Origin of the sequence: Arthrobacter sp. V1I7 (assembly GCF_030817015.1) — a bacterium.
GTDB lineage: Bacteria > Actinomycetota > Actinomycetes > Actinomycetales > Micrococcaceae > Arthrobacter.
The window spans coordinates 4,333,651-4,445,438 of sequence record NZ_JAUSYS010000001.1; the positions used below are offsets into that span (position 1 = coordinate 4,333,651).

Consider the following 111,788-nt stretch of genomic DNA (forward strand, 5'->3'; position numbering starts at 1 on the left):
GTAGAAGCTCAGGCTTCCTCCGGGGCGCTCGGGCCGGCGACCGGGCGGACGGTCGTGACGAAGAGGTGGGCCGGGGTGACGAGGGTGTCATCCCAGCCAGGTCCGTCCCTCGAAGTGGACACTGCCATGACCGGCCGGTTCGCCGCCCTGCGCGTCCGGCCGGCGAACCGCAAGCTGCCGCGGGACGACACCGGAGCCGTGCCCCTCAAATGGCTCCTCTGAGTGGCCCCAGGACGCGACGAACCCCCGGCTACTGGCTCTCGACCCTGCCCGGGACCACACGGATTACCGAGATCGTGCGCTTGGTGAAGATCAGCTGGCGGACCGGGCACGACTACCGCGAACTCAAGTACGGACTGGGCCTGGACGAGGATCCCGATGGGTTTCCTTGTAGCGGTCGCGCCGCATGACGTCGTCGACGAGGGCAACGTAGAAGTTGAGTTATCCGGCCACCGGAGCCGACATTCTGCCCGTTCTGCGAGCCACACTCCCTGCCCTCTGGGCAGGGCGTTCCACGACACCTGCCGGCAGTGAGAACCGGTTTCCGGTCTCAGGACCGGTGCACCGGCTTGTTCGTCTTCACATGGCTGTTACCAGCCGCGCTCGGCGAGGCGGTGCGGGGCCGGGATCTCGTCGACGTTGATGCCGACCATGGCCTCGCCCAGGCCGCGGGAGGCCTTCGCGACCTCTTCCGGGTCATCGAAGAAGGTAGTGGCCTTCACGACGGCGGCGCCGCGCTGGGCCGGGTTGCCGGACTTGAAGATTCCGGAGCCGACGAACACGCCGTCGGCGCCGAGCTGCATCATCATGGCGGCGTCGGCCGGGGTGGCGATGCCGCCGGCGGTGAACAGGACAACAGGGAGCTTGCCGGTGGCGGCAACTTCCTTGACCAGTTCGTACGGTGCCTGCAGTTCCTTGGCGGCGACGTAGAGCTCGTCCTCGGCCATGCCGGAGAGCTTGTTGATCTCGGCACGGATCTGGCGCATGTGGGTGGTCGCGTTGGAGACATCGCCGGTGCCCGCTTCACCCTTGGAGCGGATCATTGCCGCGCCCTCGTTGATGCGGCGCAGGGCCTCACCGAGGTTGGTGGCACCGCAGACGAAGGGAACCGTGAAGTTCAACTTGTCGATGTGGTTGGTGTAGTCGGCCGGGGTGAGAACCTCGGACTCGTCGATGTAGTCCACGCCGAGCGACTGCAGGACCTGGGCTTCGACAAAGTGGCCGATCCGGGCCTTCGCCATGACCGGCACGGAGACGGCCGCGATGATCGCCTCGATCATGTCCGGATCGGACATCCGGGACACACCGCCCTGGGCGCGGATATCCGCGGGAACCCGCTCCAGCGCCATCACGGCCACGGCACCGGCGTCTTCGGCGATGAGGGCCTGCTCGACGTTGACGACGTCCATGATGACGCCGCCCTTGAGCATCTCCGCCATGCCGCGCTTGACGCGGTTGCTGCCCGTCACTTTTGTGGGGGTTATGGTCCTCGTGGTCATGAAGAAGTTCCTATCTGGAGGTCGAGATGGACCGGGGAGAATGGTGCCCCGGGTCCGTCTTGGCTCAGGATGAGCAGGGGTGAACTGGCTCAGCCCCACATATCGCGGTGGAAGAGATCATCCTCTGTCCCTCCGCTGACGATGCCGCGGGCGCGGGCGGGACAATTTGAGACTGCGACGACCGGAAAGTACCCGCGTTAGGTGGGTGTACGTCTCCGCGGTCAGCCGTTTGCTGAGGCTAGGGAGCCCACGGCAGCTTCAACGGCAGCCACGAGGGATTGGACATCGGTTTCGGTGGTATCCCAGGAGCACATCCACCGGACTTCACCGCGTGCCTGGTCCCAGTCATAAAAGCGGAAGGCTTCCCGGACTTTCGCACCAGCCCCGGGTGGAAGGACGGCAAAGACGCCATTGGACTGTGTGGCTTGCGTCAGGGAGACACTGTCAATAGCTGAAATCCCTGCGCTGAGACGTTGAGCCATGTCGTTGGCGTGACTGGCGGACCGCAGCCACAACTCATCCGTTAGCAGGGCAATCAGTTGCGCAGAGACAAACCGCATCTTTGAGGCAAGCTGCATGTTCATCTTGCGCAGGTAGTTCATGCCTGGGTCGGACTGTGAGTTGAGCCAGACTACGGCTTCGCCGAACAGCAGCCCATTTTTGGTGCCGCCGAAGGACAGGACGTCGACACCGACGTCGGTGGTGAATGCCCGCAAAGGAAGCCCAAGGTGTGCTGCAGCGTTGGCCAGCCTTGCTCCGTCCAGGTGGAGTTTCATTCCTTTCGCATGGACGTGCTCAGCAATCCGCTGGATTTCTTCCGGCGTGTAGCAGGTGCCGAGTTCGGTGGTCTGGGTGATCGATACGACCAGCGGTTGGGCACGATGCTCGTCTCCCCATCCCCAGGCTTCGGCGTCGATTAATTCCGGGGTGAGTTTGCCATCCGGGGTTGGGACCGGGAGGAGTTTTATTCCGCCGATGCGTTCCGGTGCGCCGTTCTCATCTGTGTTGATGTGCGCAGTCGCCGCGCAGATGACGGCGCCCCAGCGCGGCAGCAGGGCTTGGAGGGCAAGGACATTGGCCCCGGTTCCATTGAAGACGGGATATGCGGTCGCAACAGTCCCGAAGTGGGACTGGACGACCTGTTGAAGCCGTTCGGTGTAGACGTCTTCGCCGTACGCGGTGACGTGGCCTTCGTTGGCTGCCTGAACTGCTTCGATGACTTCGGGATGAGCCCCGGCGTAGTTATCCGAGGCGAAGCCCCGGTAGTTCGGGTCATGCAGGCGCCCCGCCAGGAGCTGCGGGACGGCGGCTGCGAAATCGACGTCGACGCTCATGCCGGTGAACCCAACATGTGGCCGGTCGTGAGGGGCAGGCGCTGTCCGTTGATCTGTCCTGCCTCCAGGTCAAAGATCCGCTCTACGGCGTCGGCAAGGACACTGACGTCGGTGAATCCCGGGAATTTGCGTTCCGGCTGGGCTGCGCGCATCCGGTCATCGACCAGAGCCTTGACGACGAAGACCAGGGCGGCTGAGTGCTGCGCGGGGAGAGGGCTTTCTTTTCCTCCCTGCAGTTCCCGGAATCCGTCGGCCACGGCCAGAGTCCATGCCTCGGCGGCGGACTTGACCGCCGCATAGGCGGCGCCGCCCGCTGTCGGCGAGGACGCGGACTGTGCGGAAACGATGGCCAGGCGTCCGGCAGGGGAGGCAGCCAAATCATCGTAAAACGCGCGGCTGGTGTTCCTCAGAGTGGTGAGGACACTGGTGTGCAGGAAGTCCCAGTCTTCATCCGTCTGCCCCTGAATGCCGGTACCGCCGCGCCACCCTCCTACAAGATGGACGAGGCCGTCCACGGGACCCAGATCATTCCGGACAGAATCGGCCAAATCCTCAACGGCCTGCAGGTCCGCGAGGTTGCAGACATAGCCTGTGACGTTGTCGTACGCGCCCGCGAGCTCCTGCACTCGGTCCTCAAGAATGTCCACCGCGGCCACCCGTGCCCCTGCATCCGAGAGGGTACGGACCACTGCAACGCCGGCAGCGCTGGTCGAACCGGCGACGACGACTGTGCGCCCTGAGAGGACCCGGCTCATGCGCCCGCCTCGCCCTCAGTCTTCACCGGGCTCTTACCGGTGATCCCGGCAGTTGACTCAATGACAGAGCGCATCTTCTTCTCCAGTGCCTCGTAGAACATTGACAAGGGAAATTCGTCACCAAGGACCTGGTCCGTCAGTCCCCGAGGAGGACCGTCGAGCGGAAGGGCGTCCAGTCCCTTGGCCCAGACCGAGGACGGGTTGGGGGTAAGGGTTTCCGAGACGAGCTCATACGCCGCCAGCCAGTGTGCGGTCTTCGGCCGGTCGATCGACCGCCAGTAAAGTTCCTCGATGCGGATACCCAGCTCGACGACCACGCCCGCGACGTCCTTCCAGTCGATGCTCAACTTTCCGTCGGTCCAGTGCAGGACCCGGTGCTGGTGCATCCAGGCGAACAGCAACTGGCCGCCCACGGCGTCGTAGTTACGGACCCGGTTCCCGGTAATGGCGAAGCGGAAGATCCGGTCAAAGATCACGGCGTACTGGACCAGTTTGGCGTGCTTGCGCGCGTCCTCGGAAGCGTTCTCGTCCTTCTCGATGGTGACTGATTCGCGGAAGGCGGTCAGGTCACAGCGAAGCTCCTCGAGAGAATACAGGAAATACGGCATCCGCTGCTTGATCATGAACGGGTCAAAGGGCAGGTCACCGCGCATGTGGGTCCGGTCGTGGATGAGGTCCCACATCACGAAGGTCTTCTCCGTGAGGTGTTGGTCCTCGAGCAGTTCCGCGGCATCAGTCGGCAGGTCCAGGGAAGTGATGTCGGCTGCAGCTTTTAAGACGCGGCGGAAGCGGGCGGCTTCGCGGTCCGCGAAGATGGCTCCCCAAGTGAACGAGGGGGTGCTCCGGACCGCTACGCTCTCGGGGAAGAGTACTGCGGAGTTCGTGTCATAACCAGGCGTGAAATCGGCGAAGCTGATGGGGACGAACAGCTTGTTGGAGTAGCTTCCTGCCTCCAGTTCAGCGACGAAGGAAGGCCAAATAACCTCGATGAGGACGGCCTCAAAGTGTCGGTTGGTGCTGCCGTTCTGCGTGTACATGGGGAACACAACCAGGTGCGGCAGCCCATCGATGCGCCACTGCTCGGGATGGAAAGCAACCAGGGAGTTCAGGAAGTCCGGAACACCGAAGCACTCAGACTCCCAACGGTTGAAGTCCTGGACGAGTAGTCCAAGGTATTCGATGTCGTGGGGAAGGTGGAGACGCAGGTCTTCGATTGAGCCGGTAATGGTACTGACATTCAGGCGGGCCTGATCGTGATGAGCAGGTTCCGGAACGGAGCCGTCCTGCGCTTGAACCTGCTGCAGTCCAATGACGGCTGTCTTTAGAGCCTGCCAGGCCGGGAGCGCCTTGAGGTCGTCTGCCCGGGTGGTTGTCACTTCGGGGTTTGCGATTACAGACATACTCGTTCCTTCCGTTGATGGGTTCCCGAAGAACGTAGCAAAGGATAAGAGGGCTTCACCGGTTTTTCGACTAAGCATAAGAAACTCTTTTGCTTAGAGCGCCCTCTTCCGGCTTATGCCTCTTGCGGGTCTTGGTGTTCAATGCCCCGGTCATCCTTGAGTCAGCGCATCTGAAAACGATTTGCACCCCTGATGCATTCTTCCCAGGCTCAGCTCCTACCACTGGGCCCGATCAGCAGATGTGCTTACAGAATTTGCCTGTGACACGGCCGCGACAGGGCCATGGTCCCGTTACGTTTGTAATCGTGGGTCTGCCGGGACGCATGGTCCGGGGACAGCGGCCGGTCCGCATGGGTGCGATCCAGGGCCGGGATATGGCTCTTCTCGTCGATCCTGACCGCGACCGCGTTCTCCGGCGGTGACATGTGGAGGCCGACCACGTCACGGAGCTTGGCCTCCAGCTGGGATCGGTTGAGAACTTGAACGTCTCGAGGCCGTGCGGCTGGATGTTCCACCTGCGCCAGATCCGGGCCACGAGGAAAGGAAGATCCCGAACCGCTCGGCCATGATGCGCGCGGACCAGTGCGAGATCCCAGCTCTGCCGGCGGTTTCCCGTCGTTGGGCAGGGTCTCGGCAATGAGCGCCAGCTCATCGATCTCCGGCTCGCGCGCCCGGACGCGGCGCATCACGCAGCCCTTCGACACCCTGAGGAGATACTGCTTGCGCCATTTCAGGACTGTCGGGGCAGAGAACCCGGTGGTTTTCTCAATCTGGATATTCGGCAGGCCGTCGGCGGCCGGCAACACTGTCCGGCCCGCATTGCCACCGCGCCGCCGAGGAGTTCCGTCCAGCCGCCTGCAGTCACGACGCCGTGCCAACGGTAACCGTGTCAGTTCCAAAGCCCGGATCAAGTTTGCGCTGCCGCGTGCCGTAGCAGATCGCCAGAGCCGCTTACCCATTCAGGGCAAGTAAATTAGCAACTCTTATGCTTAGGGCTCGGACTTCAGGCCTATTCGTAAGACTTTGCCCGCTTTCTCATGCAACATTCGCGTCCCAAAGGGCTCTTTCTTTGCGTGTGTTAGCTTGGTCACCGTCGTTCCCGGCCGACCCGCCGGAAAGCCAAACTCATTCGCTGCTACCCTCCCGGAGGCACCATGGGACTCAGCTCCCCCACCCAAACAGTTGATCCGCCAATGAGCGGAACTGTCGCAGATATCAACTCCGATGCATCCCTGGCGACAGGGGCCGGACGCGCCTCCGGCGAAACCGGCAACGAACTCAAGCGCGGGCTAAGCAGCCGCCACCTGCAGATGATCGCCATTGGCGGTGCGATCGGTACCGGGCTGTTCGTGGCCTCGGGCGGCACCATTTCCCAGGCGGGTCCCGGCGGTGCGCTGGCTGCTTATGCGCTGGTCGGGCTGATGGTATTCCTGTTGATGCAGTCGCTGGGCGAAATGTCAGCCAAAATTCCGGTCGCCGGTTCCTTCCAGTCCTTTGCTACCCGTTTTGTCTCCCCGTCCTTTGGGTTCGCGATCGGCTGGAACTATTGGTTCAACTGGGCCATCACGGTGGCCGCCGAGTTGGTTGCGGCCGGAATCATTATGGATTTCTGGTTCCCGGGGGTCCCCGGCTGGGTGTGGGCCGGGATCTTTCTGGTGGTTTTAACCGGGCTCAACGCCCTCTCGGCCAAGTCCTTCGGTGAATCGGAGTTCTGGCTCTCCTTAATCAAGGTCAGCGCAGTGGTAGTTTTCCTGATCGCCGGCGTGCTGATGATCTTCGGCATCCTCGGGGATAACTCCCCGGGACTGAGCAACTGGGAAAACCGCGATGAGGTGTTCCACGGGGGTTGGGTCTCGATCATCTCGGTCTTCATGATTGCCGGGTTCTCCTTCCAAGGCACCGAGCTGGTGGGCGTGGCCGCAGGCGAAGCCAAGAACCCGCGTCGTGAAGTGCCGAAGGCTATCCGCACTGTCTTCTGGCGCATCATGCTCTTCTACATTGGTGCCATCTTCATCATCGGCTGCCTGATCCCGTTCAACGATCCGAGCCTGCTGACCTCCGGCGAAGCCGATATTGCAGTATCGCCATTCACCCTGGTCTTCTCGCGCGCCGGGATCGCCTTCGCCGCCGCATTGATGAACGCGGTGATCCTGACCGCCATCCTGTCCGCGGGCAACTCCGGACTGTATGCCTCGACCCGGATGCTTTACGCCATGGCCCATGACGGCATGGCCCCGAAGATCTTCGGCCGCACTAATGCGCGTGGCGTGCCGATCCCGGCGTTGCTGGCGACCGCGGCCGTGGGACTCTTCGGGTTCCTCGCCGCGATCGTCGGTCAGGGCGCTGCCTACTCCTGGCTGCTGAACATTTCTGGCCTGTGCGGCTTTATCGTCTGGGCGGGAATCGCGGTCTCCCACTACCGTTTCAGGCGCGGCTTCCTGGCGCAGGGAAACAAGGTCAGCGACCTGCCGTACAAGGCGTCCCTGTTCCCCATCGGCCCACTGCTGGCCTTTGCCTTGCTGGTCCTGGTGATCGCGGGACAGAACTACGAGGCCGTGCTCGCCGGAAGGGGCATGGAGGTGCTTTCCTCCTATATCGGGTTGCCGGTCTTCATCGTCCTGTGGCTGGCTCACCGCTTCATGACTAAGTCCAAACTGGTGCCGCTGCTCGAAATGGATCTCACGGCACCGAAGGACCTCGAGGACGAACCTGCCGCCAGCGCCCGGTGACCCTGCTGCCGCGGGGGACCCCGCACGTACTGCGGGGTCCCCCGTGGCAGCTGAGCGACAGCGAGCCACAGCATCACGCCGATGCCCAGGAACAGCAGCACCAAAAAGAAGAGCCTGAGACCTGAGCGAATACAGAACCCCAAGCCACCGACCCGCTGATGGCCACGAAGTAACCGACCGACTCGGCCACTCCAGAGGATCAGTGGGCCAGCGAAACCGACGCTGGTCCTGAACCGAAGATACCGGCCTCGGGTTCCGTGTGCGGGAGCGCTGCGAGGCCGGGTGCGCGTGGGGGCTTGTGGCCGTCGTAGGCGCATTTCTTGAACGGGCCTTCTTTGTCCATGAGGACGCGCATGTGGGGGTCTGCGTGGTTAGCCACCAGGTGCTGAGTCCGTGGGCCGGTTCCAGGCGGAGGTGTTCCCATGCGCGCCAGATGCTCTCCATCCGGATGAGGGCTTCGGGGTGTTTATACCACTCCGGGCACCACGCGAACGCTGCGCCCTCGTTGACTTCCCGGACATAGGACTGGGACAGGAGCTCGGCGAAGAACTCCACGGCGCTGGAGTACACCAGCTCCGGTTCGGGCTCAGCGTGGCTGTGCCCGCCGGCCGGGGACTGCTCCTCTTCGTCCCCGAAGGTATCCCCGAACTCTTCACTCACGCCTTGTCCCCGTCCGTCCACGGGTTATGAGCTGGCACCGGCTCGCGCTCAACGGATTCCCTGGGGGCAAGAGAGTCTTTAACCTTTTGTGCGCGCGGTCCGTTCATCCAGGGAATCGTTTCGATCATGGTGGCCGGGGGCGCCGGAGGCAAGCAGGATGGCCCGGAACCGTGGCAGGGCTGTCAGGTCGGCGACGGACAGGATCTCGTCCTTGCTTTCCTGCCGGGACGAGGAGGACCCGGTTCTGCTGTGGCTGCGAGAGACATTGATATAGCTGTAGTGGCCGATCAGACGGGCGAGCTCATCGAGGTAGCCGACTTCGGAGACGCCGCCGCCATAGATTTTCACGTTCGACGCGGACCAGAGCTTCCTCATCCCTTCGAGGTTCCAGACCTCCACGCCCTGGGACCAGGACTGCAGGATGGTCATGAGGATGATCCCGCGTGAGCCGTAGTGGCTGTACTGGTCCGGCAGGGCCTTCCACCGGCAAACGTTGGCCGCCTCGTCCAGGATCCCCAGCAAGGGCGTTGCTAGACGGCCGCCGGGCTGGGAGGTGGCGTATTTTTCGGCCGCTTCCACGACGCGACGGTCAGGGCGGTGACGAGGGGGCCGGCGGTGCCGACCCCTTCTCGGGAGAGGCTGTAGAGCGTGCCTTTGCCGCGAACGAAGTCCTCGGGGACGAACTGCGGCCGGGGGTCCATATCCACGGTGGTGTCCCGCAGCGGCGTGACCCATCGGCTGACCTCACGGTCGGTCAGGCAGGAAACCATCTGTCGGGCGGTGCCGTAGACACCGGCCCGTTGCTTCTCCGGTTCGCGGATGTGGCCCATCACCATGTCCGAGAGCAGGTCATACCCTGCGGTCCTCAGCAGTTCGGCGGGGGCCTCGTCGTGCGGGCGGGTCAACAACCAGGTGTAAACCTGCGTGACCGGCGAGGAGTTGAGCGAGGCTGCGAGCATGTCCTCCCAGGAAGCCCCCAGCGGGCGTTTTCCGGCGACGCTGCGACCGAGCCGCACGCCCGGGAAATTCTCTACGCCAAGACGCACGGCCGTGGCAGTGGCCCCTTTGGTGCTCAGGTGATCGAGGTCTGTGCCGCGGCCCATGTGGACGGCGGCCTTATCCACGCGGGTGCGCTTGTGAGCCGTTCGGGAGCGGAGCACCAACACCGCCACCGTCAGGACAACCAACACACCGAGCAGCACGCAGGCCACGACGGTCGACAGAACCGGCCAGGGCACCCGGCCCTTGACCAGCCCGGCCACCAGATCAATCGGGTGGGCCGGGGCGCGGCAAGACCGGCCATCCAGGCTCCAAGGTGCGCCGAGACCCAACTGCCGCCCCCAATGACGACAGCTGCGCCGATAGCCACACAGACGGTCATGTCGCCCCGGAGCAGCCGATGGGGCTTAATTGAGCTGGAACACGGCCTTGGGGCTCGTCTTGCTCGCCAGCCGCGCCGTGAAGACGTATGTCCCGCCCGCGCCCGGCATCGCCTCGATGGGATCACAGCCCTGGACCGTGCGGTTGCGCTGCCAGGGGAAGTTGGCCGTCTCGCTCTTGCCCGGCGCAATGGTCTTCATCAGGTCCGTGCTGTCCGCCTGGCAGTCCTGGGACGAGAAGATCCGGTCCGAGCCGCTGGTGATCAGGAACTCCATCTGGGAGGTCCCGATATTGACCTCGCACGGCACCTTGTTGTTGTTCGTGACCTTGAGACTGAGCAGCGGCTTCTCGCCGGCGCCGTAGCTCCACTTGTCGGTGGCGGCCGTGACAGCGATGAGGTTCTGCTGGCAGCCACTGCCCTCCGACGCGGTGGCCGAGGCCGTGGCGGCGGGTGCCGTAGCGGACTGGCTCGGACTGGCCGCCTTGCCCCCGGTAGATGTTGCGGCCCCGCCCGGGACGGGCTGCCCGCCGCCGTTGATGATGCTGGCGACGGCAATGAAGCCGCCCACGACGACGGCGATGACCGCGAGAAGGGCAGCGCCGACCAGCAGCCGGCGGCGGCGGAAGACCGGTTTGACCGGCTTCCGCGCCGGTTTTCGCGCCGGTTTCCGCGCGGGCTTCCTGGCGGGCTTGCGCGCGGCCTGTCCGCTGCCGGAACCCTTCGGTCGTGAACCGTTCGTTCCTGAGTTGCCTTGCCTGCCCATCCCTCTAGGCTAGAGAACCCCGCAGGCTATGGGGTCCCACCACGCCGCGGGACGGGCCGCCGCCGCATCTATTACGCTGATTGGATCAAAGCTCTAGCCGACTCCACCGCCCTGCCCATGGCTGCACTCCCGGAAACCCTGCCGGGCCGGGTTCCCGGCGTCCGGCCTCCGGACGACGGCGTCCCGCTCACCGGACTGCATGCTGCCCTGGACTCCTGGTTCGACACCCACGCCCGTGAGCTCCCGTGGCGGGCTGCCGACTGCTCTCCCTGGGGCGTGCTGGTCAGCGAGATCATGCTCCAGCAGACTCCGGTGGTGCGTGTCCTGCCGGTCTGGAAGGAATGGCTGCGGCGCTGGCCGGAGCCTGCCGACCTGGCCAGGGAGCCCGCGGGCGAAGCCGTCCGCGCGTGGGGCCGGCTCGGCTATCCGCGGCGGGCGCTGCGCCTGCACGCAGCGGCCGTCGCCATCGGGGACAACCATGGCTGGAAGGTCCCGGCCACGTACCAGGAGCTGATGGGGCTGCCCGGCGTGGGAGGCTACACCGCGGCGGCCGTCGCCGCGTTCGCCTATGGTCGCCGCGAAACGGTGGTGGACACCAACATCCGCCGGGTCCATGCGCGGCTGTTTACCGGCGCCGCCCTGCCGTCGCAGGCGCTGACCGCCGCGGAGATGCGGCTGGCGGCGCAGCTGCTGCCGGACGACGTCGGGGCCTCCGTGCGCTGGAATGCCTCTGTCATGGAGCTCGGCGCCCTGGTCTGCACGGCCCGGACGCCGAAGTGCGCCGAGTGCCCGGTGCGCAGCTCCTGCGCCTGGCTCGCTGCAGGCGAACCGCCGCCGACGTATACCCCCAAAGGCCAGTCCTGGCACGGGACGGACCGCCAGGTCCGCGGCGCCGTGCTGGCTGTCCTTCGCGTGGCTGATGTCCCGGTGCCGCCGGAACTGCTCCATCGCGCCCCGGCGGACCTTGGCTTCGAGCCCGACGGGATCGGCATTCCGTTGGCCGCCCTGCACCGGCTCAATTCCGCTCCCGAACAGCTTGAGCGCGCGCTGGCCGGCTTGTTGGGCGACGGGCTGGCGGAACTGCACCTTGGCGGTCTCCGGCTCCCTGCCTGACGTGCCGAGGCGCCACAGCGCCTCCTGCGTCCGTGCGGCGACGTGTCAGTAAGTCGGTGTCACGGCGCCCCGGCGCGTCCGTGCGAGCCGTCCGAGCGGCGCCCGAACCCGAACGCCCTAGCTGGACCGGCCTCCCGGACCTACCCTGAAGCATGCGCAAGTTCGCGTGGGTCCTCGCCCTGGCTGTTGCAGCGCTCCCTGCGGCCGGTTGCCTGCCCGCGACGGCCTGCCCGGCGATCGGCCAGGCCCCGGTGGTTTCGTTGACGGTTGCGCGGGACTATGCCGGTACGGTGCAGACCGTCCGGCTCCGGGCATGCCAGGAGGGCCGCTGCGTTGAATCGGAGCTGGAGCTGTTTCCGGGGAGCACCACCGTGGACCAGGGCTGTGAACCAGGCCCGGACAGCGGCAGGGCCTGTTCGGCCACCGCCTCCCCCGACGGCACCCTCACCGGGATGCTGATGTTGGATCGGCTGACCGATTCCCGGATTGACGCGACGTCCACCGGAAGTGACGTCAGGGGCCTGCCCCTGCCCGTCCGGACCGTGACCTTCACGCCCCGGGCGGCCTACCCGTACGGCCAGCAATGCGGCCGGTTCATCTCTGCCGGGCTTGTTCTCGATCCTGCCGGGCTCCGGCAGGCGGATTAGCGGCATTCCGAAGGGTGCACTCCGATGAACTCGCAGAACATCAGCCACTGGATCCTCGCGGGCCTGTGGGCGCTGCCCGTCTCCGGGCTGATCACCGCCTGGACCACGATTGAACCCCAGCCGGACCAGGACCGGGATCCGGTGGCCTGGGCCCGGTTTGTCAGCTCGGATTCGTACCAGCTCAGCCACCTGTTCGGCAGCACCGGAGGAACTGTCCTTGCCATCTTCGGCGTCTTCGCCCTCGGCTGCTGTCTGGCTAACAGCCGGGTGGGGCGCCTGGCCCTGGCGGCGATGGTTCTCACCGCCGCCGGGAGCGCATTGCTGCTGGTTCCCGCGGCGATCTCCACGTTCGCCACGCCAGCAATCGGGAAGGCCTTCCTGGAGGGTAACGAAGAGGTCATGAAGCTCGAGTTCCCGGCCGCGATGACGGTCACTTTCCTGCTGGGCCTCTTACTGGCATTCCTGGGGAATCTGCTGCTGGGGATCGCGGTGTGGCACTCCCATACGCTCCCGCGCTGGGCAGGAGCGGTCTGGGCGGCCGGCGCGGTACTTTTCTACGTCCTGGGCGTGGTCCTGGGACAGGCGACAACAGGAAGCAGTCTGCCCACGCAGACCGCCGGGGCGCTGCTGGCGGCGGTCGCCGGCGGCTGGATCGCGTGGACCGGAACGCGGCCGGACCGCGGAGCCTTAGACCGGGCCGCGGCCGGCACCGGCTCGGGCGGCCGGGCACCCGGGCCTGGGCCGGTCAGCGGTTAGCGGCTATGGCTCCCCGAAGCCGGACGTGATCAGGCCGCCCAGGTAATCCACGGCCTTGGCGGCATCCGGGCCGTTGGCTTCGACATGCAGCACCGTCCCCCGTCCCGCCCCGAGCATCATCAGCTCTGTCATCGACGCACCGTCGGCGCCGTTCACGGTCACCTCGGCGTCCATGCCGGACAGCCCGCCCGCTATCTTCGCCGCCGGACGGGCGTGCATCCCGGCCTGGTTCACCAGCTCAAAGTCGCCGGCGGCTTCCGGCGGCTGCCGGTGCTCGTGCACGTGCTCAGGCGCGGCCGGCGGCCGGTAGACAGCTTCCGCCGCTTCCTTGACCGCCTCGGCGTCGGCACCGACCTGGGCGGCCACGGCAGCAGCGATAAGCCCCTCGACCAGTGGCGCGTCGGCCAGCAACACGGACCCGGGGTCTCCGGCGAATTCCACCGCAGATTCCGCCGTCATGACCGCCGAGCCGAGATCGGTGAGGACCACGACGCCGTCACCGCCGGCCGCCTGTTCCAGCGCCGCCATCACGCGTTCCAGGCTCGTGCCGATCCGGCCGTCGTCGGTGCCTCCGGCCGGGATGATCAAAACGTCAGGCGCCATCTGGGCGGCAAGTTCGACGGCGCCGTCGGCGATCTTCTCGCTGTGGGAGACGACGACGAGCCCGACGGTCATGCGGACGCTTCGGCAGCGGCGCGCAGGATCAGGGCGGTGGAGACTGCTCCCGGGTCCCGGTGCCCTATGCTGCGCTCGCCCAGGTAGCTGGCGCGCCCCTTCCGGGCCAGCATCGGGTCGGTGGACACGGCGCCTGCCTCCGCGGCTTCCGCGGCGGCACTCAGCACCTTGCGGGCGTCGCCGTCGGATGCGGCAGCCCCTGCCGCATCGATGGCCGGTGTCCAGGCGTCCACCATGGTCTTGTCACCGGGCTCCGCCTTTCCGCGGGCGACGATGCCGTCCCGGGCCGCTTGCAGGGCCGCCACCAGGGTGGCGGCGTCGATCTCGGCATGGTCACCCAGCGCCGTGGCCGCCCGGAGGAACGCGGTGCCGTAGAGCGGACCGGCGGCTCCCCCGACTTTTGACATCAGCGTCATGGCCGTCAGCTTCAAGGCGGCCCCGGGGGTTTCCGGAGGGGTCTCGGCGAGTTTCGCGGTCACCGCCTTGAAGCCGCGGTCCATGTTCTCGCCGTGGTCCGAGTCGCCGATCGGTCGGTCCAGTTCGATTAATTCTTCGCGATGGTCAGCCATCGCCTGCGCGGACAGGGCCAGCCACTGCAGGACCCATTTGAGGTCGAGGCCCACGGTCAGACACCCCAGCGGAGCGCCGGAGTGTGGACGGGAGCATCCCAAAGGGCCGTCATCTCGTCGTCGAGGCGCAGGACCGTAATGGAGCAGCCCTGCATCTCGAGGGATGTGATGTAGTTGCCCACCAGCGAGCGTGCCACGGTGACGCCTTTCTCGGCCAGCAGCTGCGCCGCCCGGCGGTAGACGATGTACAGCTCGCTCTGCGGGCTGCCCCCCATGCCGTTCACGAACAGGAGCACGTTGTCCCCGGAGGCTAGGCCGAGGTCGCTGACGACGGGCTCCAGCAGCCGGTCGGTGATGCCGTCGGCGTTTTCCATCGGGATGCGGTGCCGGCCCGGCTCGCCATGGATGCCGATTCCGATTTCAATCTCGTTTTCCTCGAGGACGAAGCTGGGTGCTCCGGCGTGCGGGACGGTGCAGGCCGCCAGCGCGACGCCCATGCTGCGGACGTTCTGGTTGACCCGCTCACCGACGGCGGCGACGGCGTCCAGGCTGTCCCCGCGCTCGGCGGCCGCGCCGGCGATTTTCTCCACCAGCACCGTGCCGCCCACGCCCCGCCGTCCGGCCGTGTACAGCGAATCCTGCACCGCGACGTCGTCGTTGACCAGCACGGTGCGGACCTGCACTCCCTCGGCTTCCGCCAGTTCCGCTGCGGTTTCGAAGTTGAGGACGTCTCCGGTGTAGTTCTTCACGATATGGACGACGCCGGCGCCTGAGCTGACGGCCAGCGTGGCGGGAAGGATCTGGTCCGGTGTGGGCGAGGTAAAGACGGCACCCGGCACCGCGGCGTCGAGCATCCCCTTCCCCACGTAGCCGCCGTGCAGGGGCTCGTGGCCGCTGCCGCCGCCGGAGACCAGCCCCACCTTTCCGGCCACCGGGGCGTCCTTGCGCACGATGTATTTCGGGTCCGCAAAGACGGTCACCAGGTCGGCGTGGGCAAGCCCGAACCCTTCCACTGACTCGTCCACCACGGCGCGGGGATCATTGATGAGCTTCTTCATTGCTGTGCTCCCTGGCTGGTGTCCTGGCTGCTTTTGCTTAGACCCTACTACCGGGGTCCTGTCCGCGAAAGTCTTCGGGTTGGGCCGCCGGGGCGGCCGCCGCGCTGATCCGAGTACCGGTTCGCGCCCACGGCGGAAGGCCTCGCGGGTCAGGGCGGCGTGTCCGCCCGGGCCGGCAAACTGGGCCAGGCGTCGCCGCCCAGCCAGGAGAACGGAGGCGCGGCGACGCGGGCTCGTTTCGTGCCGGGATCGTCATCCCGGCCCGAGCCTGTGCCCCTGGCTTCGCTCGGGCCCGTTATCTGGCCCGTGCTCTGCAACGACGGTGGCGGCGTTACGGCGGCAGCATCGCCGTCCGGTGTCTTATTAACGTCCGGTGTCTTATTAACCGGACATGACGCGGCGGGTGCGGCAGCAACGGTCATTTGGAATGCGGAGAAATCGGGAAAAGTCACGCGATTGTGCAATTTATGCCTCCGGAAGCTGAGCGGCCCACCCCCTGGGCCGGGCTCAGTTTATCCATCAACTTTATTGAGGGGAAGAGGGCGCGTTGACTCGTAGAAAACCTCCGCGTAGCCGGATACGTTGCCTCAATTGAAAACCTCCGCGTAGCGGCGTGGTTTCCGGCCGGGGCGGCGGATGGGGGTTATGCCCGTTTTCATGGAGCTAACGATGGACCAGCGGCAAGCTGTGACAAAGAAGAAAGCCCTCGCCTATAAGAGCGCCGATCGTGCAGGGAAATCCCGGATCCTGAACGAGCTGGTCGAACTGACCGGTTGGCACCGCGACTATGCCAGGGTCGCCTTGCGGGAGGCCCTGGTCCTGAAAATCGTCAAGCCCAGACCGGGCAGGACGCCGGTCTACGGCCCTGATCTGCTCCCGCCGCTGATCAGGTGCTGGGCGGTGCTGCGGGCTCCTGCCGGCAGGCTGCTGGCCCCGATGCTGCCGGTTCTGGTGCCGCTATTGCGGCGGGACAAGGAGCTTGCGATCACGGATGATCAGGCTGCTTTGCTGATGCGCATGAGCGCGGCGACCATCGACCGGAAACTCGTCGGTGAACGGGCGAAACTTTTCCCGCGGGGCCGGTCACACACCAAGCCCGGCACCCTCCTGAAATCCCAGATCCCGATCCGGACCTGGGCCGAGTGGGACGACGCCGTCCCGGGATTCGTGGAGATCGATCTGGTCGGCCACGAGGGCGGCAACAGCTTCGGGGAATTCTGCTTTACCCTGACAGTGACCGACATTTCCACCGGCTGGACGGTGAATCGGTCCGTGCGGAACAAGGCGGCCAAATGGGTCTTTGAGGCCCTCGAACACGTCACCGCTGTGTTCCCGTTTCCCATCATCGGGATCGATTCGGACAACGGCTCGGAGTTCATCAACGAGCACCTGCTCGCCTACTGCCACGCCCACCAGATCACGTTCACCCGCTCCCGTCCCGGGAACAAGAACGACGGCGCGCACGTGGAGCAGAAGAACTGGGCCAGGGTCCGGGAACTCGTCGGCTACCTCCGCTACGACACCGCCGCGGAACGCGAGAAACTCAACGAGATCTGGGAACTGGACCGGATCTTCACCAACTACCTGCTGCCCCAGCAAAAGCTCCTCGAGAAACACCGGCACGGCGCGAAAGTGACCAAGAAACACGACGCACCTGCCACGCCCCACCAGCGCGCCATCCGGCACGAAAAGATGCGCAAGCGCCCGGTCATTCGGATGAACGCCGCCTTCAGGCAGATCAAACCCGGCGCACTCTCACGCCAGATCCTGGCACTCACAGCGCAGCTCGAAACACTGGCCCGAGCCAAACAGCCGGGCGCGGTCAAACCCGTCAACAGGGCCTGGAACAACTGAAAATCCGGAGGTTTTTCAATGAGGCAACGAAGGGGTCAACCGGAGGATTTCAAATGAGGCAACGAATCACCTTTCCCGGAGGTATTGCAATGAGGCAACAGGGAGGGCGCGCCCTCGGAATCCGCCGTCCGCCATTCCGAGAGCCCTCACCGCATCCCCCGGGACGTGCCCCTAGGCTAGGAGGTGCCTGGAAGCGCCGCAGATGTGCCGGACACGGGGCAGGATTGCTGCTTGAGGAGTGCGGATGTCGTGCCGGGCAGTCGTGGGACGGGCAATGGACGCCTGGAATGTGAGCTTTCCAGACGGCCATTCCTGTCCGTTGGAGCTTACGGGGCCGAGTCCACTACGGATGTGCGCACGGAGGTCCAGGTCGTGATGGTTCCGGCCGGGAAGCCGGGATAGTCCTTCAGCAGGACGTTCCGTTCCCCGATCAGCACTCCGGTGGCCGGATCGATGATGGTCTCCTGCCGGGTTCCTCCATCCGGGGACGGGATGCCGATGGCGATGCCCGTCCTGCCGTCGATTGTTGCCTGCTGGTCCGCGACGGTGACGCCCGGGATGAGCGCGGCTGCCTTGTAGAAGGCGGCGCGCAGGTCCGCGGGGATGACGCCGGTGCGCAGGGCAGCCGTGATCGTCCCCAGGGCCTTTATTTCAGGGGACTTCCCGGCGCCTTTTGTCCGCTCATGGATGACGTCCAAAAGAGCCTGCGGATCCCGGGGCAGACCGGCAGCTTCGTCAAGGGGCATACCGCCGATGATGACTCGTTCACCCCCGTAAAAAGCGCCGCGTGGGGCACGCTGGATCCCGACCATATCGTCCGGTGCTTTTTCCTGCAGCCTGGTGGCTTCGGCTTTGGCAGCTTCGCTGGAGAACTCCACCGGGACGCTCGCTTCACGGTTCCACACCCATTCACCGTCCCGGTCCGCCGGAACATAGACCTGGCCTCCGGTTTTTTCCTGCCAGGACACCTGGGTTCCGTCGGCGGTAACCGCGCTTCCGCCGTAGCGGGCGGTCGTATCGATCTTCAGGTACTGGCCCGGTCCCAGCACCGGATCCGAGGTCTGGATGGTTGCCGCCGCGGCGTTCCTGAGCACTTCAGCCGCTTGGGCGGTGGCACCGGGCTGCGCGCCGGGGACCAGCACGTCTGCGGTGACCAGGACGCCAGCGAGGACGGCAGCGGCGGCGGCCGAGAGCAGAAGCGTCCTGCCCAGGAACCGACGAGGGCGGCGCGAGGAAAGCGATATGACAGTGGATCCAGCTTCGACAGGTGCGTGAGGGCCATCCATGTGGTTCGTGCGCAGCTGGTGATGAGGCACAGCGCCGGCGTCGGGAATCAGGAAGGACAGCGACCTGGCCCGGCTCCTGGCCAGTTCAGATTCGGTGACTGCGCCTCCAGGATCGACAGATGCAAGATGGCGGTCGAGATCGCCGGACATAGTGGTTTTGTTCATGTTGCTGCCACCTCTGGCTGTGTCTGAAGTAGATTGCTCAATGCCTTCCGGGCCCGGTGCAGGCGCATCCTGACCGCGGTGGCGCTGGTGTTGAGTAGGTCGGAAACCTCTGCGGAGCTGAAGCCGTCCCAGTAGGTTAGGAGCAGCACCTCGCGGTCCTCGGCGCGGAGCTGGCCGAGAGCGTCATGGACTGGGGATCCATCGGTGCCGGGATCGCGGTCCCGCTCGTGCTGAAGAGCACCGAGGAGGCTGGCGGACCGGACTGCAGACCGGTCATGGTTGCGGAGCACGTTTTTCGCAATCCCGAAGAGAACCATGACTGAAAGGCTGTCGTCCTGCTCTGTCTTCTCCCAGGTGATCCTGAAGACCTCGGCACAAAGATCCTCAGCGGTAGCGGCGTTTTCTGTTCGACGGCGGAAATAGCGGTAGATGCGGTCGTGACCTGCTGCGTGCGCGGCCAGGAAGCGTTTCTCCCTCTCCAAATCCACACGTTCCTTCCGGACTGTTTGTAGGCTCATGCCCTGTTAATGTCCGGCAGCTCCCAAAGTGTAACCACGCGACTCAACAAAATGGGCTCCCATGTTGATTGCCGAGCCTCTGGAGAACCCCTGGTGGCCGTTGAATTCCAGGCTCGCAGGTCCTGAGTTCGCCGTGATGTGGGCCGAACACTCCTGGTCCACACCGCCGAGCCCGGCAGCAAGACTGCCGCCGCCCTCACCCAGCTTCAGCGACCGCACAATTCCCTGAGACCAGGGCCCAGGGCCTCATCCCAAAAATCTGAGGCCGACCTGCGGGACCCTGGTGTCACATTCCGAGAGCTGAGTACCCGAGAGGGAGCATCCTGGGAGGCGGATTGTCTCTAGACCTAAAGGGTCTTGATCATCCTGGTGTTGCCCAAGGTGTTCGGCTTCACGCGGGCCAGATCGAGGAACTCGGCGACGCCTTCGTCGTGCGAGCGCAGGAGTTCCGAATAGACCACGGGGTCGACGGCGCTCTGGTCTGCCATGACTTCGAAGCCGTGCTTCTTGAAGAAGTCCACCTCGAAAGTCAGGCAGAAGACCCGGGACACGCCGAGCGCCCGGGCGTCCTCCAGCAGGCGCTCAACGAGGACGTGGCCGACGCCCTTCCCGCGCCACGCGTCCGATGCGGCAAGCGTGCGGACCTCCGCCAGGTCCTCCCACATCACGTGCAGCGCCCCGCAACCGATCACCTGGCCGTCGGCCGCTTCGGCGATCCGGAACTCCTGCAGGCTTTCGTAGTAGGCCACGGTCTCCTTGGCCATGAGGATCCGCTGGTCGGCCAGCGGCGCCACCAGCGCCTTGATGGCCGCGACATCGCTGGTGCGGGCAGGGCGGAGGCGGATCGGTTCAGTCACAGCCCAATCTTAGGCGCAGCCCTGTGGCGCTTCGGTTTCGACCCAACTGACTCGCATTCGTTGTCGTTATGAGCGCTCCAATTACTGCGATTCAGTTGGGTGAACAGGCGGCAGGTGAGTTAAAGCCCCAGCTCGGCAGGCACCGGAATGTCCTTGTCCAGGAGCGTCCGTGCGAGGAAGTGCTCGACGACGCCGTACCAGACCTTGGCGTGCTGCGGCTGCAGGATCCAGTGGTTCTCGTCCGGGAAGTAGAGGAACCGGTGCTCGGTCTCCCCGTTCTCGTCCGCCGCGAGCTGCGACCTGGAGCACAGTTTGTTGGGCTCCGCGATGCCGCTTCCGTGGTCAGCGCCGGCCGGTGGACGGCAGCATCCACAGTGCGTTGATCGGATCATCGTCCGGGCTTTGCGGGTCGGGCCAGGCGGAGGTGAAATAAAGATCGCCGTTGGCCACGAACGCTGCTCCGGCCTCTCCCTTGGCCCTGCGGGTGATCCGGCCCGCCTGGTGGGGTCGGCAGGACCCAGCTCCCACAGCGCCGTGCAGTACTCGGTGCCCATCCAGTGGCATTGCGGCCGTTTGTGGCGAATGACGTGAACGGCAGCTACAAACACAAAGGCCCCGCCACTCCCTCTCAGGAATAGCGGGGCCTTTGGAATTTACTGCTTAGACGCTCGGAGCGATCTCCGGGATGCGCGGCTTGGCGTTGCCGGCGAAGGTGAACTTCGCGTCGTCGCCTTCGCCGTCCACATCCACCACTACGATGTCGCCGCCGTGCAGTTCGCCGAAGAGGATCTTCTCGGAGAGCTGGTCCTCGATCTCGCGCTGGATGGTCCGGCGCAGCGGCCGGGCACCCATGGCGGGATCGTAGCCGCGGGTGGCCAGGAGTACCTTGGCTGCGGTCGTGAGCTCGATGCCCATGTCCTTGTCCTTGAGGCGCTTCTCCAAACGGCCGACGAACATGTCCACGATCTCGATGATCTCGTCCTGGGTCAGCTGCGGGAAGACCACAACGTCGTCAACACGGTTCAGGAACTCGGGCCGGAAGTGCTGCTTGAGCTCTTCCGTGACGCGGGCGCGCATCCGGTTGTAGCCGGTCTGCGTGTCCGTGCCGGACTGGAAGCCGGTGGCAACGCTCTTGGAGATGTCCCGGGTGCCGAGGTTCGTGGTCATGATGATCACGGTGTTCTTGAAGTCCACCACGCGGCCCTGGGAGTCGGTCAGGCGGCCGTCTTCCAGGATCTGCAGCAGCGAGTTGAAGAGATCGGCGTGCGCCTTCTCCACTTCGTCAAACAGGACCACGGAGAACGGACGACGGCGGACCTTCTCGGTCAGCTGGCCGCCCTCCTCGTAGCCAACGTAGCCCGGAGGGGCACCGAAGAGCCGCGAGACGGTGTGCTTCTCCGAGTACTCGGACATGTCCAGCGTGATCAGGGCGTCTTCTTCGCCGAACAGGAACTCGGCGAGGGCCTTGGCCAGTTCGGTCTTGCCGACGCCGGTGGGGCCGGCGAAGATGAACGAACCGCCCGGACGCTTCGGGTCCTTCAGGCCTGCACGGGTGCGGCGGATCGCCTGGGACAGGGACCTGATGGCCTCGTCCTGGCCGACGACGCGCTTGTGCAGCTCGTCTTCCATCTTCAGCAGGCGCGAGGACTCCTCCTCGGTCAGCTTGAAGACCGGGATGCCGGTGGAGTTCGCCAGCACCTCAGCGATGAGGTCCTCATCAACTTCGGAGATGTCGTCCATGCCGCCGGTCTTCCACTGGCGTTCCTTCTCGGCACGCTCGACAATGAGCTTCTGCTCCTTGTCGCGCAACGAGGCCGCGCCTTCGAAGTCCTGCGCGTCAATCGCGGATTCCTTCTCCAGCTTCATGGCGGCAATACGCTCGTCCATCACCTTGAGCTCCGGCGGTGCAGTCATCCGGCGGATGCGCAACCGGGCACCGGCCTCATCGATCAGGTCGATCGCCTTGTCCGGCAGGAACCGGTCCGAGATGTAGCGCTCGGACAGGCTCGCCGCGGAGGCGAGGGCGCCGTCGGTGATGGTGACGCGGTGGTGTGCCTCGTACCGGTCCCGCAGGCCCTTGAGGATCTCGATCGCGTGCGCGACGGAGGGTTCCTTGACCTGGATGGGCTGGAAACGGCGTTCCAGCGCGGCGTCCTTCTCGATGTGCTTGCGGTACTCGTCCAGCGTGGTGGCACCGATGGTCTGGAGCTCACCGCGGGCCAGCATGGGCTTCAGGATCGAAGCCGCGTCGATGGCGCCCTCGGCAGCACCGGCACCCACCAGGGTGTGGATCTCATCGATGAACAGGATGATGTCGCCGCGCGTGCGGATCTCCTTGAGGACCTTCTTCAGGCGCTCTTCGAAGTCGCCGCGGTAGCGGGAGCCGGCCACGAGGGACCCGAGGTCCAGGGTGTACAGCTGCTTGTCCTTGATGGTCTCCGGCACGTCGCCGCGGACGATCGCCTGCGCCAGGCCTTCAACGACGGCGGTCTTGCCGACGCCGGGCTCGCCGATCAGCACCGGGTTGTTCTTGGTACGGCGGGAAAGGACCTGCATGACGCGTTCCATTTCCGACTCGCGCCCGATGACTGGGTCAAGCTTGTTCTCGCGCGCAGCCTGCGTAAGGTTGCGGCCGAACTGGTCCAGGACGACGGAACCGGCGGGCGTGCCTTCGGCCTGGCCGGGACCAACGCCGGCTCCGGTGGTTTCCTTGCCCTGGTAACCCGACAGCAGCTGGATGACCTGCTGGCGGACCCGGTTCAGGTCTGCACCCAGCTTGACCAGGACCTGGGCGGCCACACCTTCACCCTCGCGGATGAGACCAAGCAGGATGTGCTCGGTGCCGATGTAGTTATGTCCCAGCTGCAGGGCCTCGCGCAGCGAGAGCTCCAGCACTTTCTTGGCCCGGGGCGTGAAGGGGATGTGTCCGGACGGGGCCTGCTGGCCCTGGCCGATGATCTCCTGCACCTGTTCGCGGACTCCGTCGAGCGAAATGCTCAAGGACTCGAGGGCTTTGGCAGCAACACCTTCACCCTCATGGATCAGACCCAAGAGGATGTGTTCGGTACCAATGTAATTGTGGTTCAGCATGCGTGCCTCTTCTTGGGCAAGCACAACTACGCGACGGGCACGGTCCGTAAATCGCTCAAACATTTCGCCACACTCCTAGCTACGACGTACTTTGATGCTACGTGGCCCGGTTCGAGATTTGGGGCTTGTTCGCCACAGGGGAAACCGGGGCGCTTCGCCAGCGCGGTCGGCGCCGCCTTCGGGTACCCCGGAGGGAGCCAAGTCAGGCCCGCGGCCGGCCAAAGGCGGCCGGCGCTGACGATCCGGCCGGCACTGAACCTCCGCCCGCCGGCGGGCACGTCGCGGCGGCGGGCGCAGGCGGTATGACCGGACTCGCAACAGTGCCCCCACCGGAAGGCAGGGGCACTGGCAACGCTCAAGCGTTCGGCTAGGAATTTGCCTTTTGGTAGGCTTCCTGAATTTCAGCCTGGATACGGCCTCGGCTGTTTACCGCATAACCGTTGTCGCGTGCCCACTGGCGGATCTGTGCAGAGTCCTGATTGCGGCCGGTCGATATCCGCGTGCGGGTAGCGCGGCCGCTGGAGGTCTTGCGTGCGTGGGAAACAAAGCGCTCGACCGCAGAGCGCAACTCCGCGGCATTACCCGACGACAGATCGATTTCATAACTGACGCCGTCGAGGCCAAAGCGGACAGTCTCATCCGCGGATCCCCCATCCACATCATCAACGAGGATGATTTTTACTTTCTGTGCCATAAAGACTCTCTTTCCAAAAGGATGAGGACTGCAAAAGCAGGAGGTACTGCAATAAGTATCCTCCGTTTTGCGGCGCCGCGTCAAAGTGGAAAGGGTTTTTTCCTAAGGAAATCCACAGAAGCGAATAGGACCTATTTGGCGATTCCGGGGGAATGGCCGTCCTCGTGACCCGGATTACCGGGCCGGACCTTTTCCTGGGCTTCAGCCTTGGCTCGGGCTTCTGCCTGGCGCTCAGATTTGTCTGCATTGAAGATCGATTTCATGGCAAACCAGAAAATCAGGCCGACCACGACGGAGGGCAGCAGGACGGCGATGTACTCCATGATCAGTGTCCTTCGGGCTTCAGCAGCGGGAACAGGATGGTTTCGCGAATACCGGCACCGGTGAAGAGCATCACCAGCCGGTCGATGCCCAGGCCGATCCCGCCCATCGGCGGCGCACCGTACTCCAGGGCCCGCAGGAAGTCCTCGTCCAGATGCATGGCCTCCACGTCGCCGGCGGCGGAACGGCGGGACTGTTCGGTGAGCCGTTCGCGCTGGATCACAGGGTCGATCAGCTCGGAGAAGGCGGTGCCGCGCTCCATGCCGCCGATGATCAGATCCCAGGCTTCGATGAGCCGGCCATCTTCGCGGTGCTGGCGTGCCAGCGGCTGCGCGGACGGCGGGTAGTCGTAGACAAAGGTGGGGTTCATCAGCGTCGGCTCCACAATCTCGCCGAAGAGCTCCACAGCGAGCTTCTCCGCCTCCCAGTTCGCGTCGACCTTCACGTCGTGCTTCGCGGCGAGGGCGAGCAGTTCGGAGGCAGGGGTGTCCGGGGTGATCTCCTGGCCCACGGCTTCCGAGAGCCCCGGGTACACGGCCAGCCAGGCCCAGTCGCCGTCGAGGTTGATCTCCCCCGCTTCGGTCTGCAGCACGCGGCCCACGCCGGCGGCGTCGGCGGCGTCGAGGATGATTTCCTTGATCCGGTCCGCCATGACGAACTGGTCGGCCCAGGCCTCGTAGCTCTCCAGCGTGGTGAACTCGGGGCTGTGGGTGGAGTCGACGCCCTCGTTGCGGAACACGCGGCCCATGTCATACACGCGGTCGATTCCGCCGACGACGGTGCGCTTGAGGTACAGCTCGGTGGCGATGCGCAGCGTCATTTTCTGGTCGAAGGCGTTCATGTGTGTCTCGAACGGGCGGGCCGTGGCGCCGCCGTGGACCAGCTGCAGCATCGGGGTTTCCACCTCGACGTAGCCCTGGCGGTGCAGGGTCTCGCGGATGGAACGCGTGACGGCGGCGCGGGTGTAGACCATTTCGCGGGCCTCGTCGCGGACGATGAGGTCCACGTAGCGCTGGCGGACGCGGGTTTCTTCGTTCAGTTCGGCGTGCAGCACCGGCAGCGGGCGCAGCGCCTTGGACGCCATGGACCAGGAATCGGCCATGACGGAGAGCTCGCCGCGGCGTGAGGAGATGATCTCGCCCTTGATGAAGACGTGGTCGCCGAGGTCCACGAGGGACTTCCAGTCCGCGAGCGCCTCCTCGCCGATGTTGGCCAGGCTCAGCATGATCTGGAGGCGGACGGCCTTGCCGTCGGCGCCGCCTTCCTGCAGGGTCGCGAAGCACAGCTTGCCGGTGTTCCGGACGAAGACGATCCGGCCGGTCACGCCGACGGTGTCGCCGGTGGTTTCGTCCGCCTCCAGGTGAGCGTACTTTTCCCGGATTTCGGTCAGCGAATGCGTGCGCTCGACACCCACCGGATACGCCTCGATGCCGCGTTCGATCAGCCTGGCGCGCTTCTCCATCCGGATGCGCGTCTGCTCGCTGGCGTCGTGGGGCTCGGCGGCGGTGTTCGGGGCAGGGGTGTTTTGGGAAGTCACAATCCCCAAGTTTACCGGGTTTCCTCCCGCCCGGGTCCCGAGCGGACCGGTATCGGCTGCGCCTTTAGAATCGGGGGGCGACCCTTTCGAAAGGACCCCCTTGGCCAAGCTCTACTTCCGCTACGGCGCTATGAACTCCGGCAAGTCGACGGGCCTGCTCCAGGCCGCGTTCAACTATGAGGAACGGGGCCAGCGGGTGCTGCTCGCCAAACCCGACGTCGACACCAAGGGCGACGCCGACGTCGTGTCCCGCCTGGGCATGACCCGCCCGGTGGACTTCGTGATCCCGGCCGGCGCTTCGGTCCGGGAACTGTTCACGGCCCACGCCCACGGGGACGATCCCGATGCCCTGCTGGAGCATGTCGACACCCAGCCGGTGGCATGCCTGCTCGTGGACGAGGCGCAGTTCCTCGAACCGGGCCAGGTGGACGATCTGTTCCGCATCGCCGTCCAGGACGAGGTCCCGGTGCTCGCCTACGGTATCCGCACCGACTTCCGGACCCGGGCGTTCCCCGGCTCGCTCCGGCTCCTGGAGATCGCGCACACCCTCGAGGAACTCAAGACGATCTGCCGCTGCGGCCGCAAGGCCATCTTCAATACCCGCCGGGTCGGCAACCACGTGGTGTTCGACGGCGACCAGGTCGCGATCGATGGCCAGGACGTCTGGTACGAATCGCTGTGTGGTTCCTGCTACCTCGAAGCCTCCGGCGGGCGGCTGGGCAGCTGACCGTCCCGGCAGTCCGGGTCCCTACTGCGCTGTAGCTGCAGCCTCGGCTAGGCTCGGAGCATGACCCGCGAGAACATCAGAACCCCCGACGGCGGAACCATCGAGCTATTCAGCACGGGGGCGGAGCTGGCGGCGGCGGGTTCCGGCGTCGTCGTCGTGCCGGCCTCGATGGTGACTGCGGCCGACTACACGCGCTTCGCCCAGAAGCTCAGCGCTTCGCTGGGCCGGCCGGTCCACACCTTCAACCGGCGTGGCCGCGGGTCCTCCTCCCCGCAGCCGGAGGACTACACCCTCGACGTGGACGTCCGCGACCTGGACGCAATCATGACGCATACCTCCAGCACCGATGTCTTCGGGCACAGCTTCGGCGGGGCGGTGGCGTTGCACGCTGCCCGCACGCTGCCGGTGGAACGCCTGGCCGTGTATGACCCCACCGTCTCGGTCAACCACAGTGTCACGGCCGACTGGACTCCCGAATATGAGCGGGCGACAGCAGCCGGCGACGACGACCGCGCCCTGGCCGTCCTGCTCAGGGGGCTTGAGACCGGCAGCGCCCTGTCCCGGATGCCGCTGTCCATGCTGACGCTGGCCAACAAGCTCAGCGCCGGCACCCCGCTCGGCAAGCAGATGCGCGAGCTGATGCAAAATGGCGTCCGCGAGATCAAGGCCATCATCGCCGCGGACATGCCCGCCGAACCGTTCCTGGAACTGCCCCTGGAGACGCTGATCATCGTGGGCGAGAAGAGCCCGGCGTACTTCGGCGTGGCCTGCGCCCAGATCCACGATGTGCTGTCCGGCTCGAGTTACACGATCCTGCCGGGCATGGGGCACGACGGCGTCAACAAGGCACCGGACAAGCTCATCACCGAACTGAGCGAATTCTTCGCGGGCTAAAGCCGCCGCACGCCCGGGACCTTTGACTCCAAAGCCGGGGCGGCAGCGAATAGGGCAGAGGTATTCCTGGGCTGGCGGCGTAAAGTACCAAATTCCCGGTCTCTGTTCGCATGAGTTCCTGCGTCCAGCGCAGGGACCGGAATGTCAGGATCGCCAAAAAGGAATCACAAACACGGCCCGGTCTGAGCCCAGCCCCGGTGCGTAAGCAACGACGATTACCATTCCTCCGACGCTGGGCAGTCAGCTCGGTCAATACTTCGCCTCACCCTAATCGTCCGCCCCGGTCAGAATTCCCCGCCGGTTCCTAAGCCGTGACCGTCGTGAGCCATCCGAAAATGGCCGGCTCCACGATACTTTTCGCCGTGCCGGCCATTTTGTTCCTTGTGATTGGAAATTCGGAATGGCGGGGAAGCTTTGCTGGTCTGGCCGCCGTTGACTCTGCTTTCGGCTGTGGCCGGAACTTCGAGCGGCAAGGTGCACTCCAAGGGCCTGATTCCTAGTGCGGCGCCGGGTGCTCCCCTGCTGAGTTTTCCGCTGCCGCGGGCTTGCGCATCAGGGCGGACAGCACGACGGCGGCCAGGGCGATCGCCGCTGCTGTCAGGAACGCAGCGTGCATTCCGGCGACCATTCCCGCGCCGGCGGCGACCACCGCGTAGATGGAAACCAGCAGGGCGGTTCCGGCGGCACCAGCCACCTGCTGCAGGGTGCTCATGATGGCTGAACCGTGCGAGTAGAGATGCGGAGGCAGCGGGTTGAGGCCGGTGGTGAAGGCAGGCGTGAAGAGCAGGGCAAGCCCCAGGCTCAGGACCACGTGCAGCGCGACGATCCAGCCCACCGGCGTATCTGCGTCCAGCAGGGAGAACTGGAACAGCGACAGCACCAGCAGGGCCGAGCCGGTGACGGTCAGGGGCAGCGGTCCGACCTTGTCGAAGATGCGGCCGATGAACGGGCCCAGCAGGCCCATGGCCAGTCCGCCCGGGAGCAGCACCAGGCCTGTCTCCAGCGACTTCAGTCCGCGGATTTCCTGCAGGTACAGCGGCAACAGGATCACCGCGCCGAACAGGGCGATCATCGCGACGACGAGCAGCAGGACCGAGACGGTGAACATGCGGAACTTGAAGGCGCGCAGGTCCAGCAGGGGCGCCGAGGACTTCTGCAGGCGCAGCTGCCGGAAAACGAAGGCGGCCATGGCTGCCGCTCCCACGGCCAGTGCAATCACGGCCGTCGAGCCGGGACCGCCCTGGCCTCCGCCGATCTGGCTGAGGCCATACACCAGGCCGCCAAAGGCGGGAACCGTCAGCACGACGGACAAGGCGTCCAGCCGGGTCTTCTGCGTTTCGCCGATGTTGGTCAGGAAGCGGGCACCGATGGCGAGGGCGGCAAGGGCAATCGGCAGGACGAAGACGAACATGAAGCGCCAGGAGAAGTGCTCAAGGATCGCGCCGGATACCGTGGGGCCCATCGCCGGCGCCACCGAGATGGCGATGCTGACGTTGCCCATCACGGCGCCCCGGCGGGCCACCGGAACCAGGGTGAGGATCGTGGTCATCAGGAGTGGGAGCATGATGGCCGTGCCGCCGGCTTGGACAATCCGGGCGAGCAGCAGGATTTCAAAGCCCGGGGCCACGGCCGCGAGCAGCGTGCCGCCGGAGAACAGGCCCATGGCGAGCAGAAAGACGGCCCTGGTGGACAGCCGCTGCAGGATGAATCCGGTTGTTGGAATCACCACGGCCATGGTGAGCATGAAACCGGTGGAGAGCCACTGCACGGTGGGAGCGTCCACCCGCAGATCCACCATCAGCCGCTGCAGGGCGACGTTCATGATGGTTTCGTTGAGGATGACCACGAACGTGGCCACCAGCAACGTGACGATGATGGTGACGGATTCCCGGGACATCTTGCCTGCCGGCGCCGCCCTGCCGGCCTGTGTCTGGGCGGTCTGCGCCGGTTCGCGTGGGGCTTTTGAAGAGACGTCTGTTGGCATGGGTTTCCCTTAGGAAGAGTTGGTGGGTCCGGCGGGCGTTGCCGATGCTGTTTTTGCTAACCGGCGATTCCGTGGAGTAATTCCCGGCGGGACAATCTTTTCCGTTCCGGCGGGATCACGAGTCCAGCGGAACGTTGTCGATCAGGCGGACCGGGCCCACTCTGGCCGCGATAAGGGCCAGTCCCTGGCCGCGGAAGGGCGTGTCCTTGCAGTTCTCCGCCAACGGCTCGAGGGTGAGCGGATCAACGACCTCGAAATAATCCAGCTGCACGAGCGGCTGCGACTCCACCAGCGCCTGCGCGGACTCCAGATCCAGCGGCTCGTGGGCGTTGGCGCGGTCCTCCACCAGCCGGAGTGCCCGGGACAGCACGAGGGCGGCCTCGCTCTCCTCGGCCGAGAGGAAGCGGTTGCGGCTGGACAGCGCAAGCCCGTCCGCGGACCGAACGGTCGGAACCGGAACGATCTCGACCGGGAAGTTCAGGTCTGCCACCATGCGTCGGACGAGGGCCAACTGCTGGGCGTCCTTCTGGCCGAAATACGCCCGGTACGCCGGCAGGGCCCCGCCCGAGCACGCGCCGGGCATTCCGTAATGCAGCAGCTTGGCCACGACAGTGAGGGCACCGTCGAAGTGTCCCGGCCGCGAGGCCCCCTCCCATTTCCCGGCCAGCGGGCCCGCGGTGACCCGCACCATCGGCTCCCCGTCGGGGTAGACCTCTTCGACCCCCGGCGCGAAGACGAGATCCACGCCCTCGGCGTCGAGGAGGGCCAGGTCCGCTTCCAGCGTCCGCGGATACCGTTCCAGGTCAACGGCTTCGCCGAATTGGAGCGGGTTGACGAAGATGCTGGCCACCACCACATCGTTCTGCCCGACGGCGGTGCGCGCCAGCTGGGCATGTCCCTCGTGCAGGGCGCCCATGGTCGGCACCAGGCCCTGCGAGCTGCCGTTTTTCCGTGCCAGCAGGCGGGCGCTTTCGGTCCGGAGCTGCGCGGCCGTCGTCACCAGTTGGATCGCCAAACCAGGTCCTTCCTTAGGATTGCGGGCCGTTCTGGTCCGGGCCCTCGAGGGCACGGCCGATGCCCTCGAGCTGGTCCGGTTTAAGCATGCCCCGGTTCCCGGCCCGCCGGGCCGTTGCCCGTGCCATGGCCAGGTACGCCTCCAGAATATCGCCGCCGGAATCGGAGTCCTGCTCCCGGAGGGCTTCGGCATGCGCCGCCACAGTGCCCACATCGCCGCGGGCCACCGGACCGGTCAGCGCCGTTTCGCCCGAGGCCAGGGCGTTCTCCAGCGTCGCTCGCAGCAGCGGGCCCAGCATGCGCTCCGGGGACTCGACGCCGACTTCCCGGAGGAGTTGGGAGGCCTGAGCCACGAGTGTGACGAGATGGTTGGAACCGTGCGCGAGGGCTGCGTGGTAGAGCGTGCGGTCGGCTTCGGCAATGGCGACCGGCTCGGCGCCCATCTCGACGACGAGGGCCTGTGCGATGGGCAGCATGGCGGTGTCGGCGGTGACCCCGAACGTGCAGTCGAGCAGCCTCGTGAGGTCAAGGCTCATGCCCGTAAAGGTCATCGCGGGATGCAGCGCCAGCGGCACGGCTCCGGCAGCGCGGACAGGGTGCAGGATGCCGACGCCGAAACGGCCCGAAGTGTGCGCCACGAGCTGTCCGGGTTGCCAGGCACCGAGTTTCGCCAGCCCCTCAACCAGCGCGGCGAGCGCGTCGTCGGGGACCGCCAGCAGGACAAGCTCGGCACGCTCGACAATGTCCGGGATGTCCAGCACCGGGACGCCGGGAAGCAGGGTTTCGGCGCGTTCCCGGCTGGCGTCCGAGACCGCGGACACGCCGATGACGGCGTGCTCAGCGCCGCGCAGCGCGGCACCCAGGACGGCACCGACCTTGCCTGCGCCAATGATTCCGACGCCGAGGCGTCCTGGCCTAGCCATGCTGAGGGCCTTCCTTCTGGCTGGATTCTTCGGTACGGGGTTCTTCGGTGCTGGATTCTTCGGTGCGGGGTTCTTCGGTGCTGCGTTCTTCGGTGCGGGCGGTTTCCGCTGGCGCGGGCCCAGCCGTCGAGCCGGGGCCAAGCACGAGCGGTGTCACCTGGTCCAGCCAGTGCTCGCTGGTCTGGCGTTTCCGTGCGGCCCGGGCCCGGGCGGCCTGCGCGTCGAGCAGCGCCTTCCCTTCCGCGAGCCCCGCCTGGATAGCTTTGGGGGACACGGGACCGGCCGTGGTGTGCAGGACGAGGTCCACCACACCGAACCGCCGGGCCAGCGGACCCTGCTGCAGCGCCATCGATTGCGTGCGCTGGTGCGGGACCACCACGAACTGCCGCCACCACCGTCCGGAGCGGATCAGCAGCGCCGTGCCCGTGGCGGTAAAGCCGTTGCGCCGCCAGCCCAGCGGCGCCAGCAGCCGCGCGCGGCGCGGCGTGGTGACGAAGCCGCCGTCGTTCGCCGTCCCAGGCTCCCCGCCGGCACCGGAGACGTCGGCGAGGCCGTGGAGACCGGCCGTAAAAACGCGGACGGGCTCCGGGGTCCCGGGGTCGGGCAGGACCAGGGAGAGCATGGTGATCACTTCACCAAGGGTTCCGACGGGCAGGAGCGTGGTCCGGGACGAACCCTCGCCGTTGCCTGCCACGGCGCCGTAGCCGGCGACGTTGACCTGGATCCGGTACCAGCCGAAGATCCGCCAGAGCGGAGGCTGGCTCACCCTCAGGGCCTGGATCCGGCCCGGCGGCAGGGTCTGCGCCTGGGTGTCCAGCAGCCCGTAACGCAGCCGGATGCCGTCCGGGGAAATGGCGGCAGTGAAGTTGTAGCCCTTGCTGAACGAACTCCAGTACGCGGCCACGAACCCCAGCGCGGCCGGGATCAGATAGAGGTAGAAGCTGCGGTTATCCGTCACGGCCGAAAGCGCCACGGCCGCCGTGGCGCCGAGCACGATGAAGACGCTTTGTTCGCTCAGCAGCAGCGAACCGACGAGCCGCGAGGGCGGTACGGTCAGCACCGCATGTTCGGGAGCCTCCGCCGCGGCGGCCTCGGGGCGCTCCGGATCCGGCGCTACCCCGGCGGCGCGGGCAAGGATCGTTGCCCTGAGCTGCCGTGCCTCGTCCATCCGCAGATACGCGAGCCTTACCGCGGACTCCCCGGCGTCTGCCACCTCGAACCTGAGTTCTGCCAGTCCGAAGATCCGCGCCAGCAGCGGCTGCACGATGTCGATCGCCTGGACCCGGTCCAGCCTGGCCTGCCGCTGCTGTTTGAAGAGGAACCCGGTGTTGACCCGGACATAGCCTTCGGCCACCTGGTAACGCGTGAAGTACCAGCTCAGGATGAAGCCGGCCACGGTCAGCAGCAGGACCGTGCCCCCGCCGAGCAGCAGCCACGGCGCCCGGCCCGCGACCTGCTCATCGAGCAGGGGACCGCCCTGGAGCATCCGTTCGAAGGTGTCCCGGCCGAAGAAGAACCCGATGGCGGCCAGCGCCACCCAGCCGCGGACAAACGGCGAGGCCGGGTGCACGCGCTGCCAGCCGCCGTCCGTCCCGGCCGGCGCGGGACCGGTGGTCGCTTCGGGGGCTGTGCCGGTACCGTCCGGTTTCACGAAGTTTCCGTCACAGCCCGGCCAGCCGGGCTTCCCCGCGCGCGGAGAGCTGCTCGCGGAGCCGGGCCCCTTCGGCGGCCGGCAGGCCGGGGATCTCGGCATTGGTTCCGGCGGAGGCGGTGTGCAGCTTCAGCGTGCACAGGCCGAGGCCGCGTTCCACCGGCCCGGCCCCGATGTCCACATACTGCATGCGCCCGTAGGGCACCACGAGGACGCGTTGGAAGAAAATGCCGCTGCGGATCAGCAAATCGTCCTCGCGTTCGGCGTAGCCGATCGCGCGGACCTGCCGCGGAATGAGCAGCAGCCGCCAAAGCGCCAGGAGCCCCACCACGGCCGGCAAGGCGGCGGCAAGCCACAGCGGCAAGCCCGTCCACCAGCCGCCGAGGACGAGGACCAGCGGCAGGGACAGGACCGTCAGCACGAGCAGGTTCCCGAGGGCCCAGCCCGCAATCCGGACCGTAATGTACTTGGGAGAAACCCGGAGCCAGGTGACGCCGGGAGGGTCAATCGCCTCGGTAGGCATACTCACCCTCCGCCTTCGGTTTGCCGCGCTTTTCCTGCACTCCCTGGCTGCCCTCGGCGTCGCCGTCCTCCGGCGGGATCCGGCAGAAACGCTCCACCACCAGGCCCACCAACACCATGATCAGACCGCCGCCGGCCATGGCCAGGGCCTGCCAGGTGAGGCCCTGGGTGCTGCGCAGGTTCCAGAGCCGCAGCTGGTCCAGGAAGATCCCGGCGTGCCAGCCCAGCAGGACGCTACCCGTGTACGCGCAGGCTTGGGCGAGGAGCAGGGTCCAGGCGGCCAGGATCGGGTTGAGCATCTTCTTTTTCTTGCCGTTGCGCCAGCGCAGCACGCGGATGCCCAGCACGAGGGTCAGGACCACGATCACGCCCATGGTCACGAGCCCGGTCAGCGGCAGCACCGGTGTGGAGAGCCCGTAGCGGGTGGTCAGCAAGGTGGCGAAATAGCCGGCAAGGGCAACACCGACGCCGATGACGAGGAGGAGCCACGGGTTGATCGGCTTCACGTCCGCTCCACCCCTCCGGCGACACCGTGCACGTCTTCGAAACCGTCAAAGGGAGTGAGGTCGGCGAAGTCCGGCGCCTTCGCTGCCAGCCCGCCCACCCGTTCGCCGTTCAGCTCCGCGGCCGGGTCGATCAGCGACCAGGGGTAGAGCACGAACGCCCGCTCCGCGGCGCGCGGGTGGGGCAGGGTCAGTTCGGGATCGGAGCTGACCAGGTCGCCGTAGGTGATGATGTCCACGTCGAGGGTCCGCGGGCCCCAGCGTACGTTCCGCGCCCGCAGGTGCTTTTGTTCGACCGCGTGGCAGTGCCGGAGCAGGTCCAGCGGCAGCAAAGTGGTTTCCACCGCGATCACCATGTTAAGGAAGTCCGGCTGGCCCGGCGGGCCGCCCACGGGCTTCGTCTGGAAGATCGGCGAGATGGCCAGGAGGCGGACCTCCGGCGGGTCGACAAGATCAGCGACGGCGGACGAGAGCGTGTCATTGCGCTCCCCCAGATTGCTCCCCAGCGCTATGACGGCACGGGTGTACGGCTGACTCATGGCTGCTCCCGGTGAACGCTGACCGACACGTCGCCGAAATCCACCTCGATGGGGGCCTTCGGCTTGTGCACGGTGATGTCCACCGCGGCGACATCGAACCTGCGCAGCACGTCGTCGGCGATCCGCACCGCCAGGGCCTCGATCAGGTTCAGCGGGTCCCCGGTGATCCAGCCCCGGATGCAGTCCGCGACCTCCCCGTAGTGGGCGGTGTCCAGGACGTCATCGGAGGCGGCTGCCTTGCTGACGTCAAGGTGCAGCACGGCATCTACGACGAACGGCTGGCCGTCGCGGCGTTCGAAATCAAACACCCCGTGATGGCCGACGGCGGTGACGCCGCTCAGCGTGATCTGGTCCATGGTCACTGGCCGGATCAGTTTTTGCCGGCCGGGGCCGGCATCATGCGGGCCGCGACCTTGACGGCGTCCAGGCTGGGGCCGACGTCGTGCACGCGGACCGCCCAGGCGCCGCGGGAGGCGCTGATGGCGGTCACGGCGGCGGTCGCTGAGTCGCGCTCGGCCGGCGGCGCGGCCTTTCCGGCGACCGTCAGCAGGCTGCCGAGGAACCGCTTGCGGGAGGCCGCCACGAGGACCTTGTGACCCATGCCCTGCAGGGCGTCGAGGTTTCGGAGCACTTCCCAGTTCTGCTCCTCATTCTTCGAGAAGCCCAGGCCCGGGTCAAGAATGATCTGCTCCGGGGCGACGCCGGCGGCGTAGAGCTTGTCGCGCAGGCCGGCCAGTTCGGCCACCACCTCTTCCGCCACATTCCCGTACTCGGCCAGAGAGTCCATGGTGTTGGCGTTGCCACGACGGTGGGTCAGGACGTAGGGCGCCTTGCTCCGGGCCACGAGTTCCGCCATTTCCGGTTCGAGGGTCAGCCCGGAGACGTCGTTGATGATGGTGGCACCCGCGTCCAGCGCCGCAGCCGCGGTGGCGGCGTGGGTCGTGTCGATGCTGACAAGGGCACCGGCTTTGACCAGGGCCGCGATGACCGGCAGCACCCGCTTGAGTTCCTCCTCAACGCCGACCTCGACGGCGCCGGGGCGCGTGGATTCGCCGCCGACGTCGATGATGTCAGCGCCGGCGTAGAACATCCGGAGCCCCGCGGCGACGGCGACGTCTGTTGACGCGTGCTGTCCCCCGTCGCTGAAAGAGTCCGGGGTGACGTTCAGGATCCCCATCACGAGAGTCCGGTCCGAGGGCAGGTCCTTGAAGGTAGCCGCCCGGCGCGGGTTGCGCAGCACGGGCAGGGGCGAGGTTGCCGGGCCGGTGCCGGGGGCTGCCGCTAGGGAGTCCATAGTCTGTTCTTACCTTCCGAGGATGAGGCTCATGGCTTCGGCACGGGTGGCCGGGTCATGCAGTTGCCCGCGTACCGCGCTGGTGACGGTCTTGGCGCCGGGCTTGCGAATGCCGCGCATGGACATGCAGAGGTGTTCGCATTCGATGACGACGATCGCGCCGCGGGGTTTGAGGTGGGTGACGAGCGCTTCGACGATCTGGGTTGTCAGCCGTTCCTGCACCTGGGGGCGGCGTGCGAATATGTCCACCAGCCGGGCCAGCTTGCTCAGGCCCGTGACCTTGCCGTCGTGCGATGGGATGTAGCCGACATGCGCCACCCCGTGGAACGGCACCAGGTGGTGCTCGCAGGTCGAGTAGAACGGGATGTCCTTGACCAGGACAAGTTCCTCATGATCGAGGTCGAAGGTCGTGGCCAGGATCTCCGCGGGATCGTGGTGCAGCCCCGCAAACATCTCGTTGTACGCCTTGGCTACCCGCTTCGGGGTGTCCAGGAGGCCGCTGCGGTCCGGGTCCTCACCGATGGCCAGCAGGATCTCCCGCACTGCCGCCTCGATCCGGGGACGGTCCACTTTGTGGCCGGCGTGTTTGACGGATGCTCCCGCCGTCGAATCGGCGGTGGCGGGAGCATCGTCGTCGTCTTTGATGAAAGAAGTCACAGAAGAAGCTTAGCCGGGATGGCCATTGGGCCCGAGATCCGTTCCACCGCCCTGGAAAGGCTCCTGTCCGGAGACGACACCCTGGGCGTGCGGGGGCATGGCGTCGAGCGGTTCCTCGAGCCGGGCCTCCTTGGCTTCTTCCTGTGCTTCGCGCTCGGCTTTTTCGCGGCGGGACTCCACCGGGCCGGTCTCCTGGATCGGGCGGGTCTCCTTGGACAGCCAGACCTCGCGGAAGTCGCTCCTGCGGATATTGGTGAAGACCTGCGCGATTTCGGCCTGGTTCAGCGTTTCGCGTTCCAGCAGCTCCAAGGCCAGTTCATCCAGCACGTCCCGGTTTTCGGTGAGGATGGCGTAGGCCTCGTCGTGCGCCCCGTCGATCAGGCGGCGGACTTCCTCGTCGACAATGTAGGCGATCTGGTCCGAGTAATTGCGCTCGTGGCCGGCGTCGCGGCCCAGGAAGGGCTCGCCGCCGCCCTGGCCGAGGCGCACGGCGCCGACGCGTTCGCTCATGCCGAACTCGGTGACCATCTTGCGGGCGATGCCGGTGGCCTTCTCGATGTCGTTGGACGCACCCGTGGAGGGGTCATGGAAGACGAGTTCCTCCGCCACGCGGCCGCCCATGGCGTAGGCCATCTGGTCGAGGAGTTCGTTGCGCGTCACGGAGTACTTGTCGTTCTCCGGCACCACCATCGTGTAGCCCAGGGCGCGGCCGCGGGGCAGGATGGTGATCTTGGTGACCGGCGCCGAGTTGCGCAGCGCCGCTGCGACCAGGGCGTGGCCGCCCTCGTGGTAGGCGGTGACCTTGCGTTCGTGTTCCTTCATGACGCGGCTGCGCTTCTGCGGGCCGGCCATGACGCGGTCGATCGCCTCGTCCAGGGCGCGGTCGTCAACCAGGTTGGCGTTGGAGCGGGCGGTCAGCAGCGCGGCCTCGTTGAGCACATTGGCCAGGTCTGCGCCGGTGTATCCGGGCGTCTTCTTCGCCACGGCTTTCAGGTCGACGCCGGACGCCATCGGCTTGCCCTTCGCGTGGACCTTCAGGATCTGCTCGCGGCCGATCAGGTCGGGGGCCTCGACGCCAATCTGGCGGTCGAAGCGGCCCGGGCGCAGCAGGGCCGGGTCGAGCACGTCGGGGCGGTTGGTGGCGGCGATCAGGATGACGTTCGTCTTGACGTCGAAGCCGTCCATTTCCACCAGCAGCTGGTTGAGGGTCTGCTCGCGCTCGTCGTTGCCGCCGCCGATGCCGGCGCCGCGGTGACGGCCGACGGCGTCGATTTCGTCCACGAAGATGATGGCCGGCGCGTTGGCCTTGGCCTGCTCGAACAGGTCGCGGACACGGGAGGCGCCCACGCCGACGAACATTTCAACAAAGTCCGAGCCGGAGATCGAGAAGAACGGCACGCCGGCCTCGCCGGCGACGGCGCGGGCCAGGAGGGTCTTGCCGGTACCTGGCGGGCCGTAGAGGAGCACACCCTTGGGGATCTTGGCGCCGACGGCCTGGAACTTGGCCGGCTCCGCGAGGAATTCCTTGATTTCTTCGAGCTCTTCGACGGCCTCGTCGGAGCCGGCAACGTCGCTGAAGGTGACCTGCGGCATGTCCTTGTTGACCAGCTTGGCCTTGGACTTGCCGAACTGCATGACCTTGGAACCGCCGCCCTGCATGCGCGAGAGCAGGAACCAGAAGAGAACGCCGAGCAGCAGCACCGGAATCAGGAGCGAGAACAGCCCCGAGAACCAGTTGTTTTCGAGCGGCTGGTCGGTGAAGCCGCTCGGCGGCTTGGCATCGGTGACTGCCTTGACGACGTCGACCGCACGGGCGTTGACGTAGTAGAACTGGACGTTCTTGCCCTTGTCCTGGCCGTCGACCTGCAGGTTGTCCTTCAAGACCAGGTCGACACGGTTCTCCGCGTCGAAGATCTTGGCCTGTTCGATGTTGCCGCCGTCGCTCAGCAGCGCGAGGCCCCTGTCCGTGTCGATCCGGGCGGAACCGCCGGGGGCGAGGGTGGCAAAGGCCAGCAGGAGCATGCCGATAACAACGACGATCCAGATGCCCGGGCCCTTGAAGAAACTCTTAGCTTTCATCTGTTCGGGGCTGGCCCCGTCCCTCCTGGTAGTGCTGCACGGCGACCGATCTGCGCGCGTGGGGTACTGCGTCAGTTTCTAGCTATACACCGTCCCCGTTGCTCACGCACGGTGGAGACCAAAAGTTCCCTGTGGGCGTAGCGGGCACCGCCCTGTGGGCCGGGCGGGCGCGCTGCAGGATGCGGCGCGGCCGGCGCCGGAACGTCCCGGCGAAGGGCCGGCGAAGGGCCGGCGAAGGGCCGGCGAGAGGCCCAGCGTCAGGCAGCCGCGGGAGCTTCCTACTCGTAGACGTGCGGTGCGAGGGTTCCGACGAAGTCCAGGTTGCGGTACTTCTCGGCGTAGTCCAGGCCGTAGCCGACCACGAACTCGTTGGGGATGTCGTAGCCGACGTACTTGACGTCGATCTTGACCTTGGCTGCCGTGGGCTTGCGGAACGCGGTGCAGATTTCCACCGAGGCCGTGCCGCGTGATTCCAGGTTGGTCTTGAGCCAGGACAGCGTGAGGCCGGAGTCGATGATGTCCTCGACGATCAGGACGTCCTTGCCCATCAGGTCGGTGTCGAGGTCCTTGAGGATGCGCACGACGCCGGAGGACTGCGTGCCGGAGCCGTAGGAGGAGACGGCCATCCAGTCCATCGAGACGTGGCTGTGAAGGGCACGGGCCAGGTCGGCCATGACCATGACGGCACCCTTGAGCACACCGACGATCAGCAGATCGCGGCCTTCGTAGTCTTTGTCGATCTGGGCGGCGAGTTCGGTGATCCGTGACTGGATCTGCTCCTTGGAGTACAGAACGTGCTTGAGGTCTGCCTGGACGTCGTTTGAATCCACCAATGACTCCTGTGTAGATGCGGGGGCGACTATATTTGGGGCGGTTTTTGAGGCCGGAATACAAGCTTCCCACAGCGGGCGCCTTCCCGGGGAACCTCGGCAGGAGCGGACTTGCCTCCGGCGAGCAGCTCGGCGAGGGACAGGCGGTAGACGCTGACCCCGCCCGGCAACTCCACCGGGCCTGCCGATCCCTGCCGGCGCAGCAGTGCTTCCGCGGCCAGCAGTCGCTGGTAGCTCGGCTGCTGGCCCCCGACGGCGGCGGCGGCCTTGGCGATCACCCGGAACCTCACGGCCGGGGCCAGCTCACGCAGGGACGCCTCCGGCAGGCTGATTTCGGCCCCGGAGCGCTCCTGCAGCCGGGCGAAGGTGTCGTTCGCCACGTCCTCAAGGTAGTCGGCATCGAGCTGCAGGATGGCCGCGGTCCGCGCCAGTGATTCCGCGACGCCGGGGCCAAGCTTCTCCTCAAGCAGGGGCAGCACCTCAACCCGGGTCCGCGACCGGGCGAAGGCGGGGTCGGCGTTGCTCGGATCGTGCCAGGGATCCAGGCCCTCGACGGCGCAGATCTCCAGGGTGTCGGCTCGACGGAGGCCCAGGAAGGGTCGCAGCAGGCGCCCGCGGCCGGGCCGCATTCCGGCCAGGGAGCGTGTGCCGGAGCCGCGCGCGAGTCCCAGCAGGACCTGCTCGGCCTGGTCGTCGAGGGTGTGGCCCAGCAGGATCACGCCGGCGCCGAGCTCGTCGGCTGCGGCTTCGAGCGCCGCATGCCGGGCCTCCCGGGCCGCCGCTTCCGGGCCCATGCCGGTGGCCGCGACGTCAACGGCCCGGATCTGGACCGGTGCGATTCCCAGCTCGCCCAGGGTGGCGGCCGTAGCGGCGGCGATCCCGGCGGAGCCGGGCAGCAGCTGGTGGTCAACGACGACCGCGCCGACAGCGACCGGGTGTCCGGCGACGTGCCCGCGGCGGGCGAAATACCCGGCGACGGCGGCGAGGGCCAGCGAGTCGGGCCCGCCGCTGCAGGCAACCAGGACGCGTTTCGGGTAGCCGGCGTCGGCCAAGGCGTCCTGCAGCATTTTCCGCGCGGTGCCGACGACGGGGGCCAGGCGTCCGGGCCGGCGTCGTCCGCTGGGTGCCGCAGTGTTCGGCGCGGCCGGCGCGGGAGCATCAGCGCGTGGCGCGGGAGCGTCGGCGGCCGGACGGGCCGGCGCTGCCGTGGACCGATCGCTGGCGGGCACGTTAACTAGAGCCCCATCCGTTCCAGCCAGAGTTTCGAGTCGTGGATTTCCGGCTCGGTGGGCAGGTGCTCGGCGGAGTCCCAGACCTTGTTGAAGCCTTCCATCCCCGCCACGGCCACCACTTCCCGGACGAACTTCGCACCGTCGCTGTATTGGCGCATCTTGGCATCGAGGCCAAGGAGGCTGCGGATGAATTTCTCGATCACGCCGCGGTCCTTGTCCCGGGCATTGAAGCGCTGCCGGATGGTCTTCACGGACGGGACAATGCTGGCGTCAACCTCGTCCATCACCACGTTCGCGTGGCCCTCGAGCAGGCTCATCAGCGCCGTGAGCCGGGAGAGCGCGGCCTTTTCCTCCGGGTTCTGCAGCAGGTCCAGGATGGCGCCGCGGCTGGGGCTGGTGCCGGCCGCGGAGCGGTCCCTCAGCGATTTCGCTGCGGCCGAGGCGCGCTCCATCAGGGAATCGACGTTGCCGAGCAGCTGGCCGCTGAGGTCCTCGATCTCGTCCAGCATGTGGTGGCGCAGCCACGGTGCCGCGGCGAACTGCACCCGATGGGTCTGTTCGTGGAGGCAGACCCAGAGCCGGAAGTCCTCGGGTACGACATTGAGCTCACGTTCCACCGAGATGATGTTCGGCGCCACGAGCAGGAGCCGTCCCGCGGGCGGGGCGGCGGAGTTTTCGGCGAGGGCGGAGAACGGGTCGTACTGGCCAAGGACCTTGCTGGAGAGGAAGGCCAGGATGGCGCCGAGCTGGCTGCCAGTGATGGCGCCGCTGATGCTGGCCGCCCCGGGGTTCAGCGTGCCGCGGCGGCCCTCAAGCAGTTTTTCCATGGCGGGCTGGAGCATGACGGCGAAACTCTGGGTGTTGGCCTTGGCCCAGGAGGCCCGGTCCACGACGAGGACCGAGGAGTCCCGCAGGTCCCTGGCCGCTTCGAGGCCGGTGATGTGATGGACGTGCGGGACCGAAATGTCGGCCATCAGGCGCAGGCTGTCTACCGCGGCACCAATTTCGGCCGGTCCCAGCGTGGGACCCGGGGGCGTGAGCCGCGCCGCGGTGGAAGCGGCAAGCTCCCAGTTGATCAGGGCTTGGGCAGATGTCTCGCGCGCAGAGGACTCCATAAGGTCCATCAGATCACAGGCATCCGGCTGTCCGCCTTAAATTCGTCGGGCGGCGAACGGGGCGGCCGGGCATTCGTCGGCGGCGAACGGGGCGGCCGGGCACTCGTCGGGTGGCGAACGGGGCGGCCGGGCGCTCGTCGGGCTGGGGGCGGACGATTCCCGCCAGCTCGACAGTTCCCTGCCGAACCGACGTGCGAAGCATCGAGGGCGGGGAACCGTCGAAACGGCGCGTCCTTTCAGCGGCACCCGCAACCGGCGAGCACGGCGGCGGTGCGGTCCAGTACCGTCTTGTTCGCGGCTCCCGGGGTGAGGCCGTTGCCGATGAACGAGAACACGAGGAGTCGGCCGTCGGAGTCGACCACATAACCGCTCAGGGCGGTGACCGTGTTCAGGGTGCCGGTTTTGGCGCGGACCAGGCCTGCCCCCCGCGCCGTCGCGGGGTCCAGATAGCGGTCCCCGAGTGTGCCGGTAAGTCCCGCGACGGGGAACCCGGACAGGGCGGCCCGGAGCCGGGTATCCGTTCCGGACGTGATGGCACGGACGACTTCCGCCAGCTGGCGGGCGGAGACCTGGTTGGCGAGCGCCAGGCCGGACACGTCGGCGGCGCGGAGCGTGGCCGTGGCGACGCCCAACTCCTCAAGCTGCTCGAGCACGGCTGCGACGGCGCCGTCGTTGCTCGCGGGCTTGCCGCCGGCGAGGGCAGTCATCCTGCCGACCACCTCGGTGAGGTAGTTGTCCGAGGTCCGCAACAGCAGGTCCACCTGCTGGCCGACAGTGGCCGACTCGACCTCGGCCAGGACCCTGGGGTCCGGCGCAGCTCCGTCCGTTGCGCCGGGACTCCGGGCGACGCCGGGCGCCATTGTGAGCCCGGCCGGCGCTCCCGCCGCCGAGAGCTGCGCCGAGAAAGCCTCGGCTGCGTGCATGGCGGCGTCCTGTGGGCGTGGCCCAGTGGTTTTGGCGGGGTCGAACCGGGCCGAGTTCAGGGCCAGCGGGAACAGCGGCGCCATTTCGCCCGCTGCAACGTCCTGCAAGCTCCACGCGGGGTTGAGCGAGGCGCCGCTGAAGAGGGAATCGTCCAGCAATATGGTCACGGTTCCGGAGACGCCGTCCTTCTGGAGTGCCCGGACGGTCGACTGCGCGAGCGTGGCGAGTCCGGCATGGCCCAGGACGGCGTTCGGAGCGGATTCGCCCGCGCCGAGAAGGACGTCTCCCCCGCCGGAGAGAACCACCGTCCCGGGAGCGGAGCCGGCCAGGACCCGGGTGCTGAACCTCCGGTCCGCGCCGAGGGTCCGGAGCGCTGCGGCGGCCGTCAGCAGCTTCATGTTGGAAGCCGGAACCCTGGCCTCATCCCCGGCGCGGTCAAAGAGCAGCTTTCCGGTCGCGGCGTCCTGCACCACCCCGGTGAAGGTCCCTGCACCGTCCGGCTTCAGGGTTTCGTTCAGCTGGGCCGTGAGGGCACCGGGTTCCGGGACGGGCGCGGCATCGCTGAGCGGTTGGATCCCGGCCGCGTTGCCGCTTCCGGCGGCCAGCGTGGTGGGAAGCTGCTGCCACGGCGGGACGGTCGGGGCGGCGTTGGATCCGTTCGGGTCGATGAAGGCGGGCGCCATGGCCAGGCCTGCGGGAACGGCGAGCGCCAGCACCAGAAGGGTGAGGAACAGCATCGGGAGGATCCCCCGCAGCATGCCCGGCACTTGCCCTTTGCCTCCGCTGCTAGTTCCGCGTTTCATGCTGCTGTGGGTCCTTCGGTCCTGAAATGTCCCTATTAGTTCCTGAAACCAGGGCCTCTCGCTATATCCTCAATAGTAGTCGGCGGCACCGTCAGTCCTTTCTGTGTGCCGCGCACCCCCTGAATCCGTCGAGGAGCATTCCATGAAGCATGACGTGACCATCGAGATCCCCAAGGGATCACGCGTCAAGTACGAAGTCGACCACGAGACCGGCCGCGTCCGTCTGGACCGCGTGCTGTTCACCTCCATGCAGTACCCCACCCACTACGGGTACTTCGAGAACACCCTGGGTGAGGACGGCGACCCGCTGGACGCGCTGGTGCTCCTGCAGGACTTCGACCTCTACCCCGGCGTGATCGTCGAAGCCCGCCCGATCGGCGTGTTCAACATGACCGACGACGGCGGCGGAGACGCCAAAGTGCTCTGCGTTCCGGCTGACGCCCGCTTCGACCACATCAACGAGATCAGCGACGTCAATGAATTCCTGATCCAGGAAATCGAGCACTTCTTCACCCGCTACAAGGACCTGGAGCCGGGCAAGTGGGTCAAGGCCGAGGGCTGGGGCGACCGCGCCGCCGCCGAAGCGGAACTTGAGGCTTCCATCAAGCGCTTCGTACCTTCCGCAGGACACTGATCGCGACCACCTCCCCCCACAGGAGAAGTACGACGGCGGGTGCCGGGTTCGGAAGAACCCCGCACCCGCCGTCGTCGTCTGTCAGCGGAGCCTCAAGAATCTGTGAAATCGTTGGCCTATGAACGCCGAGCCTGACTTTAGCCCGCCCTGCGGTCCGGTCACCGGATGGCGGGACGGCGACGTGCTGCGGGCCACGGGAATCCCCTACGCCACCGCGGCGCGCTTCCAGCCCCCGGTGAGTGCGCCCGACCGGACGGAGGTGCTCAGCGCTACGTCGCTGTCCCCGGCCTGCCCGCAGGGACCGGTACCGTTCCTGGACGACGTCCTCGGCACGCGTTACGGCGAACTTCCCGGCACTGAGGACTGCCAGCGCCTCTCGATCACCCTGCCGGCCGACCTGCAGGACGCCGAACGCGTGCCGGTCATGGTGTGGCTGCATGGCGGCTCCTATACCTCCGGCTCCGGGGACCTGGCGATCTTCGATGCCAAGGCCCTCGTTGCCGAAAACCGGGTCATCGTGGTCTCCGTGACGTACCGCCTGGGCCTCTTCGGATACCTGGCCGCCGGCACGGGCCGGCCCGCCAACCTCGGCCTCCTGGACCAGCTCGAAGCGTTCCGCTGGGTTCAGCGCAACATCAGCGCCTTCGGCGGCGATCCGGGAAACGTCACGGCGTTCGGACAGTCCGCCGGCGGCGACGCCGTCGCCCATCTGATGGCGACGCCGGACGCCCCCGCCCTCTTTCAGCGCGCCATCATTCAAAGCGCACCCCTGGGCATCGCCCGTGGAAGGGAAAAGATGAACACCGCCATGGGCATCGCGGCGGAAACCGTCACCGAGGACACCCCTGCCCTGGACGTCGTCGCCATTGAGGGCACCGTGGCACAAGTGGCGCGCAAGTTCGGGCTGATGGCGGCCATGCCGTTCGGCACCCAATACGGGCACGCCCCCCTGCCGTCAGAAGACGGGATCGACGCCGCCTGGAATGCCACGGCCCCGGAGATCGAGGTCCTGATCGGGCACACGTCCGACGAGGCCCGCCTGTTCCTGCCGCGCGGCCCCCAGGTCAGACGTCTGGCCAAGGTCCCGGTTCTCGGCGCCGCCGTCGTCAGGGCCATCAACTGGGCCGTGACGGAAGCCGTTTACGGCAAATCGGCCAGGAAGTTTGCCCGGCGGCACGTCCAGGCCGGGGGCAGGGCGTACCGCTACGTGCTGACCTGGGGCGCGCCGGGTAACTTCTACGGGGCCGCGCACACCGTGGATCTGCCGCTGCTGTTCGGCGATCAGCGGACCTGGGAAGGAGCAGGGTTGCTCACGGGCGCCACGTGGGAGGAAATTAACGCCCAGGGTCGGGCCCTCCGTGCTGTTTGGGCGCGGTTTGCCTCCGGAATGGGTCTGGACAGCCAGGGCGGGATTCCCGGCACACTCAGGTACCGCTCGATCTGAGCCGGGCGGACGGCCCGAGACCCGAACCGACCCCTCAAACAGCCATTAGTTCAGCGCGCTCCCAGACATCGGCCCGGCTACTCGCGGCGCAGCGACCAGTCCCGGATCTCCGCCGGGTCTTCGCCGTGTTCCCGCGTGTGCTCCCGTGCCCGGATCCGGCTGTCCTGCAGCGACTGGCGCAGCAGCGAATGCCTCTCGGCGAGCCCGGGAACCCGGTCGATCGCGTCGATGGCGAGCTGGAAGCGGTCGATCCCGTTGAGCATGGCCATGTCGAAAGGCGTGGTGGTGGTGCCCTCCTCCTTGTAGCCACGCACGTGCAGGCCCTCCTGGTTGGTCCGGCGGTAGGTGAGCCGGTGAATCAGTGCGGGATAGCCGTGGTACGCGAAAATGACCGGCTTGTCCGTCGTGAAAATTGCCGTCGAAATCCCGTGAAGTCAGCCCATGCGGGTGTTCGCTGGCATCCTGGAGCCGCATTAGGTCCACGACGTTGACCACCCGCACCTTCAGCCCGGGAGCGCCCTGCTTCAGCAGTTCCGCAGCGGCGACCGTTTCGACGGTGGGTACGTCGCCCGCGCAGGCGAGGACGACGTCGGGCTCCTCGCCAGGAACCTCGGAGCCGGCGAACTGCCAGATGCCGAGGCCGCGGCGGCAATGGTGCGAGGCCTCCGCCGGACCAAGCCAGGTCGGCGAGGGCTGCTTGCCGCTGACCACAATGTTGACCAGGTCGCGTGAGCCGAGGCAGTGCTCCATCACGGCGAGCAGCGTATTGGCGTCCGGCGGCAGGTAAACCCGGATGACTTCGGCCTTCTTGTTCACGGCGTGGTCGATGAAGCCGGGGTCCTGGTGCGAGAAGCCGTTGTGGTCCTGCTGCCAGACATGGGAGGACAGCAGGTAGTTCAGCGAGGCCACCGGCTGGCGCCACGGCAGCTGGCGGGAGACCTTGAGCCATTTGGCGTGCTGGTTGAACATCGAATCCACAATGTGGATGAACGCCTCGTAACAGTTGAAGACGCCGTGCCGGCCGGTCAGCAGGTAGCCCTCCAGCCAGCCCTGGCAGAGGTGCTCGCTGAGCACTTCCATCACCCGGCCGGCCCGGGCAATGTGCTCATCGAGTCCGTCGATCCGGTACTGCCACACCTTGTCCGTGACCTCGTAGACGTCCTGCAGGCGGTTGGAGGCGGTCTCGTCCGGGCCAAACAGCCGGAACGCCTCCGGGTTAAGGCTGATTACGTCGCGCAGCCAGGAGCCGAGGGTGATCATCGGACTGATGCGTTCGACGCCGGGCTGGGGGACGTCGACGGCGTGCCGGCCGTAGCCGGGGAGCTTGAGCGGGCGCAGCAGCAGCCCGCCGTTGGCGTGCGGCGTCGCGCTCATCCGCAGCTCGCCGTGCGGCGCGTTTTCGGCGATCTCCGGGTTCAGCCTGCCCCGTTCATCGAAAAGCTCCTCGGGTCGGTAGGACTTCAGCCATTGCTCCAGCTGGGCCAGGTGTTCCGGATTCGTGCGGACCCCGTTCAGCGGAACCTGGTGGCTGCGCCAGGTGCCCTCCACCTGCAGCCCGTCCACCTTTTTCGGTCCGGTCCAGCCCTTGGGGGACCGCAGCACGATCATGGGCCAGCGCGGCGCTTCGCCGTCGCCACTGACCACGCCGCCCGCGGCGCCGCCTGCCTCGCCGACGTCGTCGCCGCTGACCTTGCCGGCGGGGCCGCCCGCGTCGCTGCCGGCGTCGCCTGCCTCGCCGGCGTCGTCGCCGCGGTGCGAGGACTGGATCGCCACGATCTCGGCCAGGCACCGGTCCAGGGCTTCGGCAAAGGCCCGGTGTGCGGCCGCAGCGTCGTCCGGTTCCGCCACCGTCACGAAGTGCGGCTCGTGGCCGTAGCCGCGCAGCAGCTGCTCCAGCTGGGCTTCGGGCATGCGGGCCAGGATGGTGGGGTTGGCGATCTTGTAGCCGTTCAGGTGCAGGATGGGCAACACCGCGCCGTCCGCCACCGGGTCCAGGAAAGTGTGGGAGTGCCAACTCGCGGCCAGCGGACCCGTCTCCGCCTCGCCGTCGCCGATCACAACCGCGGCGACCAGTCCGGGGTTGTCGAAGACAGCCCCGTAGGCGTGTGCCAGCGAATAGCCGAGCTCCCCGCCCTCGTTGATGGATCCCGGGGTCTCCGGTGCGGCGTGGCTGGGGATCCCGCCGGGGTAGGAGAACTGCCGGAACAGCTCCGCCATGCCTTGCTCGTCCTCGCCCACCCCGCCGTAGATCTCCGAGTAGGTACCTTCAAGCCACGCGTTGGCCACCACTGCGGGCCCGCCGTGGCCCGGCCCGGCGATGAACAGCATCTCCTGCCGGTCCCGGCGGATGGCCCGGTTCAGATGGGCGTAGATGAAGTTGAGCCCCGGCGTCGTGCCCCAGTGGCCGAGCAGCCGTGACTTGGTGTCCGCGGGGCGGAGCGGTTCACGCAGCAGGGGGTTGGAGCGGAGGTAGATCTGTCCCACGGACAGATAGTTGGCCGCCCGCCACCAGCGGTCAACAAGCTCCAGCGCGGCGTCGTCGAGGGCGCCCCGGGAGACGGCTCCCGGCTGCGCTCCCCCGGCGCCGGTCGGACCCGACCGGGCCGCGTCCCTGCCCAGGTCCCCTTTCACGTCACTGGTCACGTCGCTGGTCACAGCAGTCCTCGCTTAACTCGGGCCCCCGGCGGTGGCGTGTCCTCCATCGCAACACGTCCCCGGACGGGACACAAGACCGACGGCGGCTTCCTGGCCCTCGTTTGCCTCCGGATTACCACCGGGTAGTGTTTGATCCAGAATGTTCACGCTGACCATCAACCAAACCGACAGCCGGCGCGACGGCGACCGCGTGCCCCAGCTCCTCAAAGGCCTGCGGCACATTCCGGCGCGCCTCGATTTCGACCGCTCAGTGGAGGACGAGGTCCAGGGCATTGTGGACTCGGCGCATCAGGCGGTGGAGGCCGCAATGATCGCGTTGCGCAGCGGCAGCTGGTACGTCGGGATCGGCGTGGGTCCGGTTAATGAGCCGCTGCCCAACCAGATCAAGGATGCCTCCGGCCACGGGCTGGTCTACGCGCGGCGCGCTGTCGACCGGCTCCGCAACGGCAAGGAACGGATCCCGGTCGCCGTCGAGGGCCCGCTGGCTGACCTCGCGGCGGAATCAGAGGCCGTGCTGCGGCTCCTGGGCCATATCGTCCACGACAGGAGCCAGGCCGAGTGGCGGGTGCTGGACCTGTTGACCCCCGGCGTCCGCGGGCAGCAAAAGGCCGTCGCGGAGGAACTGGGCATCACCACACAGGCGGTCAGCAAGGCCGTTGCCCGGGCCCAATGGAACGAGGAGCATGCCGCTCGGCCCGCAGCGGCCCGCCTGCTGAGCCTCATCCTCGAGGTCCGCTAAGCCTTCCGGTGCGGCCGCGGCCAAGGCACGCCCGGCGCCGGGACTAAAGCAGGAGCCGGAACTACAGCAGGAGGCTCCGCAGCACGGCGGCGGCGCCGTCGTCGTACACGGAATGGGTAACTTCGTTGGCGGCGGCGATGACTTCCTCTGGCGCCTGGCCCATAGCCACACCGCGGGCGGCCCAGGTGAGCATCTCGATGTCATTCCGGCCGTCGCCGACGGCGACGGTGAGGTGTGCCTCGATGTCGAGCCGGCCGCGGAGGTGTTCCAGGGCGGTGGCCTTGGTCACGCCGGCGGCGGCAATGTCCAGCCAGGCTGTCCAGCCGACCGAGTAGGTCACGCCGGCCAGGCCGATGTGCCGGATGGCAGTGTTGAATTCCTCGGGCGTGTTTTCAGCGCTGAACACCACCACGCGCACCGCGGTGGCCTCCAGCATGGTCTGGAAGTCGACGCCGATCGCCTCGACGCCGAAGCTGGCGTCCTGGAAGCGTTCGGTGGAGAGGAAGTTGCCTTCTTCGTCTTCAAGGGCATACTTGGCCGTGGGCAGCCGCTTGCGAAGCGCGCGGAGCACCGGACCCGGGTCAAAAGTGGCCTTGTGGATGACCTCGTAACCGTCGGCCAGGCCGGAATCGAGTCGAAGGATGACGCCGCCGTTCGAGCAAACGGCATAGCCGTTGTCGATGCCGATGTGCTCGATGATGGGCAGCATGGCGTTGAGCGAGCGGCCCGTGGCGATGGTGACGTGGTGGCCGGCCGCCACGACGTCCTGGGCTGCTTCGCGGACGGGAACCGACATGTGGCCGTCGTGGTCGACGAGGGTGCCGTCGACGTCGAGCGCCACCATCAGCTTGTGGCCGTTATTGTTCTGGTCGTTATCTCGCCGGTCATCGTTGCCGGCGACTGAGGTTTCAGTCAATGTTGTCATCTCCCTAGTAGAGCAGACGTCTCCGGGGGCCGCTAGGATCCACGCCACAGGCGCGGTGAACTGATCGTGAACACTCCCCCTGCGACACCCCTTGTTCCGGCCGCTGCGCAAATGGCCCAGCGACGCCCGGATTCCGGCGTCGCTGGGCCATTTGCGCAGCGCAGGGAGGGTTGCGCGTCGGGAGGGCCGCTACAGGACCGGGAAGACCGTCATCCCGCCAAGGTATTTCTGCAGGGCCGCGGGGACGTTGACCGAGCCGTCCGGGTTCTGGTGGTGCTCCAGGATGGCGACGATCCAGCGGGTGGTGGCGAGCGTCCCGTTCAGCGTGGCGACGGCGCGGGTGCCCTTGGAGACGCCCTCCTCGTTCACGACGCGTTCCCGGATGTTGAGCCGGCGGGCCTGGAAGGTGGTGCAGTTGGATGTGGACGTCAGCTCGCGGTAGGCGCCCTGGGTGGGGACCCAGGCCTCGCAGTCGAACTTCCGGGCGGCGGAATTGCCAAGATCGCCCGCGGCGGTGTCGATCACCCGGTAGGGCAGCTCGCACTTGGCCAGCATTTCCTCTTCCCAGGCCAGCAGGCGGGCGTGCTCGGCGGCCGCCTCTTCCACCGTGGTGTAGACGAACATCTCCACCTTGTTGAACTGGTGGACCCGGATGATCCCACGGGTGTCCTTGCCGTGCGAGCCGGCCTCGCGGCGGTAGCAGGAGCTCTGCCCCGCAAAACGGACCGGGCCGGCGGAGAGGTCCAGGATCTCGTCCGCGTGGTAGCCGGCCAGGGGCACCTCAGAGGTGCCCACCAGGTAAAGGTCGTCGTCGGCGAGACGGTAGATCTCGGCGTCGTGCTTGACGTCAAACCCGGTGCCCTGCATCGTTTCCGGCCGGACCAGCGTGGGCGTGATCATCGGAACGAAACCGGCGTCGATTGCCTGTTCCATGGCCATCTGGAGCAGTGCCATTTCCATCCGGGCGCCGACGCCGCGCAGGAAGTAGAAACGCGAGCCGGACACCTTGGCGCCGCGTTCCATATCGATGGCGCCGATCAGCTCGCCGATTTCCAGATGGTCCCTGGGCTCAAAACCGGTGAATTCGCGGGGCGCTCCGACCGTCTTGAGGACGACGTAGTCATCCTCGCCGCCTTCGGGAACGCCATCCTCGATGAGGTTCGGGATCGCCCGGAGCAGCTCCTCCTGGGCGGCCTGCGCGACGTCGGCCTCGGCCGAGGCTGCTTTCACCGCGACCGCGAGCGCCTTGACCTCTGCCAGCAGCGCCTGCTTCTCCTCGCCCTTGGCCTGGGCCACCTTCTTGCCGTAGGCGTTCTGCTCGGCCCTCAGGTTCTCAAAGTGGATCAGGGCGGCACGCCGGGCCGAGTCCGCGGCGATGATCGCGTCCACCACGGATTCGTCGGCGCCGCGGGCGCGCTGGCTGGCACGGAACTTGTCCGGATTTTCGCTGAGGTCTTTTACGTCGATCACCAGACAAGACTAACCAATCCGGTACGCATTACTTGGCCATCCGGGCGGGGCAGCGGCGGGATAGTGTTGGAGCACAATGCGCGACTGGCTGCTGTACCTCATCATCGCTGGAGTCCTGGCGTTCGCCATCTCCAGTTGGTGGGGGGTGCGCAGACTCAAGGCCAAGCACACCCGCAGCGCCGTCTGGGAGCAAACGCACAGTCCGGGCCTGGGCCAGCAAAAGGTGGCCGTGGTGATGAACCCGATCAAGGCCAAATCGGGCGAGGCCCGGCTCCTGATCGAGAATGCCTGCGCCTCCGCCGGCTGGGGGCCCCCACGCTTCTTTGAGACTACCGCCGAGGACCCCGGTTTCTCGCAGGCCCGGGAAGCCGCGGAGTACGGGGCCGACGTCGTCCTGGTGGGCGGCGGCGACGGAACGGTACGCGTCGTAGCTGAGTACCTGGCCGGAACGGACATCGCCATGGGACTGATTCCGCTCGGCACCGGCAACCTGCTGGCCCGCAACATCCCGCTGGACGTGAACGACCTGTCCGGAAATGTGCAGACCGCCCTCTTCGGCCACCAGCGGTTCATCGATACCGCGCGGATGCGGGTCGCCAACTCCCGGACCGGCCAGTCGGCGGAACACACCTTCCTCGTGATCGCCGGCATCGGCATGGACGCCGAGATCGTGGGCGACACCAGTGACGGGCTGAAGAAGGCCGTGGGCTGGCTGGCATACACAGAGGCAGGGGTCCGGCACCTGCCGGGGCGCCGCAAAAAGGTCTCCATCGCCCTCGATGACCAACCGGAACAGAGCCGGAAAATCCGCAGCGTGCTGTTTGCCAACTGCGGGCTGATCCCCGGCGGAATTGACTTCATCCCGCAGGCCATGATCGACGACGGAATGCTGGATGTGGTGGTCATGAGCCCGCGCAGCGCGATCGGCTGGCTGGCGATGTATACCAAGATCGTGCTCAAGCACAAGCGGAACCTGCCCGTGATGAGCTACTACCGCTCCGGTAAGGTGACCATCCGGAGCGCGGAACCCATGGCCACCCAGGTCGACGGCGATCCTTCCGGCGAGGCAACGACCGTGACCGTGCAGGTGGCACCCGGTTCCTTGCTGGTACGCGTCAAGGACGGTACCGACGAAGACTAGGCGCTGGCTTTCCTCGTCGTTTCAGTGACTTCCGCATTGGCGGACTTCCTGGCCTCCGCGGCTGCCTTCGCGGCGCGGGCCTCTGACTGCTCGCGGATCAGGGCCTGCTCCTCTTCGAAGCGCAGCCGGTCGGCACGGTCGGCGTCGTCACCGTCCCAGTCCTGGTTGTCAGCCCTCGGCTTGGGGTTCACAATCATTCCCTGGCCGTCGTTTTCGGTGCTGGTACCTGACATGACCTGCTCCCTCCGTTAGGGGACTTCCCCCAATATGGATCAGGCAAGCATACGCACAGTTTGGTAGGCGTGGAAGTGCCCGGAGTGGCATTTGTCTACGCTCTAGGCGAAGCCTCCGCCGTATATTCCGGCACCACAGATACTCCGCCCAGAATGTCTTTAACCCATGCATGGGCCGCACGGAATGCCTGATCCGAAGTATGCGGAGCCACGATCGTCCGCTGAGCGTCGGCCCGGCCGTAGGACCCGAGGAAACGGGTCGCCGGGCTGATCCGGTGCAGCCCGGCGAGGGCGTCCGCCACTCGTGCATCGGCGACGTGGCCGTCCGCGTCGATGCTGAAGAAGTAGTGTCCCAGGTACTGGCCCGTGGGCCGGGATTCGATCCGGCTGAGGTTGACCCCGCGCGTGGCGAACTGGTCCAGGATCTCCATCAGGGCGCCCGGCCGGTCCTCCGGCAGCGGAACCACGACCGTAGTCTTGTCCGCACCGGTGGGCTCGGGCAGGGATCCCGGACGTCCCACGAGGACGAAGCGCGTCACCGCGCCGGGATTGTCGCCGATGTTCTCGCCCAGGACGGCAAGGCCGGGCTGCTCCGTGGCCACGATCGGCGCGCAGATGGCGGCGTCATAATGCGGGTCTTCCTCGAGGAGTCCCATCGCGGCTGCCGCCGTCGATGACCCCGGAACGTATTCCGCGTCTGGAATATTAGCGTCGACCCAAAGCCGGCATTGCGCCCAGGCATGGCCGTGGGTGGAGATCCGGCGGATATCTTCGACCCGGACGCCGGGCCGGGCCACCAGGACGAAGCTGATCGGTACCAGGGCCTCACGGAGGATGCGAAGCTCCTGGCCGGTGGCGATCGCGTCGAGGGTTGCCGTCACGCCGCCCTCGACGGAATTTTCGATCGGCACCATGGCCGCGTCAGCCGAACCGTCCCGCACCTTGTCGAGCGCCGAATTCACGTTGGACGCCGGGATGCGGATCGCCTCCGCCGCGTCCGGGACCTGCATCAGCGCGGCCTCGGTGAAAGTGCCCTCGGGCCCGAGGAAGGTATAGGTAACGGGTGATGCGGGCATCGGCTCTTCTTTCTTCGCTTACAGGATTACTGGCTTGAGCCCGTTGTCGGACACCAGCGGCTTGCCGGTTTCCAGCCATTGGTCCATCCCGCCGGCCACGTTCAGGGCGGAATACCCCTGGCCCACGAGCCACTGCGCGGCGCGGAAGGAGCGTCCGCCGGTGCGGCAGATGAGGTAGAGGTCCTCGTCCGGGTCCAGTTCCTCGATCCGGGCCGGGAGCTGGTCCAGCGGAATGTGCAGGGCACCCTCCGCATGGCCGGCCACCCACTCATAGTCCTCGCGGACATCGACGATCCGGGCCCGCTCGGGGATCTCAGACACGGTGACGGTGTCGAAGTCGCTCATGGTCGTCCTTTCCGAACAAATGGGGGTCTGCCTCCAGCGTATCGCCAGCCGCTGAGAGCGCACCCTTGCGGGCAGCACGTTACGCTTCTGGGAAAACGCAAAGGAGGCCCCATGGCTGCTGATCGGCCGACAACCCGGGCAACCCGCAGGCCTTCCGCCGTCCCGGCACGGACATGCTCTCCCCTTGCCGGGAGCACTGGGCACATTGCCAGCATGTCCATGCGCCAGGCCGAAAACTGGACGTGTCCTCCCGGGTCAAGGGACGAACCCCCGCCCTCGCCAACCCGCAGGCCTTCCGCCGTCCCGGCACGGATATGCCCTCCCCTTGCCGCGAGCACTGGGCACATTGCCAGCATGTCCATGCGCCGGGCCGAAAACTGGACATGTCCTCCCGGGTCAAGGGACAAACCCCCGCCCTCGCCCTCCGCCGCGCCCGCAACTGCACCTGCACCTGCACCTGCACCTGCACACGTACGGCGGGAGCCGCGTTTCCTTGGCTGACCTCCACGAACTCTCGGCCGTCCAGCTGCGCGATGCCCTCCACACTGGAACCGTCTCGGCCAGGGAAGCCGCCGGGCATTTCCTCAACCGGATCGGGACCGAAAACGCGCACCTCGGCGCGTTCATCACCGTCACGGCGGAGCAGGCCCTGAAAGACGCGGCCGCAGCGGACGAGCTCCATTCCCGCGCGACCAAGGACGGAACCGGCCTGCCGCTACTGCACGGGATGCCCGTCGCGTTCAAGGACCTGACGGACGTGGCCGGTGTGGTCACCACCCACGGCAGCGCCGCCCTGGACCACAAACCCGCCCTGGCCGACGCGGCAATCACCTCCGCGCTGAAAGGTGCCGGCATCATTTCCCTGGGCAAGACCCAGGTCCCGGAGTTCGGGCTGACCGCCTACAGCGAAAACCGGATCGCGCCGCCGTCGCGCAACCCGCACGCGCTGAGCCGCAGTTCGGGCGGGTCCTCGGGCGGCAGCGCCGCCGCGGTGGCCGCCGGGCTGTTGCCCTTCGCCCCCGGGTCCGACGGCGGCGGTTCAGTCCGCATCCCGGCGGCCGCCTGCGGTCTGGTCGGGCTCAAGCCCGGCCGCGGGCTGGTGCCCGCCGGGGAAAGCTCCGGTGATCCCGCACGGCTGGTCGTCACTGGGCCCCTGGCGCGCACGGCTGCCGATGCGGCGCTGATGCTGGATGCGCTCGTCCCGTCGGAACCGCGCCAATCCGGGACGCCCGCGCCCGGCTATCTCGCCCTCACCGGTCGGGAACCCCGCAAGCTGCGGATCGGCGTGAGCCTGGACAGCCCGTGGCAGTTGATCTTCCCGTTCGTTCCGGACCAGGAGGCCCTCGACGCCCTGGCTGCAGGCATCGGGATGCTGGAGGCGGCAGGCCACGAAACCGCGGAGGCCTCGATCCGCTACGACAACCGGTATCCCGACGCGTTCACCACCGCCTGGACTGCCGCCGTCGGAAGCGCCCGGATCGCACCCCAACGCGAGGCTCTCCTGACGCCGCTGACCCGTACGTTCCGGCGCCGGGCCCAGCAGCGCAGCGCAGCCAAGCTCAATGAGTCGCTCGGGTTCCTGCGGTTGTTCCAACGGGACACGATTGCGCAGTACGCCGCCTGGGACCTCATCCTGATGCCCGCACTGGCGCAGACTCCCCGGCCGGTGGGCTGGTTCACGGGGTCGGCCCACGGCGACGGCTACTGGCCGGCGGCCGAGTGGGCAGGCGACGCCGATGGCGATTACCGCAAACAGTGCGAGTTCGCGCCGTGGTCCTCGATGGTAAACGTGTGCGGCCTGCCGGCCATCAGCATCCCGGTGCACTGGACTGGAGACCGGAAGCGTGCCGGGCTTCCGATGGGCATCCAACTGGTCGGTCCGATGGGGTCCGAGGCGCTGCTGCTGCAGCTCGCAGCGCAGCTGGGCCACTAGTTGGGACGGCGCTGGATACGCCCTCGGAGTCGATGACCCGTTCGTCCTGACCGGGCGGTGCGGGTCGATTTCTGCGGCTGACGACTTTCTTATATCTCCTGGCGCCACCGACTGCTGGTTCGGTTCACTTCAGGATGTAACCGGAGACATCAGCGACAATGTGCGCCGACCCGCGTGAGCTATTCGTGATTCGGACCTTGCCGTCAGCCCCCGCGGGAACCACCGCCAAGTTGGGGACTGTCTGGCCCCGCGCATAGTTCACGTTCGATGTATTCGGTCTGGATGCACCCGACGCGTACGCGGTCAACAGCCCGTAGGACGTCGTTTCTGTGACTGTCAGGTTCACCACAACTGCCGCGGGGTTTGCCGGAATCCCGTTTCTGCCCCCAACTTGGAAAGTCACCGAACCGCCCGCGGCGACCCGACCGGAAGAGGACCGTGTGTCCAGAAAGCGTGTAGGCGTCACGGCTGCGAAGGCCCCTGCCCGGTCAGGATCGCCAGGAAGGAAATACCCCGAAACGTCCGCGACAACCTGGGTCGACCCTGCGGATGTATTCGAAACGGTGACCTTTCCATCTCTCCCTACCGGAACGACCACGAGGTTGGGCACGGTCTGCCCCGGGGCGAAATTAACGTTCGACGCATTCGGCTTGTGCGCCCCGGCGGCATGCGCGGTCAAGAAGCCGGACGACCTCGGTTCTGTAGCCGTCAGGTTCATCACTACCGCTGAGGCATCCGCGGGAATTCCAGACGTGCCGCCGACCTTGAAAGACACTGAGCCTCCTCCGGGGACGCGCCCGGGAGACAGGCGCGTATCCAAGAAACGGATTGGGTCAAGGGGTCTGAACGCTCCCGGAGATGGAGCGCCCGCTCGGAAATATGCAGAAACGTCGGCAATGATTTGCACTGAGCCGGATGAAGTATTCGACAACGTCACCCGCCCGTCGTTTCCGACAGGAACGACCGCCAGGTTTGCTGTGGTCTGCCCCGCGGCATAGTTGACGTTGGACGCCTCCGGTCGCGCCTTCCCGGAGGCATGCGCAGTGATGAACCCAAAGGAAGTCGGCTCCGTCACGGTGAGGTTTACTACCACCGCCGATACATCCAGGGGCATGCCCCTGACGCCCGCAACCCGGAATGAGACAGACCTGCCCCCTCCCACGCGCTGCGAAGTTAACCTGGTGTCCAGGAACCTCGTGGGCGGAATCGGGACCGCGGACGGCGCCAAGGTGTTTCGGACTGCGTCCAAGAATCCGGAAAGGTAGGTTCTGCCCAGATAGTCGACGCCCGATCTGGAGAAGTGGATCGGGTCGCCTGCATTCACGGCGCCGGCTAGGGAAGGTGCGAATCCGGTATGGGCGACGCGCTCCGGTGTCTCCCGGTGGCTCTTGTCCACATTGGCCCGGCCGGGCGCGGCCTCGATTCCCTCCAGCGACATACGCCCCACTACAAAGGGAAGCTTTGGCGCCGCCAGCCGGGACCGAAAGAATGCAATGAGCCTGTCGAGCCGGGCGCTGTATTCGGAGGTAGAAGTCGTCGAATTCTTTTCGCCCTGGTGCCAGAGAATGCCCTTGAGGGAGACTGTGCGGCCCCGCGCCCTCGCCGCAGCCATCCCCGCGAAGGTCTGCGCAACCGCCAGTGCCGGGAGGTCGAACGTGGAGGATGTTGCCGCCCCGACAGTCCAGGTGAGGGTAGCCGCAGCGTCGGTGAAGCCTGTGTCGCCGTGCGCCGCCGGGATGATAAGGACGCCGACGTTGGCTGGCTGGGTTTTTAAGTATCCGCGGGCAAAAGTCGTGGCGGGTGAGATTCCGCCGGCAGTGTCATGCATGTCCAGAGGGACCGACGCAGTCCTAAACGTGCGATTAGTCGCGCCGAACTGAAAAATGCGCGAGTCCGCCGGGTCGTCCGTGGTGCCGCTGGGAAGGCCCCGCCCCGACATGTTCGACTGCCCTACCGCCAGGAACACGTGCAGAACGGTGGGTGTCGCCGCTGCGTGCGCAGGGACCAGTCCGGCGAGCGTCAGAGCAGAGGTTGCAAGCCCGACCAGTAATTTTCGGAAACCCCTGTCCCCCGTGTGTCCCGCGTCCGGGGGGCGACCAGACTTGCTCAAAGCAGCCATAAGTCCAAGTCTCGTTCAAGCAACTTGGAATTTCCTTGGGCTTCGGGTGGACCGATGGATGATCAGCTGCCACTGGCGAGATCTCAGCGAGCTTCGAGAGGCGCGCCGGAACGGCCACCTTGACCGCCAAATGGACCCTGGGACGGCCGACGGCTATCGTTCACACCAACCACCACACGGGCGATGAGAGGGATCGATGAAGATCACCGGTGCAGTACTTGAGGAAATTGGCCGGCCGCGCCCGTTTGCGGATTCCAGGCCGATCAGCATCTCGGAGCTGGAGCTGGGCGGTCCCGGGCCCACGGAGATCCTGGTCCGGCTCGAAGCCGCCGGCATTTGCCATTCGGACCTGAGCGTTGTGGACGGCAACCGGGTTCGCCCGGTGCCGATGCTCCTGGGCCACGAGGCGGCAGGACGCGTCGTCGAGGTCGGCTCCGAGGTTACCGACCTCGAACCGGGCCAGCGCGTAGTCATGTCCTTCCTGCCCCGGTGCGAAAAATGCGAGAACTGCGCCGCGGACGGCCGGCTGCCCTGCACCGCCGGATCGAGAAGCAACAATGAGGGAACGCTGCTCCATGGTTCAACCCACTTGAGCCGCGCGGACGAAAAGGTCCACCACCACCTGGGCGTCTCCGGATTCGCCACCCACGCCGTCGTGGACCGGGCCTCGGCCGTGCCGGTCGGCGACGACATCCCCGCGGAAGTCGCCGCCGTACTGGGCTGCGCCGTGCTCACCGGCGGCGGTGCCGTCCTCAACGCGGCCCGCCCGGAAACCAAGGACAGCATCATGATCGTGGGCCTCGGCGGCGTCGGCATGGCCGCCCTGATCACGGCTATCTCCCAGGGCATCTCCCGAATCGTCGCCGTGGACACCTTCGAGGCGAAACTCGAACACGCCCGCCGGCTGGGAGCCCACGAGGCGTACACCCCGCAGCAGGTCCTCGAGGACGGCATCAAGGCCCGGTATGTAATCGAATGCGCCGGCAATCCCCGCGCGTTCGAAACCGCCTTCGCCGCCACCGCCGTCGGCGGAACCACGATCACCGCAGGCCTGCCCTCCCCGGAAGCCCGGGCCTCGATCTCCCCGCTGACCGTCACGGCGGAAGCGCGGACGATCGTCGGCAGCTACCTCGGCTCCGCCGTTCCGTCCCGGGACATCCCCAAATACGCCCAGCTCTGGCGCGAAGGGAAGCTGCCGGTCGAGGAACTGATTTCCAAGCGGATCGGCCTGGCCGACATCAACGAGGCCATGGACCAGCTCGCCGACGGCAAGGCCGTCCGCCAGGTCATCATTTTCGACGCCTGACAGCCCATCCGCCGCCAGCCCAATCGCTGGAACGCTGCGCGGTCGCCGGAAGTTTCGAGCGAGCCCGCAGCGTTTGGGCGAACCCGCATATTTCCGGCGAACTCGGCACAGGCGAACTCGGCACGGGGTCGCCGGGCATCGAAAACAGGGCGAGGCACTGCCGGTTAGCCTCGGCCACGACGCTGCTGCGCACTCCGCCCGCCGCCAGCGCGGAGGTGACCGGTGCATGTTGAGCGGCATGCCGCGCCCGGAGCACGGCTACGACCGGATTGCGGAGCAGGATCCGGCTGGGCGGCGGGCGCTCTACGATTCCGAGGTCCGCGCTCATGTCACTGTCCCTAGTTGCCATGGCACAAACTCCTCCTGTCCGAGGTCAAGTTCTTCGCTGACCGTCTGTTCGCCCGACGCCACCGCGAGGATCCGGGCGAAAATCTGCTCGCCCACCTCCTGGACGGTCGCGTCGCCGTCCACGATGACGCCGCAATTCAGATCCAGGTCTTCCGGCATCCTGTTGTACAGCTCAGTGTTGGTGCCGAGCTTAATGCTGGGCACGGGCTTGCAGCCGAACACCGATCCGCGGCCCGTGGTGAAACACACCACGTTGGCGCCACCGGCCACGATGCCGGTAACCGAGACGGGATCGTAGCCGGGAGTGTCCATGAAGACGAGACCGCGGCTCGTGATGGGTTCGGCGTAGCCGTAGACGCCGGACAGTTCCGCCTGCCCGGCCTTGGCGACCGCGCCCAGGGACTTCTCCAGGATGGTGGTCAGGCCACCGGCTTTGTTTCCGGGCGAGGGGTTGTTATCCAGGCTCCCTCCGCCGGCGGTGGTGTATTCCTGCCACCAAACGAGCTGGTCCAGCAGCCGCTGCCCTACCTCGGGCGCGACGGCCCGTCGGGTCAGCAGATGCTCAGCGCCGAAAACCTCGGGGGTTTCGGCCAGTACGGAGGTCCCGCCGTAGGCAACGAGCAGGTCCGAGGCGACGCCGAGTGCAGGGTTGGCGGTGATGCCCGAGTACCCGTCCGAGCCGCCGCAGTTGAGGCCCAGAACCAGCTCGGAAACGTCTACGGTCTCCCGCTGGAGCTGGTTGATGGACGGCAGCATCCCCTGGATTAGGCCCACCCCGGCTTTGACCGTTGCCCGGATGCCTCCAGAGTCCTGGATGGTGAGCCGTTCGATGAACCGGGCCGAGGTGTCCGCGTCCAGGAAGCGTTCCGTTTGCAGCATCTCGCAGCCCAGTCCCAGGACCAGGAGCCCGGCGAAGTTTGGGTGATGGGCATAGCCGCGAAGCGTGCGGACCAGGACTTCCGCGCCGGCGCTGCCGAGCACCATGCCGCAGCCGCTCCCGTGCGTGAGTGCGAAGACGCCGTCCACATTCGGGAACGCATCCAGTGCGGCCCCGCGGAACTGGTCCGCGATCATCCGGGCCGTGCTCGCCGAGCAGTTGACCGAAGTCAGGATCCCCACGTAGTTGCGCGTACCGGCCTTCCCGTTGGCGCGGCGGTACCCCTGGAACGTGGGACGCGGGCCGGCCGGCGCCTGCGGTGTGACGCGGGAGGTGCCGAATTCGTAGTCTTGCCGGACCTGGTCCATGCCGAGGTTGTGGGTGTGGACATGGTCTCCTCGGCGGATCTGGGTCAGGGCTCGGCCGATCGACTGCCCGTACTTGTGCACGGCTGCCCCGGCCGGCATGTCAGCGAGCGCAATTTTGTGTCCCCGGGGCACGTTGGCGCGCACCTCCACGGCGGGTCCCGCTTCGGTCTCCAGGACCGTGCCGGACGCCAGATCGCGGGTGGCGACACCCACCTCGTCGCTTTCGGCGAGCCGGAGCACACTGTTTTCAAGTGTCATCGGCGGAGCGGTTGCCTTCACCAGTCATGCACCGTCCCGTCAACCAGGCGGGCCGCCGGAAGATAGGCCGGCGTGTACTCAAAGCCCGCAGCCAGTTCGTCGTCGTAGTCGACGCCGAGGCCGGGATTGTCCCCGGGATGCAGCAGCCCGTCGATAAAGGTGTAGCTGGTCCGGAACAGCTCCAGGGTCTCCTCGGAGTGCTTCATGTATTCCTGAATGCCGAAGTTGTGGATGGCCAGGCCCAGGTGAAGCTGGGCCGCCTGGCCCACCGGCGAGATGTCAGTGGGCCCGTGGAAGCCCGACTTGATCTGGTAGATCGCGGCGAAGTCCATCAGCTTGCGCAGTGCAGTGATGCCGCCCGTGTGGGTGACCGCCGAGCGGACGTAGTCGATAAGTTGTTCGGTGATGAGCGTCTGGTAGTCGAAGACGCTGTTGAACACTTCGCCGATCGCCAAGGGGGTGGTGGTCTGGGACCGCACCCGCCGCATGCCCTCCTGGTTCTCGCCCGGGGTGCAGTCCTCCAGCCAGAAAAGGTCGTAGGGTTCAAGGCTCTTTCCCAGCGACGCCGCCTGGTTGGGCGTCATCCGGTGATGGCCGTCGTGCAGCAGGATGAGCTCCGGACCGAACTTCTCCCGGACGCTCTTGAACACCTCAGGCACGTGGCGGAGGTAGGCGCGCGTGTCCCAGATTTCCTCGGCCGGGAGCGGAAGCCGTTTGGCGGGCTCGTAGTCGTACCGCTGCCCGGGCCGCTGGTCGGTGGCGACGCCGTAGATCTGGCCCAGCCCCGGCACCCCGGTCTGGATCCGGATCGCCTTGAACCCCTGGTCCAGGTGGTTCTGCACCGAGACGCACAGGGAATCGACGTCGGATCCGGACGCGTGCCCGTAGGCCAGGCATCCTATGCGGGAGGCGCCGCCGAGCAGCTGGTAGAGCGGCAGGCCGGCCACTTTGGCCTTGATGTCCCAGAGGGCGACGTCGACGGCGGCAATCGCCGCCATCGTGATCGGCCCGCGGCGCCAGTAGGCACTCCGGTAGAGGAACTGCCACGCGTCCTCGATTTTCGCCTCGTCCCGGCCGATCAGGAGCGGGACCACATGCTCCGTGAGGTAGGCGCTGACGGCCAGTTCGCGGCCGTTGACGGTGGCGTCGCCTAGCCCCACCACGCCGTCCTCCGTGGTGATGCGCAGCGTCACAAAATTCCGTCCCGGGCTGCTGATCAGGACTTCGACCGAACGTATCGTCATGGTGTTCCTTCGGGATCAGTTGCGGGCCGCATAGGACTGCAACGGCAGGTTGTAGGTGAGGTCGACGGCGGTCTCCACGGCTTCCGCAAGGCCCAGCCGCCCTTCGGTCACCAGCCGGGCGAGGTAGCCGGAATCGATGCGGCGTGACAGATCATGGCGTGCCGGAATGGAGGCCAGGGCCCGGGTGTCGTCGACGAAACCGCTGGTGTTGTAGAACCCGGCGGTCTCTACCGCGGATTCCCGGAAACGCCGCATCTGTTCAGGACTGTCCAGGAACCACCAGGGCGCGCCGAGCTTCATCGCGGGATAGCAGCCGGCGAGGGGCGCCAGTTCACGCGAGTACACCGTTTCGTCGGTGGTAAACGCTATGAAACGGAAGGTCTTGTCCATACCGAAGCTATCCAGCAGCGGCCGCAGGGACCGCGTGAACTCAACCTTGACGGGGATGTCGAACCCTTTGTCCGGTCCGTAGGAGTCATGTACCTCGCGGCAGTGGTTGCGGAGCACCCCCGGGTGGAGCTGCATCACGAGGCCGTCCTCAACGGACATGCGTGCCATCTCGTAGAGCATGCTCCCGGAGAAGGCCTGCGCCTCCTCCACCAGGCGCTCGAGCACCTGCACGCCCTGGGGCACCGGTTCGTGGGCTACGCCGGCGGCCCCACCGGCTCGTGGTCGGACCGGCAGCGCCGTCTCGGCATCCAGCAGGCCGCCCCCGAACTCGCAGGGCTGGAGGTCCGGTCGCTGGGGTCCTTCGCCCCGGTCTTCGGCGGCGGGCAGTCCGCAGCTGATCTCGCCGTGGCGGCCGGAGTGACAGCCGTCCTCGCATACAACGACCTCGTGGCGCTGGGCATCATCGCCCGGCTCAGTGCCCGCCGCATCAGTGTTCCCGACGAGTTGAGCGTGGTCGGCATCGACGACATCAACGCCGCCACCCTTGTCTCGCCGGCCCTCACTACGGTGCGGGCGCCCCTGCGCAAGGTGGGCAGCGCCGCCGTCGACCGTCTCATCGACAGCCTCGATCCCACGTCTGATTCCCGTCCCGCCGAATACCTGCCGATCGAGCTTGTGGTCCGGCAGTCCACGTCCGTACCCCGGTCCCCCGCACCAGAGCGTCCGTCCGGCAATGTTGCCGGACGCAATGAAAGGAAATCCCATGCGAGCATCTAGAAGAATCCAGTGGGCCGCCACCCTCGGTGTAGCCGGCCTGCTTGCCACCGGCTGCGGTGCCCCGGGAAGCGACGGCGGATCCGCTCCGACGCTATCGGCGGGCAGCGTTCCCGAGAAGCCGTCCAAGGCAGTCACCCTGAACATCCTCGACGTCGCCGGAAACAAGCAGCTGACGGGCGAGATCTTCGACCAGTTCGCCAAGGACAACCCGGACGTCATTTCCTCCGTCACATGGGAAACTGCCGGCGCCCCTGACATGGCTGGCAAGGTCAAAGCTCAGCAGCAGGCCGGGAACCTGAAGATCGATCTCGTCCTGACGGGCACAGATGGTCTCTCCGCCGGTATCAGCGAAGGACTGTTCGCGCCGATCGCCAAGGATTACAAGGACCGCCTCGGCAACATGGCCAACTACCAGGAGCCGGCCGCGGAAATGCAGAAGCTCGCCCAGGACCAAGGCATTGCGCTGACCTATTACCCCTCCGGACCACTACTTGAATACAACCCGGACAAGGTTCCCAACCCGCCCACTACCGCCGAGGAACTCCTGACCTGGGCCAAAGAAAATCCGGGACGCTTCGGCTACGCGCGTCCGGCGAACTCCGGCCCGGGACGTACGTTCCTGATGGGCCTGCCGTACATCCTGGGGGACTCGGACCCCAAGGATCCGGTGAACGGCTGGACCAAGACGTGGGACTACCTCAAGCAGCTGAACCAGTCCGTCTCGTCCTACCCGACCGGAACAGGGGTGACCATGAACAACCTTAAAAACGGAACCTGGGACATGGCCATCACCACCACGGGCTGGGACATCAACCCCCGCGCCCTCGGCCAGGTGCCGGAGAACTTCAAAACCCAGGCCCTCAAAGGTTTCACGTGGGTCACTGATGCGCAGTACGCTGCCGTCCCCAAGGGCGTCTCAGCGGACAAAATGTCCGCCATCCTGCAGGTCCTGCAGTACGCCCTGACGCCGGAACAGCAGGCCAAGACATATGACACCGGTTACTTCTACCCCGGCCCCGCCATCAAGGACGTCAGCATCGACCTCGCCCCACAGGCCAGCCAGGACGTCATCAAGAAGTTCGGCCGGAGCGAATACGACGCGCTCATCGAGGACAATCCGAAGGCAACGCCGATCGACGCCGCCGCCCTGGTGAAGGCCTTTGACACCTGGGACACCCAGGTGGCGACCGGAAAGGTCGAAGCGAAGAAATGAGCATCCACGCCACGAGTTTCGAGACTCTCGAACTTGAAAATGTCGCCCGGTCCTTTGGCGGGCAGAACGCCCTGAAAAACCTCAACCTCTCCATCCGGAGCGGTGAGTTCATTGCCCTGCTCGGACCTTCGGGCTGCGGCAAGTCGACCGCGCTGAATTGTCTCGCCGGACTGCTGCCGCTCACCGGCGGACGCATCCTGATGGATGGCAAGCAGATCGACCAATTGCCGCCGGAAAAGCGTGGATTCGGCATGGTGTTCCAGAATTACGCCCTCTTCCCACACCTCAGCGTTGAAAGGAACATTGCCTTCGGCCTGGAAATGCGCAATGTGCCGAAGGCCGAGATCAAGAAACGCGTGGCGGAAGCGATCGATCTGGTCCAGCTCGGCCCGCATGCCTCGAAACTGCCCGGCCAGATGTCCGGCGGCCAGCAGCAGCGCGTCGCCATTGCCCGGGCAGTGGTGCTGCGTCCGCCGCTGGTGCTGATGGATGAGCCGCTCTCCAACCTGGACGCGAAGCTGAGGCTGGAGATGCGCACCGAGATCCGCCGCCTGCACCAGTCGCTCGGGCTCACCACGCTGTACGTCACACACGACCAGGAAGAGGCATTGTCCCTTGCGGACCGCCTGGTGGTACTGCGTCTCGGCGAGGTGCAGCAGGTAGGCACGCCGCAGGAACTCCACGAGCATCCGGTCAACTGGCACGTCGCAGACTTCATGGGATACCGCAACCTGCTCGAGGGCGTCGTCGAGCGCGTGCACGACGGTGCCGTGACCGTCTCGGTGCTCGACACGACAGTCACCGGATCGACGAAGGATTTCCTCCGGGCCGGCGACGCCGTCAAGGTGGGCCTGCGCCCCGAGGACTTCGACATCGCCCCTGCAGGAACGGTGCCGGATGGCCTGGCAAGCATCAACGCCACGGTTGAGGTTGTCGAATACCAGGGCCGGGAGTTCGCCGTCGAGGCCCGCGCCGACGACGGCCAAGCGCTCCACGTGCGCACACCGCGGCATGTCGCGCCCGGACAGCGGGTCACCTTGACGGCGTCCCGTGACCGGGTGCTCGTCTTCCCGGCAGCGCTGGCGGGGATCGCCAGCCCCGCCCCGGAGCTTGAGGGAGCTGTACTGTGACCATGACCGGGCAGAAATCCGGCCGGGCGGACAGCGGACCGGGCACCCAGCCCGCGCTGTCCCACCGGCTGGCGGAGCGCGGAATCGACAAACTGCTGCTCCTGCTGCTGCCGGCCCTGCTGTTCGCGCTCGTGCTCTTCGTCTACCCTTTCATCTACGGTTTGGGGCTGTCGTTCCAGCCGAAGACCGGCGGGCTGTTCGGGGCGTACATCAAGTTCTTCACCGATCCGTCCGTGCGGGGCCTCGAATCCATCTGGGTGACACTGCAGCTGGCCGTTCCCGCCGCGCTGATCAACGTCCTGGCCTCAGTTCCGATCGCCTACAAGATGCGGGGCAAGTTCCGCGGCAAGCGCGCCCTGACCACCGTCCTGGTCATCCCGATCACGCTGGGCACTGTCCTCACGGCCGAAGGCCTGCTGAACTTCTTCGGCCAGCGCGGCTGGCTCAACCGGTTCCTCGGGGTCCTCGGGTTCGAACCGCTCCAGCTCGTGCAGAACTACTGGGGCGTGCTGTGGTCGCTGATCATCTCCGGCTTCCCGTTCGCCTTCCTGTTGATCCTCTCCTACCTGTCCGGCATTGATCCGTCGCTCGAAGCGGCCGCACGCACACTCGGCGCCGACTGGAAACAGCGGTTCCGCCGCATCACCCTGCCCCTCCTCGCCCCGGGCTTGGCGATCACGTTCTGCCTGACCTTCGTCCTGGCCTTCAGCGTCTTCCCATCGGCCATCCTGGTGGGTGATCCATCCGGATCCACGCGCGTTATCGCCTATGTGGCGTACAACGCCTGGGGCCAACAGTTCGACTACCCACTCGCATCCGCGGCGGCAATCGTCATGGGCGCCGTGGAACTGATCGTCATCATCCTGGTGCTGATCTGGCGTTCACGCATGTACAAAGGATCCACCGGAGGTAAAGGCTGATGAGTCTCACGCTGAAACGAAATCCCAAAGCTGCGCCGGCACCGGCCAAGCGCCCTTTGGCCGCCTCGCCCGGAACATTCCTCATCTGGGGCGGCATGGCGATCTTCCTCATCCTGCTCCTTGGCGTCGTCTCGTCCGTGGTCGTGAACTCCTTCGCCAGGGAATGGTTTGATACCTGGCTGCCCTCGGGCTATACGGCTTCGTGGTACGCCGAGGCCTGGAAGGAATACGACCTCGGCCAGGTCATCGGGACCACCGTGACCGTCTCCGTCGCCGTCGTCGGCATCTCCGTGCTGGTCGGCGCGCCCGCCTCCTACGTACTGGCCCGCCGCAACTTTCCCGGCAAGAGCATCCTGATGCTCGTCTTCCTGCTCCCGATCATGATGCCGCCCATCACCTACGGCATCCCGCTGGCCACCCTGTTGACGTACTACCACCTCGCCCCGGGCCTGACCGGCGTCATCCTCGCCAACCTGGTTCCGTCCATCCCGTTCGTCATCCTGACCATGACGCCCTTCATTGAACAGATCAACCCGTCCATCGAATCCGCGGCCCGGATGTGCGGCGCCAACATGCTGCGGCTGTTCACGAAAATCCTCGCGCCGCTGCTGATCCCGGGAATCCTCGCTGCGGCTGTCCTCGTCCTGGTCCGCACGGTGGGCATGTTCGAACTGACGTTCCTGACCTCGGACTCCACCTCCGACACCCTCGTCGTGGCGCTGTTCACGGCCATGACCGGCGCCGGAATCCGGGCCCAGCAGTCCGTGGACGCCATGGCCGTGGTCTACATGCTCATGATGATGGTCATGCTCATCGTGGCCTTGCGGTTCGTCAATCCGACCCAGCTGGTCTCGCAGATCCGCGAAGACACGGACTGACCCGACCGCCGTCGCACTCCTGCCCACCGCCTCCGGCTGAAAGGCCCTCCATGAACACGAGCACGTCCACACCGCAACGCAGCGGCTCTCGCTGGCTTCCCTGGGTTCGGCTTCCGGCCGGGAGGGGGTCTCTGGTCCGGCCATGGATCCCCGCGCGCTCAGTACCGGAATCGTCCATTTCGGTGTCGGCGCGTTCCACCGGGCGCACCAGGCCGTCTACACGGAGGACGCCGCGGCGGCCACCGGAGATCCCCGCTGGGGCATCCTTGGCGTGACCGGCCGCTCGGCGCGGGTGGCTGAGCAGTTGGGGCCGCAGGATGGACTGTATTCGGTTCTGACCAAGGCCCGGGATTCAGAGTCACTCCGACTGATCGGTTCGCTGCGCAAAGTGGCCTTCCCCGCTGTGGACTCGGCAGAAGTGCTGCGCGCCTTGGCTTCGGAGGACGTTCATGTCGCGTCCCTGACCATCACGGAAAAAGGCTATCCGCGCACCCTTAGCGGTGAACTGGATACTTCCAATCCCGGTGTTGCCGCGGACATCGAAGCCCTCAAGGCGGAGCTCGCGGGGCGGTCCTTCGCCGGACCCGCCCGCACGCCGCTGGGGCTGCTGGCCCGGGGCCTCGCGCGGCGCTATGCCGGTTCCGGCTCGCCGTTCGCCGTGTTGTGCTGTGACAACCTGATGTCCAACGGCAAGGTCACCCGGGACCTCGTGCATGCCGTGGCCGGCGCGGCCCGGGCGGAAGACATGCTGGAATGGCTGCGGAAATCTGTCACGTTCCCCTCCAGCATGGTGGACCGGATTGTTCCTGCCACGACGGAAGCGAACCGGCGGGCGGCGGAACGGATCCTCGGCGTCCGCGACGACGGTCTGGTGGTCGCCGAACCCTTCGGCCAGTGGGTCATCGAGGACAACTTTCTCGGTCCACGCCCCGCTTGGGAACGCGCCGGAGCGATACTGACGGACGACGTCGGCCCCTTCGAAGTCGCCAAGCTGCGGATGCTGAATGCCACCCATTCCCTGCTGGCGTATCTCGGGGCCCTGCACGGACATCAGACGATTGCCGGCGCCGTCGCCGACGACGCCCTCCTGAACGAGGCCCGCAACCTCCAGCGCAACGACGTCATCCCGACACTTAATGCGCCGCCGGGGCTGGACCTCCACGAATACGGCGAGTCGATCCTCGCCCGGTTCGCCAATCCAAACCTTGGCCACACCACCATCCAGGTCGCCATGGACGGCTCTCAGAAGCTGCCCGTCCGCATCCTTGGCACGGTGGCGGACCGTCTCGCGGCCGGCGAGGTGCCCTACTCCGCCGCCATGATGCTCGCCGGGTGGATGGTCTTCATCTACCGGGGACGCGATGTCAACGGCAAGCCCCTGGCCCTCGATGACCCGATGGCGGACATCCTGCGGGAGACCGCCGCGGGCTCCGAGGCCGGTCTCGCCGACAGGCTCCTGGGACTCAAAGCCATCTTTCCCGAAAAGGTGTCCGCCAATGCCGAATTCCGCGGAGCGTTGGCAGCGAGGGTCAGGCGCCTATTGTCAGACGTCACGTAGGCACTGCCGAGATAGGGCGAATGCCGGAAAACTAGACCCCGTAACCGCTGTAGCGTGCGCTGCTGATCACTATCCCGAAGATCACGATGACCAGGATCGTGATCGCAATCCCCACATAGCCGAGCACCAGGCCCGCTATTGCCATGCCCCGGCCGGCCGGCTCCCTCGTGAGGGCCATGTGCCCCAATATGACGGCGGCGATCTGCGGCAGCAGGAAGAACCCGAAGCCCACGAGCGCGGCAATTCCGCAGCAAAGGCTGGCGATGCTCAGGGTCTTGGGCTCGGCCGGCACCCCGTAATAGCCCGGCTGGCCGTAGGCGTTGTAGCTGGCGCCGGGCTGGCCGGGCGCCGCGTACTGTTGGCCGTACGTCGGCGGGTCGAAAGGCTGCTGGCCATAAGACTGCTGGCCGAAGGGCTGCTGCGGTGCCGCGCCGTACGGTGTGCCGTAGGCATCCCTGGGCTGACCGTAGTCGGGGGCCGGCTGGCCGTTCTGCTCGTCTGCCTGACCCTTCGCATCGAACGCCGGCTGGCCGTAACCCGGCTCCGAGCCCTGACTTGCGGCCCGGGCCGTGCTCTCGGTCCCCCGCGGTGGAGTGTACGACGGCGGCTGCTCCCCGTGCGGCGTGTCGTCCTTGCCCGAAGTCGGCTGGTCAGTCATGGAAGTCCCCTTTTTAGTCCCTGGATCCAGCCTACCGCCGCGCCGTTGCGATGATCACGAAATTCTGCGTCACAGGGGCCCGATTCCGCCCAAAATCACGTAGTGCTCCCGTCTCGTCTGGCATGCTAATGCCATGGCTAGCCGCGCGGGCACTGTTGCCCAACCCCAAGACCTTGTTGACCTCACTGCGCTTCTGGATGCGTACTACGACGTTTCGCCGGATTTAGGTGACCCCGGGCAACGTGTAGTGTTCGGCACCTCCGGGCACCGCGGGTCCAGTTTGAAGGCCTCTTTTAACGAGCCGCACATCCTGGCCATCACCCAGGCCATCGTGGAGTATCGGGCCGGCCAGGGCATCACCGGCCCCCTGTATCTGGCCAAGGACACCCACGCGCTGAGTGAGCCCGCGCAGAACTCCGCCCTGGAAGTGCTCGCGGCGAACGGCGTCAATGTGCTGATCGACGCCCGCCACGGTTACACCCCCACTCCGGCGCTGAGCCACGCCATCCTCAGCCACAACAACAACTCCCCTGCCGGGGCACCGCAGGCCGACGGCATTGTCGTCACGCCCAGCCACAACCCGCCCGGCGACGGCGGCTTCAAATACAACCCCCCGCACGGCGGGCCCGCGGACTCCGATGCCACCGGCTGGATCGCCAACCGCGCCAACGAACTGCTGGAAAACGGGTTGCGCGGCGTCAAACGGATCCCCGTCGACGACGCCCTCAGCGCCGGCACCACGGGCAAGTTCGACTTCCTCAGCAGCTATGTGGATGACCTTCCATCGGTGCTGGACCTCAACGCGATCCGCGAGGCCGGCGTCCGAATCGGCGCCGACGCGATGGGCGGGGCGTCGGTGGATTATTGGGGCGAGATCGGCGAGCGCCACCACCTGGACCTCACCGTGGTCAACCCGACTGTCGACCCGCGGTGGGCCTTCATGACGCTGGACTGGGACGAGAAGATCCGGATGGACTGCTCGTCGCCGTGGGCGATGGCGTCGCTGATCAACCGGATGGCTATTGGTGCGGACGGGTCCGCAGCGTTCGACGTCGCCACCGGCAACGATGCCGACGCCGACCGGCACGGCATCGTGACCCCGGACGGCGGCCTGATGAACCCCAACCACTACCTGGCCGTTGCCATTGACTACCTCTATCGCCACCGCACCGGCTGGAATCCGCAGTCCGTGATCGGCAAGACGCTCGTCTCCTCCTCCATCATCGATCGGGTGGCCGACAGCCTCGGGCGCAAGCTCGTTGAGGTCCCGGTGGGCTTCAAGTGGTTCGTCCCGGGCCTGCTGTCGGGCGAGGGAGCCTTCGGCGGCGAAGAATCGGCGGGCGCGTCCTTTAACAAGTTGGATGGCAGCGTGTGGACCACGGACAAGGACGGCATTCTGCTGGCGCTGCTGGCCTCGGAGATTACCGCCGTGACCGGCAAGTCGCCGTCGCAGCTCTACAAGGGCCTCACCGACCAGTTCGGCGACCCTGTCTACGCACGGATCGACGCGGCGGCCAGCCGCGAGCAGAAGGCGGCGCTTGGCAAATTGTCCCCCTCGGATGTCACGGCTTCGGAACTGGCCGGGGAGACCATCACCGCCAAGCTGACCACGGCGCCCGGCAACGGCGCGGCGATCGGCGGCCTCAAGGTGGTCACCGACAATGCGTGGTTCGCGGCCCGGCCGTCCGGCACCGAGGACGTCTACAAGATCTACGCCGAGTCCTTCAAAGGCGCCGAGCACCTCAAGCAGGTCCAGGCCGAGGCCAAGGCTCTTGTCGACGGCGTCATTTCCTAGCTAGCCGTCAGGCGGACTTTTCCTCAAGGTGGCTGGCCAGCACGGAGCGGTCCCTGCCGAGCGATTTCGCCTGGTAGAGGGCCGCGTCGGCCGCGGCAACCATCTTCGGGAGTTCCGCCCGCCCGTGGCTGGTGGCCGCGATGCCGTAACTCACCGTGGGGAGGCGCGGGATCGTGCTGGACTGCCACGTCTCCAGGCGGCGACTGATCTCCGCGGCGATGTCGCTGGCCACCTCCGGGGTGACTCCGGGGAGCAGCAGGATGAATTCCTCGCCGCCGTAGCGGCCCACGAGGTCGGTGGCACGGACCGTCGCCTTGCAGGCATCCGCGAAAGCCTGGAGTGCCGTGTCACCGGCCGAATGGCCGAACTCGTCGTTGATGGCCTTGAAGTGGTCCAGGTCGGCGAGGACCAGGGAGCCGGTGGTCCGGACCCGGTTGAGGCGGCGGAGCTCGTGCTCGGCGAGCTCCAGGAACGCGGCCCGGTTCAGCAGACCGGTCAGGCCATCGAACGTAGCCCGTGCCCGCAAATCCTGGTTCAGCTGCTCGTTGCTGAGCTCGGCCATGGTGAAGGACGCGACGACCAGAATCACGGCCGAAAACAGGGTCGTCGTGACCGATCCGAACACCGAGTGGAACACCGGCCCCTCGGGCCCGTCCGCCAGGAAGGCGACCAGCCGCCCCAGGTAGAACACCGAAAGGATGCCGGCTCCGACGGCGAGCGTCCGGTGCACGCGGGAGAAATTGCGGTCAAGCAGGAAGAGCTCCCGGCACGCCAGGCCGATCAAGACGCCCATCGACGCCAGATAGGACGGTCCGCCTGCCCAGATGTTGGTGGCCGGCTGGTCCAGTACCGAGGCCACGGCGGTGATGGCAGGGGCGACCGCGAGCAGCCATGCCTTGGGCACCGTGGTCCGCAGTGAACGGGCCCCGGCCCAAATACTGGCCGCGCCTGCCACCAGAAGGACGTTTCCGGAGGGGTTGGCCCACACCTGATGGACGGAGCCGTCGAAGAGGTACGCTGCATTGCCGGACAGGAACAGGAGCAGGGCCATGCACCACCAGCCGCTGTAGGCGGAACGGGTCCGGCGGAACGTGATGAAGTAAAAAAGCAGGAGCAGGGTCAAGTCGACCACCGCCAAGGCAACCCGCAACGTCGCGGTGTCAAGCATCATGTTCCGGCCCCCAGTCCGCACCTAATAGCCCGAAATTTGTGGACGCAGCCTCGCGTGACCTTAGTATCGCACCCCGGAAGGAATCCCGGGCGGGTGTTCACGAAATGACGCGCCTCCGGCACCCACGGCATCGCTGCCCCGGGGGCACGACCGGCAGGCCCTGTGCCGTGGACGCGTTTGCGGATTAGACTGGAAGTGGCCCCGGATGCGGCCTTGCGCTCACGCGCAGAATTGCGTCCCGAGTGCCTCCGGCCTGTCCCCCATGGTGCCGGAGGCACCTCCGCGGCTCGGATGCCGGAGGCGGCTGAGGCGTCAGACCGTGCGGACGACCTCTTCGTAGGCGAATTTCGGCTTCGCCGCACCCCACGCGTCAGCAGCGGGCTGGCCGATGTTTACCAGCAGGAAGCTCGCCTGGCCGCCGTCGGGGAAGAACGCACCGTCAATCGCGGCGAAGTCCGCGCCGGTCATGGGCCCGGCGGAGAACCCAAGAGAGCGCACGGCGAGGATAAAGTAACCGGCCTGCAGGTGTGCGTTGTTGTTGCCGGTGGCCGCGGCCAGCTCCGGGGCCGCATCGTACATGGCTTTGGGGGCGTTGTAACCGGGAAGGAAGGTGTCCCACCGCTCCTGCCACGACGTGTCGTAGCTGAGGATTGCGACGAGCGGCGCCGACGCGGTCTTTGCGCGGTTGCCGTTGGACAGGGCGCCCACGAGCGTGGCACGGGCCGCGGCGGAGCGGACATAGGTCACGCGCAGCGGCTGCGAATTGAAGGCGGTCGGCCCGAACTTGGTGAGCTCGTAGATGGCGCGGGCCTGTTCCTCGCTGACTTCGCCGGTAAAGGCGTTGGCCGTGCGGGCCTCGGCAAAGATGGCGTCCACCGCGGCGGCGTCGATTATGGCTTCTTCATGGGCGATCGTCATTCGCATCCCTTCGCTTGATGCCCGGGAGAGCCGGACGTCTGTGCTGTCCATAGTTGCAACCTCCACTGGCATGGTCTGCTTCCCGTCGCGCCCCGTGACGTCCCGCACAGCGGCGCCGCCGCCGCAGCCTGCCGGTAACAGCGGCGCGGTAAAGTTGCTCCGGAAGATTCCTTCCCGCCCCGCCACACATCCTCTGAAAGGCTCAGGCAATGAGCATGCTCGGTACCAAATGGAAGCTCCACGGCAACGGCAGGTCCATCCGCCCGGGCGAGGTCGTCAAGCCCGATGAGCGGCTCGCCTGGCCCCTGACCATCGGCGTCGGCATGCAGCACGTCGTTGCCATGTTTGGCGCCACGTTCCTGGTTCCGATCCTCACGGGCATGCCGCCCGCCACCACGCTTTTCTTCTCCGGCATCGGCACGCTGCTGTTCCTCGTGATCACGAAGGGGCAGGTGCCCAGCTACCTCGGCTCAAGCTTCGCGTTCATCGCCCCGATCATGGCCTCTCAGCAGCAGTACGGCGTTGCTGGAGCACTCGGCGGGGTGGTCCTGGCCGGCGTCGGGCTGGCCATCATCGGCGCCGTCGTGCAGAAGTTCGGGGCGGGCTGGATCAACCGCCTGATGCCGCCGATCGTCACCGGTGCCATCGTCGCACTGATCGGCCTCAACCTTGCACCCGCGGCGAAGAACAACTTCGATGCCGCCCCGATCACCGCTCTCATCACGCTGGCAACCATCATTCTGGTCAGTGTCATGTTCCGCGGGATCCTCGGCCGGCTGAGCATCCTTGCCGGCGTGGTGGTGGGCTACCTTGTGGCAATGTTCCGTGGCGAGGTCGACTACACCAAGATGGACGGCGCCGCCTGGATCGGGCTGCCGCATTTCCAGACCCCCGAATTCCACCTCGGCGTCGTCGGCCTGTTCGTGCCGGTGGTGCTGGTGCTGGTCGCCGAGAACATCGGCCATGTGAAGTCCGTTTCGGCCATGACCGGCCAGAACCTCGACGGCGTCTCCGGACGGGCGCTGATGGCCGACGGCGCGGCGACAGTTCTCGCCGGCGTGGGCGGCGGTTCGGGGACGACCACGTACGCGGAGAACATCGGCGTCATGGCGGCGACGAAGGTCTACTCGACCGCGGCCTACTGGGTGGCTGGCCTCTTTGCCGTGCTGCTGAGCTTCTCACCGAAGTTCGGCGAGCTGATCGCGACCGTCCCGGCGGGCGTGCTGGGCGGGGCGGCCACCATGCTCTACGGCATGATCGGCGTCCTCGGCGTGAAGATCTGGGTCCAGAACAAGGTGAACTTCTCCAACCCCGTGAACCTGACGACCGCCGCCGTCGCGCTCATTGTCGGCATTGCGGACTACAGGTGGACCATCGGCGACCTGACGTTCACGGGCATTGCCCTGGGTTCCGCGGCGGCACTGGTGATCTACCACGGCATGAAGGCCATCGCGAAGGCCCGCGGCACGGTGTCAGAGCCGGAAACCGAAGAGCCTGCGGCTCTCGCGGCCATGAAGGCCGCGGCCAACGCCGCCGCCAAACGCGCACCAAAGAAACGGCGCTAACTGCCCGCAACCTTCAAACGAAGGGCCGGCGTCCGGCCACCATGGGGTGGCAGGACGCCGGCCTTTCGCCAATTACAGCGGGTTCGACGGCGGGTTAGCCGGCGTCGAACGGTTCCGCGTCGTCGCCGCTGTCCTTCGGCGACCTGCTCTCCGGCAGGTCCGTGCCGGAACCGTCAGGCAGCCCTGCGGCATCCTGGCCCGGCTCCGAGGAGAACGGCCGCCCGGCGTCGGGTTGGTCGGTGTTGGAATCATCCATCTCCGCCTCTGAGGAAGGCACTGCTGCCTCCGAATCATCGGGTCCGTTCGCGTCGTATCCCGGTCCTGAAGTGGCGTTTTCGGAACTCAATTGTTCCTCCGTTCCCCCGAAGCGTCCGGCTCCGGGTTCTCCTGCGCTGTCCTGGTCTTCTGCGCCGAACTGGCTGAGGTCCGGCGCTCCGGCCGGGAAGGTCTCGCCGTCCGGAGTGTCCTGGCTGAGGCCCGCAGCGTCGAACGCCTCTTCCTCCCGGGGCTGGGCGAACTTTTTCGCGTCCCCGGCGGGCATCTCCTGCTCCGCCGTGGGGGTGCCGTAGCCACCGGCTTCTTCGATCGGGTCGTGCTGGTTGTCCTGAGTCATGTCATTCCTCCTGCTGTTGGAATCGTGGTGAATCCTGACTTAATCCCTCGGTGAAGGGCGGGCGGCGGCTGCCCGAGAGGCCCTTTCCGCCGGCACGAACCGGCTCCTCGAAGCTATCCCAGCGAAGTAAACAGTTCCACCCTACCCGCAAAATAGTCAGCAGACTTAGTACCAACTTGAATTTAGTAAGTCCCAAGCCTAGGTTGACTGTTAGCTGCCACCCGCAGTCCGATCCGCACCTACCGGAGGTTCGTCCAGTGCCTGATCAAGAAGAGTTGCCGAGGGACGGCAGAAACGAGTCCGTCGACGAAAAAATGGACCGCAACTGGATGGAACTCCTGCAGGAACTCCGGGTGTTGCAGACCGGGGTGCAGATCCTCGCGGGCTTCCTGCTGACCCTGCCGTTCCAGTCAAGGTTCAGCACGTTGGACGATTTCCAGGTCAACCTCTACCTGGCCAACGTGGCGCTGGCCGCACTCACCACGGCGGTGATCCTGCTGCCCGTGAGCGTGCACCGACGCCTGTTCCGCTTGCGCCTCAAGGCCACGCTCGTCTCCAGCGCCGACCGGATCGCGAAGGTGGCCCTGGCCGGCATCGGGCTCCTCAGCGTCGGTACCTCCGCGATGGTCTTCGACGTCGCGGCTGGACGGACGGCCGGGCTCACCGCCGGGGCGGTGCTGCTGGCGGCGCTGCTGGTCCTCCTGGTCTACGTGCCCAACAGGCTCCGCCAGCGGGCAGGCGAAGGAAAATGAGATGACAAGCACCGCAAACCATCCGCGCAGCGCATCCTCAGGAGGAACCGGGGGCAAGTGGGTGAAGGAACACGGTCTTCTGTTGGCCAACATCGGGCTCTTCGTCGTCTTCTTCGGCGGGATGATCATCAGCGGCGCCGCCGACTACAGCGAGGACCAGGTGGTCCACGGGGAATCAGCCGTTTCGGTGCTTGAATACCTCGGGACCGGGGCATTCCTGGAGGCGACCTTTGAGAACTGGGAGTCAGAGTTCCTGCAGATGGGCATGTACGTCATCCTGACGGTCTTCCTCTTCCAGAAGGGCTCCTCGGAATCGAAGCCGATGGGGAAAGAGGCCCCGCAGGACCAGGATCCGCGGGACGCACCCGTCAAGGCCAGCACACCGTGGCCGGTGCGGCGCGGCGGCTGGGTCCTCAAGCTCTATGAGCACTCCTTGTCGGTCATGTTCCTGCTGCTGTTCCTCATGTCCATTTCCCTCCATGCGATCGGCGGAACCGAGGGGTACAGCGAGGAGCAGCAAAGCCACGGCCAACCGCCGGTGACCGTGCTCGAGTACCTCGCGACGAGCAGGTTCTGGTTCGAATCCTTCCAGAACTGGCAGAGCGAATTCCTGGCCGTCGCCGTGCTGGTAGGCGCCTCGGTCTACCTCCGCGAGAAAGGCTCCCCGGAATCCAAGCCGGTGGCCGAACCGCACTATGACACCGGCGCCTGAGGGACACCGGCGCCTGAAGCCTCAGGCCCCTTCCAGGACCCGGCTGGTGGCCCAGACGAGGTACTTCGCGGCGTTCGCGACGGCGTCGGCCGGGCTTCCCGCGAGGTCCAGCAGCTGGGCGGCGGCCACCACCCCATGCCCGGCGAGGTCCTCCGGCGTGACCAGGATGCGTCCTGCCACCACGATCACCGGAATGCCGAGCTCGCGGGCGGCATCGGCTAGCGCAATCGGTGCCTTCCCGGTGAGCGACTGCGAATCCAGCGATCCCTCCCCCGTGATCACCAGGTCGGCCTCGGCGAGTTTTCCGGCGAGGCCGGTGAGGCCCGCCACCAGCTCGAAGCCGCCTTCCAGCCGTGCCTTGCCGAAGGCCAGGAACGACGCCGGGAATCCGCCCGCAGCTCCGGCCCCGGGGACGTTGACGTCCCGGCCGGTGCACTGGCGCAACACCGAGGCCCAGTTGCGGAGGCCTGCGTCGAGCAGCGCCACGGCGTCCTCGTCAGCGCCCTTCTGCGGACCGAAGACGTGCGCCGCCCCGTCTTCCCCGAACAGTGGATTCTGCACGTCGACGGCGATCCGGAAGGTCACCGCAGTCAGCCGGGGATCGAGTCCGCTGACATCCACAGATGCCACGTCCGCCAGCGATCCGCCGCCCAGCGGCACAACGTTGCCGGCGGCATCCAGCGGCTTCAGGCCCAGGGCCCGGAGCGCTCCGCTGCCGGCGTCGCTCATCGCCGAGCCGCCCAGGCCGAGCACGATCTCGGTGGCGCCGGCGTCCAGGGCGGCGGCAATCAGCTGTCCGCAGCCGTAGCTGTGGGCGCGCAGGGCGTTGGCCGGGGTCGGCTCCATGTCCGCCAAGCCGGACGCCTGTGCCGTTTCGATGATGGCGGTCGCGCCGCCGAAGGCATCGTTGCGGATCGCCCAGGCGGCACCGACCGGGGCCAGGATGGGCCCGACGACGGCGTTGAGCCGCTCCTCGTACCCGGCCGCGACGGCTGCCTCGAGGGTTCCTTCGCCGCCGTCGGCGATCGGAAACTGGACGGTCTCGGCGTCGGGGTAGACCCGCAAGGCGCCTTCGGCCATGGCGGCGGCGGCTTCGACGGCCGTGAGCGAACCTTTGAATTTGTCCGGGGCGATGAGGATGCGCATGGTTCTATCCTGCCAGTTCCCTTGATGGCCGGGCGCGGTCTCCGGGATACGGCCCGGTCCCGGGACGGCGGGTTCCGGGTTCGGGTTCGAATGGCCGCTTCCGGCCCGGGTTCGAGTGGCGGGTCCCGGGACGGCGGGTTCCGGGACGGTGGGCGGAGGCGGCGACAACTCGGAGCGGCGGTAGTAACGTGACAGCGAGGCAGAATCGGACCGGACCCAGGGGGGCGAAGTGAACGAGACCACTGGCCGGGGCCGTGACTTACCCGGCGTGACGCAACTGCTGCTGGTCCGCCACGGCGAAAGCCAAGGGAACGTCGCCGCGGCGCTGGCGCATCAGGCCGGTGCGCACGTCATCCAAGTGCCTGCCCGCGACGCCGACGTCGAGCTGTCCGACACCGGACGCGAGCAGGCGCTGGCCCTGGGCCGGCTGCTGGCTGGCTTCCCGGCTGAAAGCCGCGCCGTCGTCTGGTCCTCGCCTTATGTCCGGGCGCGGCAGACGGCGGAACTCGCCGTCACCACCGGCGGCTGGCAGACGCCGGTCCTGATTGATGAACGGCTCCGCGACCGCGAACTCGGCATCCTCGATATGCTCACCTCGCTCGGAGTGGAAGCGCGGCTTCCCGAGGAAGCAGAACGCCGGCGGTGGCTGGGCAAGTTCTACTACCGCCCGCCCGGGGGTGAGTCCTGGGCCGACGTCGCCCTGCGCCTGCGCTCCCTGCTCCGGGACCTGGACCGCCGGCACCCCGGGCAGAGCGTGATGCTGGTCTGCCACGACGCCGTGATCCTGCTGATCCGGTACGTCCTGGAAGGCCTGACGGAGCGCGAACTCCTGGACATCGCCGCCACCTCCACCATCCTCAATGCCTCGGTCAGCCGTTTTGTCCGACCGGATGGCACCGGCCCCTGGCAGCTGGAGAGTTTCAACATGGCCGACCACCTGATGAGCGAAGGGGTTCCGGTGACCCAACACTCAGGAGATGCCAATGTCCACCCCCGCTGAACCGGTCACTCCGACCCTGCTGAGGGGCTGGCCGCTGCCCGGCGGCGGGTCGGGCAAAGATGACCGCGGCTCCGTCCTGGTGATCGGCGGGGCCAGGATGACGCCCGGGGCGGCGCTGCTTTCCGGGGTCGCGGCGCTCCGTTCCGGTGCCGGCCGGCTCACCCTGGCCGTGGCCGAGTCCGTTGCGGTGCAGCTTGCAGTCGCGCTCCCCGAGGCCGGCGTGCTGGGCCTGCCGGAAACCCCGTCGGGATCCGTCGCCGGCTCGGCGGCGGCCTCCGCCCTCGTCGGAGAGCTGGATTCCGCAGATGCCGTCCTGGTGGGGCCGGGCCTCGACGACAAGGACGAGGCAGTGGCCCTGGTCCGCGGGATGCTCGCGATGGCGGCGGACGTGGCACGTCCGGCCATCATCCTCGACGCCTACGCCCTGGGCACCCTGCCCGACTTGGAGGGCGAGCTGGAACCGTGGGCGGACCGGCTGATCCTGACCCCGAATATAACTGAGGCCGGCATCATGCTCGGCCGGGACGTGAACGACCTGCACCGGGACGTGCCGGAACTCGCCGACAAATACCAAGCCGTGGTGAGCTGCCAGGGGGTCATCGTGGCCCCGCGCCGGGCCGGGAAAGCTGACGGAGCCGGCAGTGTCGGGACCGGTGACCAGAACGGGCCGGGGCGCGGCGGCCACTGGGAAATCACCACCGGGCACAGCGGGCTGGGCACTTCGGGTAGCGGGGACGTGCTCTCCGGGATCATTGCCGGTCTCCGGGCCCGTGGAACCACCGACGCCCAGGCCGCCTGCTGGGGCACGCATCTGCATGCCGCCGCCGGCGATCGGCTTGCCAGCCGGTTGGGTGGGCTGGGCTATCTCGCCCGCGAACTCACCGAAGAGCTCCCGCCGCTGATGATGGAGCTCTCCAGCTGACCGCCGGGCTCCACCCGGACGCGGGCTCTGGACGACCCGTAAGCATGCTGATTAGGCTGGAGGAGCAGGGCCGGCAGCCCCGGCCGCACGGTGTCGACTAAGGAGACGGCGATGGGTATCGGAGACAGCATCAGCAAGGCGGCGGAGAACGCCATGGAGGATCTTGGCGGCACCGCGGAGAAGTCCGACGACGCTCATGCCCCTGATCCCGGTAATCCGCGGGACGACGTCCAGGTGCATTCCTCGATCAGCGAGGGCTCCAACGCCCTCGACGGCGAGAGCAGCAGTTCCGGTGCCGGTGCAGGTGCCGCTGCCGGTTCCGATTCCGGTTCCGGTTCCGACAGCGAGCCGGGCACGGACCCGTCGCGCCTCACCCCCGGCGACCCCGGCGGTTCGCCGCTGGACTCCCCGCCGCCTGCCCCGACCGAGGAACCGGGAGGAACTCCCCCGCTGAATGATCCGCACGACATCCCGGGCCCGGGCGGCTTGCCGGGTCCCGACCCGGAGGACCTGCGGGCGGATCCCTCCGAGGGCGCCGAGGACCCGGGCGCCGGCAGCATGGGCCGCGGCTAGGTTCCCGCCGGAGGAGCGGCCTCCGGCGGCGGCACGCGGTTCACGGCGGCGGCACGCGGTTCAGTTCCGCCATGTGCCGCGCTCCTGGAGCACGTGTTTGAGCAGGTCGGCGCGGTCCGTGACGAGCCCGTCGACACCCAGGTCCAGCAGCCGGTGCATCTCGGCCGGCTCATTGATGGTCCAGACGTGCACCTGCAGGCCGTGCCGGTGGGCGCGCCTCACAAAGCCCGGCGTCACCACGGTCACGGCACCGAAGCGGACGGGCACCTGCAGGGCTTGGACGCCGCGGAACGCCCTGCGCGCTACGAGCCGCAGCAGCGGGGCGGGCAGTACCGGGCCCAGCAGGACGAATAGGCCGGTGGAGACGATTCCGGCGGAGCCCGCCGCCGGACGGCTGAGCTGCTTCAGCACGGCCCGGCGCCGGCGGTCCGAAAAACTGGCAACCAGCACGCGGTCATGCAGCCCGTACCGCTCGATCGCCGCAGCCAGGGTGGCCACCGAGTTCCAGTCCTTGACATCGAGGTTCAACCGGACGTCCGGAAACGCGGTGATGAGCTCCTCGAAGAGCGGGATCGGTTCCGTGCCTCCAATCCGGGCGCGCGCGACCGTCGCCGCAGACAGCTCCGAGATCCGTCCCCGGCCATCCGTGATCCGGTCCAGGGCCTCATCGTGGAACAGCAGCAGCACGCCGTCGGCCGTGGTGTGCACGTCGGTCTCAAGGTGCCGGAAGCCGAGGTCGACGGCGGCACCGAACGCGGCCATCGAGTTTTCCAGGCCCTCCCGGGAGAAGCCGCGGTGGGCCAGGGCGAGGGGTCCGTCGGCGGCCCCGTCAACGGAAAAGTACGGGTGCGACGCGATCATGCCTGAAGCGTACCGGAGCGCGGCGGCCCCGGCAGCGCGAGGATCAGGAGACGGGCAGAAGGATTTCGACGCCGTCGCTGCAGTGCAGCAGGGTGCGCCCCCGGCCGCCGTCGAGGTCGATCCAGACCACCGTGTGGTCTTCCGTGACGGCGTCGATGAGGCCCCCGGTTTCATAGCCGGGGCGCGTCCGGACGGAAACCCTGTCTCCGCGACGCAGGTTCTTCCAGCGGGGGTCCGGTTCGACCCGTCGCAGAGGTTGTTCGTCGGTGCGTTGAATGCGGTGCCTGGCCATGATTTCCCCACTATCGGTTGAACGATCCGTCGTGAGATTTCAGCCTATGAGCCCAAAATGAACGTGAGTTGACCGGAAGCTGGGAATCCGGTGATCACGCAGAGGCAGGTCGAGGGCGGCCCGGGTCAGGGAAGGCTGACGCCCAGGGCTGCGAGCTTGGCCTCGAGGATCTGCGCGACGCCGTCGTCGTCGAAGTGGGGCGCCTGCTGGCCGGCCGCGCGGATAGCCTCCGGGTGGCCGCTGGCCATGGCGTACCCGTCCCCGGCCCAGCGGAGCATTTCGATGTCGTTGGGCATGTCCCCGAATGCCACCACGTCTCCGGCCTCGATGCCCAGGGAGGCAGCGTACTCGGCGAGCGTGACGGCCTTGTTGACGCCTGGAAGGGACAATTCCAGGAGGGCGATGTTCGGCGCGGAATGGGTGGCCGCGGCCAAATGCGCGACGGCGGGCGTCACTTCAGCGAGGAACTCGTCCGCGGTGCCCTCCTTCACGACGGCGAGAAACTTCACCACGGAATCGTCCGCGGTGAGCGTGCTTTGCAGCGGCGCCGGGGTGAACTCGGCGAGCAGCTCGCTGGAGCCGTTCTCGATGAAGCCCGGCTCCAGGTGGAACCCCGTCAGGGTTTCGGCGGCGAACAGTGCCGAGGGCCGGATTCGCTGGATGATGCGGCGTGTCTCGAAGACGGCGTTGAGGTCCAGACCGCGGGCCGAGACCAGCCGGTCAGCTTCCAGGTCCCAGACCACGGCGCCGTTGGAGCAGATGACGGTCCCGGTGTGGCCCAGTTGGTCCTGCAGCGGGTGCAGCCAGCGCGGCGGGCGTCCCGTGACGAAGACAAGTTCGACCCCGGCTTTGCGGCACGCGTAGAAGGCACGGACTGTGCGTTCGCTGATTTTGCCGTCGTGGCCGAGGATCGTTCCGTCAATGTCACTTGCTACCAGCCGCATACTGCCAGTCTACGTGGGCGTGGCGGCGCAGGTGGCGGGGCGGGGGGTTGCGGGGCGGGGCGTGGAGGCGGGCGCGGGGGTGCAAGGCGGGCGCGGGGCCACCAGGGCGCGGGGCGGGTGGGGCGGGCCGCCGTCGGACTCGCCGGAACCGCGCGAAGTCGCCGGAAGGCAACGGCGACCGCGCGAGTTTCCGGCGAATCCACGGGCGTGGAAGCGCTACGGCGCGCGCGGCGGCTACGGGAGCACGGCCGGCGCGGCGGCCTGCCTAATGCCGTTCGTAGATTCCGGTAAGGGTGGCCCGGGCCAGGGTGTGGCGGGAGAGCTTGCTTTCGAGACTTGCCGGGGAGGTGTGGTTGTCCAGTCCGGACTGCTCCACGTCAAGGGCATGGACCGTGACGACGTAACGGTGCGGACCGTGGCCAGGCGGCGGCGCAGCTCCCACGTAGCCGTGGAAGCCGGCGTCGTTCTTCAGCTGCTGGGCGCCCGGCGGGAGCTCCCGGCCGCCCTCTGCGCCCGCCCCGGCCGGCAGGGACGTAACGTCGGCCGGGAGGTCCAGGACGGCCCAGTGCCAGAACCCGCCACGGCCGGGGGCATCCGGGTCGAACACGGTCACGGCATAGCTTCGGGTTCCGGCCGGTGCGCCGCTCCAGCTCAGCTGTGGGGACTCATCCTGCCCGCCGGCGCGCATCTTGCCGCTGCGCTGCGCCGGCGGAAGGGTCTGGCCGTCCTGGAACGATTCGCTGCTGACGTGGAATGCCGGGGCGTCGTGGCTTGTCATGGCTGCCTTTCAAATGATGGGGAGATTGGCACTTTCAGCGCCGGTGGTGCCCGAATCCGCAGGCAGGAACGCCTGCGCTTCGAGCTCCATCCGGTTCAGTTCCGCGCGGGTCGGCGGGTTGGCGCCCGCGCGCGAGACCGTCACGGCGGCTGCCCACGCCGCGCGGGCCAGGAGGTCCCGGAGGCTGTCGGCGGACAGTTCCCGGAGGTCCTTGCGGTTCTGCGCCCCGTCGAGGCCGAGATCCACGATCCCGGACAGCAGCGCGGCCATGAAGGAATCTCCGGCGCCCACGGTGTCCGCCACATTGACCGAGGGGGCCGGGAACTGGGCTTCCCCGGACGCGTTGACACCCCAAGGTCCTTCAGCTCCGCGCGTCACCACCACCAGGGCGGGGCCTTCCGAACCGCCCAGAGACAGCCAGCGGCGGGCCGAATCCAGCGGGTCCTCCCCGGGATAGAGCCATTCCAGGTCCTCGTCCGAGGCCTTGACGACGTCCGCGAGCGAGACGAACTTTTCGGTTTGCCGGCGGGCGTAGTCCACGTCGGTGATGATGCTGGGGCGGCAGTTCGGATCGAAGCTGATGGTCACGGAGGGATGGGCATGCTCCACGGCGGCCAGCACTTCCGCGGCGCCGGGGGCGAGCATGGTGGCGATCGAGCCGGTGTGCAGCAGGGTGGTGCCCTGCAGCATGAACGGCAGCCGGTCGGCGAGGCCGGGCAGCTCCCAGGCGAGGTCGAAGGTGTAGCTGGCGGCGCCGTCGTCGTCGATCAGAGCAGTGGCCACGCTGGTAGGGACCTCGTCCGGTCCCACCGGGAGCAGCACGGAACTGGACCGTAGATGCGCTGCCACCGCGTCGCCGTAGGCGTCCTTTCCATAGCGGCCGATGAACTGCACCGGGTGGTCGAGCCTGGCCAAACCGACCGCAACATTGAGGGGGCTACCGCCCACGTGGGCCTGAATACCGGAGGAGCGCTGGACCACGTCGACAAGGCCCTCGCCAATTACTGTGAGCATGGTCATACTCTGCCAGAGAACGCGGCCGGACGCTCCAGTGTTTCGCTGCGTGCGTCTTCGTTCAGACCGGAGAGTTGCCGGACGTGTGCACGGGGATCCCGGCGGCCGCGGCGTCGCCGAACCTGGCGTCGATGAGGACCACGTCCCTGCCGGCGCGGTGCAGCAGGCTGGCGGCAATGCCGGCGCGGTACCCGGACGCGCAGTGGACCCAGAGCTTTCCGGCGGGAACTTCCTCCAGGCGCATCAGCAGTTCATGCAGCGGGATGTTGACGGCCCCGGCTATCCGCGACGACGCATATTCGTCCGCGCGGCGCACGTCGAGCACGATGTCATCGCCGGCGCTCTCCGTAGGGACCCGGTCCCAGCCCACGCGGGGATAGGAGACGACGGCGGCCCGGGGCGCCAGCGTTCCCGGGTCGGCGCCGACGGCGGCGTCCGGGGAGTCGATGCCGATCCGGGAGAGGTCGCGGATGGCGTTCTCCACATCCTCGCGGGATCCGACCAGCGTCAACGGCTCGCCCCACGGCATCACCCAGCCGAGGTAGGTGCTGAAGCTGTCGCGGTATTCGAAGCTCACGCTGCCCTGCAGGTGGCTGCTGGCGAAGGCGATGCGGCGTCGCAGGTCCACCACCCATTCGCCGTCGTTGAGGCGCCGGGTGAGTTCCACGGCGTCGAGCGATTCCGGCACGGTCAGCTGCGCCGGCCCCGGGCCCCGGGCGTTGGCCACGGCCATGTGAGCGTAGTAGGACGGGTAGGCCGTGAGGTTGGCGATGAGTTCACGGACAAAGTGGTCCTCGTCCGGGTCCGTGAGGGCGTGGTTAACGGTCAGCTGCTCGCCGATGGTCGAGGATCCGGCCCCGCTGGCCGGGCCGGAAGAGCAGAAGGAGCCGAAGCCGTGGGTTGGAAAGAGCGCGGCGTCGGGTGCGGCCTCTCCGGCCAGGCGCCGCGCCGAGGCGTACTGCTCATGGGTGAGGCCGATCGTGTCGGCGGCGGAGACGAGGTCCGTCCGGCCCACCGAACCGTAGAGCAGGCTGCCGCCGGAGAAGACCGCCTGCTTGACGCCGTCGTCGACAATGAAGGACAGGTGCGTGTGGGTGTGGCCGGGTGTGGCGACGGCCCTCACCGTGAACGAACCGATCCGGACGCTCTGGCCGTCCCCGATCGGCTGGCGCTCGAACTTCACCGGATCCGCGGCGTTCACGAGGTAGCTCGCGCCATGCGCCTGCGCCAGGGCAAAGCCCCCGGTGAGGTAGTCGTTGTGCAGATGGGTTTCGGCCACGTGCGTGATGGTCACCCCGGCCTCCCGAGCGGCGGCTTCGACGCGGTCCGTGTCCCGCTGCGGATCTATGACCAGCGCCACCGTCCCGTCATGGACGAGGTAGCTGCGGTCCCCCAGTTGTGGGGTCTCGATCACGATGACGTCCATTCTCCCCTCCTGCGGCCTGCCCGCAACTGCCTGCTCCGACGGTTCTGCTCAGCCCGTTCTGCTCTGCGGCATGTGCGTCCGTTCCAGCTGCGGGAAAACCGGCGGCTGCCTACCCCCTAACGATACCCTCCAAGGGTATGACTGCGGGCTTGGAAATGACTGCCGAGGCCGTCTAACCCGCACCGTCCTGCTGGTAGATATCCGGAATGCCATCGCGGTCGGAATCTATTTTCTCGTCCTCCTCGGCCTTGCGGTAATGCCGGTTCCGGGCCCGCAACACCACCGCCGCCAGCAGTGCGGCCAGCAGGGAGGCTGTCAGGATCCCCACCTTGGCATGGTCGTCGTGGCCGCTGCCATGGCCGAAGCTCAGTTCGGCGACCAGCAGCGATACCGTGAAGCCGATGCCGGCCAGGACCGCTACGCCCAGGACGTCGATCCACTTGAACGAGTCATCCAGGCGGGCCTTGGTGACCTTGATCAGCAGCCAGGTGGTGCCGAGGATGCCTAGTGGTTTACCCAGCACGAGGGCAAGGATGATGCCTACGGCCACCGGGCTGCTGAGGGCCGAACCGAGTCCCTCCCAGCCGCCCACCGAGACGCCGGCCGAGAAAAAGGCAAAGAGCGGCACCGCGATGCCGGCGGAGATGGGACGGGAACGGTGTTCGAAGACCTCGGCCAGCCCGGGCCCTGCCTCCGGGCCGCCGCCGGCCTTGGAGCGGAGGACCGGGATGGCAAAGCCCAGCAGGACGCCGGCCACCGTGGCGTGGATGCCGGAGGCATGAACGAGGGCCCAGACCATCACGCCCAACGGCATCAGGATGACCCAGGCGGCGCCGGCCCTGACGCCGAAGAAGAGCCGGTACTTCTGCGCCAGGAAGGTGTAGAGACCCAGCGGAATGAGGGCCAGCAGGAGCGGCACCGGCTGCAGGTCGCTGGAGTAGAAGACCGCGATGATGGTGATGGCCAGCAGATCGTCGACCACCGCGAGGGTCAACAGGAAAATTCGCAGGGCGCTCGGGAGGTGCGATCCGATAATGGCCAGCACCGCGACGGCGAATGCGATGTCGGTGGCGGTGGGGATGGCCCAGCCCCGCAGGGTCCCGGGACTGCCGAGATTGACCAGGGCGTAGATGACTGCCGGAATGACTACACCCCCAAAGGCGGCGGCCACCGGAACGATCGACTTGCTGGGCTCGCGCAGGTCCCCCGCGATGAATTCCCGTTTAAGCTCGAGCCCGACCAGGAAGAAGAAGATGGCGAGCAGCCCGTCGGCGGCCCAGGCCCCCAGGCTCAGGTCCAAATGCCACGGCTGGTAGCCGATAGTGAAATCCCGGAGGGCAAAGTAGCTGCCGGACGCCGGCGAATTGGCCCAGATGAGGGCGATCACGGCCGCCCCCACAAGCAGGGCACCGCCCACTGTTTCCTTGCGGAGGATTTCCCCGATCCGCAGCGATTCGGCATAGCTGCCCCGGCCGAAGACGGTGTTGCGCGGCGGGACGGGAGGAGGCGGATGGCTCATTAGGGTTCCTAAATTCGGCTCGACAGAACTATTGCCGACCAGACTTCCCGGCGCACCTCGACCCAGTCTAGGCATCCGCCGGGTCTTCCGCCAGCGATCCGGCGCTCCGCGCGCGTCCGCTGAAGTCGGGAGCGCGGACCAGCGACTTCCCGGCGACGCAAAGGTCTACCGCACACGGTCGATGATAAGTAGGCTTAGCACGCAGGGGCTCGCCGGCCCAGTCACACCACATCCGAGCAAGCACTGCCCGAGAGGACTGAAATGAGCGATAAGCCAAACCCCATCCAGATTCAGAAGTTCCTCGCCGGCGTCGATTACCCCGCCGACCGCAGCACCCTCGTTTCGACAGCCGGAAAAGAGGGCGCGGACAGCCGTGTTTTGGACGCACTGAAAAATATTCCAGACAAGGAATACGACAGTCCCACGGCTGTGAGTTCGGCCATTTCGGACAGCGACGATTAGTAGCGGAACAAAAACCAAAGGAGTGAAAATGTCCACAGTTGCCAGAGACATCATGACAGGTGGCGTTGAGTGCGTCGGCGAGAAGGAAACCCTGGAGCAGGCCGCCCGGAAACTCAAGGAACTCAATGTCGGGTCTATGCCGATCTGCGGCGAAGACAAACGGCTCAAGGGAATGCTGACGGACCGGGACATCGTCGTCAAGTGCCTGGCCGAAGGGGGCGATCCCCGCACGGTAACGGCCGGCGAGCTCGGCGAGGGCAAGCCGGTAACCATAGGAGCGGACGACAGCATCGAAGAGGCTATCCGGACAATGCAGGAACACAAAGTCCGCCGGCTCCCCGTGATTGATGGCCATGACCTGGTCGGCATCCTCAGCCAGGCGGACATCGCCCGGAACTATCCGGAGGAGCGAGTCGGGGAGCTTGTGGAGTTCATTTCGTACTGAGCGACTTGCAGCCCGACGGCACCCTGGCGAGCCAGGCAGTCGGCGGCCCGTGGCCAATCCCTAAGCTTGGGAAGCGGCGGAACGGCCGACTGTCTGGAGGTCCCAGCGGTCCGGTCCAAACGCCCGAAGCTCAGGCCAACAGCGACTGCACCAGCTCGCGGCATTTTCGGTAGGAGGCGGCCTTTGGGTCGATGAGCGCGAAGTGGTCGCCGGGAATCTTGAGGAGCTGGACGGGAGCCCCGGTTGCCTTGGCCGCTGCCGCATAGGTTTCCGACTGGCTCACCGGAACCGTGTCATCTTCGGTCCCGTGGACCGCGTAGACGGGGATGTTCAGAGGGACGGCGCTCATCGGATCCGCGTACTTATGCCGTTTGGGGTATTTCTCCGAAGACCCACCCAGCAGGTTGCTGACCGCACCGTTGCTGAGGTTGAGCCGTTCTGCGGCGGCAAGGTTCAATACTCCCGACTGGCTTACGACCCCGGTGAGCCGCACCGCGCCGTCGTCTTTCCGGAGCAGCTGGCGGTCCGCATCGGGCGCGCCGATCTGGCCGAGCCGGTCACGACCGGCGGCCCAGACGGCAAGGTGCCCGCCGGCCGAATGGCCCAAGGCGACGACGCGGTCCAGCCCGAGCCCGTGCTCGCCCGCAACGTCCCGCAGCTTGTCGATTCCGGCCAGCACATCGGAGAACGTGTGCGGCCAGCCGCCGCCGTTGCCGGCGCGGCGATACTCGATGTTCCAGGCGGCCATGCCGTGGGCCGCGAGGTCCTTGGCCAGCGGTTCACCGAGTTCCGCGCCGTACTGGGATCGCCAGTACCCGCCATGGATGACGACCACAATGCCCTTGGGTGCCGCCACGTCCGGCAGGAAAAGCTCGCCCCACTGGCTCGGGGCGTCGCCGTAGCTGTACTTGTGCCGCTTCACAGTGTCCTCCTCTGGGCCTGGTGAACAAGCAGCGGAGATTGCCCCCATGTCACCGTCGCTGCGGCCGCGATGAGAGTCCGACGCCGCACAGCAGCCATGTGCAGAGCCTACCTTGGTCATCACCCGGCACGGCGTAAGCCTGCCCGGCAGGGCGCCTGCAGCGGTCCACGAGTGGCCGGCGGCGGCTGCGGGGTGTCAGCCTCCCGCCGTCGTACCTCCGCCGTAAGCTGGTCCTATGGCGAGCAACTGGGAACGGCTGGACCCGAGCCTGCGCGAATCCGTGCAGGAAAACGTGGAACTCTACGAGCGGCTCCGCCCTGCCCTGAAACTTGTCACCCGGGAGGTCCTGCTCACGCTGCGCACCATGCTCAAGGGCACCGAGGTGACGCCGCTGTTCGTCACCGGCCGCACCAAGACGGTGGAATCCTTCCGGGAAAAGATCTCCCGGACCGAAGAACCCCTGGAACCGGGCGGCCCGCCGGTGCTGAAATTCCCGGACCCGTTCCGGACGCTCAATGACATGGTGGGCGTCCGCGTCATTACCAAGCTTCCGGCGGAAAACGCCGCCGTGGCCAATCTGATCAAGCGCCAGCGCCAGCTTTTCGACTGCCGCGGCGACCGCGAAAAAGACATCGGCTCGATCGAATCCGGAACCTACGGCTACTCCAGCCGGCACCTGATCCTGCGGACCATCCAGAACGAGGCGGTCAAGGCGTACCAGCAGCTCTTCAACCCGGACGTCCCGCCGAACGGCAGTTACTTCTTCGAGTGCCAGATCCGCACCGTGTTCGCGCACGCCTGGAGCGAGATCGAGCATGACATCCGCTTCAAGGCCGAGGATCCGCGGGCATGGACGCCGCATTTCGACCGGCAGTTCACGGCGACGGCGGCGATGCTGGAAACCGTGGAGGGCGCCTTCTCGGACCTGCACGACCGCTACGAGGAGGTCCGCAGCTACTGGGACATGGACGGCGAAGGTGCCGCCCAGCTCACCCCGAACCGGATCCGGGACGTCTGGCGGACACTGCTGCCGCATGTGGACCGGAAGGTCGACGACGACTGGGGCTGGGCGGCCGAGCTGATGGCCGCGCACGGACTCAACCAGACCGTTCAGCTCGCCGGGCTGCTGAGCGCCAATCGAATCACCGAGGTCCGCAAGGCCCTCGACCACCGCTACTCCCCCGGCCCGGACCGGCTCCTCGACGACCTGCTGCTCTGGCAGTACGGCACCCAGCACATCGACCTCACCGCGGAACCCGCCGACGTCGTCCCGCACCCCCGCCGCGACAGCCTGCTCCGGCGGCTCAAGCAACTCGAACGGTACCGGCTGACCCAGGCGTAGCGAGACCGCCTCCCAGGCTTTGGGTGAGCTATTGACGCCGGAACGCGGGTTCGTATCGTGGATTCATGGGCAACATCCAGGAGACGGTAGACGCGTTCTTCGACCGCTATGCCCGGGCCCTGCTGGACCGCGATGCGAGCGCGCTTGCCGGGCTGTACGCTGTCCCGTCACTGATCATCTTCCCCGGCCAGTCCGTCCCGGTCAGTGAGGCCCGGCAGACGGAGGAGTTTTTCGCGTCCGCGTGGAGCCAATACGAGGGGATCCACGAACTCGACAGGCAGATCGCCATCATGGGCCAGGCTCCAGGAAGCGTCTGGGTCGACGTCATGTGGTCCTACGGTGACCGCCACCGGGAACGCTTCTGCTACCAGCTTGTCAACGGACCGGCGGGCTACCAGATTGCCGTGCTCACACTGATGGCCGCGGATTAGGTCACACTATTGGGTCTTTTTACGCGGCCCCGACAGGCCTACCTTGGTTGGAGTAGCCGCCCGCCCCGGGCAGCCGGACCACGGAGGACCCTCCCATGACAACGCACGTCGCAGACTGCAGTGTTTCCAACTGTTCCTTCAACGACCATTCGAATTGCAACGCAGCGGCCATCACCGTCGGCGGAACCGAAGACCATGCATCTTGCTCCACCTTCATCGACACAGGCACGCACGGCGGCCTGCCCAAGGTTCTCGCCGACGTCGGGGCGTGCCAGCGCGCGGAATGCGTCCACAACGACCACCTGATGTGCCAGGCCCCGGAGGTGCATGTCGGCCCGGGAGCGGATAACGCCGACTGCCTCACCTACGCACACCGATAGACCGAACCACCGGCTCGGGCAACTCCCCTGCTAGGCTCCGGCGTCAGGTCTGCTGGCCGTGGAACCGGCCGACGTAGGCCCGTTGCCGCGGCGTTTCCACGGCTCCCCGGCGGTAGTGCTGCCGCACGAAGGCGACAGCCTCGGCCGGGGGAACGCCGTCCAAAACGGCGATGCAGGCGAGGGCGGTGCCGGTCCGGCCGCGGCCGCCCCAGCAGGCAACCTCTACCCGCTCCGATTCGGAGCGGCGCCAGGCCTCCTCGAGGGCATTCAGGGCATCCGCGTCATCGGCGGGCAATCGGAGGTCGGGCCAACGGACCCAGCGGAACTCCCAGTCCATCGGGCGTGGGCGTCTGCCCAGCAGGTACAGCCCGAACTCGGGCCGCAGTCCTCCCGGAAAAGGCGCCAACAGCGCCCGGCCACGGATGAGCCGACCCGAGGGAAGGCTGAGCACGCCGGCCTGGCCCGGCTCCCACGTCTGCATCATGAATCCGAGCGTAGTCGTTCCGGATCGGGCGCGTTCAGCCGGACCGGTCCCCATGACGCGCAAAGGCCCTGGGGCTGCTGGAATTCCGGCGTCGCCAGGGCTTTTGCGCCTCATGGAATGCAGGGCGCCTCAATTTTCCGTCCGAAAGTATGGCGGTGGCCTGCCCGCACTCCCTAGAGTTGCCAAGGAAGTGCCGCCCGCTGAAAGGAATCCACGGATGTCATTCCAGGCCTACCTCGACGCGATCGAAGAAAAGACCGGGCTCACCCCTCGCGCGCTCCTCGAGATCGCGCAGCAAAAGGGCTACGCCGACCCGGCCGTGGAAGCGGGCGTGATCCTGGACTGGCTGAAGGAAGACTACGGGCTGGGACGCGGCCATGGCATGGCACTGGTCCACGTCATCAAGAAAGGCCCCGACATCGGCACCAACGATGTCGGGACCACGGGCGCGCATAGCGACGAGTCGGAGACGCTCTGGCTCGACGGCCGGGCAACGAAGCCCCTGGGCTAGGAACCGAGCTTGCCGGCGAGGCGTTCGCGCATCAGGACGCTTGCGTCGTTCAGCCCGACGATGCTGACCTCTTTGCCGTGATGCCGGTACTTCTCCGTGATGGCATCCAGCGACGCAATGGTCGAGGCGTCCCAGAGGTGCGAGGCATGCATGTCGATAACCACCCGGTCCGGATCCAGGGCGTATTCGAACTGCGTGTACAGCTCGTTCGAGGACGCGAAGAAGAGCTCCCCGTCCACACGGTACGTGGCGAGCCGGACGCCGTCGACCTCGCACACGGTGCGCTCCACGGTGACGAAGTGTGCGACCCGCCGGGCGAACAGAACCATCGCTACGAGCACTCCGACGCCGACGCCGACCGCCAGGTTGTGCGTGGCCACGACGCCGATCACGGTGGAGGCCATGACCATGGTTTCGCTCTTGGGCAGGGCCTTCAGCGTGGCGGGCCGGATGCTGTGCCAGTCGAAGGTGGCCGCCGATACGAAGATCATCACGGCCACGAGCGCGGCCATCGGGATCAGCGAGACGATGTCACCCAGGACCACCACGAGAATGAGGAGGAAGACGCCGGCCAGGAAGGTGGAGATCCGGGTCCGGGCGCCGGAGGCTTTGACGTTGATCATGGTCTGTCCGATGATCGCGCAGCCGCCCATGCCGCCGAAGCAGCCGGTCACGACATTTGCCACGCCCTGGCCCCAGGCCTCCCGGGTTTTGGATGAGCGGGTGTCCGTGATGTCGTCGACGAGCTTCGCCGTCATGAGCGATTCGAGCAGGCCGACGCAGGCCACGGCCAGGGCGAAGGGAAAGATGACCTGCAGCGCCTCCAGGGTGAACGGGATGTCCGGAACGAACAGGATCGGCAAGGTTTCCGGCAGCGCCCCCTTGTCGCCCACGGTCGGGACGGCGACGGCGGCCAGCACCGTGATGAGCGTCAGGACCACGATGGCGACGAGCGGCGCGGGGACCACCGTGGTGAGCTTCGGCAGCCCGAAGACGATCAGCAGGCCCAGTGCGGTGAGTGGATAGACCAGCCAGGGGACGCCGAGCAGCTCGGGGACCTGGGAGAGGAAGACGAGGATGGCCAGGGCGTTGACGAAGCCGACCATGACCGATCGCGGGATGAAGCGCATCAGCTTCGCCACCCCGGAGAGGCCCAGGACGATTTGGAGGATGCCGGCCAGGATCACCGCGGCCACGAGGTAGTCCAGCCCGTGGGACTTCACCAGCGGCGCGATCACAAGGGCGACGGCGCCGGTGGCGGCGGAAATCATCGCCGGACGCCCGCCGACGAAGGCGATCGTGACAGCCATCGTGAAGGAGGCGAAGAGCCCGATCCGCGGGTCGACGCCGGCGATGATCGAGAAGGCGATGGCCTCCGGAATCAGCGCCAGCGCGACGACGAGCCCGCCCAGGACCTCGGTCTTCAGCCGGCGCGGGGACCGCAGGGTGCCGCGGACGGACTGCAGCTGCTCGGGGGTAAGGACGGCGGGAGGGCCGGCAGACTTGGCGGCCATGGCTGGCTCCGTTCAGGCTCGGTAGAGACGCAGCACCGCGCCAGAAAGGGACATCCGGAATCAGGGGCACCGGCCGGAGTGGCCGCAGCTCGCCCTGCGCGTTCAAGTCTACCGCGAAGGATCCGCGGCCCGACGTCGGCCGGCTGATCGCCGTCGTCCTGATCCTGCCGCCGGAACTGGCCGTGGGCCTGATCCTGGCCGGCTGTGCACCCTCGGGCACCGCGTCTTACGTGATGGCGTTCCTGGCCAAGGGGGACGTGGCCGTCTCGGTGGGCTGGCCGGCTCCGCGGTGGTCCCGCCGAGCCGGCCGGAGAGCACGTAGGAGACAGTCGTCAGCGACACCCCTGCCGCCTCCGCCACGTCTCGGATGGTCGGCGTGGATCCAGACCGCACTGCTTGCTCCCGGTGCTTCTCCGCCACGAAACCTTGGCGGTCCTGAAAATTCCGTTCCGGGTTGAACTTTAGCGGGTGGCACTCCCGTCCGGGCCCTGGTGCAGGATTTTGGTGAAGGCAAGCGGACCGATGGTTTCCGGGTCCGCGGACGAGTCGAACTGCGGCTCGTAACCGGTGCTGAGGTACAGGTGCTTTGCCTCGGGCTGGCGGGGCCCGGTAGTCAGGTAGACCGTCTGGTAGCCGCGCCGGGCCGCCAGCCTCTCGAGTTCACCGAGCACAAAACGGGCCAGGCCCCGGCGGCGGTGGGCGGAGTGGGTCCAGATCCGTTTGAACTCGGCAGTTTGAGGACCACGACGCCGGAACGCGCCGCCGGCCACGGATTCGCCGCCCTCCTGCACGATCAGCAGCGCCCCGTCTGGCGCCGCGAATTCCCCGGCCGGGTACCGGTTGAGCTCCTCCGCGGCGGCCCCCCGGCCGAAGAGATCCCCGTACCGGGTGTCGTATTCGACTGCCAGCTCATCCAGGAGCGGCCGCACCCGGGGATCGCTCATCGGCAGGTTGAGCACCGTCAGCGCCGAAGGGCGCAACGGGGCGGGCCCCCGGTGCGCCGGGGCGGCCGAGGGTGCCTGGTTCGGGTCTGGCGCCGGCGCCGCGGCGGTTGCATGGTTCATGGCCAGGCCTTTCCGCTGACGGCGGCCGGCGATGTGGTTTCAGACGGCGTCTCAGGTGCCGGCCGGTGGGCGCGATCACCGGCAAGAATCGTGAGGATACGCCGGGCCAGGGCGTCGTTTTCGCGGAAAGGGGCGGCGTTAGTACCCGGCCGGGCGAACGCTCCGGCCCCCCAACCCGATGTTGCCGGGCCGACGCCGAACAGCCGCAACTGCCGATCCCCTACCGGGTTGAGCAACTCGTTATGCTCCGAGACGAGCAGCCGCCCGGTTGAGTGCAGTCCGTCGGCGCTGAGCAGCTCCTGGTCGACGCCGGTCCCGGAGCGGTGCATTTGGCGCAGCAGCGGGTTCGCCGAGCTGGCCACAGATGGTGCCGGAAGCCGGGCTTCGATGAATGCGGTAGCCGACAGCGTGATTCCGGAGGGCGTCGAGCTTGCCACGAAGAGGCCGGAGGCCTCGTCCGCCGTCACTTCCAGCCCGGGGCCGAGGAAGCGCAGGACCCCGGCCCGGTGCAGCGCCAGCATCTCCCGCAGGCGGCGGGGTGGCGGACCCGAATCCACGAAACTGAAAAAGCCGTGCCACCAGCCGTGGATGTGCTGCTGGGAGCGCGCATTTAGCCGCGCCGGCGGCACCAGCCGTCCCAGCTCCATGTAGACCTTAAGCAGCGCCGTGAACAGGGCAAGGGTTTCGGAGTGGTCGGCACTGGTGCGCAGCCGCAGGTCTCTTTCGATGTAGGCAGCCACGGCGTCCTGGACGTCGTCCGCGCCGGCAAAGCTGCGGCCGGCGAAGGGCCGGTCCAGCTGCTCGAGATCCAGGTGCAGCCCCGGGTCCGGGACGGACGCGGACACCAGCCGCCGGCGTTCCTGGCTGTACCAGTCCGCGGCGGCGAACCGCCCGGCAAAATCGTCCCAGCTGGTGCTGACCCGCTCGGGATAGCCCGTGAACAGCTCCCGGTAATAGCCGTACCCGGCGTCCTTGGCGATGAGCGGCCAGAGCTGGGTGCGGAAATCCAGTTCGCCATGCTCTGCCAGGAGCTCTTCAACCGCCTCTGCGGTGAAGAACCTCGGCGGCCCCACGGGATCGCCCCGCAGGGCGGAGGAGATTTTCGAGTGGTAGGGCACGCCCCTTCGGGATCCGGCCCAGATCCGGGGTTCGGCTCCGGAGGGAAGGTACCGCAGGCCGCCGTCGGGAGCGTCCTCAAAACGTCCGCCCCGGCCTTCCATCAGCAGGACCAGCAGGTCCACGAACGCCAGCCCCATCCCCGCGACAATCACGTCCTGGCCGGCCCGGATCCGGGAGTAGTCGACGTCGGTCGTGTAGCTGGGCGGCGCATGGAAGCCTCCGTGGCGGGCGGCAAAGTCTGCCCAGGCGGCCGATTGGGCACCGGGCAACGAGTCCGTGTGCCCGAGAGCAGAAACCACGACGTCGGCCCGTAGCTGCGTGCCGGCGGCCAGCCGCACGGCGTACCCGGCGCCGTCGTTCCCTGCCGACGGTGGCGCCGGTTCGATGGCGACTGCGACGTCCTGATAGACGGTGACGGCGCCGTCCGGCGCGAGCTGCGCGACAGCGCGCCGGAAGAACCATTCGAGGTACCTGCTCTGCAGCTGCCTCGTGGGAAACGCCGAGCCGGAGAGTTCCTTCAGCTGGCGCCGCAGGGCGGCGGGGAAGTCCGGGACATCGGGTATGGAGCCGTCCAGAACTCCGGCGGCCCAGTCGGCGAGCGCGGGCCCCTCCGCTGCGGGTCCGTCGCACAGCACGGAGGCGTCGGTGAACATCGTGACGTCGGCCGCGGCGGAGTTGAGCATCAGTCCTGGGTGCTGCTCGAAACGCCAGATCCGGCCGGAGCCCGCGGCATAAGGCTCGACCACATGGATGTCGAGCCGGCCGGTGAAGAGCTCCGGCCGGTTGGCGGCAAGACGCTCCAGGATGCCGGCGGCGCGCGGGCCGCCGCCGACAAACACCACGGAGGGTGGTGTCGCGGGCATGGGGACTCCTTTCGGGACGGCACAGTTCAGGTGCTTCAGGGCCCTCATGCTAGGCACCCGGAAGGGCGCCGGGCGAGGGTGCGGTCACGGCCGTTCACTCCGCGTCACGGAGGGTCAAGAAGTGCAAGAAACCGTCTCATGACGCCGCGTGTAGCCCCGTGAACCAATGCAACTTGCCGCCTTGCCGGGCTCTCGGGGCGCCCCTAGATTTGCAGCCAACTCAACCCCAACGAAGCAAATGGAAACGAGGTGGCCCATGAGCCCGACAACAACCACGGCGACGCAGTCCGCACCCGAACCTGCGGTGACAGACACTCCGGCGGGCACTGCGCCCGCCGTCGACGGCGGCACGGAGGGCACCGGCGGATCCCGCCCGGGCCGCCGCCGCCCCGCCGCCGACTATGCCGAATACCGGGTGGTCCCGGCCAGGCATCCCTGGCGCTGGCTGGGCACGGCAGTCGTGGCGCTCGGCGTCGCGGCCATCGCCTGGTCCCTCGCCACCAACCCGCGCTGGGAATGGGGCGTCGTGGCGCAATGGTTCACGGCGAAGTCGATCGTGGACGGGCTGCTGGAGACGCTGAAGCTGACCGCCATCTCCGGGATCCTGGGCTTTGTGCTGGGGTTCATCCTGGCGCTCATGCGGCTCTCAGCGTCGCCGCTGCTGGTGTCTGTGTCCTGGACGTTCTCCTGGATCTTCCGCTCCACGCCGCTGCTGGTGCAGATGCTGCTCTGGTACAACCTCGGCTATCTCTACGAGAAAATCAGCCTGGGCATCCCCTTCACCGATGTCCGGTTCTTCGAGGTCCAGACAACCACCCTGATCAGCCAGTTCGCGGCAGCCGTGCTCGGCCTGACCCTGAACCAGGCGGCATACTCGGCTGAGATCATCCGCGGCGGCATCCTCTCGGTGGACCAGGGCCAGCTGGAGGCGGCCGCCGCGCTCGGCCTCCCGGACTGGCGGCGCTCCACGCGCATTGTCCTGCCCCAGGCCATGCGTGCCATCCTGCCCACGGCCTTCAACGAGATCATAGGCCTGGTCAAGGGCACCTCGATCGTCTATGTGCTGGCCTACTCCGAACTCTTTTACACCGTCCAGGTGATCTACAACCGTACCCAGCAGGTCCTGCCGCTGCTGCTAGTGGCGACCCTCTGGTACGTCGTGATCACCTCGGTCCTGAGCGTCTTCCAGTACTACATCGAGCGGCGTTACTCCAGGGGCGCCGTCCGCACCCTGGCGCTGACCCCGCTGCAGAAGGCCAGGAAATTCCTGTCCACCCACGGCACCCCTGCTACCAGCCGAGGGAAGGGAACCCGATGAGCATTCCAGCCGCCGACCCCACTGCCGCCACCCTCCCGGCGGGAGCCGCCGCCTCCGCTGCCGCCCCCGGAGCCATCCAGTTCGAGTCCACCCGCGGGCTCGTGGAAATCACCAAAGTCCGGAAGTCCTTCGGAGCGGTGGAAGTCCTCAGGGGCATCACTCTGACCGTGGAGCCGGGCGGGGTGGCCGTGATCGTGGGACCCTCGGGTTCCGGCAAGTCCACCCTGCTCCGCACCATCAACCACCTGGAAAAGGTCGACGGCGGCTTCATCGCGATCGACGGCACCTTGGTGGGCTACGAGGTCCGGGGCAACACCCTCCATGAACTGCGTGAGAAGGACGTCCTGAAACAACGCACCGAGATCGGCATGGTGTTCCAGAACTTCAACCTCTTCCCCCACCTGACCGCGCTGGAAAATGTGATCGAGGCGCCCGTCGTCGCCCCGCGGTCCGGCAAACCGCGCCTCTCCAAGGCAGAAGCCCGCGAGCGCGGCCTGGAACTGTTGGACCGGGTGGGGCTGAAAGACCGCGCCGGAGCTTATCCGCGCCAGCTCTCCGGCGGCCAGCAGCAGCGAGTAGCAATTGCCCGGGCCCTGGCGCTGGACCCCAAAATCCTGCTCTTTGACGAGCCCACCTCAGCCCTGGACCCGGAACTGGTCAATGAGGTGCTCGACGTGATCCGCGAGCTCGCCACGTCCGGGACCACGCTGATCATTGTCACGCACGAGATGGGCTTCGCCCGCGACGTGGCGGACACCGTGGTCTTCATGGACCAGGGCCAGATCGTGGAACAGGGCAGTCCCCAGGACATCTTCACCAACCCGCAGGAAGAACGCACCCGGAGCTTCTTCTCCAAGGTGATCGAACCCGCTTTCAACATCTAAGGACCCCGCAAATGGCATTTCCCAGCACTCCCCGTTTCGCCCCTCTCCTCAAACTCGCGGCGCCGGCCGTCGCCCTCCTCGGGACGCTGGCGCTGAGTGCCTGCTCCGATCCCCGGGGCCGCAGCGGCCGGTGCCCAGCCGGCCACGACGGTGGCGCGCAACGGCGTCGTTTACAACACTTCACCGGAGCAGCAGCGCATCCGCGCGGAAAAGGATGCCGCCCTGGCCGCAAAGGTGCCGGAACTGATCAATAAGGACGGCAAGCTCACGGTGGCCACCACGGCCGGTTCCATTCCCCTGTCCTTCCACGCCAGCGATGACAAGACCCCTATCGGCGTCGAGCTCGACATTGCCCAGCTGGTCGCGGACAAGCTGGGCCTCGAGCTGGACATTCAGGTCACGTCCTGGGAAAACTGGCCGCTGAAGACCCAGTCCGGCGACTTCGAGGCCGTGTTCTCCAACGTGGGCATCAACGCCGCCCGGGTGAAGCTGTTCGACTTCTCCAGCTACCGCGCCGCGTACATGGGCTTCGAGGCGAAGAAGAGCTCCAGCTACAACATTCAGGGCTCGGACGACATCTCCGGACTGAAGATCTCTGTGGGTTCGGGCACCAACCAGGAGAAGATCCTGATCGCCTGGAACAGGGAGCTGGAAGCCAAGGGCAAGGCCCCGGCGGTGCTGCAGTACTACTCCTCCGACGCGGACACGATCCTGGCGCTGTCCTCCGGCCGGACCGATCTGAACATCGCGCCCTACCCCTCGGTGACGTACCGGGAAAACACCCGCGATGACCTAAAGGTAGTCGGAAAGGTCAACGCCGGCTGGCCGTCCGAGACCCTCGTGGCCGCCACCACCCTCAAGGGCAACGGCCTGGCCCCGGCGGTTACGGACGCGCTGAACTCAGCGATCAAGGACGGTTCCTATGGCAAGGTCCTGGAGCGGTGGGGACTCTCCGAGGAAGCCCTGGCCGAGTCCAGCACCGTCACCGAGGCAAACTTCGGGACCGCGAAATGAAGTTCCAGGTCCTCGACATCATCCCGCCCCGCCATCCCGGCAACAGCCTGCGGGCGGGCTACAGCGGAACGCCCGCAACCGACGGGACCGTCACCCTCGACTTCAACCGGGCAGTAAACCTGCCCTGCGCCTACATGGACCTCGCCACCTGCCCGCTGCCGCCGGCGGAAAACCACCTGCCGGTCGCTGTCGAAGCGGGCGAGCAGATTCCCTCCGAACGTCAGGACGCCTCATGAGCACTTCATCCTCCAGCCGCGGAGCCGGCCCCTCCGCGCCCCGAGCTTCTCCACCTGGCACTGCCGGACCCGGCCGGGGCCTCCTGCTGCTGGAGGTCGACGGCGCCGGCGGCCATCCCGCCGCATGGCGGACCTGCACAGCACCCGCGTCGGTACTGACCCCGGTCCGGCTACGCGCAGTGGTGCTCGCGGCCGAAAACGCCGGCTTTCACGCCGCGACGTTCAGCGATCCCTCCCCGTCCAGCGACGGGAACGGCAAGGACGCCGCCGCGGGGCTGAACGCGTTGCAGCGTGCAGCTTTCGCCGGCCCCATCACCCGCTCAATCGCGCTGATCCCGGAAGTGGACACGGTCTACACCGAGCCGTTCCACGTCTCCACGCAGCTCGCCAGCCTCGACTACGTCTCCGGCGGCCGGGCCGGCTGGCTGGTGGCGGCCTCGACCAGCCCGGCCGACGCCGCCGCCGCCGGACGGAACACCGTGCGCGGGCACCGTGTGGGGCAGGAAGCCGCCGACTCGATCGAGGCCGGCCGCAGGCTCTGGGATTCCTGGGAGGACGATGCGGTGATCCGGGACGTCCCCACGGGGCGCTATCTGGACGTGGACAAGCTGCACTATGCCGATTTCCACAGCACGCCGGATGCTGACGGAAGGAACTACTCCGTCAAGGGCCCGTCCATCATTCCGCGCCCGCTGCAGGGCCAGCTTCCCGTGCTGGCACCGGCCGGGCTGCTCGCCCCGGAGGCCGTGGCCGGCGGCGCCGTCGATGCGCTCCTGGTCTCGGCGCCCACGCCGGAACTACTCGCCGCCGAACTCACGGCCACCCGCGAGTCCCTCAGCGCCGCTCCCGCCACACCCGGCGGCCCGGCCCTGATCGCCGAGCTCGACGTCGTCCTTGACGCCCGCGGCCAAAGCGCCGTCGGGCGGCTCGCCCTCTTGGACGGGCACGCGCGCTGGCGGAGCCCGCGCGCCCGCTTCGTCGGGACGGCGGCGGAACTGATCGAGCTGCTCGTGGAAGTGCTGGCCGTGGCGGACGGGATCCGTCTGCATCCGGCCGTGCTGGACACCGACCTGGAGGAACTGGCCAGGCTGGTCCTGCCGGAACTGCGCCTCCGCGGCGTCCTGGCCCCGGTCGAACGGGACGCCACTTTCCGGGAGCAGCTCGGCCTCACCCGACCCGCCAGCCGTTACGCCCCGAAGCCCGCCGCATTCACCGCCAGCGCAGGAAACTAAAGGAGAACACCGTGAGCCACCCTACGATCCCGGTCCGGGAATTCACACCGTCCGGGCAGCTCAGCCTCGGCGTGTTCTTCCAGGGCGTCAACTCGGGGACCATCTGGAAATCGGCCGACTCCGGCTCCCAGACGGACTTCGAATCATTCCGTCGGATCGCCCAGACCGCCGAACGCGGGCTGTTTTCGGCGTTTTTCCTCGGCGAAGGCTTGCGGCTGCGCGAGCACCTGGGCAGGCCGCACGCCCTCGATGTCGCCGGTCGCCCGGATGCGCAGACGGCGCTGGCAGCGTTGGCGGCCGTAACCACCAATATCGGGCTGGTGGCCACCCAGAACACCACCTACAACGATCCTGCGGACCTGGCCCATCGGCTCTCATCGCTGGACCTGATCTCCGGGGGACGCGCCGCCTGGAACATCGTGACCACGGACAACGCGTGGACCGGCGCGAACTTCCGCCGGGGCGGCTACCTCGACCACGCGGACCGCTATATCCACGCGGAAGCGTTCGTGGAGACCGCCAAGCGGATCTGGGACGCCTGGGACGAAGGCGCCATCGCGTCCTCGCCGTCGGAGCCGCACTGGGCAGCCGCCGGCGCGGTCCGCCGCGTGCAGCACGCCGGGCAGCATTACACCGTGGAGCTCACGCCCCGGCTGCCGCGCAGCGCCCAGTACCGCCCGGTCCTGTTCCAGGCCGGGGATTCCCCTGATGGCAGGGACTTCGCCGCACGGCAGGCTGATGTCATCTTTTCCGCGCACCCCCAGCTGGAGGATGCCCTGACGTTCCGCCGCGACATCGTGAAACGCACGCTCAAGGCCGGCCGCGCCGCCAATGACGTCAAGATCATGCCCGCGAGCGAGTTCATTCTGGCCACCACGCCCCAGGAAGCTTTGGACAAGAAAACCTGGGTGCGGAGCCTGCAGATCGGCCCCCAGCAGGCCATTGCCTACCTTGAGCAGTTCTGGGGCCGCGAGCTGCAGGACTTCGATCCGGACGGCCCGCTGCCGTCCATCGACCCGGTGGTGGAGGAAACCTCGGAGACCCGCGGCAGTGGCTTCCACGGCGCGAAGGCCCGGCAGCTGGCCGACCAGTGGCGTGCCGAGGCCAAGGAAAAAGGCCTCTCCATCCGCCAGTTCGTCACCGCAAAGACCACCCGCGGCGACTCCACCTTCACCGGTTCCTACACAGAGGTCGCGGACCGCCTCGTGGAGTATGCCCGCACCGGCGCCGTCGACGGCTTCAACATCTCCCCGTGGCTCATCCCGAGCGGGCTCGATGACATCGTCAACCATCTGGTTCCGGCCCTGCAGGAACGCTGCATCTACCCGACGGAATACGCCGGTACCACGCTGCGGGAAAACCTGGGCCTTGCGGCGCCGGTCCGCTCCCCGCACCTCACGTCCGACCAAAACGCAGCTTCCTCCGCCGCGGCACGGGGGTAGGTGGTGGACGACGGAGACTCCGGCGGCGAGCCCGGCGGCCGGGGAAGCCGCGAGGAGGGGACGGTCCGGCTGCAGCTGACCGTCTGGGAGCAGCTCCTCTAGTCAGTTACACCGGCGTGCGGGTTGGGGCCGGCCCTCGACACGTTCCGGGGTCGCCGCTAGGTTGTGGAGGGAACCCAAAAACCCCGCAGTCCCGGAACTGGAGGCACCCATGGCCGAAAGAGTTGTCGCTGATGTAATCGTCGATCGCCTGAAATCCTGGGGTGTGGACCGCGTCTTCGGCTACAGCGGCGATGGCATCAACGGCTTCATGGGTGGCCTGCGCCGCGCCAAAGCGGACATCGAGTTCGTGCAGGCGAGGCATGAGGAGACTGCCGCCTTCATGGCCGTGGGACACGCCAAGTACACGGGCCGGGTCGGCGTCGTGACCTCCACCCAGGGCCCCGGCGCCGTCCATCTCCTCAACGGACTCTACGACGCCAAGCTCGACGGCGTGCCGGTGGTCGCGATCGTCGGGCAGCAGACGCGCAGCGTGCTGGGCTCGGCCTACATGCAGGAAATCGACCTCGCGACCCTGTTCAAGGACGTCGCCGCCCAGTTCGCCCAGCAGGTGAGCACCCCGGAACAGCTCCCCATGGTCCTGGACCGGGCCTTCCGGACAGCCTTGGCCACCCGCTCCCCCTGCGTGGTGATCGTCCCCCATGACATCCAGTCCGCCCCCGCCCCGGAGCTGGCGCAGGAACACGGGATCGTGGTTACCGCGCCACGGTGGGGCACCGCCGTCGCCGTCCCCCGCGAGGAGGACCTGGACGCCGCCGCGGAAATCCTCAACGCCGGTGAAAAGGTGGCGCTGCTGGTGGGGCAGGGCGCCCGGCATGCCCGGGACGAAGTCGTGGCCATCGCCGAGAAGCTCGGCGCCGGGATCGCCACCAGCCTGCTCGGCAAACCCTACGTGGACGAGACGCTGTCCTTCGCGGTCGGAACCATGGGACATCTGGGCAGCACCGCGAGCGCGCACCTTCTGGGCAACTGCGACACCCTGCTCATCATCGGTTCCAACGATCCCTGGACCGAGTTCTACCCGCCTCCCGGCGCCGCCCGGGCCGTCCAGATCGACCTCGACGAGCGCAAGATCGGCAACCGGTACCCGGTGGAGGCCGGCCTGCCGGGCGATGCCGCACGCACCCTGACGGCGCTGATGGGACGGCTCCGGCAGCGCGATCCCGCACCGTGGCGGGAGGACGTCGAAGGCGAGGTCCGCAGCTGGCACCGGCTTCGCGGCGAGCGGGCCGCGGTTCCGGCGCGGGCCGTCAACCCCGAACGTGTCGTTCGTGAGCTCAACGGGCGGCTCCCGGAAAACGCGATGGTGAGCGTCGACGTCGGCAGTTGCGTGTACTGGTATGCCCGCCAGCTGGTGCTGCCGCCGGGCGTTCCGGCGCACCTGTCCGGAACGCTGGCGAGCATGGGCTGCTCCCTCCCCTACGGGCTGGCCGCGAAGTTTGCCTACCCGGACCGGCCGCTCGTGGCGTTGTCCGGTGACGGCGCCATGCAGATGGCCGGCGTCGCGGAACTGATCACCGTGGCCCATCGCTGGCGCGACTGGCAGGATCCGCGCTTTGTCGTCTGCGTTTTCAACAACCGTGACCTCGCCGAGGTGACGTGGGAGCAACGCGAAACCGAGAGCGAACCGAGATTTCGGGACAGCCAGGAACTGCCCGACTTCCCCTTCGCGGGCTACGGCGAGCTGCTCGGCCTGACGGGTATCAGGGTTGAAGCTCCAGAGCAGCTCGCCGACGCCTGGGAACGTGCCTTTGCAGCGGACCGGCCGGTGGTGCTCGAGGTATTGACCGATCCGGATGTCCCGCTGCTGCCACCGTTCCCCGCGGGCGGCGAGAAAGCCGGGAGCATGCGGACCGCCCTCGCCGCCGAAGGCGAGGACGGCCGCGGCGCTTCCCGGCTGCTGGAGATCTACACCGCCCAGGAAGAGAAGCAGTAGGGCTAGTTCTTGGGCAGGCCGGCCGGGTTGAGCTCGGACTTCGTGACGGCCTCGGTGCTCAGCCCCCAGCGGTCCAGGATTCTGGCGTAGCTGCCATCCTCGATCAGGTGGTTCAGTCCGGCCGTGGCGGCGGCGGCGAAGCCGTTGCCCTTTTTGGTGGTGGCGGCGATGCTGGCCTTCAGCGGCCAGCCGCCGTCCACGAGTCCCACCAGCTTGGTCTTGGCGTCCGTCGCCGCCTTGAAGGCTGCCGTCGCGTTGGGTCCGAAGCTGAGGTCCGCCCGGCCCGACTGGAGGGCCAGCTGGGAGGCCGAGTCGTCGTCGTAGTACTGGAACTCGACCGGCTTCAGGCCCTTCTCCTTGTTCTCCTCGTCCCAGCGCAGCAGGATGGATTCCTGGTTCGTGCCGGAATCCACAATGACGCGCTTGCCGGCCACGTCCTCTGCCGTCTCTACCTTGGTGATGTCGCTGCCGGCGGTGGCGTAGAAGCCCAGCTTGTCGTCGCGGTAGCTGGCGAAGTCGAACTTGAGCTTGCGCTCCTCCGTCACGGTCACGTTGGACAGCACTGCTTCGTACTTGCCGGAGTCGACGCCGAGCGGCCAGTCGCCCCAGGCGGTCGGGACAATCTCCGCTTCCAGGTCCAGCGACTGGGCCAGTGCGACGGCGATGTCCACCTCGTTGCCCACCGGCGTCTTGTTATCGGTCGCGTACACCGCCAGCGGGGCGGCGAAGGGGCTGACGGCGACGGTCAGCTTGCCGTCCTGCTTGATGGCTTCCGGAACGAGCGCGGCGGCTTCTGTGCTGACGGTTACCGGCACCCGGTCCTGTTGCGGCGAGAGGTTGAACTGCCTGACGCCGGAAGACACGGCCGTCGCAGCCGGGTTGGCTCCTGAGGCAGCGGACGCGCCCGGATCGGAGCAGGCCGTCAGGCCCAGCAAGGCGGTGGCCGCAAGGGCCGCGCAGACGCCGGATAGACGTGTGGTTCTGGACATTTGTTCTCCTGGAAGTTCCGGATAGGTGCTGATGCCAGCAACTATCCGGGGCCGCCGGAAACCGGTCAAAGCGCCCCGAAACCAAGGGATACCGGAGGTCACGGCGCTTCATGAGAGCATCGCGGAGATTAACCGGCGGGGCTCAGTGTTACCTGAGATTGCCCAGCGTGACGCGCTGGGAAGAAAATCTGCGCCCCAAAGCATAACTGACCTAGCCTGCTAAGTAAGCCCGCGGAACACAGGAGGTGTGGGACTTGCCGAAGACCACGCGCCGGACAAATCACCGGCTCAGCATCGATGCGCCAGGCGAGCTGATCTTCCGCATGTTGCGGGACTCCTCGCACTGGCCCTACCTGGACGGACTCACGGTGTACTCCGAGCGGGTCAGCGGTGACGATTGGAGTCATGAGCTGCGGACCTCCGTCGTGTTCAACGGTTCCCTGAACTCGAGCCACTGCCACCGGAGATTCATTGATGCGGAGCTCCGCGCCGAGTTCCGTCAGCTTGGGCTGGAATTTCCGCTGCTGCATCTCGGCGGCGGCTGGTCGATCCGCCGGTTCGAGGGGTTCTCCGAGGTCACGCTCGACCATGAGTTCGAGGTGGACGAAAATGCCGGGGACCTCCCCGAGCTGATCCACAGCAGCATCGACGAGTACAGCCGGCGTGAACTGGAGGCGTTGCGGCTGAGCTGCGAGCGCCTGGCGCTGCTGCTGCAACAGCACATCGGGAGCACAGCCGCACCGGCTGTCGCCCACGCTGCTGCATCGGCATCGGCATCGGCATCGGCACGGAAAGGGTAACTTCGATGGCGGAAGACAGATTCACCACCGAACGGGACGGCTTCGGGCGTCTCCTGGCGGACCGCGAAGTCTGGCGGCAGGCGGCCACCATTCCTGCCGCCGGCGAGCTGACAGCGCGCTGGCTCGAAGGCAGGAGCGAGTACCAGCCGGGCACCTTTGCGCCGGGTTTCGACGACGAGACCCGGTCGATCGCCGTCGAGCTCGCCCAGCTGAACCGCAACGGGCTGTTCACCAAGGAATCCCAGCCGGGCGTGCTCGCCGAGGGACATGCCCAACGTGCCTACGTGACGGGCTTCTGCACGGTGGAGTCGGCGGCCGCGCTCCTGGAGCTTTCCGGCCGGACCGGCCTGGTCACCGTGGCCCATGCCCCCGGCGAAGACAGCCAGGCTTCCATCCCCGTGACCCTGAGGGACCATGAAGTCGTGACCGTGCTGGGCAGCAGCGAGGGCCCGGTCGGCGACGATCAGCTCCGCGACTGGGCCGAGGAGGCAAATGACAGCCTGGCGCTGGTACTGGCCGAGTCCTGGTACGTCGAGATCTTCGATCCGATCTGGGGACGGAACGGTGTGCTGTTGCCCGCGGTGCTCGGAGCGCTGACGAACGGAGCGCTGACGAACGGGGAGCTGACCGACGGGGAGCCTTCGGACCGGGCGCCGGGCGGCTAGGCAGTATCGCGCCCGATGCTGGCGGCCTCGTCCAGGGTGTGCGGCTCGAAACGTTCCAGCAACCCGTGCATGGACTCCAGGGCCTGTTTGTACATCGACGAGGCCCGCCACTGCTCAATTTGTTCGATCGATTCCCACGGTCCGGTACTGATGAACCGGTTGGGCACGTCGTGGTCGTGCATCAGCACGGCGTTGGCATGCGGGAAATCCTCCTGGGTCTTCCTGGCCAGATCCCGCCAGGCCTGCACGAAATCGTTCTCACGGCCCGGGTGGACCAACCAGATTCCAAGCGTATAGACCGACACGTCGACCGCCTCCTTGTTTGCGCTGGGTGGATAGTCCTGATTATGTTCCCGCCGCCGGGAACACGGTAGGGTCCATTTACCCGAGGGGCCGGAGCCCGTTTTCCCGGCGAGGTGGCAGACGGGATTCATACGGACTGACCTGTGGTGCGGCGTCGGAACCGCTCCTGGCAGAGCTCGGCACGCGCAAGCAGCGACCTTAGCGGTTTTGGCGTCGGAGGGCCTGTCCGATGATGCGTGCGCCCTCCGGGAAGGCGCCGGGATTGGGCCCGGCATAGTTGAGCCGGATAAACGGGCCTTCCGGTTCTGCCGGGAACCACTCGCTGCCGGCGGCAATGATGACTCCGGCGCTTTCACAGTCGCGGGTGAGCTGCTCGAGATCGGTCCCGTCGGGCAGGCGGGCCCAGAGGTTCAGCCCTCCCTTTGGAATGCGTTCGATATGGGCCTGCGGGGCGTGCTCCCGCAGGCCCGCGACCAGCAGGTCGCGGCGTGATTGGAGCTGGTGCCGCAGGCTGCGCAGGTGCGTCTGCCAGCCGGGCTGGGTGACGACATCGAGCGCTGCGGACTGCAGCAGGCCGCTGACATACATCGACTCAGCCGCGCGGTCCGCAAGAATGCGTTCACGTGCCGGGCCGCGCGCGATCACGGCGGCCACGCGGATGGACGGGGACACGCTCTTCGTCAGCGAGCGGAGGTAGATGACGTGGCCCGAATCGTCGCGCGCCGCGAGCGGCACGGGCATAGTGGTGATACCGAAGTCATGGGCCCAGTCGTCCTCCACGAGGAACGCGCCGTACCTGCGTAAGACGTCCAGGACCTGCTCGCCACGCCGCGCGGGCCACTGCGCTCCGGTGGGGTTCGCGTAGTTGGGTTGGGCATAGAAAACGCGAGCTCCGCTCTCCTCGAAGGCACGGGCCAGCTCTTCCGCGTCCGGGCCGTCGGGCCCGCTGGGCACCGGAATGACGCGGACTCCCGCTTGCGCGGCAGCCAGGATGGCTCCCCAGTAGGTTGGGGATTCCATCAGCAGGGGCTGCCCGTAGCCGACCAGCGCCCTGAAGATCGAGCTGAGGCCGCTCTGGCTCCCCGGCAGCACGACGACGTCGCTCGGTGTTGGCGGCGTGACCCCCGCCGGGGTCGAGGAGCCGAGTTCGTGCGCGAACCAGGACTGCAGTTCGGGAAGCCCCGGCGCCGGCGGGCGGGACAAGGCAGCGTCGCTCCGGGTTGCCCGCGTGAGTGCCGCCCGCACGAGGCGCTCCGGCAGCAGGTCCCGGTCCGGGTAGCCGGAGTGGAACGCGATGACATCGTTCGTTGTGCTGCGCATGGTGGTGGAGGCCGAGCGGGGAGGCGCCTGGGGTGAACCCAGCGCCGCCGTCTGCCAGCCATAATCTGCCGGCCGCGCGGTCCGGGCGGCCCGGACGAAGGTCCCGACGCCGGGCCGGCTCTCGATCAGGCCCTGGGTGGTGAGTGCCTGAAGGGCCTTCTGCACGGTCACCGGGCTGGCCTGGTACTCGGCCACCAGCGACCGGGTGGATGGCAACCGGGATCCCGGCGCGGCCCCGGCAATCCATTCCCGTAGTCGCGTCGCGATCCGCGAACTGCTATCGTTGTTCATGAGAGACAATAGTAGCGCTACTACGCTTGTTCGCCCAGTGATACTTTCCCGGCAGCCCACCGGCCTGTGGTGGGGCCTTCTCGGAGTAGCGGCGTTCTCGTTGACGATCCCGTTCACCAAGGTGGCGGTCGCGGGATTCTCGCCGTTGTTCATCGGGTCCGCCCGTGCGGTGATGGCCGCAGTCCTCGCCGCCCTGGCCCTCTCACTCACCCGGCAGCGGCTTCCCCGCGGCGTGCAGTGGACGCGGCTTGCCGTGGTCGCCGGCGGGATCGTCGTGGGCTTCCCGCTGCTCAGCTCATTCGCCCTCACGACGGCGCCCGCCACCCACGGCGCTGTCGTTATCGCGCTGCTTCCGGCCGCGACGGCGACGGCCGCGGTTCTCCGTGCCCGCGAGCGTCCGCGGGCAGCCTTCTGGATCGCGACAGCCATTGGCGCGCTGGCGGCGATAGCTTTCGCCTTCGTGCAGTCCGGAGGCTTCGGGCAGCTGCACTGGGCGGACCTGCTACTCCTCGGCGCGGTCGTGGCCGCCGCCGTCGGCTACGCGGAAGGTGGCCTGCTCGCACGCGAGCTGGGCGCGTGGCAGACCGTGTCCTGGGCACTTGTCCTCGCATCCCCCCTGATGGTGATTCTGACGGCGCTTTCCGCGGCCCAGCATCCGCCGTCGGGCACTACGGCCCAGTGGACCGCCCTTGCCTACCTCGGCGTCGTCAGCATGTTCCTCGGCTTCTTCGCCTGGTATCACGGCCTGGCCATCGGCCCCATGGCCCAGGTCAGCCAGATCCAGCTCATCCAGCCCGTACTCAGCATCTGCTGGGCCGGACTCCTGCTGGGCGAGATTTTGACCTGGACCACGATCATCGGCGGCCTCGCCGTCATCCTCTGCGCCGGCGTCGCTGTCCGCGTGCGGCAAAACCCGCCGCACGCGAAGCCGAAGCCCTGACGGCACGGAGCAAGGTCCACCATCCAACACACGAACCTCCATCCATAAAGAAAGCGACCCATGTACACCCCAGCGCACTTCGCAGCAGACCCGGAAGCAGTCCAAGCCCTCCTTGCCCGGCCGGCCGCGGCCAATCTGGTCACCATGACCTCGCAGGGCCTCCTCGCCACCCTGCTTCCCTTCGTCTTCGACCCATCGGCCGGTGAACACGGCGCGCTACTTGGGCACCTCGCCCGGAACAACGCCCAGTGGTCCGAACCCGCGATCGGAGAGGCCCTCGTCCTCATCCAGGGCGCGGACGCCTACATCTCGCCCTCCTGGTACGCCTCGAAGGCCGAACACGGGCGCGTCGTCCCGACCTGGAACTACTCCACGGCCCATGTCTACGGTCACCTCGTTGTCCACGACGACCCGGCGTGGCTGGACAGCCTTGTCAGGCGGCTGACCGCCCTCCACGAGGCCGGCTCAGAGCGTCCCTGGGCCGTGGACGATTCGCCCGAGCGCTTCATCGCCGGCCAGCTGCGCGCCATCGTCGGCGTCGAACTGCTCATCACCAGAATCGAAGCGAAGACAAAACTCAGCCAAAACCGGCCGGCCGCGGACATCGACGGCGTCGTGGCCGGACTTGCTGCCCGGGGGGACGCGGCGAGCGCCGCCGACGTCGCGCGGGCCAGGCGCGAATGAACTGACCGGAATCCCGGCCGCGCCTAAGATCTGCGTGCCGACTGAGACTTGACCCTCATACCGGCGCCGGTGCCGGGGCCGGCGCCGGTGCCGGTGCCACCATTCATGAAAGTACCTTCATGATCCCTTCATCGCTGCCTCATTT

The 111,788-nt window shown here is 67.0% G+C and carries 106 protein-coding genes and 7 pseudogenes (1 of these 113 running past the window's edge); 47 read left to right on the forward strand and 66 right to left on the reverse strand.

Annotated elements, in window-relative coordinates; genetic code table 11:
- Together QFZ69_RS19955 and QFZ69_RS19960 are read left to right on the forward strand one after the other, a co-directional pair.
- Positions 1–222 carry the 3' portion of a hypothetical protein gene (locus tag QFZ69_RS19955; protein ID WP_307000363.1) on the forward strand. 33 nt of this gene lie to the left of the window's left edge, so the window shows 222 of its 255 coding nt (coding positions 34–255); its start codon lies beyond the left edge, outside the window; the stop codon is at positions 220–222.
- Positions 210–410, forward strand: coding sequence for a hypothetical protein (locus tag QFZ69_RS19960; RefSeq protein ID WP_307000366.1), 201 nt, complete (start codon positions 210–212; stop codon positions 408–410). Before QFZ69_RS19955 ends, QFZ69_RS19960 begins: the two co-directional genes overlap by 13 nt.
- 180 nt (positions 411–590) lie before the next feature.
- Here QFZ69_RS19960 and pdxS read toward each other — a convergent pair whose 3' ends face one another.
- The 5 genes from pdxS to QFZ69_RS19985 form a co-directional block, all read right to left on the reverse strand.
- Positions 591–1,499 (reverse strand): pyridoxal 5'-phosphate synthase lyase subunit PdxS, encoded by a 909-nt coding sequence (gene pdxS, locus QFZ69_RS19965; protein ID WP_306913871.1) that lies wholly within the window; start codon positions 1,497–1,499, stop codon positions 591–593.
- Positions 1,500–1,720: 221 nt separating this feature from the next.
- On the reverse strand, positions 1,721–2,833 hold the full coding sequence (locus tag QFZ69_RS19970) for a low specificity L-threonine aldolase (protein ID WP_306913873.1): 1,113 nt from the start codon (positions 2,831–2,833) through the stop codon (positions 1,721–1,723).
- A complete protein-coding gene (locus QFZ69_RS19975) occupies positions 2,830–3,588 on the reverse strand; it encodes an SDR family NAD(P)-dependent oxidoreductase (protein ID WP_306913874.1) in 759 nt (252 codons plus the stop codon). Before QFZ69_RS19975 ends, QFZ69_RS19970 begins: the two co-directional genes overlap by 4 nt.
- A complete protein-coding gene (locus QFZ69_RS19980) occupies positions 3,585–4,988 on the reverse strand; it encodes a DUF6421 family protein (RefSeq protein WP_307000368.1) in 1,404 nt (467 codons plus the stop codon). Before QFZ69_RS19980 ends, QFZ69_RS19975 begins: the two co-directional genes overlap by 4 nt.
- A 245-nt stretch (positions 4,989–5,233) precedes the next feature.
- Entirely contained in the window at positions 5,234–5,794 is a 561-nt protein-coding gene (locus QFZ69_RS19985; protein ID WP_307000370.1) for a hypothetical protein, read from the reverse strand.
- A gap of 387 nt (positions 5,795–6,181) precedes the next feature.
- On the opposite strand from QFZ69_RS19985, the gene QFZ69_RS19990 reads away from it, so the two are divergent.
- Complete coding sequence (locus QFZ69_RS19990; protein ID WP_306913880.1) at positions 6,182–7,717, forward strand: amino acid permease; 1,536 nt, start codon at positions 6,182–6,184, stop codon at positions 7,715–7,717.
- A gap of 199 nt (positions 7,718–7,916) precedes the next feature.
- Here QFZ69_RS19990 and QFZ69_RS23415 read toward each other — a convergent pair.
- Positions 7,917–8,287, reverse strand: a pseudogene (locus QFZ69_RS23415) (DUF4913 domain-containing protein).
- On the opposite strand from QFZ69_RS23415, the gene QFZ69_RS23420 reads away from it, so the two are divergent.
- On the forward strand, positions 8,180–8,407 hold the full coding sequence (locus QFZ69_RS23420) for a hypothetical protein (protein ID WP_373461946.1): 228 nt from the start codon (positions 8,180–8,182) through the stop codon (positions 8,405–8,407). The pseudogene QFZ69_RS23415 and the gene QFZ69_RS23420 sit on opposite strands and share 108 nt — an antisense overlap.
- 48 nt (positions 8,408–8,455) lie before the next feature.
- On the opposite strand, the gene QFZ69_RS20005 is transcribed toward QFZ69_RS23420, so the two are convergent.
- From QFZ69_RS20005 to QFZ69_RS20015, 3 genes are all read right to left on the reverse strand, one after another.
- Positions 8,456–8,956 (reverse strand): TraG/TraD/VirD4 family protein, encoded by a 501-nt coding sequence (locus tag QFZ69_RS20005; RefSeq protein ID WP_306913884.1) that lies wholly within the window; start codon positions 8,954–8,956, stop codon positions 8,456–8,458.
- Entirely contained in the window at positions 8,908–9,708 is an 801-nt protein-coding gene (locus QFZ69_RS20010) for a hypothetical protein (RefSeq protein ID WP_307000373.1), read from the reverse strand. The genes QFZ69_RS20005 and QFZ69_RS20010 overlap by 49 nt, the downstream gene beginning before the upstream one ends.
- A gap of 75 nt (positions 9,709–9,783) precedes the next feature.
- The gene (locus tag QFZ69_RS20015) at positions 9,784–10,521 is read right to left on the reverse strand and encodes a hypothetical protein (protein WP_306913888.1); all 738 of its coding nucleotides are present in this window, start codon (positions 10,519–10,521) and stop codon (positions 9,784–9,786) included.
- A gap of 117 nt (positions 10,522–10,638) precedes the next feature.
- Here QFZ69_RS20015 and QFZ69_RS20020 point away from each other — a divergent pair, with 117 nt between their 5' ends.
- The 3 genes from QFZ69_RS20020 (at position 10,639) to QFZ69_RS20030 (ending at position 13,037) form a co-directional block, all read left to right on the forward strand.
- Positions 10,639–11,634 carry an A/G-specific adenine glycosylase gene (locus QFZ69_RS20020; RefSeq protein ID WP_306913890.1) on the forward strand — a complete coding sequence of 332 codons (996 nt, stop codon included), beginning with the start codon at positions 10,639–10,641 and terminating at the stop codon, positions 11,632–11,634.
- Positions 11,635–11,786: 152 nt separating this feature from the next.
- Positions 11,787–12,281, forward strand: coding sequence for a hypothetical protein (locus QFZ69_RS20025; RefSeq protein ID WP_306913891.1), 495 nt, complete (start codon positions 11,787–11,789; stop codon positions 12,279–12,281).
- A 24-nt stretch (positions 12,282–12,305) separates the two neighbouring features.
- Positions 12,306–13,037: a hypothetical protein gene (locus QFZ69_RS20030; protein ID WP_306913892.1), complete on the forward strand. Its 732-nt coding sequence runs from the start codon at positions 12,306–12,308 to the stop codon at positions 13,035–13,037.
- Between the two features lie 3 nt (positions 13,038–13,040).
- Here QFZ69_RS20030 and dhaM read toward each other — a convergent pair whose 3' ends face one another.
- From dhaM to dhaK, 3 genes are read right to left on the reverse strand one after another with little or no spacing between them, the layout of a single operon-like run.
- The gene (dhaM, locus tag QFZ69_RS20035; protein ID WP_306913894.1) at positions 13,041–13,712 is read right to left on the reverse strand and encodes a dihydroxyacetone kinase phosphoryl donor subunit DhaM; all 672 of its coding nucleotides are present in this window, start codon (positions 13,710–13,712) and stop codon (positions 13,041–13,043) included.
- Positions 13,709–14,335, reverse strand: a complete 627-nt coding sequence (gene dhaL / locus QFZ69_RS20040; RefSeq protein ID WP_306913896.1) for a dihydroxyacetone kinase subunit DhaL — start codon at positions 14,333–14,335, stop codon at positions 13,709–13,711. The genes dhaM and dhaL overlap by 4 nt, the downstream gene beginning before the upstream one ends.
- Positions 14,336–14,337: 2 nt before the next feature.
- The gene (gene dhaK / locus QFZ69_RS20045) at positions 14,338–15,339 is read right to left on the reverse strand and encodes a dihydroxyacetone kinase subunit DhaK (protein WP_306913897.1); all 1,002 of its coding nucleotides are present in this window, start codon (positions 15,337–15,339) and stop codon (positions 14,338–14,340) included.
- Between the two features lie 669 nt (positions 15,340–16,008).
- On the opposite strand from dhaK, the gene QFZ69_RS20050 reads away from it, so the two are divergent.
- On the forward strand, positions 16,009–17,193 hold the full coding sequence (locus QFZ69_RS20050) for a DDE-type integrase/transposase/recombinase (RefSeq protein WP_306912883.1): 1,185 nt from the start codon (positions 16,009–16,011) through the stop codon (positions 17,191–17,193).
- A gap of 326 nt (positions 17,194–17,519) precedes the next feature.
- Here QFZ69_RS20050 and QFZ69_RS20055 read toward each other — a convergent pair whose 3' ends face one another.
- From QFZ69_RS20055 to lysS, 8 genes and pseudogenes are all read right to left on the reverse strand, one after another.
- Complete coding sequence (locus QFZ69_RS20055; RefSeq protein WP_306913899.1) at positions 17,520–18,644, reverse strand: CU044_5270 family protein; 1,125 nt, start codon at positions 18,642–18,644, stop codon at positions 17,520–17,522.
- Positions 18,641–19,132, reverse strand: a complete 492-nt coding sequence (locus QFZ69_RS20060; protein ID WP_306913901.1) for an RNA polymerase sigma factor — start codon at positions 19,130–19,132, stop codon at positions 18,641–18,643. Before QFZ69_RS20060 ends, QFZ69_RS20055 begins: the two co-directional genes overlap by 4 nt.
- 377 nt (positions 19,133–19,509) lie before the next feature.
- Complete coding sequence (locus QFZ69_RS20065; RefSeq protein WP_306913903.1) at positions 19,510–20,019, reverse strand: amino-acid N-acetyltransferase; 510 nt, start codon at positions 20,017–20,019, stop codon at positions 19,510–19,512.
- A 119-nt stretch (positions 20,020–20,138) separates the two neighbouring features.
- Positions 20,139–20,330 (reverse strand): annotated as a pseudogene (locus QFZ69_RS20070) (hypothetical protein); the annotation flags it as partial.
- A 349-nt stretch (positions 20,331–20,679) separates the two neighbouring features.
- On the reverse strand, positions 20,680–23,172 hold the full coding sequence (locus QFZ69_RS20075) for an ATP-dependent Clp protease ATP-binding subunit (protein ID WP_306913905.1): 2,493 nt from the start codon (positions 23,170–23,172) through the stop codon (positions 20,680–20,682).
- Between the two features lie 304 nt (positions 23,173–23,476).
- On the reverse strand, positions 23,477–23,803 hold the full coding sequence (locus tag QFZ69_RS20080; protein ID WP_306913907.1) for an Lsr2 family protein: 327 nt from the start codon (positions 23,801–23,803) through the stop codon (positions 23,477–23,479).
- Positions 23,804–23,934: 131 nt separating this feature from the next.
- On the reverse strand, positions 23,935–24,126 hold the full coding sequence (locus QFZ69_RS20085) for a hypothetical protein (RefSeq protein ID WP_307000376.1): 192 nt from the start codon (positions 24,124–24,126) through the stop codon (positions 23,935–23,937).
- Positions 24,127–24,128: 2 nt separating this feature from the next.
- On the reverse strand, positions 24,129–25,661 hold the full coding sequence (lysS, locus tag QFZ69_RS20090) for a lysine--tRNA ligase (RefSeq protein WP_306913910.1): 1,533 nt from the start codon (positions 25,659–25,661) through the stop codon (positions 24,129–24,131).
- 100 nt (positions 25,662–25,761) lie between these two features.
- On the opposite strand from lysS, the gene QFZ69_RS20095 reads away from it, so the two are divergent.
- Positions 25,762–26,388: a thymidine kinase gene (locus QFZ69_RS20095; protein WP_306913913.1), complete on the forward strand. Its 627-nt coding sequence runs from the start codon at positions 25,762–25,764 to the stop codon at positions 26,386–26,388.
- Positions 26,389–26,448: 60 nt separating this feature from the next.
- Positions 26,449–27,282 carry an alpha/beta fold hydrolase gene (locus QFZ69_RS20100; RefSeq protein WP_306913915.1) on the forward strand — a complete coding sequence of 278 codons (834 nt, stop codon included), beginning with the start codon at positions 26,449–26,451 and terminating at the stop codon, positions 27,280–27,282.
- A 496-nt stretch (positions 27,283–27,778) separates the two neighbouring features.
- On the opposite strand, the gene QFZ69_RS20105 is transcribed toward QFZ69_RS20100, so the two are convergent.
- From QFZ69_RS20105 to dacB, 15 genes are all read right to left on the reverse strand, one after another.
- Positions 27,779–29,266, reverse strand: coding sequence for an MDR family MFS transporter (locus tag QFZ69_RS20105; protein ID WP_306913918.1), 1,488 nt, complete (start codon positions 29,264–29,266; stop codon positions 27,779–27,781).
- Between the two features lie 115 nt (positions 29,267–29,381).
- The gene (panC, locus tag QFZ69_RS20110) at positions 29,382–30,281 is read right to left on the reverse strand and encodes a pantoate--beta-alanine ligase (RefSeq protein WP_306913920.1); all 900 of its coding nucleotides are present in this window, start codon (positions 30,279–30,281) and stop codon (positions 29,382–29,384) included.
- A gap of 13 nt (positions 30,282–30,294) precedes the next feature.
- Complete coding sequence (locus tag QFZ69_RS20115; protein ID WP_306913922.1) at positions 30,295–31,203, reverse strand: Rossmann-like and DUF2520 domain-containing protein; 909 nt, start codon at positions 31,201–31,203, stop codon at positions 30,295–30,297.
- Positions 31,196–32,854 carry a PH domain-containing protein gene (locus QFZ69_RS20120; RefSeq protein WP_373461740.1) on the reverse strand — a complete coding sequence of 553 codons (1,659 nt, stop codon included), beginning with the start codon at positions 32,852–32,854 and terminating at the stop codon, positions 31,196–31,198. The genes QFZ69_RS20115 and QFZ69_RS20120 overlap by 8 nt, the downstream gene beginning before the upstream one ends.
- A gap of 10 nt (positions 32,855–32,864) precedes the next feature.
- The gene (locus tag QFZ69_RS20125) at positions 32,865–33,377 is read right to left on the reverse strand and encodes a PH domain-containing protein (RefSeq protein ID WP_306919519.1); all 513 of its coding nucleotides are present in this window, start codon (positions 33,375–33,377) and stop codon (positions 32,865–32,867) included.
- Positions 33,358–33,882, reverse strand: coding sequence for a DUF3180 domain-containing protein (locus QFZ69_RS20130; RefSeq protein WP_306913923.1), 525 nt, complete (start codon positions 33,880–33,882; stop codon positions 33,358–33,360). Before QFZ69_RS20130 ends, QFZ69_RS20125 begins: the two co-directional genes overlap by 20 nt.
- Positions 33,879–34,418 carry a 2-amino-4-hydroxy-6-hydroxymethyldihydropteridine diphosphokinase gene (gene folK / locus QFZ69_RS20135; protein WP_306913925.1) on the reverse strand — a complete coding sequence of 180 codons (540 nt, stop codon included), beginning with the start codon at positions 34,416–34,418 and terminating at the stop codon, positions 33,879–33,881. The genes QFZ69_RS20130 and folK overlap by 4 nt, the downstream gene beginning before the upstream one ends.
- Positions 34,415–34,774, reverse strand: a complete 360-nt coding sequence (gene folB / locus QFZ69_RS20140; RefSeq protein ID WP_306919520.1) for a dihydroneopterin aldolase — start codon at positions 34,772–34,774, stop codon at positions 34,415–34,417. Before folB ends, folK begins: the two co-directional genes overlap by 4 nt.
- A gap of 14 nt (positions 34,775–34,788) precedes the next feature.
- On the reverse strand, positions 34,789–35,712 hold the full coding sequence (gene folP / locus QFZ69_RS20145; RefSeq protein WP_307000378.1) for a dihydropteroate synthase: 924 nt from the start codon (positions 35,710–35,712) through the stop codon (positions 34,789–34,791).
- A 9-nt stretch (positions 35,713–35,721) separates the two neighbouring features.
- On the reverse strand, positions 35,722–36,369 hold the full coding sequence (folE, locus tag QFZ69_RS20150; RefSeq protein ID WP_306913927.1) for a GTP cyclohydrolase I FolE: 648 nt from the start codon (positions 36,367–36,369) through the stop codon (positions 35,722–35,724).
- Positions 36,370–36,378: 9 nt separating this feature from the next.
- Complete coding sequence (gene ftsH / locus QFZ69_RS20155) at positions 36,379–38,448, reverse strand: ATP-dependent zinc metalloprotease FtsH (RefSeq protein ID WP_306913930.1); 2,070 nt, start codon at positions 38,446–38,448, stop codon at positions 36,379–36,381.
- A gap of 278 nt (positions 38,449–38,726) precedes the next feature.
- Entirely contained in the window at positions 38,727–39,278 is a 552-nt protein-coding gene (hpt, locus tag QFZ69_RS20160) for a hypoxanthine phosphoribosyltransferase (protein WP_306913931.1), read from the reverse strand.
- Between the two features lie 29 nt (positions 39,279–39,307).
- Positions 39,308–40,345, reverse strand: a complete 1,038-nt coding sequence (gene tilS / locus QFZ69_RS20165) for a tRNA lysidine(34) synthetase TilS (protein ID WP_306919521.1) — start codon at positions 40,343–40,345, stop codon at positions 39,308–39,310.
- A 167-nt stretch (positions 40,346–40,512) separates the two neighbouring features.
- Entirely contained in the window at positions 40,513–41,625 is a 1,113-nt protein-coding gene (locus QFZ69_RS20170) for a zinc-dependent metalloprotease (RefSeq protein WP_306919522.1), read from the reverse strand.
- A gap of 236 nt (positions 41,626–41,861) precedes the next feature.
- Positions 41,862–43,352: a D-alanyl-D-alanine carboxypeptidase/D-alanyl-D-alanine-endopeptidase gene (gene dacB, locus QFZ69_RS20175; RefSeq protein WP_306913934.1), complete on the reverse strand. Its 1,491-nt coding sequence runs from the start codon at positions 43,350–43,352 to the stop codon at positions 41,862–41,864.
- 142 nt (positions 43,353–43,494) lie between these two features.
- On the opposite strand from dacB, the gene QFZ69_RS20180 reads away from it, so the two are divergent.
- Together QFZ69_RS20180 and QFZ69_RS20185 are read left to right on the forward strand one after the other, a co-directional pair.
- Positions 43,495–43,986, forward strand: a complete 492-nt coding sequence (locus tag QFZ69_RS20180; RefSeq protein WP_306913935.1) for an inorganic diphosphatase — start codon at positions 43,495–43,497, stop codon at positions 43,984–43,986.
- Positions 43,987–44,104: 118 nt separating this feature from the next.
- Positions 44,105–45,430 (forward strand): carboxylesterase family protein, encoded by a 1,326-nt coding sequence (locus tag QFZ69_RS20185; RefSeq protein WP_306913937.1) that lies wholly within the window; start codon positions 44,105–44,107, stop codon positions 45,428–45,430.
- Between the two features lie 77 nt (positions 45,431–45,507).
- Here QFZ69_RS20185 and QFZ69_RS20190 read toward each other — a convergent pair.
- Positions 45,508–47,959 (reverse strand): annotated as a pseudogene (locus QFZ69_RS20190) (phosphoketolase).
- A gap of 265 nt (positions 47,960–48,224) precedes the next feature.
- On the opposite strand from QFZ69_RS20190, the gene QFZ69_RS20195 reads away from it, so the two are divergent.
- A complete protein-coding gene (locus QFZ69_RS20195) occupies positions 48,225–48,824 on the forward strand; it encodes a hypothetical protein (RefSeq protein ID WP_306913939.1) in 600 nt (199 codons plus the stop codon).
- Between the two features lie 61 nt (positions 48,825–48,885).
- Here QFZ69_RS20195 and QFZ69_RS20200 read toward each other — a convergent pair whose 3' ends face one another.
- A complete protein-coding gene (locus tag QFZ69_RS20200) occupies positions 48,886–49,749 on the reverse strand; it encodes an HAD family hydrolase (RefSeq protein ID WP_306913941.1) in 864 nt (287 codons plus the stop codon).
- Between the two features lie 189 nt (positions 49,750–49,938).
- Complete coding sequence (gene serS, locus QFZ69_RS20205; RefSeq protein WP_306913944.1) at positions 49,939–51,219, reverse strand: serine--tRNA ligase; 1,281 nt, start codon at positions 51,217–51,219, stop codon at positions 49,939–49,941.
- 76 nt (positions 51,220–51,295) lie between these two features.
- On the opposite strand from serS, the gene QFZ69_RS20210 reads away from it, so the two are divergent.
- A complete protein-coding gene (locus tag QFZ69_RS20210; RefSeq protein WP_306913946.1) occupies positions 51,296–52,360 on the forward strand; it encodes a diacylglycerol kinase family protein in 1,065 nt (354 codons plus the stop codon).
- Here QFZ69_RS20210 and QFZ69_RS20215 read toward each other — a convergent pair.
- The 3 genes from QFZ69_RS20215 to QFZ69_RS20225 form a co-directional block, all read right to left on the reverse strand.
- Positions 52,357–52,593, reverse strand: a complete 237-nt coding sequence (locus QFZ69_RS20215) for a hypothetical protein (protein ID WP_306913948.1) — start codon at positions 52,591–52,593, stop codon at positions 52,357–52,359. The genes QFZ69_RS20210 and QFZ69_RS20215 overlap by 4 nt on opposite strands.
- Before the next feature lie 95 nt (positions 52,594–52,688).
- Positions 52,689–53,669: a prephenate dehydratase gene (pheA, locus tag QFZ69_RS20220; protein WP_306913951.1), complete on the reverse strand. Its 981-nt coding sequence runs from the start codon at positions 53,667–53,669 to the stop codon at positions 52,689–52,691.
- 18 nt (positions 53,670–53,687) lie between these two features.
- Positions 53,688–54,014, reverse strand: a complete 327-nt coding sequence (locus QFZ69_RS20225) for a rhodanese-like domain-containing protein (protein WP_306913953.1) — start codon at positions 54,012–54,014, stop codon at positions 53,688–53,690.
- Positions 54,015–54,507: 493 nt separating this feature from the next.
- Here QFZ69_RS20225 and QFZ69_RS20230 point away from each other — a divergent pair, with 493 nt between their 5' ends.
- Positions 54,508–55,947 carry an amidase gene (locus QFZ69_RS20230; RefSeq protein WP_306913955.1) on the forward strand — a complete coding sequence of 480 codons (1,440 nt, stop codon included), beginning with the start codon at positions 54,508–54,510 and terminating at the stop codon, positions 55,945–55,947.
- A gap of 124 nt (positions 55,948–56,071) precedes the next feature.
- On the opposite strand, the gene QFZ69_RS20235 is transcribed toward QFZ69_RS20230, so the two are convergent.
- On the reverse strand, positions 56,072–58,066 hold the full coding sequence (locus QFZ69_RS20235; protein ID WP_307000383.1) for a sialate O-acetylesterase: 1,995 nt from the start codon (positions 58,064–58,066) through the stop codon (positions 56,072–56,074).
- A gap of 196 nt (positions 58,067–58,262) precedes the next feature.
- Here QFZ69_RS20235 and QFZ69_RS20240 point away from each other — a divergent pair, with 196 nt between their 5' ends.
- Positions 58,263–59,372 (forward strand): alcohol dehydrogenase catalytic domain-containing protein, encoded by a 1,110-nt coding sequence (locus QFZ69_RS20240; protein WP_307000387.1) that lies wholly within the window; start codon positions 58,263–58,265, stop codon positions 59,370–59,372.
- Between the two features lie 324 nt (positions 59,373–59,696).
- Here the strand turns inward: QFZ69_RS20240 and QFZ69_RS20245 are convergent, their stop codons facing one another.
- From QFZ69_RS20245 to QFZ69_RS20255, 3 genes are read right to left on the reverse strand one after another with little or no spacing between them, the layout of a single operon-like run.
- On the reverse strand, positions 59,697–61,223 hold the full coding sequence (locus QFZ69_RS20245; RefSeq protein ID WP_306913958.1) for a UxaA family hydrolase: 1,527 nt from the start codon (positions 61,221–61,223) through the stop codon (positions 59,697–59,699).
- Between the two features lie 17 nt (positions 61,224–61,240).
- The gene (gene manD / locus QFZ69_RS20250; RefSeq protein ID WP_306913959.1) at positions 61,241–62,467 is read right to left on the reverse strand and encodes a D-mannonate dehydratase ManD; all 1,227 of its coding nucleotides are present in this window, start codon (positions 62,465–62,467) and stop codon (positions 61,241–61,243) included.
- Positions 62,468–62,482: 15 nt separating this feature from the next.
- Positions 62,483–63,016 (reverse strand): glucuronate isomerase, encoded by a 534-nt coding sequence (locus QFZ69_RS20255; RefSeq protein WP_307000389.1) that lies wholly within the window; start codon positions 63,014–63,016, stop codon positions 62,483–62,485.
- Between QFZ69_RS20255 and QFZ69_RS20260 the strand changes: the two genes are divergently transcribed.
- From QFZ69_RS20260 to QFZ69_RS20285, 6 genes are all read left to right on the forward strand, one after another.
- On the forward strand, positions 62,981–63,634 hold the full coding sequence (locus QFZ69_RS20260) for a LacI family DNA-binding transcriptional regulator (RefSeq protein ID WP_306913963.1): 654 nt from the start codon (positions 62,981–62,983) through the stop codon (positions 63,632–63,634). The two genes, QFZ69_RS20255 and QFZ69_RS20260, sit on opposite strands and share 36 nt — an antisense overlap.
- The gene (locus tag QFZ69_RS20265) at positions 63,621–64,847 is read left to right on the forward strand and encodes an extracellular solute-binding protein (RefSeq protein WP_306913964.1); all 1,227 of its coding nucleotides are present in this window, start codon (positions 63,621–63,623) and stop codon (positions 64,845–64,847) included. Before QFZ69_RS20260 ends, QFZ69_RS20265 begins: the two co-directional genes overlap by 14 nt.
- The gene (locus tag QFZ69_RS20270; RefSeq protein ID WP_306913966.1) at positions 64,844–65,977 is read left to right on the forward strand and encodes an ABC transporter ATP-binding protein; all 1,134 of its coding nucleotides are present in this window, start codon (positions 64,844–64,846) and stop codon (positions 65,975–65,977) included. The genes QFZ69_RS20265 and QFZ69_RS20270 overlap by 4 nt, the downstream gene beginning before the upstream one ends.
- Positions 65,978–65,979: 2 nt before the next feature.
- Complete coding sequence (locus QFZ69_RS20275) at positions 65,980–66,897, forward strand: ABC transporter permease (RefSeq protein ID WP_306913969.1); 918 nt, start codon at positions 65,980–65,982, stop codon at positions 66,895–66,897.
- Positions 66,897–67,775 (forward strand): ABC transporter permease, encoded by an 879-nt coding sequence (locus tag QFZ69_RS20280; protein WP_306913971.1) that lies wholly within the window; start codon positions 66,897–66,899, stop codon positions 67,773–67,775. The genes QFZ69_RS20275 and QFZ69_RS20280 overlap by 1 nt, the downstream gene beginning before the upstream one ends.
- Positions 67,776–67,917: 142 nt before the next feature.
- Positions 67,918–69,333, forward strand: a complete 1,416-nt coding sequence (locus QFZ69_RS20285; protein ID WP_307000391.1) for a mannitol dehydrogenase family protein — start codon at positions 67,918–67,920, stop codon at positions 69,331–69,333.
- A 31-nt stretch (positions 69,334–69,364) separates the two neighbouring features.
- On the opposite strand, the gene QFZ69_RS20290 is transcribed toward QFZ69_RS20285, so the two are convergent.
- Positions 69,365–69,991 (reverse strand): DUF4190 domain-containing protein, encoded by a 627-nt coding sequence (locus QFZ69_RS20290; protein ID WP_306913975.1) that lies wholly within the window; start codon positions 69,989–69,991, stop codon positions 69,365–69,367.
- Between the two features lie 133 nt (positions 69,992–70,124).
- On the opposite strand from QFZ69_RS20290, the gene pgm reads away from it, so the two are divergent.
- The gene (gene pgm, locus QFZ69_RS20295) at positions 70,125–71,786 is read left to right on the forward strand and encodes a phosphoglucomutase (alpha-D-glucose-1,6-bisphosphate-dependent) (RefSeq protein ID WP_307000394.1); all 1,662 of its coding nucleotides are present in this window, start codon (positions 70,125–70,127) and stop codon (positions 71,784–71,786) included.
- A 7-nt stretch (positions 71,787–71,793) separates the two neighbouring features.
- Here the strand turns inward: pgm and QFZ69_RS20300 are convergent, their stop codons facing one another.
- Positions 71,794–72,957 carry a GGDEF domain-containing protein gene (locus QFZ69_RS20300; protein WP_306913979.1) on the reverse strand — a complete coding sequence of 388 codons (1,164 nt, stop codon included), beginning with the start codon at positions 72,955–72,957 and terminating at the stop codon, positions 71,794–71,796.
- Positions 72,958–73,269: 312 nt separating this feature from the next.
- A complete protein-coding gene (locus QFZ69_RS20305) occupies positions 73,270–73,875 on the reverse strand; it encodes a malonic semialdehyde reductase (RefSeq protein WP_306919524.1) in 606 nt (201 codons plus the stop codon).
- A 209-nt stretch (positions 73,876–74,084) separates the two neighbouring features.
- On the opposite strand from QFZ69_RS20305, the gene QFZ69_RS20310 reads away from it, so the two are divergent.
- Complete coding sequence (locus QFZ69_RS20310; RefSeq protein WP_306913981.1) at positions 74,085–75,440, forward strand: uracil-xanthine permease family protein; 1,356 nt, start codon at positions 74,085–74,087, stop codon at positions 75,438–75,440.
- A 94-nt stretch (positions 75,441–75,534) separates the two neighbouring features.
- On the opposite strand, the gene QFZ69_RS20315 is transcribed toward QFZ69_RS20310, so the two are convergent.
- Positions 75,535–76,053, reverse strand: coding sequence for a hypothetical protein (locus QFZ69_RS20315; RefSeq protein ID WP_306913983.1), 519 nt, complete (start codon positions 76,051–76,053; stop codon positions 75,535–75,537).
- Between the two features lie 257 nt (positions 76,054–76,310).
- On the opposite strand from QFZ69_RS20315, the gene QFZ69_RS20320 reads away from it, so the two are divergent.
- The gene (locus QFZ69_RS20320) at positions 76,311–76,805 is read left to right on the forward strand and encodes a DUF6328 family protein (protein ID WP_306913985.1); all 495 of its coding nucleotides are present in this window, start codon (positions 76,311–76,313) and stop codon (positions 76,803–76,805) included.
- 1 nt (position 76,806) lies between these two features.
- Entirely contained in the window at positions 76,807–77,517 is a 711-nt protein-coding gene (locus QFZ69_RS20325) for a DUF6766 family protein (RefSeq protein WP_306913987.1), read from the forward strand.
- 21 nt (positions 77,518–77,538) lie between these two features.
- Here QFZ69_RS20325 and QFZ69_RS20330 read toward each other — a convergent pair whose 3' ends face one another.
- Positions 77,539–78,663, reverse strand: a complete 1,125-nt coding sequence (locus QFZ69_RS20330; protein ID WP_306913989.1) for a glycerate kinase — start codon at positions 78,661–78,663, stop codon at positions 77,539–77,541.
- A 229-nt stretch (positions 78,664–78,892) separates the two neighbouring features.
- On the opposite strand from QFZ69_RS20330, the gene QFZ69_RS20335 reads away from it, so the two are divergent.
- The 3 genes from QFZ69_RS20335 to QFZ69_RS20345 all read left to right on the forward strand — a co-directional run bounded on the left by QFZ69_RS20335 (position 78,893) and on the right by QFZ69_RS20345 (position 81,158).
- Positions 78,893–79,663 (forward strand): histidine phosphatase family protein, encoded by a 771-nt coding sequence (locus QFZ69_RS20335; protein ID WP_306913990.1) that lies wholly within the window; start codon positions 78,893–78,895, stop codon positions 79,661–79,663.
- On the forward strand, positions 79,647–80,585 hold the full coding sequence (locus QFZ69_RS20340; protein ID WP_306913992.1) for an ADP/ATP-dependent (S)-NAD(P)H-hydrate dehydratase: 939 nt from the start codon (positions 79,647–79,649) through the stop codon (positions 80,583–80,585). The genes QFZ69_RS20335 and QFZ69_RS20340 overlap by 17 nt, the downstream gene beginning before the upstream one ends.
- Positions 80,586–80,696: 111 nt before the next feature.
- Positions 80,697–81,158 (forward strand): hypothetical protein, encoded by a 462-nt coding sequence (locus tag QFZ69_RS20345; RefSeq protein WP_306913994.1) that lies wholly within the window; start codon positions 80,697–80,699, stop codon positions 81,156–81,158.
- Between the two features lie 60 nt (positions 81,159–81,218).
- Here QFZ69_RS20345 and QFZ69_RS20350 read toward each other — a convergent pair whose 3' ends face one another.
- From QFZ69_RS20350 to nhaA, 7 genes are all read right to left on the reverse strand, one after another.
- On the reverse strand, positions 81,219–82,019 hold the full coding sequence (locus tag QFZ69_RS20350; RefSeq protein ID WP_306913996.1) for a glycerophosphodiester phosphodiesterase: 801 nt from the start codon (positions 82,017–82,019) through the stop codon (positions 81,219–81,221).
- A 43-nt stretch (positions 82,020–82,062) separates the two neighbouring features.
- Positions 82,063–82,311, reverse strand: coding sequence for a hypothetical protein (locus QFZ69_RS20355; protein WP_306913998.1), 249 nt, complete (start codon positions 82,309–82,311; stop codon positions 82,063–82,065).
- A 125-nt stretch (positions 82,312–82,436) separates the two neighbouring features.
- The gene (locus QFZ69_RS20360) at positions 82,437–83,255 is read right to left on the reverse strand and encodes an HAD family hydrolase (RefSeq protein ID WP_306914000.1); all 819 of its coding nucleotides are present in this window, start codon (positions 83,253–83,255) and stop codon (positions 82,437–82,439) included.
- 265 nt (positions 83,256–83,520) lie between these two features.
- Positions 83,521–84,033, reverse strand: coding sequence for a YbhB/YbcL family Raf kinase inhibitor-like protein (locus QFZ69_RS20365; RefSeq protein ID WP_306914002.1), 513 nt, complete (start codon positions 84,031–84,033; stop codon positions 83,521–83,523).
- Positions 84,034–84,042: 9 nt separating this feature from the next.
- Positions 84,043–85,047: a carbohydrate kinase gene (locus tag QFZ69_RS20370; protein ID WP_306914005.1), complete on the reverse strand. Its 1,005-nt coding sequence runs from the start codon at positions 85,045–85,047 to the stop codon at positions 84,043–84,045.
- Between the two features lie 61 nt (positions 85,048–85,108).
- The gene (locus QFZ69_RS20375; protein ID WP_306914007.1) at positions 85,109–86,473 is read right to left on the reverse strand and encodes an MBL fold metallo-hydrolase; all 1,365 of its coding nucleotides are present in this window, start codon (positions 86,471–86,473) and stop codon (positions 85,109–85,111) included.
- A gap of 172 nt (positions 86,474–86,645) precedes the next feature.
- Positions 86,646–87,992 (reverse strand): Na+/H+ antiporter NhaA, encoded by a 1,347-nt coding sequence (gene nhaA / locus QFZ69_RS20380; protein WP_306914009.1) that lies wholly within the window; start codon positions 87,990–87,992, stop codon positions 86,646–86,648.
- Between the two features lie 261 nt (positions 87,993–88,253).
- On the opposite strand from nhaA, the gene QFZ69_RS20385 reads away from it, so the two are divergent.
- The gene (locus QFZ69_RS20385) at positions 88,254–88,454 is read left to right on the forward strand and encodes a DUF2795 domain-containing protein (protein ID WP_306914012.1); all 201 of its coding nucleotides are present in this window, start codon (positions 88,254–88,256) and stop codon (positions 88,452–88,454) included.
- 28 nt (positions 88,455–88,482) lie between these two features.
- Positions 88,483–88,899, forward strand: coding sequence for a CBS domain-containing protein (locus tag QFZ69_RS20390; RefSeq protein WP_306914014.1), 417 nt, complete (start codon positions 88,483–88,485; stop codon positions 88,897–88,899).
- Positions 88,900–89,029: 130 nt separating this feature from the next.
- Here the strand turns inward: QFZ69_RS20390 and QFZ69_RS20395 are convergent, their stop codons facing one another.
- Positions 89,030–89,821: an alpha/beta hydrolase gene (locus QFZ69_RS20395; RefSeq protein WP_306914016.1), complete on the reverse strand. Its 792-nt coding sequence runs from the start codon at positions 89,819–89,821 to the stop codon at positions 89,030–89,032.
- Between the two features lie 235 nt (positions 89,822–90,056).
- On the opposite strand from QFZ69_RS20395, the gene QFZ69_RS20400 reads away from it, so the two are divergent.
- From QFZ69_RS20400 to QFZ69_RS20410, 3 genes are all read left to right on the forward strand, one after another.
- Positions 90,057–91,163: a GTP pyrophosphokinase family protein gene (locus QFZ69_RS20400; RefSeq protein ID WP_306914019.1), complete on the forward strand. Its 1,107-nt coding sequence runs from the start codon at positions 90,057–90,059 to the stop codon at positions 91,161–91,163.
- A 65-nt stretch (positions 91,164–91,228) separates the two neighbouring features.
- The gene (locus QFZ69_RS20405) at positions 91,229–91,594 is read left to right on the forward strand and encodes a hypothetical protein (RefSeq protein WP_306914020.1); all 366 of its coding nucleotides are present in this window, start codon (positions 91,229–91,231) and stop codon (positions 91,592–91,594) included.
- Positions 91,595–91,689: 95 nt separating this feature from the next.
- A complete protein-coding gene (locus QFZ69_RS20410) occupies positions 91,690–91,974 on the forward strand; it encodes a DUF1540 domain-containing protein (protein ID WP_306914022.1) in 285 nt (94 codons plus the stop codon).
- Between the two features lie 43 nt (positions 91,975–92,017).
- Here the strand turns inward: QFZ69_RS20410 and QFZ69_RS20415 are convergent, their stop codons facing one another.
- Entirely contained in the window at positions 92,018–92,458 is a 441-nt protein-coding gene (locus QFZ69_RS20415; RefSeq protein WP_306914024.1) for a protein-tyrosine phosphatase family protein, read from the reverse strand.
- A 217-nt stretch (positions 92,459–92,675) separates the two neighbouring features.
- Between QFZ69_RS20415 and QFZ69_RS20420 the strand changes: the two genes are divergently transcribed.
- Positions 92,676–92,969 carry a DUF4287 domain-containing protein gene (locus QFZ69_RS20420; protein WP_306914026.1) on the forward strand — a complete coding sequence of 98 codons (294 nt, stop codon included), beginning with the start codon at positions 92,676–92,678 and terminating at the stop codon, positions 92,967–92,969.
- On the opposite strand, the gene QFZ69_RS20425 is transcribed toward QFZ69_RS20420, so the two are convergent.
- Positions 92,966–94,483, reverse strand: a complete 1,518-nt coding sequence (locus QFZ69_RS20425) for a SulP family inorganic anion transporter (protein ID WP_306914029.1) — start codon at positions 94,481–94,483, stop codon at positions 92,966–92,968. The genes QFZ69_RS20420 and QFZ69_RS20425 overlap by 4 nt on opposite strands.
- Positions 94,484–94,611: 128 nt before the next feature.
- On the opposite strand from QFZ69_RS20425, the pseudogene QFZ69_RS20430 reads away from it, so the two are divergent.
- Positions 94,612–94,755, forward strand: a pseudogene (locus tag QFZ69_RS20430) (bile acid:sodium symporter family protein); the annotation flags it as partial.
- A gap of 37 nt (positions 94,756–94,792) precedes the next feature.
- On the opposite strand, the pseudogene QFZ69_RS23425 reads toward QFZ69_RS20430, so the two are convergent.
- The 3 genes and pseudogenes from QFZ69_RS23425 to QFZ69_RS20440 form a co-directional block, all read right to left on the reverse strand.
- Positions 94,793–94,903 (reverse strand): annotated as a pseudogene (locus QFZ69_RS23425) (LacI family DNA-binding transcriptional regulator); the annotation flags it as partial.
- 41 nt (positions 94,904–94,944) lie between these two features.
- A complete protein-coding gene (locus QFZ69_RS20435) occupies positions 94,945–95,547 on the reverse strand; it encodes a GNAT family N-acetyltransferase (RefSeq protein ID WP_373461742.1) in 603 nt (200 codons plus the stop codon).
- Positions 95,544–97,529 carry an FAD/NAD(P)-binding protein gene (locus tag QFZ69_RS20440; RefSeq protein WP_306914030.1) on the reverse strand — a complete coding sequence of 662 codons (1,986 nt, stop codon included), beginning with the start codon at positions 97,527–97,529 and terminating at the stop codon, positions 95,544–95,546. The genes QFZ69_RS20435 and QFZ69_RS20440 overlap by 4 nt, the downstream gene beginning before the upstream one ends.
- A gap of 256 nt (positions 97,530–97,785) precedes the next feature.
- Between QFZ69_RS20440 and QFZ69_RS20445 the strand changes: the two genes are divergently transcribed.
- From QFZ69_RS20445 to QFZ69_RS20475, 7 genes and pseudogenes are all read left to right on the forward strand, one after another.
- Complete coding sequence (locus tag QFZ69_RS20445; protein ID WP_306914031.1) at positions 97,786–98,847, forward strand: amino acid ABC transporter permease; 1,062 nt, start codon at positions 97,786–97,788, stop codon at positions 98,845–98,847.
- Complete coding sequence (locus QFZ69_RS20450; protein ID WP_306914032.1) at positions 98,844–99,731, forward strand: amino acid ABC transporter ATP-binding protein; 888 nt, start codon at positions 98,844–98,846, stop codon at positions 99,729–99,731. The genes QFZ69_RS20445 and QFZ69_RS20450 overlap by 4 nt, the downstream gene beginning before the upstream one ends.
- Positions 99,732–99,742: 11 nt before the next feature.
- Positions 99,743–100,745 (forward strand): annotated as a pseudogene (locus tag QFZ69_RS20455) (ABC transporter substrate-binding protein).
- A 62-nt stretch (positions 100,746–100,807) separates the two neighbouring features.
- Positions 100,808–100,981: pseudogene (locus tag QFZ69_RS20460) on the forward strand (DUF1684 domain-containing protein); the annotation flags it as partial.
- Complete coding sequence (locus QFZ69_RS20465; protein WP_306914036.1) at positions 100,978–102,213, forward strand: LLM class flavin-dependent oxidoreductase; 1,236 nt, start codon at positions 100,978–100,980, stop codon at positions 102,211–102,213. The pseudogene QFZ69_RS20460 and the gene QFZ69_RS20465, both read left to right, overlap by 4 nt.
- Positions 102,214–102,224: 11 nt before the next feature.
- Complete coding sequence (locus QFZ69_RS20470) at positions 102,225–103,655, forward strand: NtaA/DmoA family FMN-dependent monooxygenase (protein WP_306914039.1); 1,431 nt, start codon at positions 102,225–102,227, stop codon at positions 103,653–103,655.
- Between the two features lie 211 nt (positions 103,656–103,866).
- Positions 103,867–105,651, forward strand: coding sequence for a thiamine pyrophosphate-requiring protein (locus tag QFZ69_RS20475; RefSeq protein ID WP_306914041.1), 1,785 nt, complete (start codon positions 103,867–103,869; stop codon positions 105,649–105,651).
- Positions 105,652–105,653: 2 nt separating this feature from the next.
- Here the strand turns inward: QFZ69_RS20475 and QFZ69_RS20480 are convergent, their stop codons facing one another.
- Complete coding sequence (locus QFZ69_RS20480; protein ID WP_306914042.1) at positions 105,654–106,640, reverse strand: ABC transporter substrate-binding protein; 987 nt, start codon at positions 106,638–106,640, stop codon at positions 105,654–105,656.
- A 254-nt stretch (positions 106,641–106,894) separates the two neighbouring features.
- On the opposite strand from QFZ69_RS20480, the gene QFZ69_RS20485 reads away from it, so the two are divergent.
- Together QFZ69_RS20485 and QFZ69_RS20490 are read left to right on the forward strand one after the other, a co-directional pair.
- Positions 106,895–107,440, forward strand: coding sequence for a hypothetical protein (locus QFZ69_RS20485; protein ID WP_306914044.1), 546 nt, complete (start codon positions 106,895–106,897; stop codon positions 107,438–107,440).
- A gap of 5 nt (positions 107,441–107,445) precedes the next feature.
- On the forward strand, positions 107,446–108,105 hold the full coding sequence (locus QFZ69_RS20490) for a hypothetical protein (protein WP_306914046.1): 660 nt from the start codon (positions 107,446–107,448) through the stop codon (positions 108,103–108,105).
- On the opposite strand, the gene QFZ69_RS20495 is transcribed toward QFZ69_RS20490, so the two are convergent.
- A complete protein-coding gene (locus tag QFZ69_RS20495) occupies positions 108,102–108,410 on the reverse strand; it encodes an antibiotic biosynthesis monooxygenase (protein WP_306914048.1) in 309 nt (102 codons plus the stop codon). The two genes, QFZ69_RS20490 and QFZ69_RS20495, sit on opposite strands and share 4 nt — an antisense overlap.
- 196 nt (positions 108,411–108,606) lie before the next feature.
- The gene (locus QFZ69_RS20500; protein WP_306914050.1) at positions 108,607–110,019 is read right to left on the reverse strand and encodes a PLP-dependent aminotransferase family protein; all 1,413 of its coding nucleotides are present in this window, start codon (positions 110,017–110,019) and stop codon (positions 108,607–108,609) included.
- Here QFZ69_RS20500 and QFZ69_RS20505 point away from each other — a divergent pair.
- Complete coding sequence (locus QFZ69_RS20505) at positions 110,018–110,959, forward strand: DMT family transporter (RefSeq protein WP_306914053.1); 942 nt, start codon at positions 110,018–110,020, stop codon at positions 110,957–110,959. The genes QFZ69_RS20500 and QFZ69_RS20505 overlap by 2 nt on opposite strands.
- Positions 110,960–111,019: 60 nt before the next feature.
- Positions 111,020–111,643, forward strand: coding sequence for an FMN-binding negative transcriptional regulator (locus QFZ69_RS20510; protein WP_306914055.1), 624 nt, complete (start codon positions 111,020–111,022; stop codon positions 111,641–111,643).
- Positions 111,644–111,788: the final 145 nt, after the last annotated feature.

Bases quoted from the DNA above. Each gene is read 5' to 3' on its own strand.
- QFZ69_RS19960 (WP_307000366.1), top strand. From the start codon at position 210: ATGGCTCCTCTGAGTGGCCCCAGGACGCGACGAACCCCCGGCTACTGG.
- pdxS (WP_306913871.1), bottom strand. From the start codon at position 1,499: ATGACCACGAGGACCATAACCCCCACAAAAGTGACGGGCAGCAACCGC.
- QFZ69_RS19970 (WP_306913873.1), bottom strand. From the start codon at position 2,833: ATGAGCGTCGACGTCGATTTCGCAGCCGCCGTCCCGCAGCTCCTGGCG.
- QFZ69_RS19975 (WP_306913874.1), bottom strand. From the start codon at position 3,588: ATGAGCCGGGTCCTCTCAGGGCGCACAGTCGTCGTCGCCGGTTCGACC.
- QFZ69_RS19980 (WP_307000368.1), bottom strand. From the start codon at position 4,988: ATGTCTGTAATCGCAAACCCCGAAGTGACAACCACCCGGGCAGACGAC.
- QFZ69_RS19990 (WP_306913880.1), top strand. From the start codon at position 6,182: ATGAGCGGAACTGTCGCAGATATCAACTCCGATGCATCCCTGGCGACA.
- QFZ69_RS20015 (WP_306913888.1), bottom strand. From the start codon at position 10,521: ATGGGCAGGCAAGGCAACTCAGGAACGAACGGTTCACGACCGAAGGGT.
- QFZ69_RS20020 (WP_306913890.1), top strand. From the start codon at position 10,639: ATGGCTGCACTCCCGGAAACCCTGCCGGGCCGGGTTCCCGGCGTCCGG.
- QFZ69_RS20025 (WP_306913891.1), top strand. From the start codon at position 11,787: ATGCGCAAGTTCGCGTGGGTCCTCGCCCTGGCTGTTGCAGCGCTCCCT.
- QFZ69_RS20030 (WP_306913892.1), top strand. From the start codon at position 12,306: ATGAACTCGCAGAACATCAGCCACTGGATCCTCGCGGGCCTGTGGGCG.
- dhaM (WP_306913894.1), bottom strand. From the start codon at position 13,712: ATGACCGTCGGGCTCGTCGTCGTCTCCCACAGCGAGAAGATCGCCGAC.
- dhaK (WP_306913897.1), bottom strand. From the start codon at position 15,339: ATGAAGAAGCTCATCAATGATCCCCGCGCCGTGGTGGACGAGTCAGTG.
- QFZ69_RS20050 (WP_306912883.1), top strand. From the start codon at position 16,009: ATGGACCAGCGGCAAGCTGTGACAAAGAAGAAAGCCCTCGCCTATAAG.
- QFZ69_RS20055 (WP_306913899.1), bottom strand. From the start codon at position 18,644: ATGAACAAAACCACTATGTCCGGCGATCTCGACCGCCATCTTGCATCT.
- QFZ69_RS20075 (WP_306913905.1), bottom strand. From the start codon at position 23,172: ATGTTTGAGCGATTTACGGACCGTGCCCGTCGCGTAGTTGTGCTTGCC.
- QFZ69_RS20080 (WP_306913907.1), bottom strand. From the start codon at position 23,803: ATGGCACAGAAAGTAAAAATCATCCTCGTTGATGATGTGGATGGGGGA.
- QFZ69_RS20085 (WP_307000376.1), bottom strand. From the start codon at position 24,126: ATGGAGTACATCGCCGTCCTGCTGCCCTCCGTCGTGGTCGGCCTGATT.
- QFZ69_RS20100 (WP_306913915.1), top strand. From the start codon at position 26,449: ATGACCCGCGAGAACATCAGAACCCCCGACGGCGGAACCATCGAGCTA.
- QFZ69_RS20105 (WP_306913918.1), bottom strand. From the start codon at position 29,266: ATGCCAACAGACGTCTCTTCAAAAGCCCCACGCGAACCGGCGCAGACC.
- QFZ69_RS20115 (WP_306913922.1), bottom strand. From the start codon at position 31,203: ATGGCTAGGCCAGGACGCCTCGGCGTCGGAATCATTGGCGCAGGCAAG.
- QFZ69_RS20125 (WP_306919519.1), bottom strand. From the start codon at position 33,377: ATGCCTACCGAGGCGATTGACCCTCCCGGCGTCACCTGGCTCCGGGTT.
- folK (WP_306913925.1), bottom strand. From the start codon at position 34,418: ATGAGTCAGCCGTACACCCGTGCCGTCATAGCGCTGGGGAGCAATCTG.
- folB (WP_306919520.1), bottom strand. From the start codon at position 34,774: ATGGACCAGATCACGCTGAGCGGCGTCACCGCCGTCGGCCATCACGGG.
- folP (WP_307000378.1), bottom strand. From the start codon at position 35,712: ATGGACTCCCTAGCGGCAGCCCCCGGCACCGGCCCGGCAACCTCGCCC.
- ftsH (WP_306913930.1), bottom strand. From the start codon at position 38,448: ATGAAAGCTAAGAGTTTCTTCAAGGGCCCGGGCATCTGGATCGTCGTT.
- tilS (WP_306919521.1), bottom strand. From the start codon at position 40,345: ATGCTGCAGGACGCCTTGGCCGACGCCGGCTACCCGAAACGCGTCCTG.
- QFZ69_RS20170 (WP_306919522.1), bottom strand. From the start codon at position 41,625: ATGGAGTCCTCTGCGCGCGAGACATCTGCCCAAGCCCTGATCAACTGG.
- dacB (WP_306913934.1), bottom strand. From the start codon at position 43,352: ATGAAACGCGGAACTAGCAGCGGAGGCAAAGGGCAAGTGCCGGGCATG.
- QFZ69_RS20180 (WP_306913935.1), top strand. From the start codon at position 43,495: ATGAAGCATGACGTGACCATCGAGATCCCCAAGGGATCACGCGTCAAG.
- QFZ69_RS20185 (WP_306913937.1), top strand. From the start codon at position 44,105: ATGAACGCCGAGCCTGACTTTAGCCCGCCCTGCGGTCCGGTCACCGGA.
- QFZ69_RS20195 (WP_306913939.1), top strand. From the start codon at position 48,225: ATGTTCACGCTGACCATCAACCAAACCGACAGCCGGCGCGACGGCGAC.
- QFZ69_RS20200 (WP_306913941.1), bottom strand. From the start codon at position 49,749: ATGACAACATTGACTGAAACCTCAGTCGCCGGCAACGATGACCGGCGA.
- QFZ69_RS20210 (WP_306913946.1), top strand. From the start codon at position 51,296: ATGCGCGACTGGCTGCTGTACCTCATCATCGCTGGAGTCCTGGCGTTC.
- QFZ69_RS20215 (WP_306913948.1), bottom strand. From the start codon at position 52,593: ATGTCAGGTACCAGCACCGAAAACGACGGCCAGGGAATGATTGTGAAC.
- pheA (WP_306913951.1), bottom strand. From the start codon at position 53,669: ATGCCCGCATCACCCGTTACCTATACCTTCCTCGGGCCCGAGGGCACT.
- QFZ69_RS20225 (WP_306913953.1), bottom strand. From the start codon at position 54,014: ATGAGCGACTTCGACACCGTCACCGTGTCTGAGATCCCCGAGCGGGCC.
- QFZ69_RS20235 (WP_307000383.1), bottom strand. From the start codon at position 58,066: ATGGCTGCTTTGAGCAAGTCTGGTCGCCCCCCGGACGCGGGACACACG.
- QFZ69_RS20240 (WP_307000387.1), top strand. From the start codon at position 58,263: ATGAAGATCACCGGTGCAGTACTTGAGGAAATTGGCCGGCCGCGCCCG.
- QFZ69_RS20245 (WP_306913958.1), bottom strand. From the start codon at position 61,223: ATGACACTTGAAAACAGTGTGCTCCGGCTCGCCGAAAGCGACGAGGTG.
- manD (WP_306913959.1), bottom strand. From the start codon at position 62,467: ATGACGATACGTTCGGTCGAAGTCCTGATCAGCAGCCCGGGACGGAAT.
- QFZ69_RS20255 (WP_307000389.1), bottom strand. From the start codon at position 63,016: ATGTCCGTTGAGGACGGCCTCGTGATGCAGCTCCACCCGGGGGTGCTC.
- QFZ69_RS20265 (WP_306913964.1), top strand. From the start codon at position 63,621: ATGCGAGCATCTAGAAGAATCCAGTGGGCCGCCACCCTCGGTGTAGCC.
- QFZ69_RS20270 (WP_306913966.1), top strand. From the start codon at position 64,844: ATGAGCATCCACGCCACGAGTTTCGAGACTCTCGAACTTGAAAATGTC.
- QFZ69_RS20275 (WP_306913969.1), top strand. From the start codon at position 65,980: ATGACCGGGCAGAAATCCGGCCGGGCGGACAGCGGACCGGGCACCCAG.
- QFZ69_RS20280 (WP_306913971.1), top strand. From the start codon at position 66,897: ATGAGTCTCACGCTGAAACGAAATCCCAAAGCTGCGCCGGCACCGGCC.
- QFZ69_RS20285 (WP_307000391.1), top strand. From the start codon at position 67,918: ATGGATCCCCGCGCGCTCAGTACCGGAATCGTCCATTTCGGTGTCGGC.
- QFZ69_RS20290 (WP_306913975.1), bottom strand. From the start codon at position 69,991: ATGACTGACCAGCCGACTTCGGGCAAGGACGACACGCCGCACGGGGAG.
- pgm (WP_307000394.1), top strand. From the start codon at position 70,125: ATGGCTAGCCGCGCGGGCACTGTTGCCCAACCCCAAGACCTTGTTGAC.
- QFZ69_RS20300 (WP_306913979.1), bottom strand. From the start codon at position 72,957: ATGATGCTTGACACCGCGACGTTGCGGGTTGCCTTGGCGGTGGTCGAC.
- QFZ69_RS20305 (WP_306919524.1), bottom strand. From the start codon at position 73,875: ATGACGATCGCCCATGAAGAAGCCATAATCGACGCCGCCGCGGTGGAC.
- QFZ69_RS20310 (WP_306913981.1), top strand. From the start codon at position 74,085: ATGAGCATGCTCGGTACCAAATGGAAGCTCCACGGCAACGGCAGGTCC.
- QFZ69_RS20315 (WP_306913983.1), bottom strand. From the start codon at position 76,053: ATGACTCAGGACAACCAGCACGACCCGATCGAAGAAGCCGGTGGCTAC.
- QFZ69_RS20325 (WP_306913987.1), top strand. From the start codon at position 76,807: ATGACAAGCACCGCAAACCATCCGCGCAGCGCATCCTCAGGAGGAACC.
- QFZ69_RS20330 (WP_306913989.1), bottom strand. From the start codon at position 78,663: ATGCGCATCCTCATCGCCCCGGACAAATTCAAAGGTTCGCTCACGGCC.
- QFZ69_RS20340 (WP_306913992.1), top strand. From the start codon at position 79,647: ATGTCCACCCCCGCTGAACCGGTCACTCCGACCCTGCTGAGGGGCTGG.
- QFZ69_RS20345 (WP_306913994.1), top strand. From the start codon at position 80,697: ATGGGTATCGGAGACAGCATCAGCAAGGCGGCGGAGAACGCCATGGAG.
- QFZ69_RS20350 (WP_306913996.1), bottom strand. From the start codon at position 82,019: ATGATCGCGTCGCACCCGTACTTTTCCGTTGACGGGGCCGCCGACGGA.
- QFZ69_RS20355 (WP_306913998.1), bottom strand. From the start codon at position 82,311: ATGGCCAGGCACCGCATTCAACGCACCGACGAACAACCTCTGCGACGG.
- QFZ69_RS20360 (WP_306914000.1), bottom strand. From the start codon at position 83,255: ATGCGGCTGGTAGCAAGTGACATTGACGGAACGATCCTCGGCCACGAC.
- QFZ69_RS20365 (WP_306914002.1), bottom strand. From the start codon at position 84,033: ATGACAAGCCACGACGCCCCGGCATTCCACGTCAGCAGCGAATCGTTC.
- QFZ69_RS20370 (WP_306914005.1), bottom strand. From the start codon at position 85,047: ATGCTCACAGTAATTGGCGAGGGCCTTGTCGACGTGGTCCAGCGCTCC.
- QFZ69_RS20375 (WP_306914007.1), bottom strand. From the start codon at position 86,473: ATGGACGTCATCGTGATCGAGACCCCACAACTGGGGGACCGCAGCTAC.
- nhaA (WP_306914009.1), bottom strand. From the start codon at position 87,992: ATGAGCCATCCGCCTCCTCCCGTCCCGCCGCGCAACACCGTCTTCGGC.
- QFZ69_RS20385 (WP_306914012.1), top strand. From the start codon at position 88,254: ATGAGCGATAAGCCAAACCCCATCCAGATTCAGAAGTTCCTCGCCGGC.
- QFZ69_RS20390 (WP_306914014.1), top strand. From the start codon at position 88,483: ATGTCCACAGTTGCCAGAGACATCATGACAGGTGGCGTTGAGTGCGTC.
- QFZ69_RS20400 (WP_306914019.1), top strand. From the start codon at position 90,057: ATGGCGAGCAACTGGGAACGGCTGGACCCGAGCCTGCGCGAATCCGTG.
- QFZ69_RS20405 (WP_306914020.1), top strand. From the start codon at position 91,229: ATGGGCAACATCCAGGAGACGGTAGACGCGTTCTTCGACCGCTATGCC.
- QFZ69_RS20410 (WP_306914022.1), top strand. From the start codon at position 91,690: ATGACAACGCACGTCGCAGACTGCAGTGTTTCCAACTGTTCCTTCAAC.
- QFZ69_RS20415 (WP_306914024.1), bottom strand. From the start codon at position 92,458: ATGATGCAGACGTGGGAGCCGGGCCAGGCCGGCGTGCTCAGCCTTCCC.
- QFZ69_RS20420 (WP_306914026.1), top strand. From the start codon at position 92,676: ATGTCATTCCAGGCCTACCTCGACGCGATCGAAGAAAAGACCGGGCTC.
- QFZ69_RS20425 (WP_306914029.1), bottom strand. From the start codon at position 94,483: ATGGCCGCCAAGTCTGCCGGCCCTCCCGCCGTCCTTACCCCCGAGCAG.
- QFZ69_RS20435 (WP_373461742.1), bottom strand. From the start codon at position 95,547: ATGAACCATGCAACCGCCGCGGCGCCGGCGCCAGACCCGAACCAGGCA.
- QFZ69_RS20440 (WP_306914030.1), bottom strand. From the start codon at position 97,529: ATGCCCGCGACACCACCCTCCGTGGTGTTTGTCGGCGGCGGCCCGCGC.
- QFZ69_RS20445 (WP_306914031.1), top strand. From the start codon at position 97,786: ATGAGCCCGACAACAACCACGGCGACGCAGTCCGCACCCGAACCTGCG.
- QFZ69_RS20450 (WP_306914032.1), top strand. From the start codon at position 98,844: ATGAGCATTCCAGCCGCCGACCCCACTGCCGCCACCCTCCCGGCGGGA.
- QFZ69_RS20465 (WP_306914036.1), top strand. From the start codon at position 100,978: ATGAGCACTTCATCCTCCAGCCGCGGAGCCGGCCCCTCCGCGCCCCGA.
- QFZ69_RS20475 (WP_306914041.1), top strand. From the start codon at position 103,867: ATGGCCGAAAGAGTTGTCGCTGATGTAATCGTCGATCGCCTGAAATCC.
- QFZ69_RS20480 (WP_306914042.1), bottom strand. From the start codon at position 106,640: ATGTCCAGAACCACACGTCTATCCGGCGTCTGCGCGGCCCTTGCGGCC.
- QFZ69_RS20490 (WP_306914046.1), top strand. From the start codon at position 107,446: ATGGCGGAAGACAGATTCACCACCGAACGGGACGGCTTCGGGCGTCTC.
- QFZ69_RS20505 (WP_306914053.1), top strand. From the start codon at position 110,018: ATGAGAGACAATAGTAGCGCTACTACGCTTGTTCGCCCAGTGATACTT.
- QFZ69_RS20500 (WP_306914050.1), bottom strand. From the start codon at position 110,019: ATGAACAACGATAGCAGTTCGCGGATCGCGACGCGACTACGGGAATGG.
- QFZ69_RS20510 (WP_306914055.1), top strand. From the start codon at position 111,020: ATGTACACCCCAGCGCACTTCGCAGCAGACCCGGAAGCAGTCCAAGCC.